Source organism: Actinomycetota bacterium, from assembly GCA_035697485.1.
In the GTDB taxonomy this organism is placed as follows: domain Bacteria; phylum Actinomycetota; class UBA4738; order UBA4738; family HRBIN12; genus JAOUEA01.
In genome coordinates this window covers 1-112302 of the sequence record DASSCU010000017.1, presented here as the reverse complement: position 1 = coordinate 112302, position 112302 = coordinate 1, and the positions used below count along the sequence as shown (strand labels likewise).

The following is a 112302-nucleotide window of genomic DNA, read 5'->3' as shown; positions in this document are numbered from 1 at the left end:
CCCCGACAGCGTGGCGGAACCCGACACGCCGACGCGTCGCGATCGGCGCCTCGCGATCGGACTCCTGGTGGTCGCCATCGGCATCCTGGTCGCATCCCTCCTGTGGTTCACACGTTCGCCGGGACCCCCGACGGTGCCGATCGCCTTGCAGGCCACTGCGACGAGCTGCGAGGAGCCCTGCGAGCGCTACACGCCGATCGTCGCGCTGGACTGGAGGCCGCCTGAGTCCGGGGCGGGGGTGGAGCGGTACCGGCTCCTTCGCGACGGCGCGCCGCTCGAGACACTCAACGGCAGCGAGCTCTCGTTCGTCGACCGCGACGTGACGTTCGGTCAGCGCTACGCCTATCAGGTCGTCGCTGTGAGCGGTGAAGGCGAGTCACTCCCCACCGCCGAGGTCGACGCGGTGGTACCCACGCCCCCCGACGAGATCGCGCGGCTCGCCGGCATCTACCGGGTCGGCCTGACGGTGCGCTCGGCGCGTTCGATCGGCGCCGCGTTCGGCATCGAGAACCCGATCCCCGGAAGGCGGGGTATCGACCGATGGTCGTTCGAATCGACGTGCGGCGACGGCCAGGGCGGCTGCCCATCGACCTGGTCGGGGCTCGAGGGTGAGATCGAGCCCCAGGACGGTCGTTGGGTGGGCACGGTCGAGGGCCTGCCCGCACGATGCGGCCGCGAAGGAAGCGCCCCGGCGCCTATCGACGTCGAACTCGACGCGATCGACGTGGGCGTCGTCGACGATGCGTGGGTGGTGACTGGCTTCCGGGGAACGGCGACGGTCTCCTTCCGCTGCCCCGGGTTCCCCGCCGCGTCGGCCACGGTTGAGGTCACAGGGAAACTCTGACGAGGTTCAGCTCCCCACGATCTCGTACGAGTGACTGAGCCGAACCACCGGTCGGAGGGTCGCCGCCACCGAGCAGTACTTCGACTCTGACAGCTCGATCGCCCGCGCCGCCCTGCGGTCTTCGACCGTGCCCGTCAGGACGAAGTGCATATGGATCGACCGGAACGTCCACGGCGGAGCGAGGTCTTGCTCGCTCGAGATGCGGACCTCGAGGGCGCGCAGATCCTGCCGCTGCTTGCGCAGGATCACGACGACGTCGTAGACCGTGCAGGCCGCGAGCGAGATCGGCAGCAGATCCGAGGGCTTCGATCCCGGTCCGTCGGGGTCGTCGCCGGTCAGGATCGGCTCGCCGTAAGTGGCCTGGGACCGGAACGTCAGGCCCTCGCCGGTCCACCGCAGCGTCACGTCGTCCATCGATCACCGTCCTCCACCGGCCCGTCACAGGCCGATCAAGGCCGGACCGGGGGTCAAGGTTGCGCCCGTTTTGGCCGAGTCTAGGGGTAAGGCCGACACGGCTCGGCAAAGGAACTAGCTCGCTCGGGCCAGTCAGTTTTCCGCCGCATGGCTGGAGGGTCTTCGTGAGACCATGCGGTACGCTCCCGCACAGATGGGGGCCGAACAGAGGACAGCGAACGCATGAGTGCACGAGGCGTCCGCATCGTTGTCGGGGAAGGCCCGTCCGAACGGAAGGGCCTCCTCCGCTTCGTCGTGGATGGGGAGGGATACGACGTCGTGGCCGAGGCGTCCACGACGGCTGAGCTCGCGCGCCTCATGGCGAGGCACCGTCCCGATGTCGTGGTCCTCGACGACGGCATCGGCGCCACGGCCGTCGGCATGATCAACGAGATGTCCCCGAACACCAAGGTGGTCCTGGTGTGGCCGGGAGCGGTCATGCCGGTGGGGGGTGCCGCGCGTGTCGAGCCCGCACGCGTGCTGCAGGATCTCGGCCCGACGATCGAGCGACTCACGGGGCAGCCCAGCGCGACGAGTTCAGGACGTGGTCCGGCGCTGATCGAAAGCGCGACGAGCGATCCGGACATGCTCAACGCGATGCTGTTCGGCGGTGCCGCCGCGACCGACGAAGCGATCATCGAGGACCGCGAGCCGGCACCCGTCGTCATCCTGCCGCTCACACCGACGATCGATCACGACGAGCTGATCCTGAACGTTCCCGACGCAGAGCCGGACGACGAGCACGCCGGCGCAGGTGCCGCGGCCGGGCTCGTCGCGGGCGCGGCGGGCGCAGCGGCGCTCGCCGGATCCGTGCCCGCCGCGGCGGCCGACGGCGGCGGCGCGGCCGTCGCGTCGTTGGCCGCTCGAGGAAGCGCGGTGGGTGCTCAGAGCGCCCTGAACCGCCGTCTCGGCAACCTCGCCCTCGGCGGGGCCGCGGTGGCGAGCGCTCTCGTGCTGGCCCTGGCGCTCGGCGGCACCCGCGTGCCGATCGGAGGCATCAGCGGAGCCCCGATGTCGCAGGGGGTCACCAGCACGCCGAACCCCGGAACCGACAACCCCCCGGGAACGGTGGGGGAGACCGACGGCGGCGAGAACAGCGACGGCGGCAACGGAGGCGAGGGGGGAGGCGGCACAGCCGACGATCTCAGCCTGACAGGTTCCCCCGGCATCACGCTCGTGGGCGATACGACGCTCGAGCCCCCGGGACCCCCCGACATCGGCGTCGACGCTGGTGACATCGGCCCCGGTGACGGAGGTGCTGGCGGAGGCGGTGACGACGGCGGGAGCGGCGGGAGCGGCGGGAGCGGAATCAACGCCGGTGGGGGCGGCGACGACCACAGCGGCGGAGATGCCGGCGACGCTCGTGACGGCGGTGACGACGACCACGACAAGGGCGGCGGCAACGACGGCGACGGAGACGACCACGACAACGGTGGCGGCAACGACGGCGACGGGGACGACCACGACAACGGTGGCGGCAACGACGACGAGGACAACCCGGGCCACGGCGGCGGTGGCGGCAACGGCGGCGGTGGGGGCAACGGCGGCGGTGGCGGCAACGGCAACGGCAATGGCGGCGGTGGCGGCAACGGCGGCGGTGGCAGCATTCCCGAGAGCGACGGCACCCCCGAGAGCGACGGCACCCCCGAGAGCGAAGGCACCCCCGAGAGCGACGGCAACGCCGAGAGCAACGGCAACGCCGAAGGACACTGACCTGGGCGCGGAGCGCTCGGCCCCGTGACGATCCAGAACGCTGTCGGCACGATCCGCCGCATCTACGTTCGGCCTCCCGATCCCGACGCCCTCCTGGCATGGCGTGACTACGCATGGCATGCCGCCCCCGACCCCGTGAAGGCGGCAGAGGAGCACGCCGCGTTCCGTCAGGCGCTGGAGGCCCGCGGTGCCGAGGTCGTGGTCGGCGCCACGACCGTGCCCGGCGACCCCGACGCCATCTACGCGTACGACCCCACGTTGCCGACCGATCAGGGGGTCATCGCCCTGCGCCCCGGCAAACCGGGTCGACGGGCCGAACCGGGGGCGCTCACAGCCGACCTCGCGAGTCAGGGTCTTCGCCTCCTGGGGACGCTCTCGCCCCCGGCCGTCGCCGAGGGTGGCGACATGTTCTGGCTCGATGAGCACACCCTGCTGGTCGGCCGCGGCTACCGGACGAACGACGATGGCATCGAGCAGATACGGTCGTTGCTGGGCGGCGGGATCGACGTGATCGCGTTCGATCTGCCGCACTTCCAGGGGCCCGATGCGTGCCTGCACCTGATGTCGTTCATCTCCCCGCTCGACCACGATCTCGTCGTCGTCTACATGCCGATGATGCCGGTGCGCCTGGTCGCGCTCCTGCGGGAGCGAGAGGTCGAGCTCGTCGAGGTGCCCGACGACGAGTTCGAGACCCAGGGCCCCAACGTGCTCGCGCTCGCCCCACGAGTGGCCCTCGCGCTCGACGGGAGCCCCGAGACTCGACGACGCATGGAGGCGGCGGGGGTCGACGTCCGCACGTTCACGGGCACGGAGATCTCGCGCAAGGGTGACGGCGGACCGACCTGTCTCACCCGCCCCCTCGACCGAGTCTGAGGGCACAGCCTCGGCGGTCGCCGGTATGCTCCGGCGCGATGTACGAGTACTGGCTCCTGCTGCACATCCTCGCGGCGATCGTGTTCGCCGGCTGTCACGGCGTCTCGATGTTCGCGCTCTACCGGATCCGTGCGATGGGGCTCGACCGGGCCCGCATCGCCGACACGATCGCCTTCTCCGGCACCACCACGCGGCCGATGTACATCTCGCTCGCGGTGGTGATCGTCGCGGGGTTCGTGCTCGGGGTGCAGGGGAAGTTTCTCGGTTACTGGTGGATGTGGCTCGCGTTCGCCGTGCTCGTGGTCACCACCGTGCTGATGACGTTGACCGCCAAGCCCTACTTCCAGCGCATCACGGCGGCCTGTGCGATCCGTCCGTCGGGAGTGCCCAGGGTGAGCGACGAGGAGCTGCAGGAACTGATCGCCGGCCCCAAGAGCAAGGCCCACCTGATCACGACGATCGGTATGGTCGGCCTCGTCGTGATCGTCTACCTGATGGTGGCCAAGCCCGGTTGGCCCTAGGTCAGGCGGGCGGCAAGGGGCGAGCCGCCGGTCCGTTCACGACCTCACCATGAGGGCCGAAGCGGGACCCGTGGCAGGGACACTCGAAAACGTGGTCGGCCGTGCTCCAGGCGACCGTGCAGCCCATGTGCGTGCAGCGCGCGGACATCAGATGCAGCTCCCCCGTCTCGTCCATGAATGCGGCGAGCCGCTCCCCCGCCTGCACCAAGATCCCTCCCTCGCCGGGTTCGAGCTCCGAGGCCACCTGCGCGATCGTGCGGGCGACGAGCACGTCGCGATCGGACATGTCGACGACTTTCTCCGGTACCGGGTTCAGGAAGAATCGCTTGGCCCCAGTCATCCCCTTGTTCCCGATCACGATCAGATCCGCTCGGACCTCGCGGGCGACCGCGAGGATCTCGTCGGCCGGGTCGCCCTGGCGCAGCACCACGTCGCAGTCGACCTCGGCCCCGAAGACCACGACGGTGTCGTCGGTGACGAGCTTCCCCGTGGCGGGGTGTCCGACGAACACGAGGGTCGCGGGGGCACCGACCGAGGCGGCGAGGTCGAACCCCTTGCGCGCGGCCCGATCCGCGGTCGCCGAACCGTCGGTCGCGATCAGGATGCGGCGATAGAGGTGTTCGCCGTCGCCACGCTCGACGTCCATCGCGATCAACAGGTCGCGGGGCGCACGATGCGAGAGCCGGTCGGCGGTCGGACCGATCTCGGTCGCGCTGCGACCACCGCTGACAACCACCAATCCGACGTCGCGCTCCTCGGCGAGGTCCACCAGCACGTCGGCCGGAGAGCGCCCACCGTGGAGCTCGCCCTTGACCTTCTTGACGCCCGATTCCTGCGCGGCAGCGACGGCCTCATCGAGCACCTGCTGTGCCCCCTCGGGTCGCTCCCAGACGTAGGCGACGATCAGCTCGGCCTTACCGGCCTTGGCGAGCTCGGTGGCCACTCGGCTGCTCGCCGCAGCTCGAGCGGTGCCGTCGGTGCCGAACAGGATGCGCTTGTACGCCACGGGCGACCTCTCCTCGGGCCTCGCACGCTACCGCGCGCTCACCCCTGCCGACACGCGGTCCCGGCCCCCCCGGGCCCCACGGCCGGTAGCGGTCCCGCCACGGGGCACTACGGTCGAGATGAGGAGGGATCGCGATGACGACGCATGTGCCACCCACGACCTGGTCCGATGCCCATCGGCCCGAGATCGAGTCACGGGAGCACAGGCCGGGGCCTGCGAGCGGACGATGGGGCGGACGGCTTCCCGACCGGGTGCATCTGGGGCGGGGCCGGCGCCTGCGAGGCCGCATCACGATGCCACGCATCTTCCGGCACGTGCGACGGGGCGGCTGACGGGCAGGCCGCCCCGAAGCCCCGGAGGAGGCACCGCGCCCGTATCCTTCGGGGATGTACCGGTTCTGGGTGTTCGTGCATCTCGTGGGTGTGGCCGGATTCCTCGTGACGCACGGGGTTTCGATGTGGGCCCTGTTCGCGGTGCGCGCCGTCGACGGGGACCGCGATCGCATCCTCGAATGGTGTGAAACCTCGAAACGGACCACGATGCCGATGTACATCTCGTTCGGCCTGCTCCTGCTCGGAGGCGTCGCAGCCGGCATCGACGGTGCGCTCTTCGCCGACTGGTGGCTGTTGGGCTCCCTGCTCCTGCTGCTCGTGCTGACGGCTCTGATGTCGGTGGTCGCGACCCCGCACATGAAGCGGCTGCGTGATGGGTGCACCCGGTGGGCCGACGGCACCTACACGATGTCCGACGACGAGCTCCGCGAGGCGCTCGAGGGGCCGGCGACGACGATCACCGCGGCGAGCGGGTCGGTAGGTCTGCTCGTGATCCTCTCCCTGATGGTGTTCAAGCCCGGCGCGTGACGAGACGTCGTGCCCCCGCCCGACATCGGTAGCCTGGTCGCCATGAGCGACCGAGTCGTCAACTTCGGGTCGGGGCCGGCGACGCTTCCTCTGCCGGTGCTCGAGCAGGTGCAACGTGACCTGCTCTCGCTCCCCGGCATCGGGATCTCGCCGCTCGAGATCTCTCATCGCAGCTCCTGGTTCGCCGGCGTGCTGGAGGAAGCCGAAGGGAACCTCCGCTCGCTGCTCGGCGTACCGGCGACCCATCGCATCGTGTTCTGCCAAGGCGGCGCGACCCAGCAGTTCTCGATGGTGGCGATGAACCTGCTCAGAGGCAGCGGCGGTATCGCCGAGTACGTCGTCACCGGTTCCTGGGGCACGAAGGCGGTTCGCGAGGCCGGGCGGGAGGGTGCGGTCCGCGTCGCGTGGAGCGGCGCCGAGCTCGGGTTCGTCCGGGTGCCGGAAGCCGACGATTGGACGCCCTCACCCGATGCCGCGTACCTCCACGTCACGACGAACGAGACGATCGAGGGGGTCGAGTGGTCCGTACCGCCGGTACCACCCCCTGGGGTGCCGCTCGTGGCCGACGCGTCGTCGGACCTGCTGTCGCGGCCGATCGACGTCGGTGGTTTCGGCGTGCTGTACGCGGGAGCTCAGAAGAACGCCGGCCCGGCCGGGGTGACGATCGCGATCATGCGCGGGGACCTGCTCGATCGCGTGCCCGACGGACTACCGACGATGCTCGATTACCGCACGTTCGTCGAGCACGGCTCCCTCTACAACACACCGCCGGTGTTCGCGATCTACGTCGTGATGCTCGTGACCCGCTGGCTCCGCGACGAGGTCGGCGGCCTCGAGGGACAGGAGCGGCGCAACCGCGCCAAGGCGGAGCTGCTGTACGACGCGATCGATGCGAGCGAGGGGTTCTACCGAGGACACGCGGACCCGGGCTCGCGATCGCTGATGAACGTCACGTTCCGCCTGCCGAGCGACCAGCTGGACGCCCGGTTCGTGTCCGAGGCCGCCCGGCGCGGGCTCGCTGAGCTCAGGGGCCACCGCAGCGTCGGCGGCGTCCGGGCGAGCATCTACAACGCGATGCCGATCGACGACGTCGAGACGCTCGCGACGTTCATGGGCGACTTCGCCGCCAGGGCCTACTAGTCGCATCTGGACTCCCCCCGATTGGATCGACGGGGGTACCCTGTCACTCCTCGACCAGTGCGATGTCGAACTCCGTGCCCTCGGGATCGGAGAGCGTGCGCCACGTGAACGGCTCGAGCTGGCGCTCCTCCCCGTCCCACGACCCACCGAGCTCGATCACGCGCCGCGTGGCCGCCTCGAGGTCGGACACGCCGAGGTCGAGGTGGATGCGCGTCTTCGCCTGCTTCGGCTCGGGGACCCGCTGGATGCACACCACCGGAAGGTCGTCACGGCCCTTCAGGAAGGTGAACCGGCCCTCGTCGAGCTCGTCGTCGATCTCGGTGCCCAGCACCTCCGCCCAGAACGAGGCGGCCTTCACGGTGTCGACAGCGTCGATCGTGACGAAGAGGAAGCTCGCGTCGGCTATCGTCACCCCCCCACCAACTCGTCGGCCATCTGCGCATACACCTCCGTGTGACGGTCGACGTCGTCGGCGGTGGTCGCCGGCGACATCAGCGCCATGTTGTGGAACGGTGTCATCAGGATGCCGCGGTTCAGCAGGTAGAGGTGGATGTACGGATCCACGTCGTCGTCCTGGCCGGCGGCCGCCTCGGCGCCGTTGCGGGCCACGTCTGGACGGAACAGGTACTCGACGCGGCAGCCGAGACGCACCACGTGCCAAGGCAGCTCACGCGACTCGATCACCCCGCGGACACCCTCTTCGAACCGCGCGCCCAGCGAGATCATCCGCTCGAACGCCTCGTCGGTCATGACCTGTCCGAGCGTGGCGCGCATCGCCGCGAGCGACAGGGCATTCCCAGCGAGGGTGCCGCCCACGCCGCCGACGTCGGCGTTCCTCCAGTCGGTGTGCTCGTAGACGAGGTCGCTGACCCGCTGGGTCATGCCGTAGGCGCCGCTCGCGATGCCCGCGCCGAGGGTCTTCCCGATCGTGACGAAGTCGGGCTCGAGGCCCCAGGCCCTCGTACAGCCGCCCGGCCCGGTGCTGATCGTGTGCGTCTCGTCGATCACGAGCAGGGTGCCGTACTTCGTGCACAACTCGCGAACGGCCTCGTGATACCCGGGATCGGGAAGGACGATGCCGATGTTCGTGAGGGCCGGCTCGAACAGGCACGCGGCCACATCGCCCTCGGCGAGGGCGGCCTCCAGGCCGTCGAGGTCGTTGATCTCGACCACCCTGGTGGTCTCGTCGAGCGGTACGGGCTTGCCGATGTTCCCCTCGCGCGCCACGGTGCGCCCGCCGATGAGGGTCGCGAACGTCTCGTCGACCGACCCGTGATAGCACCAGTTGTGCACCACGATCTTCGGGCGCCGCGTGATCTCGCGCGCCCACCGGATCACGAACCGGTTCGCGTCGGTGGCCGTCAGCGTGAACTGCCAGTACGGCACGCCGAACCGGCGCGCCATCTCGGTGCCCACCCAGGTGGCGTCCTCCGTCGGGAGCATCAACGTGATGCCCTTACTCGCCTGCTCGGCGATCGCGTCGACCGCGACCTTCGGTGAGTGGCCGGCCATGCCGCCCGTGTCGCCGAGGCAGAAGTCCACGAAATCGTTCCCGTCGACGTCCCAGAAGTGCGCGCCCTCCGCTCGATCGACAAAGACGGGATGGTCCCCCGGCCAGCGGGTCATCCAGTTCATCGGCACGCCGAACAACAGCGATCCCTTAGCCTCTTCGGAGAGCTGTCCGCTGCGGGCGTGACGCTCTCGGAACGTCGCCCGTTCGCGCTCCATCAGCTCGGCCACCCGAGCGCGGTCGACGGTCTTCACGTGGGTTCCCCCCTCGGCATCGTGTCGCGGAGTGCCCGTTCGTGCGGGAGTCTAGCCCCGGCGTCGCCTCACGCGGACGCGCCGTCCCGCTAGCCTGGCGCTATGGCATGGCCGTTGATCCGAGCGTCGGGGGGCCCTCGTGAGCGGGGGCGTGCGTACGGGGAGGGGGCACGCGACAGGGTGCACGGCTCGATCGAGCTGTACACGGCGGTCTTCCGCCATTACACCGGGCTGGGGTGGACCGAGGTCCGCGACCGGGCCGGTGCCTACGCCGAGTGGTTCGACGACACCGACGTGCAGCTCCTCCCCGAGATCGAAGGCATCGCGGAAGGTGCGGGCGTCGACGCCGAGGACGTGCTCGCCCTCAACGTCCGCACCGAGGTGATGTTCGGCCTCGACGCGCGCGCCGCTCGGACTGCCGCCAAGGAGTGCACGGCGATCGGTGCGGCACCGCCCGCCACCGTCGGCGAGCGCGTCTTCATCGCCCAGAACTGGGACTGGAAGCCGCCTGCCCGCGACACCTGCGTGCTCCTGGCGATGCGGCCGGCGGGACGTCCCGCCTTCGTGACGCTCGTGGAGGCCGGCCTGCTCGCGAAGGCCGGCATGAATGACGCCGGGATCGGAGTCGCGACGAACGCGCTGACCTCGAGCCGCGACCGGGGGAACCCTGGCGTGCCCTACCACGCGATCCTTCGCCGGGTGCTCACCAGCGCCTCCTTCGAGGAAGCGGTCACCGAGGTCGTCCAGCGGGAGCGCGCGTCGTCAGCCAACTACCTGATCGGTGCGCGCTCCGGGCACGTCACGGACCTCGAGGTGGCACCCGGCGGTCCCGACGCCGTCTGGCGCGTCGACGCCGGCACGATCTGCCACGCGAACCACTTCGTCCGCCCCGACCGTGACTTCAAGGACCTCGCCATGCTCGACGGCCGAGAGTCCCCCCTGCGACAGGCCTCGGCCGAAGGAAGCGTCGAGCGCCGCTCGATCGGCGTGCCGGAGATCGAGTCGGCCCTTCGAGCGCACGCCGGCCCGAACCGTGGCGAGGGATCGGTCTGCGCCCACGGCGACCAGTCGCGGCCTCCGGAGGCCGACTACGTCACCGTGGCCGCGATCGTCATGGACCTCTCGGTGGCTGCGCTCCACCTGACGCACGGCAATCCTTGCACCGCACCGTTCGACACCTTCGATCTGAGGTCGCTCCTCGGCTGACGGGAACGTCGGACGTGTCGGCGTCGGGGTCAGGTATGCCCCGACGCAACCGATAACCCGAAGGATGTCTCGGAACGTGTGGTTCTTCGTCGCCCCGATGGCCGGGGTCGCCGCCGCTGTGCCCGGTGACGTGCCATGGCAGCTCGGCGTGGCCGTGGGTGGCCTCGTGCCGGTCGCGATCCTGCTCGGGGTTCACCGACACGCACCGCGACACCGGATCGCCTGGCTCGTACTGACGTTGGCGGTGCTGCTGCTCGCGATCCCGCCCTTGATCGATCGCCTCCTCGTCTCGACCGGTGGGGCCGATGCCCTCCAGAGCGCGACGGCGTGGCTGGCGCTCGGTGCGCCGGTCGCCCTCATCACGGCGTCGACGGTGATCGTGAGGGCGCGCTGCGGGGGTCCCGACCGGACGGCGGCGATCGACGCCTTCACGGTCGCCATCGGCATCGGCACGATCGCATGGGTCGCCATGCTGCAGCCGACCCTGACCGCGAGCAACCTCGATCTCGACACCCGCATCATCTACCTGGCGGGAGGGTTCCTGGACGTTTGCCTAGTGGGTGTCGCGGTCCGGCTGGCCATCACGCCCCGACCGAGGAGCGCCTCGCTGTGGGCGCTCGTGGGCGCCGTCGTCGCCGTCGCCATCGGTCACGCCGGGGCGATCCTGCTCCTCACGACCGGCGCGACCATCACGATGATGGGGGCCGATCAGGTGATGCTCTTCGGCAGCGTGACGGCCGCGCTCCTGATCGGGCTCGCCGCCGTGCACCCCACGATGACGTCACTGACCGAAGCGTCCAGCGACGAGCGGCCCCTCGGGTTGCTACGGCTCGCCCTGCTGGCGGCCGCGTCGCTGATCGCCCCCGCGATGATCGCGCTGCAGCTGCTGCCCGGCGAGACCGGCGAAGGCGTCGGGGTCCTCGTCGACGCCACGATCGTGATGTTCCTGCTCGTCGTCGCGCGTATGTGGGGCCTGGCACGAGCGCAGGAGGGATCCGCGGTCAGGGAGAAGGCGCTCCGCGAGGCGGGCGCCAAGCTCGCGACAGCGACGAGCCAGGACGGCATCCACCGTGCCGCGATCGACGCCGTCGCAGCGCTGGCCGGTGACGATGCGGCCGTGCGCATGTGCGACTCACCGCAGCGGCCCGGGCGGTTCGTGGTGATGGCGTCGTCGGGGGGTGGCGATGCGAAGGGCGCCCGCTTCACGTTGACCCTGTTCCCCGTCTGGAAGCGAGAGCAGCTGCAGTCGAACACGGCCTTCGTCGTCCAGACGCACGAGAGCACCCTCGTCTCCGACCTCTACCTCGCGCGGATCGAGCAAGGCTCGGTCTTCACGGCCCCGCTGTTCGTACAGGACGAGCTCCGGGGACTGATGGTCGTCGCGACCCCTGACGAGATGGACCGGTCTCTCACCGACTCGCTGACCGCGCTGAGCACGCAAGTCGCGCTCGCGCTGGAGTCGGCCGCCCTCACCCGGAACCTGCTCCAGCAGCAGAGCGAGGCGAGGTTCGCGTCGCTCGTGAGCAACTCGTCCGATGTCGTCTGCGTGGTCACCCGGGACACCACGATCAGCTACGTCAGCCCCGCGGTCGCACGCATGCTCGGCTACGACCCGGGGGTGTTGGAGGGCACCAGGTTCGCCGAGCTCGTGCACCCCGACGACGTGCCGAAGGCCCTCCACGCGATGGAACCTCACGACGAGGAGACGAGGGACTCGGTGCTGGTCGAGCTGCGGGTGCGGCACAACCGTGGGGAGCATCTGCATACGGAGACGCTCATCTCCGATCAGTCGGACGACCCCAACGTCGGAGGCATCGTACTGAACGTCCGTGACGTGACCGAGCGCAAGCGCTTCGAGGAACAGCTCGAGCACCAAGCCTTCCACGACTCCGTCACGACCCTCGCGAACCGGGCGCTGTTCCACGACCGCGTCTCCCACGCCCTCGAGCGACAGTCCCGCGACCACGAGCCGATCTCGGTGCTGTTCATGGACCTCGACGACTTCAAGACGATCAACGACTCGCTCGGGCACGCGGCCGGAGACCAGCTGCTCTTCGAGGTCGGGGAGCGATTGCGCAAGTGCCTGCGGGCGGCGGACACCGCCGCCCGGCTCGGGGGCGACGAGTTCGCCGTGCTGCTCGAGGACGGCGAAAAGGGAGTGACTGCCGCCGACGTCGCCGAACGCATCATGGCGATGCTCGAGGACCCGTTCACCCTCGAGGGCAAGGAAGTGTTCGTGCGGTCGTCGGTCGGCATCGCGACCGCGGACGGCGACCGCGGAGGCGATGTGGAGGAGCTGCTGCGCAACGCCGACGTCGCGATGTACATGGCGAAGGAGCGGGGGAAGGGCCGCTACCAGGTCTTCGAGCCCGCGATGCACGACACCGCGCTCAAGCGCCTGGAGCTCAAGGCGGACCTGCAACGGGCGATCGAACACCAGGAGTACCGGTTGCACTACCAGCCGGTGATCGAGCTCGAGAGCGGTCGCATCGTGGGGGTCGAGGCCCTGATCCGCTGGATCCACCCCGTCCGCGGGGTGGTGCCACCCCTCGACTTCATCCCGCTCGCCGAGGAGACAGGATTGATCGTGCCGATCGGGCGCTGGGTGCTGCGCGAGGCCTGCCGTCATGCCGTCGAGCTGCAGGAACGGTTCCCGAGCGATCCGCCCATCCACATGGCCGTCAACCTCTCGGTCCGTCAGATCGCGCGTCCCGAACTCGTCGAAGAGGTGCGCGAGATCCTCATCGACACGGGGCTGGACCCGCACTCGCTGATCCTGGAGATCACCGAGAGCGTGATGATGCAGGACATGGACCTCTCGATCGAGCGCCTCGGCCACCTGAAGCAGCTCGGTGTCCAGCTCGCGGTCGACGATTTCGGCACCGGGTACTCGTCGCTCAATTACATCCGGCGGTTCCCCGTCGACATCCTCAAGGTGGACAAGTCCTTCATCGACGGCGTGAACGACGGCGGCGAGGCCTCGGCGCTCACCGAAGCCGTGATCAAGCTCGCGGGCATCCTGAACCTCAGGCCGGTGGCCGAGGGCATCGAGCGGGCCGACCAGCTCCACCGGCTGCTGGAGCTGCGCTGCGAGATGGGGCAGGGCTACTACTTCGCGAAGCCGTTGCGCAGCGACGAGCTGGCCGCGCTGCTCGAGGAGCGCACGGCGATGCACGGCGAGGCCGAGGCGCTCGCTCGAGGGCGACAGCTCTGATCGCACGACCAGCATGGCGACGGGGCCGTGACCCCGTACCCTGGACCGGTCGATGCGAACCCGACGATTCCTGTTCGCGATCTGCCTGGGCGTCTCCGCTGCCCTGATCGCGCAGTCGCCCGCGATCGCCGCTCCGCCACGGTGGGTGCAACGGGTGGATTCCCTGGTCGGTGACCTGCCGATCTCGGTGGCCGTCTCGCTCGAGGGGAGCCCGCTCTACCGGCACCAGGACTGGGTGCGCCGACCGCCGGCCTCCAACCAGAAGCTCTTGCTGTCGATGGCGCTGTTGCAACGGATCGGCGCCGACACGACGATCCCGACCCGGTTGTTCGCGACCGAACCGGTGGGGTCGGACGACGTGCTCGACGGGAACCTGTGGATCGTCGGCCACGGCGATCCGGAGATCGACGCCCTCGACATGGCCGACCTCGCGCGGTCGCTCGGCGACGCCGGCGTCGAACGCGTCCGAGGGCGCGTCTTCGGTGGGACGGGTCCGTTCGCGCGCGACTGGTGGGCGCCGGGCTGGCGCGACTACTTCCCCGATGTCTACATCGCCTTGCCGACGGCGCTGACGTACCGGTTCAACGAGGGCGCGGGCGGGCGCCATCTCCGCGACCCCGAACGCCTCGCTGCGAAAGCCCTGACGAGGAAGCTCGAGGTGCGCGGCATCGAGGTGACCGGCAGGCCGGGTCTCGGCTCGGCGCCGCGCGGGCTCGTCGCGATGGCCACGGTGCACAGCGATCCCCTCGCCGCGATCATGCATCGGATGAACGTCGTCTCGAGCAACTTCCGAGCGGAGGTGCTCGGCAAGGTGCTCGGCGCGAAACGACTCGGATCGCCGGGCACGATCGCGAAGGGCGCCAGGGTGGTCGAAGGCTTCGCCGACGCCCAGGGCGTGCGCGTGGCGGCCCATGACGGTTCCGGCCTGTCCTACGACAACCGCGTGACCGCCCGAGGCATGGTCGAGATGCTCCGGGTCGCCGAGCAGGCGCCGTGGGGCGACGTGCTGCGGGACACGTTGGCCGCCGGAGGCGAGGGAACACTCGAGGACCGTCTGCAGACGGTCACCGTGCGGGCCAAGACCGGCACGTTGATCGAGGTCTCGGCGCTGTCGGGGTGGGTGTGGCTGGAGCGGGAAGACGCCTGGGCGGCCTTCTCGATCCTATCGAGCGGCGTGAACACCGATCAGGCCAAGTCGATCGAGAACAGGATCGTCCGCGTGGTCGCCGCGAACGCCGGGCCGAGGTAGCGCTCGTTCGCCTGCTCGCCCGCGCGGCTCCGGGAGAGGAGGCGAGCCCTCGACCGCGTCCGGCGGGCGCACGTGAGCCGGCGATCGCGCATACGATGGCAGCTGACCGACCCGCACCGAGGCGTGACGTGAACAGCTTCCCACGAGGCCACCGAGGGATCGCCACCGCGGCGTCTTCCGTCGCGGTGCTGGTGTTCCTGTCGACGGCCGTCGCCCCGCCCGCGTCGGCGGGATCGCGTTGCTTCGGCCGTACCGCGACGATCGTCGGCACACCGGGTGATGACGACCTCGCCGGCACGGCGGACCGCGACGTGATCGTCGGGCTCGGAGGCGACGACACGATCGACGGTCTCGACGGTGCCGATCGTGTCTGCGGGGGCGACGGTGACGACGTGCTGCGCGGGAACGGCGACAAGGACTTCATCGACGGCCAGGGCGGCCGTGATCGGGTCGTGGGTGACTCCGGCAACGACAACATCAGAGGCGGCGGTGGCCGCGATCGGGTGATCGGCGGCGTCGGGAACGACTTCATGCTCGGTGGCAGCGGGGCCGACGGCCTGACCGGTGGCGCTGGCGACGACGTCCTCGCCGGGCTCAGTGGTCGCGATCGCGTGAGCGGGAACCTTGGTCGCGACGAGGTCACCTACTTCATCGCGCCGGGGCCGGTGCGCGTGAGCCTGCTCGCGGGTGTCGGGATCGGGGAAGGACCCGATCGGCTCATCTCGATCGAGGATGCGGACGGCTCCTCGAACGACGATCACCTGATCGGGGACACCGGTGAGAACCGGCTCGACGGCGGGAACGGCTCCGACACGGTCCTGGGCGGGGCGGGAGCCGACGTCACGATCGGTGGGCGAGGAGACGACGTGTTGCGGGGTGGCCCAGGACACGACGTGGTCGACGATTCGCTCGAGGTTGCGCAGGGGGTCTACCCTGACACCGGCCGCGATCTGCTCTCGGGCGGCTCGGGCGGCGATCGTCTCGACGGCATCGACGACATCGGCGGGAACGACCGCCTGTCGGGCGGTCGGGGCCACGATCGGTGCCGTGCCGACGTGGGCGACGACATCCTCAGCTGCTGAGCCCACGAGGGGCCGGGATCACCCCTGTGGCAGGTCGAGCGCGTAGCGCACGATCGGCAGGTTCGAGCCCTCCACCTGATGGATGCTGGTCGTGCCGTCCCATGCCCAGCCCTCCCGCTCGTAGAAGCGGCGCGCCCGCTGGTTCGTCTCGAGCACCCAGAGCGTCGCCCGTTCGACGCCCCTCCCCGAGGGTCGTCGTCGAGCGCAGGAGCAGGTCTCGCCCCACGCCGGTCCCTGCCACCCCTTCGGCGACGTAGATCGCGTACAGCTCACCTGTCCCTGCGGAGGCGTCGCCATCACGGGCAGCTCCGATGCTGGCGAAGCCCACGACGCGATCCGCGGTCTGCGCCACGATCACGCGAGCGTGGGCATCGTCGGAGGCGAGCACGGCGAGCCACCCCGCCTCCCGCTCGGCCACGTCGAGCCCGTCGAGGGTCTCGCCGGGCAGCTGACCCCGATAGCCCACCGCCACGACTCGACGTGCACTTCGGCGATGGGCCGGGCGTCGTCGACCACCGCGTCGCGGAGCGAGAACGCCACGGCCTCACTCCAGCGGTGCGCGTGGGTGCAGCAGGCCGTACGTGTACCCGTCGACGAGCGCCTCCCACGAGGCCTCGATGATGTTCTCGCTCACCCCGACCGTAGTCCACTCGCGTTCGCCGTTCGACAGGTCGATCAGCACCCGCACCACCGCCCCGGTGCCGTGCGTGCCTGAGAGCACCCGCACGCGGAAGTCCTCGAGCTCCATCTGATCCAGCGCGGGATAGTCGTTCGTGAGCGCCTTCCTGAGCGCGGTGTCGAGGGCACCCACCGGCCCCTGTCCCTCGGCCGATTCGATGTGCCGCGTGCCCTGCGTGCGGACCTTCACGGTCGCCTCGGCGAGCGGCGGCTCGTCGTCGCCGACCCGCTCCTCCACGTGCACGCGGTAGCTCTCGATCTCGAAGAATGGCTGGGACCATCCGCCGGCGCGGCGCATCAGCATCTCGAGCGAGGCCTCCGCCACGTCGAACGCGTACCCTCGCGACTCGCGTTCCTTGATCTGCTCGACGACCGCAGGGATCGCAGCGGCGTCGAGCTCCAGCCCGAGCTCCGTGGCCTTCATGCGGATCGTGGCACCGCCGCCATAGTCCGAAGCCACGACCCCGCGCCGGTTCCCCACGCTCTCGGGCGGCACGTGCTCGTAGGCCCGTGACAGACGCGCCACGCCGCTCGTGTGCAAGCCGGCCTTGTGCGTGAACGCGTGCCGCCCCGTGTATGGCTGGCGGGAGTCCGGCGCCAGGTTCGCGATCTCCGCGACATAGTGCGCCAGCTCCGTGAGGTGCTCGACGGCCCCATCGGGCAGCGCGTCGCTGACGCCCATCTTCAACACGAGGTCGGCAGTGAGGGGGATCAGGTCGGCGTTGCCCGTCCGCTCCCCGTAGCCGTTGATCGTGCCCTGCACCTGATGGACCCCGGCGTCGACCGCGACGAGGGAGTTCGCGACCGCGCAGCCGGCGTCGTTGTGCACGTGGATGCCCAGCGGCACGGTCGCCTGGGCCCTGACGTCCTCCACCACCCGCGCGACGTCGAACGGCAGCATGCCCCCGTTCGTGTCGCAGAGCACCAGCCGCTCCGCGCCGGCCCCCTCGGCGGCGGCGAGCACGGCCATCGAGAACGCCGCGTCGCTGCGGTAGCCGTCGAAGAAGTGTTCGGCGTCGAAGAACACCCGCCGGCCCTGGGCCCGCAGGAAGTCCACCGAATCGCGGACCATCGCGAGGCCTTCCTCGAGATCGGTGCGCAGCGCCTCGGTGACGTGCAGGTCCCACGACTTCCCCACGAGGCAGACGACCTCGGTGCCGGCGTCGAGCAGGTCGCGCAGCACCTGCGAGTCGTCGGCGCGCTCACCCGCCCGACGCGTCATGCCGAACGCGGTGAGCGTGCTCGTCTTGAGCGTCTCCTTCGTCGCGACCTTGAAGAACTCCGTGTCGCGCGGGTTCGCGCCCGGCCAACCGCCCTCCACGAATGGGAAGCCGACCTGGTCGAGCTTGTGCAGGATGCGCAGGCGGTCCTCGACGGTGTACGAGAGGTCCGCCTGCTGCGCGCCGTCGCGCAGCGTCGTGTCGTAGAGCTCGACCCGAGGGCCGGGGTCGGTCACGACGTCGCCCCCTCGACCACGAGGTCGCCGACCTGCGAGGTCGTGTGGCCCATCTCCCCCGCTCGCATCGACTTCATCTGCTGGGTCGCGGCGCGGATGCCACGGTCGATCCTGTCGGCTGCATCGGCCTCACCGAGCTGACGCAACAGCATCTCCAGGGCGCCGGTCGCCGCGAGCGGGTTGATCGTGCCCTTGCCGGTCTCGCTCGGTGCGGTGCCGCCGATCGGCTCGAACATGGACACGCCCTGCGGGTTGATGTTGCCCCCCGCGGCGATGCCCATGCCTCCTTGGATCATCGCGCCGAGGTCCGTGATGATGTCGCCGAACATGTTGTCGGTGACGATCACGTCGAACCGGCTCGGCCAGTCGAGGAAGTAGATGCACGCCGCGTCGACGTGCACGTAATCGGTCTCGACCTCGGGGAACTCGGCCGCGAGCTCGTCGACCACCCGCTGGTACAGGTCGCCCGCGAACGTCAGCACGTTCGTCTTGTGCACGAGGGTGAGCTTCCTGCGCCGATGCGGCTGCATCGCCAGTTCGAACGCGTACCGCACGATGCGCTCCACGCCGTGTCGGGTGTTGATCGACTCCTGGGTCGCCACCTCGTTCTCGGTCCCCTTCCGGTGGAACCCTCCGGCGCCGCTGTAGAGGCCTTCGGAGTTCTCGCGCACCACGACCATGTTCACGTCGTCCTCGGTGTGGCTCGGCACGAGCGTCTGCACCCCCGGGTAACGAACGACCGGCCGCAGGTTCACGTACTGGTCGAGGCCGAACCGCGCCTTCAAGAGCAGGTCGCGCTCCAGTACCCCAGGTTTCACGCGCGGATCGCCGACCGCCCCGAGGAAGATCGCGTCGAGCCCCCGCAGCTGCTCGAGCTCATCGTCGGGCAGCGTGTCGCCGGTGCGGAGGTAGCGGTCGGCCCCGAGATCGAACTCGACCAAGTCGAAGGTCGCATCGCCGCGCACGGCGTCGAGGACCTTGAGGCCCTCGGCCACGACCTCGGGGCCGGTGCCGTCGCCGCGGATCACGCCGACCCGGTAGGCACCCGTCACGGAGTCTCCTCGTTCGACGCCCGCTGCACGTTGGTGACGTGCACCGCGCGGTTGACCGCGGCGAGGTAGGCGCGGGCACTCGCCTCCACGACGTCGGTCGCGACGCCACGGCCGGTGACCCGGCGCCCGTCGACGTCGATCTGCACGACGACGTCACCTAAGGCGTCGGTGCCCTCGGTGACGCTCGACACGTGGAAGTTCACGAGTCGGCCGTCGACGCCGGCGGCCTGCTGGATCGCTCCCATCGCGGAATCGATCAGGCCGTCGCCCGTCGCGGTTCGCTCGATCACCTCCTCGCCCCGTCGCAGGCGCACCGTGACCCTCGGCTCCCGGTCGGTGCCGCCGTGCATCTGCAGCGACTCCATCACGAGGACGTCCTCGTCGGTCGCGCCGAGCTCTTCGGCGACGATGGCGGAGAGGTCCTGATCGGTGATCTGCACCTTGCGGTCGGCGAGGTCCTTGAAGCGGGCGAACGCGCGGTTCAGGTGGTCGTCGTCGAGACCGATACCGATCTTGTCGAGCGCGTCCACGAAGGCGTGGCGGCCGGAGTGCTTGCCCAACACGAGCGCATTGCCCTCGAGCCCGATCTCGACCGGGTCCATGATCTCGTAGGTGGCGCGGTTGGTCAGCACGCCGTGCTGGTGGATACCGCTCTCGTGCGCGAACGCGCTCGAGCCCACGACCGCCTTGTTGCGCTGGACGGTGTAGCCGGTCGTCATCGCCACGAGGCGCGACGTTCGTACGATCTCCTTGATGTTCAGATCGTGCTGCCTGCCGAGCGCCTGCCCACGCGTGCGCACGACCATCGCGATCTCCTCGAGGGAACAGTTCCCCGCCCGCTCGCCGATGCCGTTCACCGCGACCTCGACCTGACCGGCGCCGTGCTCGATGCCGGCGAGTGAGTTCGCGACCGCGAGCCCGAGGTCGTTGTGGCAGTGCGTCGAGATCACGACGTCGTCGGGCGAACGGTCGAGCACGACGCGGATCAGCTCGCCGAACTCGGTCGGCGTGGCGTACCCGACCGTGTCGGGCACGTTGATCGTGGTCGCCCCGCACTCGACCGCGAGCCGATAGCACTCGAGCAGGAACTCGAGCGGAGTGCGTGTGGCGTCCTGCGCCGAGAACTCCACGTCGTCCGTGTAGCTCTTCGCGAGCGACACGTTCTCGCGGATCGCGTCGAGCACCTGCTGGTGGCTCATCTTCAGCATCGACTCGCGCTGCACGTCGCTCGTGGAGATGAACGTGTGGATACGCCAGCGATCGGCGCCCTTGAGCGCCTCGGCCGCCCGCTCGATGTCGCCGGTCGCAGTGCGCGCGAGCGCGGCGATCACCGGCCCCTTCACGGTCGACGCGATCTCGGCGACCGCGTCGAACTCGCCGGGGGAGCTGACCGGGAAGCCGGCCTCGAGGATGTCGACGTTCAACCGGGCGAGTTGTTCGGCGATCTCGACCTTCTCGGCCTTCGTGAGCGCGATGCCGGGAGCCTGCTCCCCGTCGCGCAGGGTGGTGTCGAAGATCCTGACGTTGCCGTTTCGTACGTCGCGGGCATCCCCCGCGCTTCCTACGTTGCCGACGTTGCCGTTGCTGTCGCTCATGACGGTGGCACCTTCTGCTCGCTCTCCAACCAGGGCATCATCTGGCGCAGCTGCCGTCCCACCTGCTCGAGCTGGGACGTCTGCGCCTGCTGGCGAAGTCGGAGGAACTCCTCGAAGCCACCGTCGGCTTCCGCGATCCATCTCCGGGCGAACGTGCCGTCCTGGATCTCGGCTAGCACCTGACGCATCTGGTCGCGCGCGTGCTCGTCGATCACGCGCTTGCCGCTCTGGTAGTCGCCCCACTCGGCGGTGTCGCTCACCGAGTAGCGCATCCACGACAGGCCGCCCTCGTAGATCAGGTCGATGATCAGCTTCAGCTCGTGCAGGCACTCGAAGTAGGCGATCTCGGGCTGGTAGCCGGCTTCGACCAGCGTCTCGAACCCGTTGCGGATCAGCTCGCTCACGCCGCCGCACAGCACGGTCTGCTCACCGAAGAGGTCGGTCTCGGTCTCCTCTTCGAACGTGGTCTCGATGATCCCCGGCTTCGCGCACCCGATCGCAGCCCCGTAGGCGAGCGCGCGAGCCTTCGCCTTGCCGGTCGCGTCCTGGCGCACGGCCACGAGCCCCGGGGTGCCGTTGCCCTCGACGTACGTGCGGCGCACCAGGTGGCCTGGGCCCTTGGGCGCGATCATCGTGACGTCGACGCCCTCGGGCGGGGTCACCGTGCCGAAGTGGATCGAGAACCCGTGGGCGAACATCAGCATGTCGCCGTCCTTCAGGTTCGGCGCGATGTCGCTCTCGTACACCTTCCCGTGGGCGGTGTCGGGCAGCAGGCACATCACGACGTCGGCCTCGGCGACGGCGTCGGCCGTGTCGAGGACGCGCAGGCCGGCGTCCTCTGCCTGCCTGCGGCTCGCCGAGCCGGGGCGCAGCCCGACCCGGACGTCGAGGCCGGAGTCCTTCATGTTCTGGGCGTGCGCATGCCCCTGCGACCCGAACCCGAGCACGGCGATCTTCTGGTCGGCGAGTATGCCCGGGTCGGTGTCCTTCTCGTAGTAGATCGTCGCCATGTCGCTCGTTCCCCCTGGGTCGCCGTGGGCGGTTCCGTCTCGGACTAGCCGGCCTTCGCGGCCTTCAACACACGCTCCCTGATGCCTCGCTCCCCGCGCGCAAGCGCGATGCGGCCGGTGCGCGAGAGCTCGACGATGCCGAACTCGCTCAGCAGCTCACGAAGGGCCTCGAGCTTCTCCGGCTTCCCGCTCGCCTCGACGGTGAGGGTCGAGGCGGTGACGTCGACGATGCTGACGCGGAAGACGTCGGCGAGCTCCATGATGCGTGCGCGCGCGTCGCCCTCGGCGCGCACCTTCACGAGCATCAGCTCGCGCTCGACCGCCGTGCCAGGATCGTGCTCGAGGATCTTGATCACGTTGATCAGCTTGTTGAGTTGCTTCGTGACCTGCTCGAGCGGGCTCTCGTCGACGTTCACCACGATCGTCATGCGCGAGATGCCAGCGGCCTCGGTGGGGCCCACCGCGAGCGAGTCGATGTTGTAGCCACGGGCCGCGAAGAGCCCGGCTACGCGCGTGAGCACGCCGGGACGGTCCTCCACGAGCACTGAGATCGTGTGCAGGGTCGCGCCGTTCATGCGATCGGAGCCTCCCCGGGGTCGGTTGTGGACTGGATGCTCTCGGGCCCGACGATGATGTCGTCGTTCGAGGCGCCCGAGGGCACCATCGGGAACACCATCTCGCCCGGGTCGACCCGGAAGTCGATCACCACCGACCGGTCCGTGATCGAGTACGCCTTCTCGATCACGGTGTCGACCTCGTCGGTGGACTCCACGCGCAGGCCGACCGCCCCGTAGGCCTCGGCGAGCTTCACGTAGTCGGGCACGTTCGGGTCGAGCCACACGCCCGAGTACCGCTCGTCGAAGAACAGCTCCTGCCACTGGCGCACCATGCCGAGGTATCCGTTGTTCAGGATCGCCGTCACGAACGGGATCTGCTCGGTCGCGCTCGTGGCGAGCTCCTGCGCGGTCATCTGGAAGCAGCCGTCGCCGTCGATCGCGACGACGCGGGCCTCGGGCCTGCCGACCTTGGCGCCCATGGCGGCCGGCACGGCGAAGCCCATCGTGCCGAGCCCGCCTGAGTTGATCCACTTCCGCGGATGCTCGAACCGCCAGTACTGCGATGCGTACATCTGGTGCTGGCCGACCCCCGACACGCAGATCGTGTCGTCGTCGGCGAGCGCGCGCAGCCGCTCGACGCAGTACTGCGGCTTCAACTTCCCGTCGTCCGTCGGATAGCGGTACGGGTACTCGTCCTGCCACCCGCGCAGCTGCCCCAGCCACGCGGAACGGTCGGGCGGTCCGCCCGCCTCGTCCTGACGCTTGTGCAGCTCGGCGGCGAGCTTGCCGATCACGTCCTTACAGTCGCCCACGATCGGCACGTCGGCCACGCGGTTCTTGCCGATCTCGGCGGGATCGATGTCGACGTGGATCACCTTCGCATGCGGTGCGAAGGCCGCGAGCTTTCCCGTGACACGGTCGTCGAATCGCGCTCCGAGCGCGACCAGCAGGTCGGACTTCTGCATCGCGGTGACGGCCGTGTAGTTGCCGTGCATGCCCGGCATGCCGAGGCAGAGCTCGTTCGAGTCGGGGAACACCCCGCGAGCCATCAGCGTCGTCACGACCGGCAGCTGTCCGGTCGTGGCGAGGTCGAAGAGCTCCTGGTGCGCGTCGGCCTTGATCACGCCGCCGCCCACGTACAGCACGGGCTTCTTCGCCCGCAGGATCATCTTCACGGCCTCGACGACCTGTCGCTGGTTACCTTTCGTCGTCGGCTTGTACCCGGGCAGCGTCACGTTGTCGTGCCACCGGTACGTCGTATCCGCGAGCAGCACGTCCTTCGGAAGATCGATCAACACGGGACCGGGTCGCCCAGTCGAGGCGATGTGGAACGCCTCGCGCACGGTCGCCACGATGTCGGCCGGGTCCTTCACCAGGAAGTTGTGCTTCGTCACCGGCATCGTGATGCCAGTGATGTCGGCCTCCTGGAAGGCATCGTTGCCCACGACGGGCGTCGGCACCTGACCGGTGATCGCCACGATCGGTACGGAGTCCATCTTCGCGTCGGCGAGCGGCGTGACCAGGTTCGTCGCGCCCGGGCCACTCGTCGCCATGCAGACACCGACCTTGCCGGTCGCCCACGCGTAGCCCTCGGCAGCGTGGCCCGCGCCCTGCTCGTGGCGGCACAGGATGTGGCGGATCGGCGACCGGTCGACGAGCGGGTCGTAGATCGGCATGCTCGCGCCGCCGGGAATGCCGAAGACCGTGTCGACGCCTTCCTGCTCGAGCGCCTTCAGCAGCGCGTCGGCGCCCGACATCTTCGAGCCGGTCATCGCGCCGCTGCCCCTCTCGCCTCGACCGGACCGGTCTCGACCCGGCGCACGTGCGCCTGCAAACGGTGCGCTAGGTTTCGGCAGGCGCGCTCGAACTCCCATGGGGTCCAGTCACGCCGGCGCATCTGCAACACGTCCTGCTCCTGCTCTGCGCCGAAGTCGAAACCCGAGCCCAGATAGACCACGTCAGAGGACAGGTAGCGGTCGACGACGGCGCGCGTCGAGGGCTCGGCCAACTCGACGCTCACCTGGCCGGGACCCTCCCACAGCACGCTGGCGACGACGGTGCCGTCCCGCTCGAACTCGTACCGCATGAGGTGCTCTCCTTGTCTCCGGACCTTCGCCCGGTGTTCACGATCCTTTGGGCTGGAAGCTGGGAATGAAAAACCCCCGCGGCTGCGGGGGCGTCCGGCGCGGTCAGCAGGCCTCCTGGGCCTGGCCGCGCCTAAGAAATAAGTACGAGGGTCGTGCGCCGAGTGATCGAGTCCTCGCTGAACATGGTCATGACAGTTTAAAGAAGCCTCCTGTGCTGTCAACTTTCGGCATCTCGCCGACCGGACTTGATGCGATCACGGCCGCCAGGTCCACACTGACCGAGGTGCCCCAGGGCAGCCGTTGCACACTCCCCGGTGTCCGACGTCGTGATCCCCTTCGACCGCGAACACGATGCCTTCCCCGACCGGGACGATCTTCGCGAACCGGTAGAGCTGGTGCGTGTTGCCATCGACCTCGTACGTCTCGTCGAGCATCCCGCCGCCCAGTCGACGCCAATCACCCCCCGCGCGGGAGGCAGCCGCCTCCCCGCAGGAGAAAGCGATGGCGACGTCCTGCACCACTGCGAGATCTGGATAGCACTCGCTGGCCCGCAATGGCCTCTTGCTCGGCGGGCTCCACACGCCTCGAGTCACGTCGTAGATCTGGGATCGGACGGCATAGTCACCCGGCGAGCGATCCCCACCGACGAAGCCGAGCGCGGTCGCCTGAGGTGAGCGGCCCGAGGGCTCGAGCTCAGACCAGCGGGTCGAACTTCGGGTCGTACAGAGCGCCGACGGCGGTCTGCGTGGAGGCGATGTTCCGACCATCGAGGAGGGAGCCGAACACGATCATCTCTTCACCGGTCCAGACCCCGGCGGCGAGATTCAACGCCGATCGGCGCGAGCGGAAGCTCACGACGCGAGGCAGGAAAGAAGGTTGCACCGCCGAGCGACGAACGGTCGCAGCGCAGTGGCTCCGAGCCGAGGCATCGAACCCACAGCCAGGCCCCTCAAGCCTCGTCCACGACGAGCACCTGGTCCACATCGATCCGACGCAGGATCCACCGCACCGCGAACGGGAAGTGGCGCAAGCTCGCATCCTCGACGAGCACGGGATTCGCGAATCGAGCGACCCGGCCGCGCGACTCGAGCCGCCCACCGCCCGCCTCGAGCACGTTACGCACCCAGTCGGCTTCCCCGTAGGTGAGCGCGAACCTCCACCCGCCGGCCCGAGTGAACACGTTGACGGGCGTGCGGTACTGCCGCCCTGACTTCCGGCCGACGTGGACAACGACCCCGAACCCAGGCAGATGGCGGGCCATCGGTCGCGTCACGTGGTTGGTGACCGTTCGATTGAACCTCGCGACCGATCTCGGCAGCGGCATCGCCCGAACCACCCCTGTTCTTGGCTGGCCAACGTGACCAGCGATGATGCTCATCATCCTCCCAAGACGCCGCAACCTGACCGGAGCGAGCGCATGTCGATCCATCTCGCGTTCGAGACGCATGCGACGAGGACGACGAGGCAGGGCTGGCCACCGGTTGGTTGTCTGGACGACTGTCCGACGCGGGACACGAGTTAGCACGTGAACCAGGCCGGCGCCGTTCGAACGACGGGCTCGACGCGATCCTCACCTCGGACCTGGGTCGTGCCCTCGATACCATCGAGGTCGCGTTCGGGGACGCGGGCATCCCCGTGTTGCCCGACTGGTGCTGCGCGCGTGCGACGACGGCGCGTGGAACGGCGGTCCCGTCGCCGGCATCTCGTACGCGTCGGGGAGAATCACCGGATCCGGTCAGGGCCACCCTGAAGACGGCGCTCCGTGCGACTGTCAGGATGGCCCGATGTGGAGGCTCCTGTTCCTCGACGACCACGCGCCCTTCCGGCGTGCGGCGCGAACGTTGCTCGAGGCAGAGGGGTTCGTCGTGGCGTCGTGACTGACCGTGTCCACGACCAGACGTGACAAGTGGCCGCCGCCGCTGCCCATCTCTCCGAGAGGGCGTGCCGCGGCCTGGACCGTCGCGGCCTGCCTCGCGATCGCCGGGGTGGCGACCGTGGTCCTTGCATGGAACGAGCTCACGTGCACGGTTCCCGTGGATCCTGGGGGGCCGCGGCAGGCGCCTGAAACGGCGTGCGAGGTGCTCGCCGGCGTCGGAGGGTTGTTCTCCTTCCTCGGTGGGCTCGCCGCGGCCGGAGGGATCGCGATCGCGTGGCGGACCCGGATGCGCCCGGTCGAGGGCACGGGCAAGGACGGCTGGCGCTGGGGATTGGCGGTCGTGTTCACGATCGGGTTCGCGGTACTCGCCACCCGATTCCCCGATCAGACCTGCCCGGGCGGCGCGCACCTCTCGGCCCCGTTCGGGCTCTGCATCGACACCGCGACCGACGCCCGTTTCGACTCCACGAGCTGGATCTGGGCGAAAGTCATCGCGATCGTCGCCGCCCCCGTTATCGGCTTCACAATGATCGCGGCCCGACGCGCGTCCGCGATCGCCGTACCGCTGACGCTCATCGCGTGGTTCGCCGGGATCGGCTGGCTCCTGCTCGACACGATCGGTCGCGAGTTCCTTCCGTAAGCGCGTGCGAGAGGGGGGACCGCCCTGTTGGATCGCGCGACGGGTGCTCGTTGTACTCGAGCCTCCGGTCGCTCAGTCCGAGCCGAGCTCCGCCAGCTTGCGATCGAGCAGCCGCCGCTCGGGTTCGTCGTGGGTCATCTCCCGCGCTCTCTCGAGAGCGGCGCGAGCCTCCGTGGTGCGCCCGAGCCGTCGGAGTAGCTCGGCTCTGGTGCTGTGCATGTACCGGTAGTTGTCGAGGCTCAGTCCGTCGACGATCGCGAGACCTGCGTCCGTGCCCTCGGTCTCGGCGACCGCGACGGCTCGGCTCAGCTCGACGACCGGCGAGTCGGTGAGCCGGGAGAGCTCGTGGTACAGGGCGGCGATCTCGGCCCAGTCGCGGGACTCGTCGGCGTGTAGCGACGCGATCGCCGCCTGCACGACATACGGTCCGTGGCCGTGCATCGCGAGTGCTCGGTCGAGCGCGGCCCGGCCCTGGGCGATCTGCGTGGCGTCCCAGAGGGAGCGGTCCTGGTCGGCCAGGAGCACGATCTCGCCGTCGTCGAACCGAGCGTCGCGGCGAGCGTCGAGGAGCAGCATCAACGCCAGCAGACCGTGCACCTCCGACTCGTCGGGCATCAGCTCGGCCAGCGCTCGACCGAGCCGGATCGCTTCGTCGGCGAGATCGCCGCGGGTGGGCGAGGCCGAGTACCCCTCGTTGAAGACCAGATACACGACCGCGAGCACCGCGACGAGGCGGTCGGGCAGCAGGTGGTCGGGTGGCACCCGGAACGGGATCGCCGCCGCGGCGATCTTCCGTTTCGCGCGCGTGAGACGCTGGCTCATCGTCGGTTCCGGCACCACGAACGCGCGGGCGATCTCGTCGGTGGTCAGGCCGCCGAGGGTTCGCAAGGTGAGCGCGACCTGCGACTCGACCGACAGCGCCGGATGGCAGCACATGAAGATCAGCTCGAGCCGCTCGTCGGGAAACGTCGTGGGTGCCATCGGTTCCTCGTGCGGCTCCGCGGCGAGCAGCTGCGCCTTCGCGGCGAACGTGCGCTCCCGTCGGATGCGATCGATCGCCCGGTTCCGTGCGGTGCTCACGAGCCGAGTGCCCGGGTTCGTCGGCACTCCGTCGCGAGGCCAGCGCTCCGTGGCGACGGCGAAGGCGTCCTGGGCGGCTTCCTCGGCGAGATCCACGTCGCCGAGGAAGCCGATCAGGGACGCGAGCACGTAGCCCCAGCGCTGGCGGAAGACCTGCTCGAGCGGCGGTTCGTCTACCACTCGACGATCGGACGGACCTCGACCGCGCCGCCCAGTCGCGCAGCCGGCACGCGCGACGCCAGATCGATCGCGGCGTCGAGGTCGTCGGCCTCGAACAGCAGGTAGCCGCCGATCGACTCCTTGATCTCAACGAACGGACCGTCGGTCGTGAGGGTCTTCCCGTCCTGCACCCGCACGGTCGTCGCGGTGGCCGGATCGTCGAGCTGCATGCCCGGCGTCACGCCGGGGGTCTCGTTGACCGCCTGATAGTCCGAGTAGACCGCCTGCTGCTCGGCTTCCGAGAGTGTCGCCCATGCCTCTGGCGAGCGCGGCGTCGGCGCATCGGCTTGGTGGATCAGCAGCATGTACTTCATCCGTTGTCCTCCTCCTCGTGGCGGATGGTCCCCTATCGGACGAACGGGGGGCAAGGAAACCGACACGTCCGTCGGTCGAAGTGGCGATGTCGAGCCGGGAGGCCCGAGTGCCAGACTCGCACCCCCCCACCGACGGGAGGAGTCATGCCCCGACGCATCGTCCGATCGATCGTGACCCTGCTGGCCGTGCTCGCCGTCGTTGCCGCCCCGGCGGGTCCGGCATCCGCTGATCACCTGCCGCTCGACACCTGCTCGCCGAGCGGCGACGTCTGCAAGAGCGTGCGGCGGGTCGACGGTGTGCGGCGGCTGCGCATCATGCTGGCGGCCGACTACTTCGAGCGCTTCCGACTCTGCGTCACGGGTCCCGACGACTCGCCCACCTGCCACACGTACCGCATTCGCGACTTGGGCGCCACGTTCGGCTCATCGATCGCCTGGCGCGCGAACTTCCCGTTCGAGGGGCCGGGTGACTACAGGGTCGTCTGGAAGTTCATCGGCGGCGGCTGGATCGGTCGGGCCCTCGGGTTCCACGTCGGCTGAGCCGCGGAACCCTCAGGGCGAGGCGGGAGACTCGATGCCGAGCTCGGCCATGATGCCGCGCACCCGGTCGCCGATCTCGTCGCGGATCGGCCGCACCTGCTCGAGCGGGAGGCCCGCCGGGTCGCCGACCTCCCAATCCATGGAGCGGGTACCGGGAAAGATCGGGCACGAGTCGCCGCACCCCATCGTCACGACGACGTTCGCGGCCTGCACGACCTCATCGGTCCAGGGCTTCGGGAACTCGCTCGAGATGTCGATGCCGACCTCGGCCATCGCCTCGATCGCCGCTGGATTCACCTCGCTCGCCGGGTCGGATCCGCCGGAGAAGACCTCGACCTGATCGCCGGCCAGGTGCTGGAGCCATCCGGCCGCCATCTGCGAGCGACCGGCGTTCTGCACGCAGAGGAACACGACCATGGGCCTCGTATCCCTGCTCTTGCCCTCGACCCGCGCGAGCGCGCGCAGTCGCTGACGAGTGAAACGCTCGACGAACAGCGGCACGAATGCAGCGACCTTCGCGCCCTGCAGCGACTCCCACGACTCGGCCATGAAGCGTTGGATCGTCTCCCCGCCGAAGACGCCGGCGAAGTCCGTGCGCAAGCGCTCGGCGCTCGCACGGATCAGGGGTCGCATCTCGACCGGGGCGGCGCTCAGCGGGTTCACGAGGCTCATGGGTGGGTGCTCCTTGCTCGACGGCAGGGACGGACGTTCGGAGCGAGGGTGTCGATTCGGGCGGTCACCGCACGCAGTGCGACGTCGTACGCGTTGGACGCGATCGACGTGGCGGGATCGGCGATCGACCAATGCAGGATCGTCGCCTCATCCGGCAGTGGATGCAGCTCCTCGTGCGCGACGTCGCAGACCGTGATCACGAGGTCGGGGTGCTCGCTGACGTCCTCGATGGAGCGGGTACGGGCGGCCCGCAGATCGAGACCCGCCCGCGCGGCCGCACGAACCGCCCCGGGCCTCACCGCCGGCGCGGGATGTGTGCCGGCGCTCGAGGCCGGCACCTCGTGCCGGGCGTTCCACACCGCCGCAGCGAGCTGCGAGCGCGCGGAGTTGGCGGTGCAGACGAAGAGCACGTGGCGGGCAACGAGGTGTGCAGCCGGGTCGGCGAGCGATGCGATCGCGTCGGACACGAGCCGGACGTATCGGCGCCGGCCGTCACCTGCCGAGGTCGTCCGCTCCACGACACCGGCCCGTTCGAGGATCGCCAGGTGATGTGCCAACAGGTTCGACCCGAGGCCGATCGCGGAGGCGAGCGAGGACGGCGACCGGTCCGACCATGTCAACTGGTCGACGATCGCGAGCCGGTGTGGGTCGGCGAGCGCAGCATGGATCACTGCGCGTTCCGAAAATACCTCAACATTCATCGCCTCAAGCTATGCTGAGTTATCGATCCCGTCAAGCGAGGGGGTGGTCGCCCCTGGCCTCCCTGGGAGACGACCACCCCGCTCGGATTCAGCAACAACCGGACGGGCAACATCCCTCGTTCATCTCGGTCCCTCCTCCCTCTCGATCGGATCCCGATACCTCATGTATCGACACAGGTCGATATGTATCCGTACAGATTGCCGCACCAATCGATGAGTGTCAATATGACCCCGTGAGGCTCATCCAGACGATCGACACCACGTGCTGCCCGCCGGTGCTCTCGGCACCGCTCGACCAGGCGGAGGCCGAGCGCCTCGCCGCGGCCCTCCGGGTGCTCGCGGAGCCGGCCCGACTACGCCTGCTGAGCATCATCGGCGCATGCGCTGAAGGGGAAGCGTGCGTCTGCGACCTGACCGAGCCGCTCGGCCTGTCACAACCGACCGTGAGCCACCACCTCAAGGTGCTCGCCGATGCAGGACTCGTCGAGCGCGAACAGCGCGGCCGGTGGGCCTACTTCCGTGTGAACGACGAGCCCCTCGAACTGCTCCGAGGCGCGCTCGCCTCACCGGGTGCCGCGACCTGACCTGCACGCAGTCACAGGCTCGCCGCCTCGAATGCTCACGCGAGGAACCGGCCAACTCGGCGGCCCGTGAGGCTCGGTGCACCCGCCACGCGGAGACGAGGAACGCCCCGGTGACGATCGCCGCACCCCCGACCACGGCACCGAGCACCACCCCGGAGATGCCGTAGAACATGTCGACACCGGCGCAGAAGCGGTCGGGCGCGGGATCGTACGAGGTGCACCGCCCCCGCATCGCGTTCCACGTGATCGTTCCCGCGATCGGCGCGACCACGAGCGCGATGATCGCCGCTCCCCGGAGTAGGAACCCTACCGTCGCCCTGGGCCGAACGAATGACCCGAGCACGCAGCCGAGAAGCAGGCCGAGCGTCGCATACTCCGCGACCTGCTCGGGCACCGATCGACCGTCAGCACCGGCGAGTCCGACCGCACCGCCGACCACGGCACCGACCAGCCCGAGCGCGACGGCGGGAGCTCGGCGCCGAAGGGCGATCGCACCGATCACGGCGCCGACCAGCCACGCGAGCCACATGAGATCGAACATCTCTTCGGAGCTTCGACCATGAAGGCGCGACCGTGAACCCGTGGCGAGGGATCGCCATGGGTTCTGCACTCATTCAGCCACGCACGTAGGTCGCTTCGGCGGTGCCCGTCTCGTTCAACAACTGGAAGGCGGGGCCCGAGACCTTCCATGCTTCGACCGATCCGAGCGCATCGAGGTACGCACGTTCCTGCCTCCTGAGCGGCGTCGGGCACGCTCGCTCCGTGCTACCGAGTTATGGCCCGCCGTACCAGTTGCACCGTCGGAACCCTCGACCGTGCCGTCGTCACGGAAGGTCGCGTCGATGGGGAGACCGGGAGGGAGCGCGGTGCCGGGGCGAGGAGACCGTCCAGGCGACGCCCGCGAGCTCTCCGCCGGACGGGTCGGATCCGGTGCATGCGTCGCGGTCACCGTCACGGCCAAGGCCGACACGATCCTCCTCGCAAGGACCGGCATCAGAACGGCTTCAGGACCATCAGTCCGATGATCGCGACCACGATCACGAGCTCCACGTTCCTCGCGACCGCGACGGCCCGGTCGTGGAACGCTGCGGAGAGCTCGGGCGTGACCACGCCCCGCAGCTTCGCGTCGGCGAGCGCGCGTTCGAAGACACGACCGCGAGGCAGGAAGACGGTTGGCACGAGCAGTCCGATCGCGACGAAGAGCGCGAGCGATGCGATCAGCCATCCGTTGTCGGTGAGGGACACGTTCCCGACCACCATCGCGATCACCCCGAAGACGAGCACGGCCATCGAACCGACCTTCACGATCGTGTCGAATCGGTTCGCGACCGCGAGCAAGGTCGTGATCGAGGCGAGGTCGCTCGATCGACGCGCCTGGGCGATCGTGACGTCCCTGCCGACGAGGCCCGCGACGAACGCGAACGCCACGAGCACGTGCAACAGCACGATCCAGTCCATGGCCGAACCCTAGAACACGAACGAGGCCGGCGCGGATGCGCCGGCCTCGTGCGTGTGTAACGCGAGAAGGCGTCAGATGCCGCGGACGTTCGCCGCCTGCGGGCCCTTCTGGCCCTGGGTGACGTCGTACTCGACCTTCTGGTTCTCGTCGAGGTTGCGGTAGCCCTCGCCAGAGATCGCGCTGAAGTGCACGAACACATCGGCGCTGCCGTCGTCAGGCGTGATGAAGCCGAAGCCCTTCTCGGAGCTGAACCACTTCACGGTTCCTGTTGCCACGTGCGATCCCCTCCTTCCTTCCGCCGGATCGGGCATCGTGCGTGATGCTGGCCCGTCGGCGCCGGCCGTGACAGCCGGGTGAGGGAACTGCTCGAAGCGTGAAACCGCGATCGGTGCCCTCGGCCACAACGCTAGCAGGAACCGGCGACGTCGGACAGCGTGTTCACCCGTCGTTCCCCCGACGTTTGACCTTCGGCGCGCGCGACCCGTACGGTCGCACGCGATGGAGCCTCGCAGCGACCCCCGGCTCGAGGCTGCGATCCGCGCGGTCGGCGCGTGGCGCGGCCGCGACATCGGCGTGACGCCGGTGTCGGTCGGCCACGACGAACGGCACTTCCTGGTCGAAGCCGACCAGGAGTTGTTCGTGCTCCGGCTCGCGTCCCCGTCGAGCGACCGCCCCCGTGTCGACGCGACGAGCGAGCTCTCCGTCGCTCGCGCGGCATCGAGCGCTGGCGTCGCGCCCGAGGTGATCGCCTCGCTGCCGCAGCTCGGCTGTCTCGTGACCCGCTTCGCCCCCGGGCGCCGGCTCGACGCGGGCGACGTCGAACGCGACGACGTGCTCGCGTCGGTCGTCGGCTCGATCCGGGCGCTGCACGCATGTCCGCCGCCGAACCTCCCGCGCTCGATCTTCCAGGAGGCCCGCGAGCTCCGGCGCCTCGTGCTCGCGAGCGGGGCGACGATGCCCGGCTCCGAACCGGCGGCCGCCGACGTGGTCCGAAGCATCGAGGACGTGGTCACCGCCGAGCCGCGGACGATGGTCGCCTGCCACGGCGACCTCACGACCTCGAGCCTGCTCCTCGATGGCGACCACGTCTGGATCATCGACTACCGATGGGCCGGCGCGGGCGATCCCTTCGAGGACCTGGGAAGCCTCGCCGCGCACCTCGACCTGAGCGACACGCGCAGCGACGCTCTGCTGCGCGGCTACTTCGGCAGCGCGACCGACGACCATCGCTCGCGGCTCGTCCTGATGCGTACCGTGGCGGAGTACCTCGCGGCGCTGCGGGCGCTGACCCGTTCGCGCGCCGAGGGGTCGGCCGGGCTCGGTCGCGTCGACGCGCGTCTGGCGCGGGTTGCCGCCGTCACGCTCGACGCGCCGACGCGGTAGCGGGCCTGGATGCGTTCACGCCGAGGCGGCAGCGCCGCGATGCCCGATCGAGGGTTCACAACGGTCGTTCGCCGGGTCTAGGGTGGCTCTCGGAGGCAACCGAAGGGAGGGCGCGATGCGCAGGCTCACGATCGCCGCGGCCATGGGACTCCTCGTGGTCGCGGCTGCCGCCGGCACGGTGCCGGCTGGCGCCGGTGGATCGACGGTCATCACCGTGGTGGAACGCGCGACCACCGACGAGCTGATCGACCTGGGAAAGCCGGGCGACTCGAACGGCGACCTGCTCACGTTCGCGAACAAGCTGTACGACGAGACCAACACCGAGAAGATCGGGCGCGACCAGGGCAGTTGCATCCGGGTCGACGCGGCCCGCGGTTTCTGGCAGTGCAGCTGGACCGCGTGGCTCGGTGGAGGCTCCGTGACGGTCGAAGGGCCGTTCTACGACACGATGGAGAGCAACCTCGCGATCACCGGCGGCACGGGCGCGTTCCGCGACGCGACGGGTGTCATGCATCTGGGGTTCCGCGACGATCCCGCTGAGTTCGACTTCATCTATTCGATCGACACCTAGGCGTCACGCGGCGGCTTCGAGCGAGAACCAGGCGACTCGGCGACGACGCCCGCCCCATGTGAGAAGGGCCTGTCCGAGGAACAGGTCGTCGTCGAGTTGGACGAGTTCGTCGTGCACGCCTCGCACCGAGGTGGGGTTCTCGCTGACGTGTTGATAGTCGAGACGCAGCACGGTGTGGCCGGGGTGCGTGACACTCGGGCCGACGCTGGTCGCGAACCGGAACGCCGTCGCGCCCTGGTCGTCGTCGGTGATGTCTCGGTAGCGCGGGAAGGCTCCACGGATCAGCCGCCGTCCACCTTGCGTGAACAGGTTGACGCCCTCGGCGGCCTGGCGTGAGAACTCCTTGCCGCGCCACGGCATCCAGACGCGCCCGACGCCCTCGAACACACCGTCGAGGCCGTACCCGTAGGTGACGGCGAGGAGCCGACCCCGACGCACCCCGACGAGGCCCTCCGCGGCCTTGCCCGCGACGAAGCAGGACGCCAGCTCAGCCAGCCCGAGGGGCCGGTCGAGCCGGAGCATCGCGACGGCATGCCAGTAGTCGTCCATGCGATGGCCTCAGCCCAGCGCGGCGAGGAACTCGTCGAGGTCCGGCGCCACGTGGTAGGTGGGTTCGAGGAAGCCCTCAAGCGCATCGATCGTCTTGTAGCCGTTGCCGGTGACGTAGGCGACGACCTCCTCACCCGGCCGCACGATGCCCTGGTCGACCATGCGCCTCAGGTTCGCGATCGTGACCCCGCCGGCGGTCTCCGTGAAGACGCCCTCGGTCGAAGCGAGCAACCGGATACCTTCGCGGATCTCCTGCTCCGTGCACCATTCGATATGACCACCCGTCGAGCGGGACACCTTCAGCGCGAAGAAGCCGTCGGCGGGCGCGCCGATCGCGAGAGACCGCGCGATCGTGTCGGGCTTGACCGGTGTGACCTCATCGGCCCCGTCGAGGAACGCCTGCGCGACCGGTCGGCAGCCCTCGGGCTGCGCACCCGAGACCCGATAGGGCTTCTCCTCGACCGCCCCGATCGCGATCAGCTCGCCGAACGCACGGTGGATCTTCGTGAGCAAGGCGCCGCTCGCGATCGGCACCACTACGTGGTCAGGCAGGCGCCACCCGAGCTGCTCGGCCGTCTCGAACCCGAGCGACTTCGACCCTTCCGCATAGTAGGGGCGCATGTTCACGTTGATGAACGCCCACGGCAGCGCCTCGGCGACCTCGCTGCAGAGCCGGTTCACGTCGTCGTAGTTGCCCTTCACCGCGACGACCTTCGCGCCGTACGCCTCGGTCGAGAGGATCTTCGCCCGCTCGAGGTCCTCGGGCACGAAGACGAAGCACTCGATGCCCGCCTTCGCGGCGTGCGCCGCGGTCGCGTTGGCGAGGTTGCCGGTCGAGGCGCACGAGATCGCCTCGTAGCCGAAGGCACGCGCCATCGTGGTCGCGACGCTCACGACGCGGTCCTTGAAGCTGTTCGAGGGGTTCACCGAGTCGTCCTTGACCCAGATCACACCGTCGTGGCCGATCGCCGCGGCGAGGTTGTCCGCGCGGCGCAGGGGCGTGAAGCCGGCGCCGAGGTCGACGCGGTCGATGCCGGGGCCACCGGGCAGCAGCGCCTCGTAACGCCAGAGCGTCTGCGGGCCGGCTTCTGCCTGCTTGCGGAAGTCCACCCCGTCGACCGACTGGAGGTCGTAGGAGGGCTCGAGCGGGCCGAAGCACTCCTCGCAGATCGTGAGGGGCTCGACCGGGTACTGCTGCCCGCAGATGCGGCATTGCAGCGCCGCGGGTGTCGTGACGATCGGGTGGGCGGTCACCAGGTCACCGCCCCGTGGTCGGCCGACCCCACCAAGCGCGCGTACTTCGCGAGGGCGCCCTGCGTGTACTTCGGCTCGGGCTCGGTCCATCCCGCGCGGCGGCGCTCGAGCTCGGCATCGTCGACGAGCACCTCGATCGCACGGGCGTCGGCGTCGATGCGGATACGGTCGCCGTCGCGCACCAGTGCGATCGGACCCCCGACGCACGCCTCCGGCGCGATGTGGCCCACGCTGAAGCCCTTCGTCGCCCCGCTGAACCTGCCGTCGGTGATCAGCGCGACGTCCTTGCCGAGCCCAGCGCCCGCCACGGCGGCCGTGACCGCGAGCATCTCGGGCATGCCCGGTGACCCCTTCGGCCCCTCGTAGCGGATCACGATCACGTCACCGGCCACGATCGCACCGTCGGTGAGCGCATCGAACGCCGCCTGCTCGGAGTCGAAGCACCTCGCGGTGCCCGCGAACGACGTGCTCGACGCGCCGGCCACCTTGATCACGGCGCCGTCGGGAGCGAGGTTCCCTCGCAGGATCGCGAGGCCCCCCCAGGGATGGATCGGATCGCTCGGCGCGTGGATCACCTCGCCGTCGGGCGCAGCGACCGACATCGCCGCGAGGTTCTCGGCGATCGTCCTCCCGGTGACGGTCATGCAGTCGCCGTGCAGCAGGCCCGCGTCGAGCAGCTCCTTCATCACGACCTGCACCCCGCCGACCCGGTCGATGTCGCTCATCACGAACCGGCCCGCCGGGCGCACGTCGACGAGGTGGGGCACGTCCCGCGCGATGCGATCGAAGTCGTCGAGCTGCAGATCGACGTGGGCCTCGCGCGCGATCGCGAGCAGGTGCAGCACGGCGTTCGTCGAACCCGCGAGCGCCATCACGACGGCGATCGCGTTCTCGAAGGCTTCCCTGCTCATGACGTCGCGCGGACGAGGTCCGCTCTCGGCGACGAGCCGCGCAGCCTGCAGGCCGGACTCTCGCGCCGCCACCTCACGCCGGTAGTCGACCGCCGGCGGCGAGGCGGTGCCCGGCAACGACATGCCGATCGCCTCGCCGACGGCCGCCATCGTGTTCGCCGTGTACATACCGGCGCACGAGCCCGTGCCGGGGCACGCCGAACGCTCGATGCCGCGCAGCTGCGCGTCGTCGATCGAGCCCTTGGCGTGCGCGCCGACCGCCTCGAAGACGTCCTGGATCGTGATGTCGCGACCCTCGTAGGTGCCCGGCAGGATCGTGCCGCCGTAGAGGTAGACGCTCGGCAGGTTCAGACGGGCCATCGCCATCAACATGCCCGGCTCGCTCTTGTCGCAGCCCGCGATGCCCACGAGGGCGTCCATGCGCTCGGCGTGCATCACGAGCTCAACCGAGTCGGCGATCAGGTCGCGACTCATCAGCGAGGCCTTCATGCCCTCGTGGCCCATCGCGATGCCGTCGCTCACAGCGATCGTCGTGAACTCGATCGGCACACCATCGCCCTGACGGACGCCTTCCTTCGCGAGCGCGGCGAGCTTGCCGAGGTGGTAGTTACAGGGGGTCACCTCGTTCCAGCTCGATGCCACCGCGACCTGGGCTTTGGCGAAGTCGTCCTCGCTGAAGCCGACGGCGCGCAGCATCGCGCGAGCGGGGGCACGTTGCGGACCTTCGGTGACCTCCCAGCTGCGCGGGCGCTCCCCGACCATCGCGTGACACCCCTTCCGACCGTCAAGACGTGGGACCTCACCGTAGCAACCAGCGGCCACCCCACGACGGGTGGCACGACGCGACGGACCGATAGCATCCTGCGCGTGACGCCCATCCCTGATCTCGGCCGCAGCTGGTGGCTCCGCGAAGCCCTCGCCTTGGAGGAGTTCGCCGGCGATCCGGCCCCGCCGCTGCACGCCGACACCACGACCGACGTCGTGATCCTCGGCGGCGGCTACACGGGCATGTGGACAGCGTGGTTCCTGAAGGAACGGGACCCGGGCGTCGATGTAGTGCTGCTCGAGCAGGACATCTGCGGCGGCGGGCCGAGCGGACGCAACGGCGGGTTCTGCGACGGCTGGTGGGGACACGTCGTCGACCTCGCGGCAACGTTCGGCGACGACGGGGCCCACGCCCTGCTCGAAGCGGTCGCGCCCTCACCTGCCGAGATCGGCGCGTGGTGCGTCGCCCACGGCATCGATGCCTGGTTCCGCGACGGGGGCAACCTGGCGGTCGCGACGAACCCTCACCACGAGGGACGTTGGTCGTCGACGATCCGCACGGCGGAGCGCCTCGGGATCGCTCGTCAGTACCGGAAGCTCGACTCGGATCAGGTGCGGGCTCGGTGCGCATCGCCGACGTTCCGCGGAGGCCTGCTGATCCCCGACGGTGCGACGGTGCAGCCCGCCCGGCTCGCGAGGGGCCTCCGGCGCGTGCTGATGGAGCGGGGCGTGCGCATCTTCGAGGGCACGCCGGTCTCGAGGTTCGGAGCGGGCAGCCCCGCGATCGCCGAGGCCGCGGGCGGCACGGTTCGAGCCGCCCACGCGGTGAACGCACTCGGGGCGTGGGCGACGACGTGGCGGCGCTTCCGGCCCGTGCTCACGATCCGAGGGTCGTTCATCGTGATCACCGAACCGGCGCCCGACCGCGTCGAGGCGCTCGGATGGACCGGCGGCGAGGCGATCCGTGACATGCGATCGTCGGTGCACTATCTGCGCACCACGCCCGACGGGCGCATCACGTTCGGGCTCGGCGGGCTGCAACGCGGGCTCGCGCGGAAGGTCGGCGCCTCGATGGCCTTCGACGAAGGGTTCCTGCGGAAGACCGCGGACGACCTCGTCCAGATGTTCCCGACATTCGCAGACGTGCCGATCGCCGCGGGATGGGGCGGGCCGATCAACGTCTCCGGGCTCACGATGCCGTTCTTCGGCACGACCGGCCGGCACGCGAACGTGCACCACGGGCTCGGGTACACCGGCAACGGCGTTGGTCCCTCACACCTCGGGGGCAAGATCCTCGCGACGCTGGCGACCGGGGCGAACGACCCGCTCGCCCGGCTTCCGGTGGTCACACGCGAGCCCAAGCGGTTCCCGCCCGAGCCGCTGCGCTCTCCGGGCATGCTCGTCGCCAACGCCGCGATCTGGCGGAAGGACGACCTCGAGGACGCGGGCGTGGGCGCCGACCCGCTGACCCGACTCGTCGCCACGATGCCCCGCCGCCTGGGCTATAACCTGGGGCCTCGATGAGCGTCGCGATCGATCCCTCCGCGCTCCCCTTGCCGCCCGACGAGGGGCGCAGCTGGTGGCTCCGCGAGGCCCTCGACCTCCCCGAGTTCGCGGGCGAGGACGCCCTCGTGCTTCAGGGCGACGTGACGGCCGACGTCGTGGTCCTCGGTGGCGGCTACACGGGGCTGTGGACCGCCTACCAGCTGAAGCGGGTCGACCCGGGCGTCGATGTGGTGCTGCTCGAGCAGGACATCTGTGGCGGCGGGGCGAGCGGACGCAACGGCGGGTTCGTCAACAGCTACTGGGGCGATCTGCCGCACCTCGCGCACGTGTTCGGCGACGCGACAGCGCTCCGCCTGTGCAGGGCTGGCGAGGCGAGCGTCGAGGCGATCGGCGCCTTCTGCGATGAGCACGACGTCGATGCCTGGTTCCGCGCTGACGGCGACCTCGGCGTCGCCGCGTCGGAGGTGCAGGTCGGCGCGTGGGGCGATCTCGTGATCACCGCCGAGCGGCTCGGGCTCGCCGATGACTTCGAGGTGCTGTCGGCCGAGGCCACGCGCAACCTCGTGGACTCCCCGGTGTTCCGGGGCGGCATGGCGAGCCGATACGGCGCCACGGTGCAGCCGGCGAGGCTGGCACGCGGTCTGCGCAGGGTCGTGATGCAGATGGGCGTGCGGGTGCACGAACGCAGCCCGGTGACCCGGTTCGGGACGGGATCTCCCGCCATCGCCGAGACGCCATCGGGGACCGTGCGGGCCGGCGCCGCCGTGATCGCGCTCAACGCGTGGGCGTCGTACTGGAAGCGATTCCGGCGAGCGATCACCGTGCGGGGCAGCTACATCGTGCTCACGGCTCCGGCCCCCGATCGCCTGAAAGAGATCGGGTGGACGAACGGCGCCGGCCTGAGCGACTACCGGTCGGCGCTGCACTACGTGCGCACCACCCCGGACGGGCGCATCGCGTTCGGCATCGGCGGCATGCAGCCCAACCTGGCCCGCACGATCGGGCCGCGCTTCGCCTACGACGAGGCCGCGATCCGGGTGGCGATCGCCGACCTGCACCGCATGTTCCCGACCTTCGTCGACGTGCCGGTCGAGGCGGCATGGGGCGGACCGATCGACGTCTCCGGCACCCACCTCCCCTTCTTCGGCACCCTCGAGGGCGGGGCCGTGCACTACGGGCTGGGGTACACGGGCAACGGGGTGGGCCCGGCGCACCTGGGCGGCGACATCCTCGCCCATCGGGCCCTCGGGCTCTACGACGAGGCCCTGGAGCTGCCGATCGTCGACGCCGAGCCGATGCGGTTCCCGCCCGAACCGATCCGCTCGCCCGGGGCGCTGATCGCGAACCACGCGATCCGCAACAAGGACGAGCTCGAGGACCGGGGCGAGCAGCCGAATCCGATCGTGGACTTCGTCGCGAAGCTCCCCAGGCGCCTCGGCTACAACCTCGGTCCCTAGCGCGGGCTCCGTCCCGCGGGTCCCGGATGCGTCCTGCGGGGTGCGGGCCGTGCGGCCGTTCGCATCCGGCGCTCCGAAGCGGCACGATACGGGCATGAGTCAGACACCTGCACCGCACCCCATGTCCGGCATGGACGCGTTCGCGCCCGCAGAGATCGCCACCCTGGTGGAGACCCGTGGCGTCGCCAAGGCCGGCGCGCCGTTCCTCGCCACGTTCGTGCTCGGCGTGCTGGCGGGCGCATTCATCGCCCTCGGCGCCGTGCTCTCGACGATGATCGGCACCGCGTCGGAGCTCGGGTACGGCATCACCAGATGGCTCGCCGGCATCGGATTCTCGCTCGGTCTGATCCTCGTGGTCGTCGCCGGGGCGGAGCTCTTCACCGGCAACAACCTGATCGTGATGAGCGTGGTCAGCGGCAAGGTGCCGGTGTCGCGGCTGCTGCGGAACTGGGGGATCGTGTACGCCGGCAACTTCGTCGGGGCCCTCTCGGTCGCGATCATGGTTTGGCTCGGTGACTGGGGCGACCAAGGCGAGGGAGCGGTGGGCGTCACGGCGCTCGCGATCGCAGCCGGCAAGGCGGCGCTGCCGTTCTGGACGGTGTTCTGGAGGGCCGTGCTCGCGAACGCGCTCGTGTGCCTCGCCGTGTGGCTGGCGACGGGCGGACGGACGATCGTCGACAAGATCTTCGCGATCATCTTCCCGATCAGCGCCTTCGTGGCGTCGGGGTTCGAGCACTCGATCGCGAACATGTACTTCATCCCGGTGGGACTCCTGCTCGAACGCGACGTGCACGACGCGTCCGCCGATCCGGCGCTCGCCGGGCTCGACCTCGCCGGCTTCGGCACGAACCTCGCGGCCGCGACGATCGGCAACGTGATCGGTGGCGCCGTGCTCGTTGGGCTCGTCTACTGGTTCGTGTACCTGCGACCGAAACAAGGCTCGCCGTGACCACCCCGGTCATCGAGGCGACGTCGCTCACGAAGCGGTACGGCGCGTCCAGAGGGGTCGAAGACCTGACCTTCGCCGTGCCGCCGGGAGAGGTCTTCGGCTTCCTCGGGCCCAACGGCGCCGGGAAGACGACGACCATCCGCACGATGCTCGACTTCATCAGGCCGACGTCGGGCTCGGTCCGGCTCTTCGGCATGGACCCTCGCGTCGACGGCGTCCGCGTGCATGCGAGGCTCGGCTACCTGCCCGGCGAACTCGCGCTCTACCAGCGGCTGACCGGCGAGGACTACCTCAGGACCTTCGCCTCGCTCCGCCACGGCGTCGAGTGGACGTTCGTCGAGGACGTGGCCGGCCGGCTGCTGCTCGATCTGACCCGACGCATCAAGGATCTCTCCCACGGGAACAAGCAGAAGGTCGGGCTCGTGCAGGCGTTCATGCACCGGCCGGACCTGCTGGTGCTCGACGAGCCGACCCAGGGTCTCGATCCGCTCGTGCAGCAGACGTTCTACGCCCTGCTCGACGAGGAACGGGCACGTGGCCTCACGGTGTTCCTGTCCTCGCATGTGATGCCCGAAGTCGAGCGCGTCTGCGATCGCGTGGCGATCGTGCGTGAGGGACGCCTCGTGGCGATCGAGGACATCGGGCAGCTGAAAGCCCATGCGCTTCGACGCCTCGACCTGCACTTCGAGGGGCCTGCCCCAGCCGATGCGTTCGCGGGCCTTCCGAGCGTGCGAGAGATCCACTCGCACGGTGACGAGCTGTCGCTCTTCGTCGAGGGCCCGCTCGACGCCGTGATCAAGCAGGCCGCGCGGTTCACCGTGGTGAACGTCGAGACCCGTGAGCCGAGCCTCGAGGATCTGTTCCTGACCTACTTCGGGGCCGACGGATCGGAGCCCCAGAGCGGCACCCCCGGCGACGACACGGGCCAGGGGGCGGAGCCATGAGGGGGCTGCTGGCCAAGGCGGTGCGCGATCAGCGCCGAGGCATGATCGGCTGGGGCATCGGTGTGGCCGCCGTGGTCCTGATGTACGCGGCGTTCTATCCGAGCATCAAGGAGAGCGCGGCGGACCTGCAGGCCTACATGGAGAACCTGCCCGACGCGATCCGCGCCATCGTGGCGGGCGAGGACTACACCTCGCCCGTCGGATACCTCGAGAGCGAGTTCTTCAACACGATGGGAGCGCTCATCGCCCTGATCTTCGCGATCGGGGCCGGAGCGCGCGCGATCGCGGGTGAGGAGGAGGCCGGCACGCTGGATCTGCTCTTGTCAACCCCCGTCCGCCGTCGGCAGGTACTCGCGACGAAGGCGCTGGCGATCGTGGGCGCCGCGATCGGGCTCGCCGTCGTCGCCGCCGCGTCGATCGCGGTCTTCGGGCCCGCCTTCGACCTGTCGGTCCCGTTCGTGGACGTGGCTGCGGCCTGTGTGATGCTGGCGCTGCTCAGCCTCTCGTTCGGCGGCGTGGCGTTCGCGGTCGGGGCCGCCACCGGCCGCCGAACCCTGGCGAACGCCGTGGGCGGGGGTCTCGCCGTCGTCACGTTCATCGTGCACGCGATCGGACCGTCGGTGGAGTGGCTGCGCCCGCTCCGTCCGTTCTCACCCTTCCGCTGGTACCAGGACCCCCATCTGCTCGCGGGTGGCCTCCACGTGCGGAATGTGGCGGTGTTGGCCGGCATCGCCGTCGTGTCCTTCGCCGTCGCGCACGTCGCGTTCGAGCGGCGCGACCTCGCCAGCTGAGCTTCACTCTCCGAACGGCATGTACCCGGGCGCCGCGAGCGGCCACGGCGACGAGGCTTCCCATGCCGCCCCGACCGCGAGCACCAGGTCGTCGGCGAACCGCGGACCGGTGATCTGGATGCCGAACGGCACACCGTTCGGCGAGCGACCGGCCGGCACGGACAGGGCGGGATGTCCTGTGATGTTCGCGGCCTGCGTGTTGTACGCGGATGCCGGCGTCTCCGATCGGTCGTCGCCGGGCGAGCGGCCGTCGGCGAAGAAGCCCTCGACACACATCGTCGGCGAGACGAGCACGGTGCCCGTGCCGAGGAGCTCGTCGAGCGCTCTCGTGAACGTGAACCGGCGACGACGGGCGGCGAGGTAGTCGTCAGGCGTGATCGCGGCCGCGGTCTCCAGCGCTCCCCGCAGGTACGGGGTCAGGTCGTCGGCGCGGTCGAGCACGTCGCGGCCGAGCCACGTGAGCTCCTCCACGCCCACCGTGGTGAACCAGTCATCGTCGATCTGCTCGGTGAACGGCGGCGCGACGCCCTCGATCGTCAGGCCGGTCGCCGACGCGAGACCGGCGAGCGCTTCCTCGAACAGCGCATCGATCGAGGCCGGGAGCGGGCCGTAGTCGACCATGCGCGGCGTCGCCACGATGCGAGCCGGCCAGGCATCGGCGCGGGGCGACCACGTCGGCACCGCCCTCGGATCGCCGGCCGTGGGCCCGCGCATCACCTCGAGCAGTAGCGACGCGTCGGCGATGCTCACGGCGAGCGGGCCCTTCGTCGACAGATCGATCCACGACGGCGGGGGATCGTGCCCGATCAACCCGCCGGTTGGTTTCAGACCGACGAGCCCGCAGAACGCCGCGGGGATCCGGATCGACCCGCCCCCGTCGGTGCCGGTGGCCAACGGCGCCATGCCCGCGGCGAGCGCCGCCCCGCTCCCGCCGCTGGAGCCGCCCGGCGACCAGTCGAGCGCCCAGGGGTCGTGCGTCTCCCCGAAGAGCCGGTTCGCGGTGAACCCTTCGAACGCGAACTCCGGCACATTTGTCTTCCCAACGACGATCGCGCCCGCGGCACGCAGACGGGACACGACCTCGCAATCGCGCTCGGCGGGGTCGGCGTGCTCGCGGAGCAGCGAGCCGAACGTCGTCGGCAGCCCGGCGGCGTTCTCGTTGTCCTTCACCAGCAGCGGGAGCCCCGAGAGTGGACCCGGATCCTCCCCGGCCTCGACCCTGGCGTCGATCGCGGCGGCGTCGGCGAATGCGCCGTCGCCACGTGTGCGTACCACCGCATTGATGGGACCGTCGAGGCGCTCGATGCGCCCGAGCGACTCGGCGACGAGGACTTCGGCGGGCACGTGCCCCTGGCGCACCGACGCGGCGATCTCGTGCAACGGCATGCGGCGAAGGGTATCCGCGAGCGCCACCGGGGACAACGAGCACCCGCACCCCACGGATCGACCGGTAGGCTTCGCGTCGTGGATGCCGACGTGATCGTCATCGGCGGGGGGTTCGCCGGACTCGTGGCCGCCCGCGACCTGCGGACCGCGGGCCGGTCCGTCGTGCTCCTCGAAGCGCGCGACCGCCTCGGTGGGCGCACCTGGTACCGGCAGATCCCCGGCACCGGGGTGATGGCCGAGTACGGCGGCACCTGGTTCTTCCCCGAGACGCAGACGGCGCTCGCCGAGGAGATCCGCCGCGCCGGCGGACGGGTGAGCGGGCCGAGCACCCCGCGCTCGGTCGTGTGGCTCGCCGACGGGGTCCTGCGCACCGGCGACGACGCCATCACGGGTATCGCCGACGCCCATTCGCGCGCCACCGCGATCGAGGAGGCGGTCCGGCGCCTCGCATCGGAGATCGACGCCACCCCGGAGCGATCGCCCGACATCGAGGCCGTTCGAGACCTCGACGTGCCCGTCACGGCGTGGCTCGAGGCCAACGCCGTGCCTCGCGACGCGACCGCGTTCATGCTCGCGTTCGCGGCGATGATGGGTGGCGGCGGGCCGGCGCACATGTCGATGCTGGGACTGCTGCTCGACGCGGCGCAGGAGGGGTACCGCTTCGATCAGGTACTCGGTGACCTCGGCTCGAGTCTCGTCGACGGCACCTCGAGCCTCGTCGACGCGATCGCCGCGGAAGCGGGACCCCACATCCGAACGTCGAGTCCCGTCGTGCGCGTCCGATCATCCGACGACGGCGTGATCGCCGACATCGCCGCGGGGGGTGAGGTTCGGGGTGCCGCGGCCGTCGTGGCACTACCGCTGCACGTGTGGGTCGACGTCGCGTTCGATCCCCCCTTGGGCGATGCGAAGCGGCGCGCCGCGACCGGCGGACATGCGGGCGCCTCGACCAAGGTGCTCGCGATCGCCGACGGTGTGCCCGAAGGCGTCTTCGGGATCGGATGGCCCGCGGCACTGCAAGGCCTGATCGCGGGCCAGGAGGTTCCCGGCGGCCGGCTGATGACCGGCTTCTCCGGAACCCGCACGATCCGAGCCGACGATCGGGACGCGGTCGAGCGAGCGATCCGCGCCTTCCTGCCCGAAGCCCGGGTCACCGTGGCGGACGGTCACGACTGGGTCACCGACCCCTACTCGAAGAGCACCTGGTTCTGCGCGAAGCCCGGCTGGTACGACGACGACCCATCCACCCGCACGCGCATCGAAGGGCGCGTCGCGTTCGCCGGTTCCGACATCGCCGCCGAAGGTGCCGGCTGGATCGAGGGCGCGGTGCGCACCGGGCGGGCAGCCGCCGACGACGTGCTCCGCATGCTCGCCGGCGGCTGAGCCCGCGGCCTACCCCGCTGCGATCATCGCCACGCCGGCGAACGTCGCGGCGATCCCGACGACCTGCCAGCGCGCCAGCCGTTCGTGCAGGAACCAGCGAGCGAGCAGCACGGTCGCGACGGGGTAGAGCGAGCCGAACACCGAGACGAGGGTCAGCAGCCCTTCCTTGGCCGCGATCGCGAACATCACGTTCGCCGTGTTGTCGAGTGCGCCGACGCCGGCCAGGATGCCGGTCTCCCGGGCGGTCGGTCGTCGCGTGCGCCGCACGGTCGCCACCGCCGCGAGCAGGAACAATGGCACCGAGACGAGCCTGATCATCAGCGATGCCCAGAGCGGGCTCGCCTCGCCCGCCGCGTCGAGCGACGTGACGAGCAGGCCGAGGAAGAGCGCGGCGACGAGCGCGAAACCGATGCCGCTCGTGCCGGTGCCCGACGGCGAGGTGCCCGGCGGCTCGGGCGTCCTGACCGCCAGGAGCACCCCGGCCCCCGCGACGGCCATGCCGGCCAGCTGCAACATCTCGGGGCGCTCGCCCTGGATGAACCCGACGATCACGGGCACCGCGCCGGAGAGCGCGGCGGTCGGCGCCACGATGCTCATGCGCCCGACCGCCAGCCCTTTGTAGAGCGAGGCGAGACCGATCGCGCCGGCGAGACCCCCGAGGCCGCCGTACACGAGGAAGCGGGCCTCGGGTCGCGGCTCGCCGAGGGCGATCACGATGCCCGAGATGATGATCAGTCCGGCGGTCTGGCTCACGACCATCACCGTCGCGGTCGGGAGCCGCTTCGTCATGAGACCACCGACGAAGTCCGCGGAACCCCACGTCAACCCCGAGAACAGGGCGAGACCGAGCGGGAACATCCACGGAGGCTACCGAGACCCCGGTCTCCCCCCGGCATGCCCCGCGCCACCGATCGGGCCGCGCGGATCAGCGGAAGCCTGACCCGACCGCCGCGTCGTGGCCGTCGAGGATCGCGTGTCGCGTTCCTCGGCCGCTCGTGCAGGAGCGTCGACCGCAGGTCGGTCGCGAGCGCACGGCGCGCCGCCAGCGACCCGGTGAGGGCCAGGTGCCGGTGGAGTGACCCCCGCAACCGCCCCACGGCCTCGGGGTCAGGGCGCACCGCTTCCACGGTGTCGAGGTTCACGCGCCGTCGGTCGCCACGGCGCCTCGGTGACGCACCGCCGCAGCGCCTCGAGGGCCAGCGCCACCACCTCGGTCGTCGCCGTGCCGTCGGCGCGGGCCACGAAGCCCACCCCGCAGGCATCGCGCTCTCGCGCTCGCTCCCCCGGTCCCTGAACCACGCGTGCCCCTCGCGCTCGCGGACCCCGGCGACGCTCGGCGTCCCGCGTGACACGCGTATTTCGCGCCGGTGACGATCGTCGAAACGTCGCCGACTGGTGGACGAGGGCCCGGGGGCGCTGCCCGGGCCCTCGATCCGGCCGGCGAGGTCAGCGGGGGCCCTCGCGCTCCGACTCCAGCCGAACGTTCTCGATCACCTGCGCGGTCGCCTCCAGCACGAGCCGCTCGCGGAGCGCATCGAGGTCGTCCCCCGACAGCGCCGGCGGCTCGAGCAGCGTCATGCTCCGCGAGCCCCAGGTGTACGCGCTCTCGCCGTGCTCCACGACGTCGAGCCCGTCCGCCTCGGCGGCTTCGCTCGCGCGGAACCCGACCAGCAGGTCCACCACCTTGAGGATCGCGAGCGTCGCCACGAACGAGAACGCGAGGGCGATCGCGCAGGCGGCCGCCTGCTTCCCGACCTGGGCGAGGCTGCCCTCGGCCCCAACGGGGTTCACCGCGAGGGTCGCGAAGATGCCGGTCAGCAACGCGCCCACGAGCCCACCGACCAAGTGCACACCGACGGCGTCGAGCGAGTCGTCGTAGGCGACGCGCGACTTGGCTTCGACCGCGACGAAGCAGACCGCCCCTGCGATCAGCCCGATCACGAGGGCGGACCCCGGCTCCACGTAGCCCGCCGCGGGCGTGATCGCCACGAGCCCCGCTACGGCGCCCGTCACCGCGCCGATCGCGGTGACCTTGCCGTGACGCACACGGTCCAGGATCGCCCACCCGATCAACGCGCCGGCGGCACCGAGCTGGGTCGCGACGAAGGCGGACGATGCGAGGCCATTCGCGCCGAGCGCGCTGCCGGCGTTGAAGCCGAACCATCCGAACCAGAGGATCGCGGCGCCCAGCATCACCATTGGCACGTTGTGCGGCGTGAAAGCGCCCCCCGGATAGCCCGTGCGCCTGCCGACGTAGAGCGCGGCGGCCAGAGCGGCGGCGCCGGCGCTGATGTGCACGACCGTGCCACCGGCGAAGTCGAGGGCACCGATGCCGGCGGCGCCCAGGAACCCGCCCCCCCACACCCAGTGGGCCAGTGGTGAGTACACGAGGATCGACCATGCCGTGATGAACAGCAGGTACCCCGAGAATCGCACGCGCTCGGCGAACGCACCTGCGATCAACGCCGGGGTGATGATCGCGAACATCATCTGGTAGATCGCGAACGTGGATGCCGGGATCGTCGGCGCCAGCGCCATCGGCTCCGCGCCGACCCCTCGGAAACCAGCGAAGTCGAGCCCGCCGATCACCAGCCCGATGTCGGGTCCGAACGCCAGCGTGTAGCCGATCGCGAGCCATGCGATCGAGACGACGGCGATCGCCGCGAACGACTGCATCATCGTGGCCAGCACGTTCTTCGAACGGACCAGCCCGCCGTAGAACAACGCCAGCCCGGGCGTCATGAACAGCACGAGGGCCGCTGCGGCCAAGACCCAGGCGGTGTCGCCGGTGTTGATCTCCCCCATGTCCCCTCCTTCGGTCGTCTTCGGAGAACCCAACCGCATGCTCGTTCCGCGCGGGTGACATATCGGTTTCGTTCTGGTTACAGATCCCTCCAGTCACGAGGGCGGGAGCGTCACTCCCCCCGGCATGTCGGCGTCGTGTAACACGACCGTCACACGAGGGAAGCAGCCCGGAAACCGCCTCCTTCCCCCCGGCGGGTTCGGCACGCTCAACGGTAGCGAGCCTCTGCGACGAGTTCGTCGAGCGTCCCTCCCCCAACCGAGGAGCTTTTCGCGCGGCTGCGCATGCTCCGGCTGCGCCGGTCTCGACGGCCCCGACGTGTTGCGGCTTGGGCCGCTGTCGCTCAACACCGCCAGCTACCCGGCGTCGCTCGATGGCTGCTCGCTCGATCTCACCGACATGGAGTACGAGCTGCTCCGCCTGCTGCTCGGCCGGCCAGGGCGTGTGTTCACCGGGACGAGATCCTCTCGAGGGTCCGGCGCTACGACGACTTCGGCGGCCTTCGCACCGTCGACCTGCACGTGCGCCGGGTGCGGGCGAAGCTGGCACAGGACCATCCCCGCCTGAACGAGACCGTGCGGGAGTCGGGTATCGGTTCACCCAACATGCGTGAGGGCGAACGGCACGACGCGAGCGCCGTCCTTCCACACCTGATCGATGCGCGACTCGTAGTCGTCGAACACCAGCGGATCGCCGTCGAGCACGACGAGGTCGGCGCGCTTGCCGGGCTCCAACGTGCCGAGCTCGGCGTCGAGACCCATGAGCTCGGCGGCGCTCAGCGTCGTCGCGTGCAACGCCTGCGCCGGCGTGAAGCCGTTGGCCTCCATGTGCCGCAACTCGTTCAGGTTCGTGCCGTGAGGGGCCACGGGACAGTCGGTGCCCATCGCGACCTTCACGCCGGCGTCGACCGCGCGACGGAAGGCATCGAACTCGGGGCGACCGAGGTCCGCGAGCTTCGCACGCACCGCGGGCGACACCTTCGAGTCGTTCGCGATCGCGTCGGTCGTGTCGCCGGCGGTAAGCGTCGGCACGAGCCACGTGCCGTGCTCGAGCATGAGCTCGATCCCCTCGTCGTCGAGGTAGGTGCCGTGGTCGATCGAGCGCACGCCCGCTCGCACCGCACGTTTGATGCCCTCGGGCCCGTGGGCGTGCGACATCACCCATGTGCCGAGGTCGGCGGCCGCACGCACGATCGCGTCGACCTCTTCCTGCGAGAAGTTCGGCTCCATGGGGTCGTCCGTGGGCGAGAGGAACCCTCCGCTCGACGCGATCTTGATCACGTCGGCGCCGGCTCGGACCATCTCTCGCACCTTCCTGGTGACCCCGTCGACGCCATCGCAAACACCTGACGGCATGCCCGGATACCCGACGCCGAAGATGCCGAGCGTGCCGCTCGGGAGCCATGGATCGTTGTGACCGCCCGTCATCGAGAGCATCGAGACGGAGACCTGCATGCGTGGCCCCACGAGCGTTCCCTCGTCGACCGCGATCCGAAGGCCGGCATCGGCGCCCGAGGCATCGCGCACCGTCGTGATGCCGAGCCCGATCGTCGTCCGGAGGTTCTGCACCGAGCGGTAGAACCCGAGCGAGAACGGCTCCTGCATGCGCGCGTACTCGTCGAAGTCCTCGTACCGGAACGCCAGGTGCACGTGGCAGTCGAAGAGGCCGGGCAGCAGCGCCTTGCCGGTGCAGTCGACCCCGTCGTCGCCGTCGAGCCCCCGCCCGACCTCGACGATGCGGGCGTCCTCGATCACGACGTCGGCGGACGCCGGCGGCGAGCCCGACCCGTCGAAGACCTTCCCCCCGTGGAACACCGTCCTGCCCACCGACTCACACCTCCCTCGCGCGCGGACCTACACTCGGGCCGCACCCTACCCCTCCCGAGGAGTGAGCGAGCGATGGACATGCGACTGTCGGTCGAGGACGGCGCCCTGCAGAGGCGTGCGCGAGCGTTCACCGACGACGTGCTGGTGCCGCTGGAGGACGAGTGCGAGGCGAACGACGGACTCTCGGCCGAGAGCCATGCGGCCGCCAAGCGGGCCGTGCTCGATGCCGGCTTCCACGGCATCAACCACTCGATCGACGACGGCGGCCAGGGTTACGACACGTTCCAGCAGATGCTGATCGAGGAACAGTGGGGCCGGGCGACCGGCGCGCTGTGGGACATCCCGTGGCGTCCTTCGATCCCGCTCGCTCGAGGCACCGGGGAGCAGAAGGAACGGTTCTTGCGCCCGGCGATCCGGGGCGAGCGACGCGACGCGTACGCGATCACCGAGGAAGGCGCGGGCTCCGACGTCACGGCCGTCGCGACCGCCGCCCGCCGAGACGGCGACGCCTGGGTGCTCGACGGCGAGAAGTGGCACGTGACGAGCGGCGATGTGGCGGACTTCTTTCTGGTGCATGCCCACATCGACGGCGACCCGGCGAAGGCGACCGTCTTCCTCGTCGACAAGGACATGCCGGGCGTGCGAGTCGTTCGCACCCCGAAGTACACGCACACGTTCGTCTTCGAGCACCCGATCTACGCGTTCGAGGGCGTGCGGGTGGGCGACGACCGCGTGCTCGGCGAGGTCGGCGAGGGCTTCGAGCTCACGAAGGACTGGTTCGTCGAGGAACGCATCATGATCGGCGCCCGAACGATGGGCGCGAGCGCTCGTGCGCTCGAGCTCTCGCTCGCGTTCGCCCAGGACCGGCGGCAGTTCGGCAGGCCGATCGTCGGGTTCCAGGCGATCGAGTTCATGCTCGCCGACATGGCCGCGGAGATCATGGCGGCGAAGTCGCTGCTGTATCGCGTGTGCTGGGAAGCTTCGCGCGGCGATGCCGATCGCAAGCAGACCCACGCGATGGCGAGCGCCGTGAAGCTCGTCTGCAGCGAGACCGCCGGACGAGTGATCGACAAGGCCGTGCAGATCTTCGGCGGCCGTGGGTACATGCGGGAGCAGCCGGTCGAGCGCATGTATCGGGAACTGCGCGTCGATCGCATCTGGGAGGGCACCAGCGAGATCCAGCGGGTCGTGATCGGCAACGAGCTCCAGAAGCGCGGTTCGGGCCTCTACACCCAATGGCCCGCCCGGGCGTAAGGTCGAGATCATCCCCGACGGAAGGGGAGCCACCATGGGCCGCAGCGGCTGGACCGAGCATCCCGAACGCGATCGCCACCCAGACCCGTCCACGATCCAGTGGACCGGGGCAGACGTGCAGACCTCGACCGAGTACGTGCAGACCGCCTCCGAGGTCGCGCCTGCCGTGCGGAGAGCATCGCTCGCCAGGGCAGCGCGGGCTGCCGCACATCGTCGCGGCGAGTTCCGATGGTGGGAGTTCCGTGCGCGCCGTCGGCATCGGGGATCATCCGGCCCGTCGACCCCATAACGTTCGGTCGCGGGTCACCGCTTGGCTCCGGCGACGATGAGGGCATGAGGGTTCGGTTGCTCCCAGGGCCGACGTCTCACGTTCCCTGGAGGCACCCGCGCACCTCGTCGGGGAGGCCCGCGATCTCGAGGCCGGCGCCGCCCTTCACGAAGTCGTAGGGCAGACCCGGCCACAACCCGGGCAGGCCCGGGTACTCACGCGCGGTGGTGTCGGCAGAGTCCCACTGGAAGCCGGTCCAGTCCGGCGAGCGGAACCCCTTCGTGTCGTACGGAGCGACCGCGGCCACCCCGCGACCGAACATGCGCTGCTCCACGATGAAGCGGCCCTGATAGCTCCAGTCGGACTTTACGTAGAGCTTGATGTACCAACGATCGATCTCGAGGATGTACCCCTTGTCGGACGGAGGTGACTCCGGCCCGGTGAAGTAGCGCATGTCGACGACGACGAAGTCGCCCTCGACCGGCGCTGTGCGCCGGACGATGCCGAGAGGATCGGTGAACTGCGGGGTATCGCGCGCCGGGGTGCGCCAGCCCTCGACGCACGTCGTCGAAGGCGCCCCTCGGGTCGCCGGGGCGGGTTCGGGAACCGCAGGCTGGGTGGGTGAGGGGACGACGCTCGCCGACGGCATGAAGGACTCGCTGGAGGTGGGCGACCCCCCCGATGGGGCAGAAGCGAAGGGACCCTCGGCTTCACCGCCGCCACGGCCATCGTCGCAGGCCGCCGCGGTCACCGCGACCAGGGCCAGCACGACGACGAACCTACGCATCGCGAGCGGCGATTCGGTGGGCCGTTCTGCCTGCTCCTGCACGGCAGACAGTATCGGGGCGCGGTGTGACGAACCTGTGTGCACGATCCGCTCAGGATAGCGATGGGCCGATCGCTTGATACAAAGGAAGCATGCCCGAACACATGCATCCTCGTGACGAGGAACGCGCCCCGACCCACCCGATCCCGTACCTCACCCGCAGGCGGTTCCTTCACGGCTCGGCGATGGCGCTGGCCGGCAGCGTGCTCTTCTCGTGCACGGGCGGCAAGGTGATCCCGAAGCTCGGCGACCGCACGCCCCAGATCGACACCGCGACGCCGATCAAGCGCGTCGTGTACGTGATGCTCGAGAACCGCAGCTTCAACAACATGTTCGGCAAGTTCCCCGGCGTGGAAGGCACGACCGTCGGTGTCGAGCTGGGCAAGGAGAAGCCGCTGATCCGATGCCCGGAATGGCTCCCCGGCGACATCCCGCACGACCGGGCGGCGCACCTGAACTGCCTGAACGGCGATAAGATGGACGGGTTCGGCAACGGCGAGTTCGGCTCGACGTACGCGTACTCGATCTTCGACGAGGACCAGATCCCGAACTACTACACGTGGGCGCGCGAGTACTCGCTCTCCGACCACTTCTTCGCGAGCGTCGGCGGACCGTCGTACCCGAACCACTACTACTTCATCGCCGGGCAATCGGGCGGCGTGCTCGACAACCCCGAGAACATCGAGACCAGGGTCGAGGGCGGCCAACGGTTCAAGAGCTGGGGCTGCGACGCGCTCGGCGACGACGTGTTCGTCTTCGTGAAGGACGACAAGGGGAACCTCACGAAGCACGACACCTGCTTCAGCTATCGCACGGTCGGGCAGCAGCTGAGCGACATCGGGGTCGACTGGGCGTACTACTCGGCGTCACCGGGACAGGTCGGCTACTTCTGGAACGCCTACAACGGCATCGGCGACGTCTTCCATACCGACATGTGGGACGAGCACATGCGCTCGGTGGATCGCATCGTGCCCGACATCGAGGCGGGCACGCTCCCAGCCGTCACGTGGATCACACCGCGGTTCGAGCTCTCCGACCATCCGCCCTACTCGACCGGACACGCGCACAACTGGGTGAGCGAGATCGTGAACGCGGTGATGCGCAGCCCGATGTGGGAGCACACGGCGATCTTCCTCACCTGGGACGAGTGGGGCGGCTTCTACGACCCCGTGCTCCCACCGGCGGTGGACGACCTCGGCCTCGGCGTGCGTGTGCCGCTGCTGACGATCAGCCCGTACACGGAACGCGGCATCGTCGATACCGAGATCGGCGAGTTCTCGACGCCCCTGCGGTTCATCTCCGACAACTGGGGGCTGCCCTACCTCACGCCGCGCATCGAGAAGACGCACTCGTTCGAGCACGTCTTCAACTTCAAGAAGAGGCCGCGCGACCCGGTCTTCGGCGAGACGACCGCGCCCACGTACGGCGGCGCGTTCGCCTTCCCCGACGGCTACGACGGCTGGGAACCGGGCATCGACCCCAACGAGGACCACTTCATCTAACTCGGAGCTAACTCGGAGCTAACTCGGAGCGCTGTCTCCCTGCCCGACGTGCACGACCTCAGCGTCGGACTCGGGGAACATCAACCCCACCTGTCCGTCCTCCCACCGAACGAGGAACGGGGGTCCGCCCTCGTCGCCGCGGACCTCCAGGATCTCGGCGTCACGGTCCGGCTCGCCGATGTGGTGCCCCTTGATGCGGAGCAGATCGCCGATCACGGCCTTCATGCTGCCCACCTCCTCCTCCCGGGTGCCGATCCAGCTCACCCGTGGCCAGCGTGCATCACCTCGACCGCGCCGAGAACGGTCGAAGTCCCCGCCACCGACGGGACCACCTGCGAGACTCTGGCGCATGGACGAGGGGGAGCCCCCGCCACGATCGTGATCGCACGCTCCGTCGAGCGGCAGCTGGGCGAGTATCGGGAACGCGGGCTCGCCACCGAGGTCGCCACCGTGATCCGCGACTGGGCCGCGCGGGAGCTCGACAGGCACCGCCTCGTGTCGTGCACCTTCCACGACAACGCGGGGTCGATCCGCGTGGCCGAGAAGGTCGGCATGCGGTACGAGATGGACATCGAGTACCACGGGATGCCCATGGCCCTCTACGCCTGGACGCTGTCCGCCCTGTTGATCCTGCCCCAGCACGGACTCAGCCCGCCGCGCGGTCCTCGATCTCCCAGGCGTGGTCGAGCACGTGCCACGCCGTACGGCGCAGGAAGCGTCGTGGTGTCCACAGCACCCCGCCCCGCGGACCGCGCTCGGGGAGTTCGCCGGCCTTCGCGAGGTCGAGCCACGCGAGCACCGCTTCCCGTTCACGCTCGCGAGCGCTCCAGGGGTCGTCATCGTCCACCTGTACGGCCCGACCGGTCAGCGTGCGCAGGTAGCTCACCTCTGCGCCCACGACGTGGCCGACGATCGACCCGAGATCGCGACCGCCGCCACGCGGTCCCTTCGTCAGCTCCACCCCCTCGGCGACCGTGACGGCGCGATCGAACGCCGCCCAGCATGCCTCGAGTACGCGCCGAAACCGAGCCCACTCCCGTGCAGAGATCACGTCGGCGTCGAGCTCGTACACGGCGTCGGGCGCACCGAAGTCGGTCGTCGCGTTCCCGCCGGTGCGCTCGGCGATCCGCAGGGAGCCGCGGATGCCGCCGAAGGGAACCCCCGTGGCCTTCAGCGCCGAGGCGTACCTCGGTCGGTAGGCCTCGAGGGCCTGCATCGCGGCGTCCTCGTCGCGTCCCTGGCGACACCACCCCGGCCAGGCCGCCGCGCACGCGAACGTGCGCTTGGATCCGGTCTCGATCAGGCACTCGATCGCCGCCGCCACGCCGTTCCTACGGGATCGCGACCACGTAGTCCTCGGCGGCGGCGTCCCACTCGAGCGTGACGAAGCCCTGCGTGGCGGCGGCCCGGCAGAACTGCAGAAACCCGCGGTACCCGTACTTCTTCTCGCTGAAGTCGGGGCGCACCTTGCGAACGCGGTTCTTGAGACCCGACAGCTGCACCGTGCCCTGGGCACCGAGGTCGGCGACGACCTCGCGCAACAGGTCGAACGCCTCGGTCTCGCCTCCCTGCGACGGCAGCGAGACCTCGGGGTCACCTTTGGCCGCGCCTTCGCTCAGCTCGATCACGTTGCGATCGGCGAGGTGTCTGAGCAGCTCTCCGAACGCCCGGAACCCGTGGTCGGCCTCGCTGAACGTCGGATCCTTGCGGAGCAGCGCGCGCTTCACCGACGAGGCCAGCACCGGCCCGGCCGCGGTTCGCTCGAGGCCAGCCACCGTCTGCGCGATCAGGATCGCGAGCTGATCCTCGTCCAGCGGCGGCGTCGACTCGGGTTGCTCCTCGTCCTCGACGGGCTCGGGCTCGGGCGCCGCGGGTCGTTCCTCCGACGGCGCTCGACCGCTCCCGCCCTTGCGCCCACGGCGCCGACGCTCCGCCGGCACGTCGACGCCCTCGAGCGCCTCGTAGTAGAGGAACTCGTCGCAGGCGGGCGGCAGCAGCTTCGAGGTCGACTCCTTGATGCCCACCCCGATCACCCGCTTGTTCAACTCACGCAGTTTGTGCACGAGCGGGGTGAAATCGCTGTCGCCGGTACAGATCACGAACGTGGTGACGTAGTCGCGCTCGAACGCCATCTCGAGCGCGTCCACGCAGAGCTTGATGTCGGCCGAGTTCTTGCGCGAAGCGCCCATGCGCTGCGGGATCTCGATCAGTTCCACGTGGCTGCGCGTGAGCATGCGCCTGTCCTCGTCGAAGTAGGACCAGTCGGCGTACGCTTTGCGCGCGATCACCCGGCCTCGCTCGGCGAGCGCATCGAGCACGGGGCGCAGGTCGAACCGCATGCCCTCGAGCCGATCGCGCGCCCCGATCGCGAGGTTCTCGTAGTCGAGGAACAGCGCGATGCGTTCTTCGTCGAGGTCCATCGGCCCAGCCTAGTCGGCGCGGGCCGCTCCCGACCGAGGGCGAGGGCCGCGATCACATGACGTCGAACGTCTCGGCGACCTCGATGCTGCCGCCGCTCATGAGGATGGGCAACCCTTGTTCTTCGCGACCGCGTCGTCGATGCTTTCCGCCTCGATCAGTGCGTATCCACTCGCAGGATTGGCGCCGCCGCCCTCGCTCACAGCCGCGTCGCCGGCGATCGTCGTCGCCCGGCTGATCGGCTTGCCGAGGTCGGCGGCCGAGGCTCCCAGCGTCCCGTACCAGTCGGTCCGGCGGCACCGAACGCGAGGCGGGGGAGATGAACGACGCGGTCAGGCCGAGGCGCCGGTCGAGGGGCTCTCGCCCGCTTCGACCTCGTCGTCGGGCAGGCCGAGCACGGCCGGGTCGGTCGCCTCGATCGGCGTGCCCGCCTCGACGAGGCCGGCAGCCCGGTCGGCGTCGCGCTTGGCGCGCGCGACCCGCCGCTCCTCGCGAGCAGCCGCCTTGCGCGCCTTCACGTCCTGGCGCTGACGCTTCCCGTAGCTCTCCGGCATGCAACCAGGTTACCCGCCGCACGTCGAGGTTGCCCTCGCGTTTGCGGAGTCGCGGGCTGAGCACTTCGTCGAGCGCGAACTCGACCATCGTGAACGACAGCGTCACGAACATGATCGCCACGCCCTGCGGGATCGGCCACCACCACCATCCGGCCGAGAGCGCGCCCTCCGAGAACGAGTCGTCGATGATGCGGCCCCACGAGATCGCGTTCTCCGGACCGAGCCCGAGGATCGACAGGGTCGTCTCCGACAGGATCGCGAGCTCGATCATCAGCACGGCGTTGGCGAACAGGATCGGAAACAACGTTGGGCAGCACGTGATGCGTGATCAGGTCCCAAGCCCGGCGCCGAGGGCGGGCGAACGCCTCGATGAACGAACGCTCCTTCACCGAGAGGGCCTGCGATCGCACGACGCGCGCCGTACTCGCCCACGAGGTGATCGCCATTACCACGATCACGTTGACGAGCGTCGGGCCGATCACCGCCGTCAGCGCGATCGCGAGCGCGATCCAGGGAAGCACGAGGAACCAGTTCGTCACGCCGGCCGTGACCTGCCCGGCCTCGGGCGTGATGGGGGCCGCCGCCGCAATCGCCCACCGCATGACGGGCGCACCAGCTCGCATCCGGCCGGGGGCTCGATCCCACGAGGCATCGCGTGACGTCGCCTCCCCCGGGTATCCTTGCCCCGTGGCGACCTACGAGTACATCTGCCTCGGGTGCGAGCAGCCGTTCGAACAGCGCCGCTCGATGAGCGACGCGGTCGACACGGCGCTGGAATGCCCGTCGTGCGGGAGCGAGCGTGTTCGGCGCCGCTTCTCGGTGTTCTCGGCGGGGAATGCCTCGACCGGCGGGTTCACCGACTCGACGCCCGCAGCCGGCGGCGGCTGCTGCGGTGGCGGCGGCTGCGCCTGCGGCGGCTGATCCACGCTCCACGAGAGGGGCGATCTCGCGGGAGCGCCCCCGGCCGGCTGTCACTTCAGCCGGATCTTCTCCGAGGTCTCCACCTGGATCACCTTGCCGTCCTGCAACACCAGCACCACGGTGCCGTAGGCGATGCCGGCCAACAGATCGTGCACGTGCAGCAACAGCGCTCGCTGCTCGGGCGGGAGCCCGGCGAACCGGAGCACCTCGGTGGGGATCTCCCGATCCGAGGACCCGTCGTCGCCGTCCACGACTCGCAAGGGCATACCCGCGCTCACTCGCCGGCCGCGACCTCGCCGTGATCGAACGTCTTGGGGTTGAGCAGGCCGACGCTCACGAGGTCGCCCTCAGAGGCGCCGGCCAGATCGGACTGAGGGACGTGGGCGACCAGGGTGTGATCTCCGTCGCCGTCGAGGCGGATCGTGAGCCGCGTGAGCCAGCCGAGCGACGAGATGCGCTCGACGCGACCGATCGCGAGCGGCGCGCCATCGGCGCCATGGCCGTTCGCACCCTTCGGCGCGACCCGCACGTCGTGCGGTCGCACGAACGCCGTGGCTGCCGCGCCCTCCTCCAGATGCTCTGCCGCAGGGACCCGGAAGGCTCCCAGGTGCACGTGGCCACCCTCGACCACGCCGTGCAACACGTTCGCGGAACCGACGAAGCCGGCGACGAACGGGGTCTTCGGATCGTCGTAGATCTCGCTCGGGGAGCCGACCTGCTGCACGAGACCCTCGTGCATCACGACGATCTGGTTCGCGAGCTCGAGCGCTTCTTCCTGGTCGTGCGTCACCAGCAGGCTCGTGACGCCCAGCTCGCGATGCAGCTCGTCGAGCCACTGCCGCAGGTCTTGGCGCACCTTCGCGTCGAGCGCGCCGAACGGCTCGTCGAGCAGCAACACCTCGGGCCGCGGGGCCAGCGCACGTGCGAGCGCGACGCGCTGTCGCTGCCCGCCCGAGAGCTGGTCGGGGTACCGCTTCGCGAAGTGCGTGAGCTGCACGAGCTCGAGCAGCTCGTCGACGCGCGCCTTCCGATCGGCCCTGGCCTGCTTTCGGACGGCCAGCCCGAACTCCACGTTCTGCGCGACCGTCATGTGCCGGAACAGCGCGTAATGCTGGAACACGAACCCCACGCGACGCTCCTGCACGCTCTTGGGCGTGAGCTCCACGTCGCCGAGCCAGATGCGTCCTTGGTTGGGGTCCTCCAGGCCCGCGATCATGCGCAGGACGGTGCTCTTGCCCGACCCCGACGGCCCGAGCAGCGCGGTGATCGCGCCACCGGGCGCCGTGAACGACACGTCTCGCACGGCCTCGAACGAGCCGAACCGTTTGGTGAGCTGCTCGACCACGATCGGCGTGCTCATGTGCGTACCTTCCTTCCTTCGATGCGATGTCGCGCGGTCTCGATGCCGACGAGCAGCACGATGGAGACGGCGGCGAGCGTGAGGGCGACGATGTACGCCTCGGCGTCCTGGCGTTCCTCGATCGCCGTGAAGATGAACAGTGTCGCGGTCTCGGTCTTCCCCTTGATCAGGCCGCTCACGATCAGCACGGCGCCGATCTCGCCGATCGAACGCGCGATCGTGAGCGCGACGCCGTAGAGGATGCCCCAGCGGATGTTCGGCAGGGTGACCCTGCGCCACGTCTGCAGGATCGACGCGCCGAGGGTTCGCGACGCATCCTCTTCGTCCTTGCCGATCTCCTCCAGCACCGGCACGACCTCGCGGATCGTGAAGGGGATGCAGATGAAGATCGTGACGAGCACCATCGAGGGCACCGCGAAGATCACCTGGATGCCGCGAGCCTCGAAGAAGGGTTCGAGCCAGCCGCCGAACCCGAACAGGATGACCGCGGCGAGCCCGACCGTGACCGGCGACAGCGCGAAGGGAAGGTCGACGAGCGCGTTCAGCAGCGACTTGCCGACGAAGCGCTGGCGCACGAGCACCCAGGCCGTGATCACGCCGAAGAACGTCGTGACCGCCACCGTGATCACGGTGATCACCCCGGTGAGGACGAAGGCATGCTGCACGTCGGGGCGCGAGAACGTCTCGACGACCTTGGACCAGCCCGGTTCGAGGGCGGTGTAGACGATGCCCGCGAGGGGCAGCAGCAGCAGGACGCCGACATACAGGAGGCACGCCACGACGATTCCGCCGCGCACGAGGCGCCGGCGACCGCCGCCGGGAGGGAAGACGGAGGGGGCATCGGAGGGGGTCCTCATGCGTCGTCCTCCTTCCGCTTCAGCAGGCGTGCGGTCACCAGCACGAGCACGAAGGAGATGCTGAATAGCAGCGTCGCGACCGCCGCCGCCTCGATCGGACGGAACTGGTTCGCGAGTTGGAAGATGAAGACGGGGGCGGTGAGGGTCTCCCCGGCCCGGTTGCCGGCGACGAGCACGACGCTGCCGAACTCGCCGAGGCAGCGCGCGAACGTGAGCAGCGTGCCGCCCACGATCGCGACGCGGATCGCCGGGAACACGACCTTTCGGAACGTGGTGAAACCGTTCGCGCCGAGGGTGGCCGCGGCTTCCTCTTCGGCGTCGTCGAGCTCCTGGAGCACGGGTTGCACGCTGCGCACCACGAGGGGCAGCGTCACGACGAGCAACGCGAGCATGATGGCGATCGGCGTGAAGATCACCTGGATGCCCAGCCGATCGAGGAACCCTCCGATCGGCGACGCGGGCCCGTACAGGGCCACGAGCATCACTCCCGTGACGAGCGTAGGGATCGCGAGCGGCAGGTCGACGACCGCCGACAGGAATCGCTTGCCCGGGAACGAGAAGCGCACCAGCACGTAGGCGAGCATCGTGCCCATGACGGCGTTGATCAGCGCGGCGAGGGTCGACGTGATCAACGTGAGCCGGATCGCGGCCGTCGCTCCCGGGATCGCGAGGGCGGTGCGCAACCCATCGAGCCCCTCGCTGAACCCCTTCGAGATCACCGCGATCACCGGCAGCGCCACCATGGCGCCGAGGTAGACGAGAGCAACGCCGCGCAGCGTGTATCGCCGCAGCCGTGCAGCTGACCGCGGAGAGAGCCGGGTCCGGCTGCGTTCGATCGTGATCTGCGCGGCGTTGCTCATCGTCGTCTGCTGGTCCTTTCCGTGGACCGTCCCGGTCAGCCGGCGATCGCCTGGGTGACGATGCCGCTGTCGCTGAACAGTTCTTCGTTCAGGGCGTCCCAGCCGCCGATCTCGTCGACCGTGAACAGGTCCTCGATCGGCGGGAACTGGCCGCCGCCCTTCTGGGCTTCCTTCGTGTCGGTGGACCGCAGGTGGCCCACCTCGGTGTAGATCTCCTTGGCCTCGTCGGAGTGCAGGAACTCGACGAACGCCTCGGCCACGTCGCGCACACAGTGTTCGTCGACCCACTGGTCCACGACCGCGACCGGGTTCTCGATCAACACGGTCGACGGCGGGTAGACAGCCTCGTCCTCGAGCCCAGCCTCCTGCGCGGTGAGCACCTCGTTCTCATAGGTGATCGCGACGTCGCCGTTCCCCGCCTCGAAGTTCTGGATCGAGTCACGGGCGTTCTTGTCGAACACGATCACGTTCGAGAGCACGTCCTGCATCAGCGTCGTCGCGCCCGCCGTGTCGTCGGCGGTCATGCCGGCGTAGCCGCGGAGCGCCGAGCCCCACAGGGAGACCAGGTTCCACCGTGCGCCGCCGCTCGATGCCGGGTCGGGGGTGAGGATCTCGACGCCGTCGGCGGCGAGGTCGTTCCAGTCCTGGAAGCCCTCGGGGTTGCCGGGACGGACGTCGAACACGACGACCGAGGTCGAGACCATGCCGCCGTCGGGCTGGTCGGTCCAGTCGTGCGTGATCAGGCCGGCGTCGGCGATCTCGTCCACGTCGGGCCCGAGCGAGAGCGCGACCACGTCGGCCTCGTAGCCGGCGATCACGTTCGCCGCCTGCGTGGTCGAGCCCGCGTAGGACTCCTGGAAGATCACGTTCTGGTCGTCGTGCTCTTCCTTCCACTTCGACACGAAGGCCGGGATGATCTGACCGTAGGCCTCGCGCGGCGTGCTGTATGCGGCGAAGTTGACCACCGGCGTCTCCGGGGGTGTGCACGGCCCGCCTGCGGCCGACGACTGCGTGTCGCCACCGCCCGAGTCGGACGAGCATGCCGCGAGGATCGTGAGGGGAACGAGCGCGAGCGCGAGCGAACGCGCCCAGCGTGCGGACGCGAAGCGCCGCGGGGGATAGAACGACATCCGAGCTCCTTTCGATGACCGGCGAGTTGCCGGGGCCTCTGGGTGCTCGGCCTCCGGTGGTCCGGTCAACCGAAAGGGTTCGCGCGACCGATCGCGCGGTGCGGATCAGCCGGCCTTTCGAGTGCAGCGCCTCCGGGTGCTCCGGTCGGCGTGACGCGGACAGAACTACCGGCTGGAGGAAGGAGTGTCAAGGAGATCGGGCCGATCCCCGACTTACCGCCACGAGAATGCAACAAGAGGCCGATGGGTCTTAGGGCCGATGGCCGTTGACCCTCCCCCGGCCACGGCGGTACCCTCGCGGTGCAGCTGACCGGAAAGACCGGAGGCCGCAACGCATCGGGGGAACATGGTTCCCGCACCGCGTTGCGGCCCCTTTCGTTTCAGGAGAGAGCCTGGATGGCCAAACGTTCCAAGGAGCTCGAACGCGACCTCGAGAAGGAAGCACAGCTGGTCGAGATCGACGGCGAGTTCTGCGTGCCGGTCGAGGCGAACCAGGCTCGGTACCTCATCGACTGGGGGCCGTTCGAGGCACCACGCTCCCCGTGGGATATCGCGAGCAAGCTGCTGCTCTTCGTGCCCGCGATGTTCCTGTTCATCCTCGCCGTGCAGCTGATGAAGGAGGGCGCGGCAGCGGTCGGCCCGCAGATCGAGGGGCAGTTCCCGTTCGCCAACGGCGTCTCGACGCTCGGCGCGGGCTGGCTGGGCGCCTACTTCGTGCTCTCGGGCTCGCCGGTCGCTGCGACGGCGATCAGCCTCTTCGGGGCGGGCGCGTTGACGAAGCTGCAGGCGTTCACGATGTTGTCGGGGTCACGCCTCGGCGCGTCGTTCATCGTGCTGCTGACCGGGTTCCTGTACGCGACGAAGCAGGCGAAGGTGCAGATCGCGGCGGGCGCGTCGCAGGCCGACATCAGGCGGGGACGCAGCGACTCGATCGGCATCGGCATCCAGGCGATGACGATGACCGCGATCGTGTACCTGCCCGGCATGTTGATCGGGTACGCCATCATCCGCGCAGGATGGCTCGAGGGGTTCGACCTGCACGCCTCAGGGAAACTCGACGCGGTCCTCGGCAAGCTGTGGGGTCCGATCGTCGACGTCATCGCGACGAACGTGCCGGGATGGTCGCTCTTCTTGATCGGCCTGGGCGTGATCCTCGTGTCGTTCAACCTGATCGATCGGGTGCTGCCCCACGTGAGCAGCGACGCAACGGCGTCGAAGCGGGCTGCATGGTTGAAGCACCCCTGGACGATGTTCTTCCTCGGATGCATCGTCGCGACGCTCACGCTCTCGGTGTCCGTGGCGCTCACCGTGCTCGTGCCGCTCGCCGCGAAGGGGCTGATCAAGCGGGAGGAGGCGCTCCCGTACATCATGGGTGCGAACATCACCACGCTCGCCGACACGCTGGTGGTCGCGATGCTGCAGCCCACCCCGGACGCGGCACAGGTGGTGCTGGCCGAGGCGATCGGCGTGACGATCGTGTCGGTGGTGATCTTGGCCTTCCTCTACAAGCCCGTGCAGCGGTCCGTGTTGCGGCTCGACGACTACCTCGTCGCCAGCAACCGGCGCCTCGCGCTCTTCGTCGGCACGCTCTTCCTCGCCCCGCTCGCGCTGCTCGCAACGGGATTCTTCTACGTGACCTCATGACCGAGCCGGCCGAAGGGGCCGACGTAGACTCCGACCGTGAGCGACGACGCGACGATCGAATCGGGCCCGCAGGGTACGGCCGACGAGCAGCTCGCAGCGCTCGAGCTCTCCGAAGAGGAACGCCTCGTGCTCGCGAAGGTCGCCGACATCGTGCGCCGCATCAACTACGGCACCGTCGTGCTGGTGATCCAGGACGGCAAGGTCGTGCAGATCGAGATGGCCGAGAAGTTCCGCCTGCGATGAGGGCCGTTCGATGAGCGATGTGAGCACCACCGAGCTCCGACCCGCCGAGACCCCCGGAGAGGGACCCCCCAAGCTCGCCGTGCGCGATCTCGTGAAGACCCGTCGATCGACGAGTGGAGCCGTCGTCACCGCCGTCGATCACGTCACGTTCGACGTGCGGCTCGGTGAGTTCCTGTGCCTGCTCGGACCATCGGGGTGCGGCAAGACGTCGATCCTCAACGTGCTCGCCGGGCTCGACGAACCGACCTCGGGCGAGGCGCTCCTCGATGGTCACCCGATCACCCGCCCGGGCCCCGACCGTGCCGTGCTCTTCCAGGAGCCGGCCCTGTTCCCTTGGCTCTCGGTCGCCGGCAACGTCGACCTCGCGTTGAAGCTCACCGGTACCCCGTTGTCGGAGCGGCCCCACCGCGTGCGCATGTGGCTCGCGAGCGTGGGCCTCGAACCGTTCGCCGACGTACAGCCCCACGAGCTCTCCGCCGGGATGCGCCAGCGGGCGCAGCTCGCGAGGGCGCTCGCGACCGAGCCCGACGTGCTGCTGGGCGATGAGCCGTTCGGCGCCCTCGATGCGCAGGCGCGTGAGCTACTGCAGGACGAGGTGCAGCGAGTCTGGCTCGAGCGAGGCGGGCGCAAGACGTTCGTCTTCGTCACCCACAACGTGCGGGAAGCCGCCCTGCTTGCCGATCGGGTGCTCGTGATGTCGGCGGCGCCGGGCAGGCTGCTCGAGGAGGTGCGCATCAGCGCGCCTCGGCCCCGCCAACTCGACGACGTGCTGGTGGCACGCGTCGTCTCCGACGTGCACCACCTGCTGATGCGCGAGGTGAACCGGGCTCGCGCCGAGGGCAGCGACCGGCCGATCGCCGACGAGGAGTCCGTCCGGTGAGCACGGCCACCGCCACCGACGTGCCGAGGATCGGCCTGCGGCGCCTCGCGCACGAGGTCGGGCCACCGCTCGCCGGCATCACCGGTCTGATCGCCGCCTGGGCCGTCATCGCAGCGGTCACGACGACCGAGGGCGTCCCCTCCCCCCTGCAGACCTGGGATGCGTTCATCGCGGGCATGGCCGACGGCACGATCCCCGAGGCGACCCTGAAGACGCTGATCCGACTCGTGTTCTCGTTCGCGATCGCGGTCGTGTTCGGCACGCTGCTCGGCGTCGCGTTCACGCTGAACGAGTTCGCTCGACGCTCGCTCCGTCCGCTCGTCGTGGCGTTGCAGATCGTGCCGTTCGTGGCGTGGGTCCCGGTCGCGGTGATCTGGTTCGGCGCGACCGAGCGCGCGGTCGTGTTCGTGACCGTGGTCGGCTCGTTCCCGTCGGTCACGCTGGCCACGATGGCGGCGATGCGGCAGGTACCCCCGATCCTCAAGCGCGCCGGCCGCACCCTCGGAGCCGAGGGATGGACGCTCTACCGCGACGTGATCCTGCCCGCCGCGTTGCCCGGGTTCCTCGCGGGGTTGCAGCAGGCGTGGGGCTTCGCCTGGAAGGCGCTGATGACCGCGGAGCTGATCATCGCCGCGGCGGGCGCCGTCGGACTCGGACACCTGCTCGCGGAAGAGGCCGACGACATGCCCGCCCTCGTGGCCGTCGTCGCGGTGATCGCCGTGATCGGCGTGCTCGTCGACTACCTCGCGTTCAACCGGCTCGACCGGCGCGTGCGGCGACGCCGGGGACTCCTGATCGAGGGCTGACGGGCCGCCGCCCTACTGCTCGATCCGGAAGCGGATGCGCACGTGGGTGTGGTACTCGGCGATCTTCCCGTCGGCGACCGTGGCGCTCGTCTCGAGGATGTCCATGCCCTCGATCCCCCGGATCGTCTTCGATGCCTCGGTGAGCGCCTCCTGCGCCGCGGCACGCCACGACTCCGAAGACACGCCGACGAGGTCGATCGTCTTGATCACCGCCACCGGTCACCCCTCCTCGTAGACGGCCACGAACCGCCGGTAGTTGTTCGCGATCTGAGCGACGGTCTCGTCCCGAGGCACCGCGCCGTCGACGAAGAACTTCAGCGGGCTCCACCAGATCGAGCGGCCGATCGCGAACCCGTGGTACCCGGACACCCCGCGGGCGGCGCGCAGCCAAGCGTCGACCGCCGCGTCGTCCGCGCCCCGACCCAGCACCACGCATCCAACGCCGTCACGCCCGCCGACGCGGCACTGGTCGGCGATCTCGGCGCACATGGCGGGGTCGTCGATGCCCTCGATCTTCCAGATGTCGGGCTCGATGCCGGTCTCCTGCAGCTCGGCGATCGCGACCTTCATCAGGTCGGGGCGCAGCTCGCGATCGTAACGGAGGCCGTCGTTGCCGACCGTCTCCAGCTGGTGCGGCTCGGCCGGCACGAGCAGCTCGAACAGGAACCGGCGGTCGTGATGGTGCAGCCAGTCGGAGAGCTGCTTGAGGCGCGCCGACTGCGCGGCGTTCATCGCACCGTCGCCCTCGGGGTTGTAGCGAACGAGCACCTTCGTGAACGTCGGATCGAACGCCTCGATGTGTGCGCCGAACTCCGATCCGTACTCGAAGTCGAACTCGTTCTGGCCCGACTTCTCGGCCGGCATCGCGAGCACCATACCTGCCTGCTTCGCGTCGTTCGCGACCTGGGTGCCGAACTGCTCATCGACCAACACGCCGGCCGTCGACGCATCGAGGCCTTCGGCGAGTGCCTGCTGCATGCCCTCGAAGATCACCCGCTTCGCATCGATGATGCGCTGGGCCTCGTCGGGACCGGGCGCGCCCTCGATACCGAAGAACTTCTTCTGGAAGGACCCCCGATGATCGAAGGCCAGGATGAAGAGCTTGCCGCTGTACCCGAGCGCCATGATCGTCTCCTCGCGTCCGTCGCCCGACTGCTGCCCGCATGCTACCCATCCCCGACGTGGTCATTCCTGCTCGAAGTCATCGACCGGCGCGACGAGCTCGACCGGTACCGGGGCGGCGGCGTCGCGGAACCGCATCCCGTCCGACGGAGAGCAGATCACGAAGCCGTAGTGGATCGGGACGGCGACCGACGGTGCGATCGCCCTCGCCAGGTCGGCGGCCGCCCTCCAGTCCATCGTGAAGTGTCCGCCGATCGGCAGGAACGCGACGTCCGAGCGGACGTCATCGAGCTCCGGCGCGTGATCCGTGTCGCCGGCGTGGTAGTAGGACGTGCCGCCCAGCTCGACCACGTACCCAACCCACCCGTTGCTCTTGGGGTGGAACTGCAGTGCCTCCTCGCGGGTGTTGTAGGCCGGCACGGTCATGATGTGCACTCCACCCACCACGTGCGCCTCGCCCGGGCGGACCGGGGTGACGTCGCCGGTGAGCTCGCGCGCGACGTCGTGGGGCGCGATCAACTTCGTGCCTGGGCGCCGGAGTCGATCGATCTCGTCGGGCCGGAAGTGATCGGAGTGGGCGTGGGTGATCAGGATCAGGTCGGCAGGCGCGGGATCCTCCCCGGTTCCCCACGGATCGAAATACACGGTCCGCTCCGCGTCCTGCCAACGCAGCGCCGCTTGCCGGAACCAGGTCACGTGCTCGACCACGACATCATCCCTTCTCGATGCCCGGTCGTAGTCTGACGGACCGATATGGCCGAGCGCGAACCCGACCCGATGGACCCGGAACTCGAGGCCACGACCGGGCTGCGAGCCAGCATCTCCCTGTTGCAGCGCAGCCGGGACTTCCGAAGGCTGTTCCTCGCCTCGGTGATCTCGCTGGGCGGCGACTGGTTCCTGTTCGTCGCGATCACGTCGCTGATCGTCGAGACGACGGGGCGCGCGATCGACGTGGGTCTCGCGATCCTCGCGCAGGAGCTCGCGTTCTTCATCGCGTCGCCGCCTGCCGGGGTGCTCGTGGATCGCCTCGATCGCCGCAAGTTGATGATCGTGTGCGACGTGGCCCGCATCGGCGTCTGCGCGTCGTTCCTGTTCGTCGGCGCCGGCACGATCTGGCTCGCGTATCCTCTGCTCGCGCTGCTCTCCGTCTTCGGCGCGCCGTTCGACCCGGCCTCCACGGCCGCGACGCCGAACCTCGTGGATCCGCGCGACCTGCCGACCGCGAACGCGTTGAACGGCTCGCTCTGGGGCACGATGCTCGCCGTCGGAGCTGGACTCGGCGGCATCGTGGCCACCGTGTTCGGCCGCGAGACCGCGTTCGTGATCGACGCGCTCTCGTTCGGCGTCTCGGCGCTGCTGCTCTGGGGCATCCGCCGGCCATTCTCCGAGGAGCGCGAGCCGGGACACGAGCACCCGAAGATGATCGACGCCACGGTCGAGGTGCTGCACTACGCGCGCCGCGACCATCGCGTGCTCGCCCTGATCGGCGTGAAGGCCGGCTTCGGCCTCGCGGCGGGCGTGCTCGCCTTGATCCCCGTGTTCGGCGTCGACGTATTCGAGCGCGGAGAGATCGGCGTCGGCGCGCTGATGGCCGCTCGCGGCATCGGCGCGCTCGTCGGCCCGTTCCTCGGGCACCGCGTCAGCGGCGAAGGGCATCGCCATCTGTTCGGCGCGATCGGCGTCGCGCTCGCCGTGTTCGGCGTCTCCTACATGGCGCTCGGTCTGGCGCCGACCCTCTGGGTCGCCGCGATCGTGATCTTCGCCGCTCACCTGGGAGGCGGGGCGCAGTGGGTCCTGTCCACGTTCGGGCTGCAGGTGCTCGTGCCCGACCACATCAGGGGACGGGTCTTCGCCGTCGACTTCGCGATGATCACGCTGTCGCTCGCCGTCTCCTCGGTGGTCGCCGCCGCGGTGGCGGACTCCGCGGGCCCCCGCAGTGCCGCGTTACTCGTGGGCGCGATGGCCGTCGTCTGGTCGATCGTCTGGAGCTGGCTGACCCGTGAGATCCGGCATAAGACGGCGACGGATGGCTTCTCGCGCCCGGTCCCGGCGGACGACTAGCCCGTCGGGTTCGGCGGGGTCGGCTGGTCCGGCGGTTCGGGGATGTCGTCGACCGGCGGCGGAGGCGTCGCGGCCGACGTCGTCGGCGTCGGCGTCGAAGGGGGCTCTCCGGCAAGGGGCGCGCCCGTGCCCGATGGTGCGCCGAAGTCCACCTGCGGCGCACCGCCCTCACGGATCGCGTCCTCCACCTCGAAGAACTCCTCTTCCTCGAAGTCGAACATGTTCGCCACGACCACCGACGGGAACTGCTTCACCCTTCGGTTGTAGTCGCGTACGTTCGCGTTGTAGAAGCGCCGGGCGGTCTGCAGGCGATCCTCGGTGTTCGTGAGCTCACCCTGCAGCTGCAGGAAGTTCTGGTCCGCCTTCAGGTTCGGGTAGTTCTCCACCACGACCATCAGCTGTCGGAGGGCAGCCACCAGCGGTCCTTCGGCCGCAGCCTGCTCCGCGGGGGAACCTGTGGCGCTGGCAGCCATCGCACGGGCGCGCGTGACGTTCTCGAGCACCTCCTTCTCATGGGAGGCGTAACCCTTCACCGTCTCGACGAGGTTCGGGATCAGGTCGTACCGTCGGCGGAGTTCGGTGTCGATGTTCGCCCATGCGTCCTTGATCAGGGTCTTCTGCGAGACGAACCGGTTGTACGAGACGACGGCGCCGACCGCGACGACCACGACCAGCACGAGCAGCACGAGCAGCAGGATCTCCACGACGCTCCCCTTCGGTCTGACGGTGTGGGTCAGCCTACCCCGATGAGTTCCGCGAGGCGGGCTCGGCGCTCAGCGATCAGGACGTTCCGGAGGCGTCGCAACGGACTCGGCACGACTCGCTGGGAACAACGACGCGAGCACGGACGGCACGTGCTCGTGGAACGCGTCGAACCTGCGAAGCGCATCGGCGACGTCGTCGAGGCTCACTCGCTCGCGAGGCCCGAATACCATCAGGCGACCGGCCGTCACCTCGAACCCCACACCAGGCGGTTCGAGCAGCAGCCACTCCATCATGCGGGCGTCGAGCAGCGCGGACGCGAACGTCCGATCGGTCGCCCTGACCTGGAACGCCCGATTGAACCGCTCGGACTCGAGGTCGATGTCGCCATGGCCCACGGCGTCCCGCACGATCGATGCGCCGTCGGCCGGCTCCACTGCGATATCCGGCCACTCCGGCCGAGCAGTATCGATCACGCAGACGAACCGTCGGTAGTCTTCACGGCTCGGGTTCGAGTCAGGCGCATACCAGTAGTCGACCACCACGATCTCCCGACCGCGTCGGAGCCCCCACGCGGTGTTCTCGAGGTTCCGCGCCGACGCGGCACGGTGGAACAGCCCGAACGATGACGTCAACATGCCGAGGGGATCGCCCGCGCGGGCGTGCATACCCGCCTCCCTCGCCTGATCCTCGAACGAGCGTCGACGCGGCACGACGCGGAACCGGTACCCGAGCCACGCCATGCCCCCCACGATGATCGCCAGCGCGAACAGCTGGCGGATCAGCGCTGTCGCTCCCGGGTCACCCGATGCGAGCTTGACCACAGCCGTCACGGCCCACGCCAGGCCGATCGCGACGGCGATGCGGATCGCGGTCGCCGGCTTCATGAGCGACGCACTTCCGCCGCCGTCGACCCGGCGTGATCGTCGCCGATCGGTTCCGGGGACCAGTGTCCCTGCAGCCACCGGTCCTCGTGACGGCCCTTCGGGGGGCGGGGCGGATACAGGTCGGCGACGACCGGCGGCACGGCATGCCCGATCGCACGCGCCGCTTCGAACAGGAGCAGCACCTGCGGCGGGGGCAGTTCGCCGGTGCGCAGGAGCAACCGATCCTCGTTCACCGCGACCGCGATGCCGGCAGGAAGGCTCATCAAGGCCTGCATCATGCGTTGGTCACAGAACGCGACCGCGAAGCGCCGGTCCTCGGCACGGACGCGGAACCGCCGGTTGAACGCCTCGAGCTCCAGGTCGACGTCGGCGCCGACGATAGCGCCGTTGACGCGATCAAGCGCATCTCGAGGGCGGATCTCCAGCTTCGGGCAGCCGAACGGGAGCGCCACCGCGGCGCAGACGCAGCGTCGGATCGTCCGCGGCCCGTCTTCCTGCGTCGGCTCCTCCTCGATCAGCAGGTCGAAGGCGCGCACGTCGTCGCCGTGGGCGCGGTTCCAGACGACGTTCTCGGCACGCGACCACCGACCCTGACCGAGCCACCGGAAGGGCAACCAGAGCGTGTCGGGGAACGGGTCGATCGGCGAGAACTCGAGGTCGGCGCGGTGACACAGCAGCATCAGCTGCCGGGCGCGGCCGCGCCGGCGGTGCACCCGCCAAGCGCCGACGCACGCCGCGACGACGACCACGAGCCACGGCCAGAGGTCCATGCAGGACCCATCGGTCCGCGGCCACCCGCCCTTGACGACCAGGTGATCTGCTGTGGACTAGCGGGAGCGGAACGAGAGGCCGTCGCCCTCCAGGTCGATCGTGACCGTCGCGTCGTCGCGGATCTCCCCCGCGAGCAGCTTCATCGCCAGGGGATCCTGGATCTCGCGCTGGATCAGCCGCTTCAACGGCCGCGCTCCGAACGCCGGCTCGTAGCCCTTGTCGGCGAGGTAGGACCTGGCGGTGTCCGTCAGCTCGATCGCGAGGCCGCGCTCCTCGAGGCGGCGGCGCAGCGATCGGAGCTGGATGTCGACGATCTCGGAGATCTCCTCGCGTCCGAGCGGGTCGAACACCACGATCTCGTCGATGCGGTTCACGAATTCCGGCCGGAAGTACCCGCGCACGTCGTCGAGCACGGCTCCCTTCTGTTTCGCGCGCTCGAGCGACGGATCGCTGAAGATCGCGGAGCCGAGGTTCGACGTCATGATCACGATCGCGTTGCGGAAGTCGACCGTGCGACCCTGCCCGTCGGTGAGCCGCCCGTCGTCGAGCAGCTGCAGCAGGATGTTGAAGACGTCGGCGTGCGCCTTCTCCATCTCATCGAGCAACACGACGCTGTACGGGCGTCGCCGCACGGCCTCGGTGAGCTGTCCGCCCTCCTCGTACCCGACGTAACCGGGCGGTGCGCCCACGAGCCGCGAGACCGCGTGACGTTCCTGGTACTCGCTCATGTCGACACGGACGATCGCCCGTTCGTCGTCGAACAGGTAGTCGGCGAGCGCCCGAGCGAGCTCGGTCTTGCCGACCCCCGTCGGCCCGAGGAACAGGAACGACCCGATCGGACGGTTGGGATCCTGCAGGCCGGCGCGGCTGCGCCGGATCGCGTTCGCGACGGCTTCGACGGCCTCGACCTGGTCGACGACCCGCTCGTGCAACGCCTGCTCCAGGTGCACGAGTTTCTGAATCTCGCCTTCCATCAGCTTCGAGACCGGGATGCCCGTCCACTTCGAGACCACCTCGGCGACGTCCTCCTCGGTGACCTCCTCGTTCAGGAACTTCCGGTCGCGCTGGAGCTCGGTGAGGGCGGCGTTCTCGGCCTCCAACTGTCCGTCGAGCTCGACGAGCGCGCCGTAGCGCAGCTCGGCCGCGCGCTGCAGGTCGGCATCGCGCTCCGCGCGCTCGGCCTCGGCGCGGGCCTCCTCGATGCGCGCCTTCAGCTCGCGGATGCGATCGATCCGCTCCTTCTCCTGCTGCCAGTGAGCGGTCATCGAGTTCCGCTCTTCCTCGAGGTTGGCGAGTTCTTCCTCGAGGCGCGCGAGGCGGTCCCTCGACGCCGGGTCGGTCTCCTTGCCGAGCGCGGCCTTCTCGATCTCGAGCTGGCGGATCCGCCGCTCGACCTCGTCGATCTCGACCGGCATCGAGTCGATCTCGATGCGCAGGCGCGACGCGCTCTCGTCGATCAGGTCGATCGCCTTGTCGGGCAGGAACCGTCCGGTGACGTACCGGTCGCTGAGCACCGCCGCGCCGACGAGCGCCGGGTCCTGGATGCGCACGCCGTGATGCACCTCGTAGCGCTCCTTCAGCCCTCGGAGGATGCCGATCGTGTCCTCGACGCTCGGCTCCTCGACCAGCACCGGTTGGAAGCGGCGCTCCAACGCTGGGTCCTTCTCGATGTGCCGGCGGTATTCGTCGAGCGTGGTGGCGCCGATCGCGCGCAGCTCGCCGCGGGCGAGCATCGGCTTCAGCATGTTGCCGGCGTCCATCGCGCCCTCGGCCGCACCGGCGCCGACGATCGTGTGCAGCTCGTCGATGAACGTGACGATCTCGCCCTCCGAGTCGGCGATCTCCTTCAAGACGGCCTTCAGCCGCTCCTCGAATTCACCCCGGTACTTCGCTCCGGCCACCATCGCACCGAGGTCGAGCGCGATCAGCCGCTTGTCCTGCAGCGACGTGGGTACGTCGCCGTCGACGATGCGCTGGGCGAGCCCCTCCACGATCGCGGTCTTGCCCACGCCGGGCTCCCCGATCAGCACGGGATTGTTCTTCGTGCGACGTGAGAGCACCTGGATCGTTCGGCGGATCTCCTCGTCCCGGCCGATCACCGGATCCAGCTTGCCGGTTCGCGCAGCCTCGGTCAGGTCGCGCCCGTACCGTTCGAGCGACTGGAACGTGTCCTCCGGGTTCGGACTGGTGACGCGCTGACGGCCGCGCACCTCCGCGAGCGCCGCGAGCGCCGCGTCACGCGTGAGCCCGGCCTCGAGCAGGATGCCGGCGGCTTCCGTCCCCGGCGTCGCAAGCATCGCGAGCAGCAGGTGCTCGGTCGAGATGTACTCGTCGGTGAGGGCCTCCGCCTCGGTGCCTGCGGCCTCGAGGAGCTTCGCCGCGGCCGGCGAGATCCGCACCTCGACACCCTGCGCGTAGACCTTCGGCATCGCGTCGAGCGCCTCGTCGACCTTGGCCCGCAGCTGCGCAGGGTTCGCCCCTACGTGGTGCAACAACGGGAAGACGACCCCCTCGGCATCGGCGAGCAGCGCGAACAACACGTGCTCGGGTTCGATCAGTTGGTGGTTGCGCACGATCGCCTGCTGGTGTGCTTCCTGCACGGCGGCCTGCGACTTCATCGTGAGCTTGTTCAGATCCATGCGCGGTTCCGTTCCTCGTAGTCCCGCCTCGTGAAGCCATACATCGCGTAGTCGTGGGGACCGTCGGCCTCGGGCATGAACGAGCGCAGCACGCCCTCGAACGCGAAGCCGAGCCGCTCGGCCACGCGCCGCATCGCGGCGTTCCCGACGTCGGTCGTGAGCTGCACCCGGTGCGCGCCCTCGTCGTCGAAGAGATGCCTCGCGATCGCGACCACCGCGTCGGCACCCAGGCCTTGCCCGCGGTCGCCGTCCTCGAAGACCTCGATGCCGAGCTCGAAGACGCCGGGCGGCAAGCCGTTGACCGGTTGCCGTGCCTGCACCTCGCCGACGAGCCTCCCGTCGTTCTCGATCGCGAGGATGATCACACCCTCCGAGAACGAGCCCGAACGTCGGATGCGTTCGCGCACCCGCTCGGCGAGCTCCCTCGGCCTCGTGCCCTTGGGGGCGAACCACTCTGCGTCGGCCCAGGTCGACACAAGGATCGGCGCCTCGTCGTCGTGGTAGGCGCGGAGCGTGACTCGATCGCCGGCGAGTCGTGTCACTGCCCGGTCTCCCACGGGGCCGGGAACACGCTCCGCAGGGGCACGATCTCCCCGGAGCGGCGGCCGGGCATCGCGATCGCCCGGCGATGAGCGAGCTGCGATCGCACTTCGTCGACCTGGCGGTGCAACCGGTCGACCTCGGCGCGGAGCTCCAAGATGCGCTTCACCCCGGCGAGGTTCACACCCTCGTCGGTGAGCTCCTGGATCGCGAGCAGCCGGTCGATGTCGGCCTGCGAGTAGCGCCGTGTGTTGCCCGACGTGCGCTGGGGGCGCAGTAGGCCCTTGCGTTCGTAGATCCGCAGGGTCTGCGGGTGCACGCCGGCGAGCTCGGCCGCCACGCTGATGATGAAGACGGCGCGCTCGTCGAGGTTCCGCTGCTGGCCGGCCATCGTCGCGTCCTCTCGTTCGGTCGTCATGTCACGCCACCCCGAGGGCCTTCCTCGGCGACTCCTTCTGCTCCTGCTGCAGCTGTCGCAACAGCTCCTTCTGCTCCTTCGAGAGCTTGCCGGGCACGTCGACCTGCGTCGTCACCAGCAGGTCGCCGTGGCCCCCCTTGGCCCTCGGGGCGCCCTTCCCTTTGATGCGGAACGTCTTGCCGTTGGGGGTGCCAGCCGGCACCTTCAGGGTGACCGGCCCGTTCATCGTGGGCACCTGCACGTGCGCACCGAGCGCCGCCTCGGGGAACGTCACCGGCAGGGTTAGCGTGAGGTTGTCGCCCCGGCGCCCGAACAGCTCGTGCTGTGCGACGTGCACCCGCACGTAGAGGTCGCCCGGCCTGCCACCCGCGGGACCGGGCTCGCCGCGCCCCGCCAGCTTGATCCGAGCCCCACTCTTGACGCCGGCCGGGATCTTGACCTGGAACGTGCGGGTGCGCCGTACGGAGCCGGCGCCCTTGCACGTCGCGCACGGCGTCTCGATGATGCGCCCGGTCGCCCGGCACCGCCGGCAAGGCTGGGCCATCGAGAAGAACCCCTGGTTCACCGCGATCTCGCCGCTGCCTCCGCATTCGGGGCAGGTGACCGGGCTCGTGCCCGCGGCGGCGCCCGAGCCGTGGCAGGTCTGGCACACGGCCGGTCCGGTGATCTTCACAGGGACCGTCGTGCCGCGCATCGCCTCGTCGAACGAGACACGCACGTCGGTCTCGAGGTCGGCACCCCGCTGCGGCCGGGCCTGCGCACGACCCCGCCCACGACCGGCCCCGCCGAAGAGCCCGCCGAAGAGATCGCCGATGTCCTCGACGTTCACGTACTGCGCCCCGCCCGGCCCGCCTGGCCACCCGCCCGGGCCCTGCCCCGCCGCGCCGCCGGGACCGAACCCACCGAACCCGGAGGCGCCCATCTCACGGACCTGGTCGTAGGACTTCCGCTTCTCCTCGTCGCCGAGCACGTCGTAGGCGGCCGAGATCTCCTTGAAGCGGTCCTCGGCATCGGCGTTGCCCGCGTTCGTGTCGGGGTGGAACTGCTGGGCGAGCTTGCGGTAGGCCTTCTTGATCTCGGAGGCCGAGGCGTTCTTGGGCACGCCGAGCACACCGTAGTAGTCCTTCTCGAACCACTCGCGGCGTACCTCGTCAGCCACCCTCGTCCCTCCGTCGATGCGTCATCGCCGTCGTCCGGGATCAGTCCGCGCGCTCCACACGCACCCCGGCCGGCCGCAGTACGCGGCCTTTCAGCGTGTACCCGGGCCGAAGCACGTCGGCAACGACCGGGTCGCCCTCGCCGTCCCCCGTCTGCATCAGCGCTTCGTGCAGTTCGGGATCGAAAGCCGTGCCCTCGGCCTGCATGCGCTCGAGGCCCTCGGCCTTCAGAGCGTCCACGAGCTTCGCGTACACGAGCTCGACACCTTTGAGGAACCGGTCGAAGTCAGGCTGGTCGGTCGCCGACATCAGCGCGAGCTCGAAGTCGTCGAGAACCTCCAGCAGCCGCCGGGCCACGGGCATCGCGCCCAGCTCCGCCAGATCGGTCTGCTCCTTCAGAACCCGCTTACGGTAGTTGTCGAACTCGGCCTGCAGCCGGCGCAGGTGATCCAGGTACTGCTGCGCCTCGCCCTGGGCGGCCTGCAGATCGCCGGCCACCTCGGCAGCTTCATCGGTGGACTCCGGCGCCGTGCCAGCGGGCTCGGCCTCGGCGCCGAGGACGGCCCCGGCCGGCGTGGCCGGGGCGCCCTCGTCGTCGCGCAGGTTCGCGAACCGCCGACGGTCCGTGACGCGGACCCGCGGCTGTTCCTCGTCCCGTTCGCGCTCGTCGGTCACTTGGCCGTGACCTCGATCGTGCGTGCTTTGGCCTCTTCCCGCTTCGGCACGAGCACGGTCAACACGCCGTTGTCGAACGACGCCTCGATGCGCTCCGGGTCGGCCACGCGCGGCAGCCGCACCGACCGCGCGAACGAACCGTAGCTGCGCTCGATGCGGTGGTACTGACCCTCGTCATCCTCGCGGGAGAACTCACGCTGGCCGCGGATCGCCAGCGTGCCGTCCTCGAACGTGACCTCGACGTCGTCCGAGCTCATGCCCGGAAGATCGATCGTCACCTCGAAGCGGTCTTCGGTCTCACGGATGTCGAGCGCCGGAACCCAGGCGTTCTTCGAGAACGCCTGGCCGACCATGCGGTCGAACTCGGCTTCCGCACCCTTGAGATCGCGGAACGGATCCCATCTGGTGAGCATCACGACGCACCTCCTTCCTCGACGATCTCGCCCTCGACGACGTCGTCGTCCTCGGGTTCTGCCTGCTCGGCGCCGGCCTCACTGCCGTCACCGGTCGGCTCGCCGGCGGCGGCCGACGCCTGCTGGTTCTGGACCATCGCCTGCCCGACCCGCTGGTACACCTGCATCACCGCGTCGTTGGCGGCGGTGAGGGCCGCGGCGTCGGACGACTCGTCGTCCAGCACCTTCTTCAGCTCCTCGTTCTTCACGACCAGCTCGTCCTTGTCGGCGGCCGGGATCGTCTCGGGGTTCTCCTCGATGAACTTCGCCACCTGGTAGTGCAGCTGATCGGCTGTGTTGCGCGCCTCGGCGGTCTCCCGCCGCGTGTGGTCCTCTGCGGCGAACTTCTCCGCGTCGGACACCATGCGATCGATCTCCTCCTTCGACAGACTCGTGCCGCCGGTGATCGTCATCGCCTGTTCCTTGCCGGTCGCGAGATCCTTCGCGCTCACGTTCACGATGCCGTTGGCGTCGATGTCGAACGCGACCTCGATCTGCGGCATGCCGCGAGGCGCGGGCGGGATGCCCATCAGGTGGAAGCGCCCGAGCGACTTCACGGCCGGGGACATCACGGTCTCCGCCTCACCCTGCAACACGTGGATCTCCACCGTCGTCTGGTTGTCGTCGGCGGTGGTGAAGATCTCGGACTTGCGCGTGGGGATCGTGGTGTTGCGCTCGATCAGCTTCGTGAAGATGCCGCCCTTGGTCTCGACGCCCAGCGTCAGCGGGGTCACGTCGAGGAGCAGGATGTCCTTCACGTCGCCCTTCAGCACACCGGCCTGGATCGCGGCCCCGACGGCGACGACCTCGTCGGGGTTCACCCCCTTGTGAGGCTCCTTGCCGCCGGTGAGCTTCTTCACCAGCTCCTGGATCATCGGCATGCGGGTGGAGCCTCCGACCAGGATGATGTGGTCGATCTGCTCCGCCGGCTTCCCCCAGTCGGCGATCGCCTGCTCGAACGGGGTCCTGCAGCGCTCGACCAGGTCCTCCGTCATGCGCTCGAACTCGCTGCGCGTGAGCTTCTGCTCCATGTGCAGCGGACCGTCGGCGGTCGCGGTGATGAAGGGCAGGTTGATCGTGGTCTCGGCGACCTGGCTGAGCTCGATCTTCGCCTTCTCGGCGGCCTCCTTCAGCCGCTGGAGGGCCATGCGATCCTTGCCGAGGTCGACGCCGTGTGCGTTCTTGAACTCCGTGACGAGCCAGTCGATCACCCGCTGGTCCCAGTCGTCGCCACCGAGATGCGTGTCGCCGTGAGTGGCCTTCACCTCGAAGACGCCCTCGCCGATCTCCATCAGCGAGACGTCGAACGTGCCGCCGCCGAGGTCGAAGACGAGCACCGTCTGCTCGGTGTCCTGCTTGTCCAGCCCGTAGGCGAGCGCCGCCGCGGTCGGCTCGTTGATGATGCGCAACACCTCGAGGCCGGCGATCTGGCCAGCTTCCTTCGTCGCCTGACGCTGGGCGTCGTCGAAGTAGGCCGGAACGGTGACCACCGCCTGGGTGACCGTGTCACCGAGGTACGCCTCCGCGTCGCGCTTCAGCTTCAGCAGGATCTGCGCGCTGACCTCCTGCGCGGTCCACCCCTTGCCGTCGACGTCGATCGCCCAGCCCTTGTCGCCCATGTGACGCTTGACCGACCGGATCGTGCGGTCGGGGTTCGTGATCGCCTGTCGCTTGGCGACCTCGCCCACCAGGATCTCGTTGTTCTTGGAGAAGCCGACGACCGACGGGGTCGTGCGGCTCCCCTCCGCGTTCGGAACGACGACGGGCTCGCCGGCTTCCAGGACGGCGACCACGGAGTTCGTCGTGCCGAGGTCGATCCCCACTGCTCGTGCCATGAAGGCTCTCCTTCTGTTCGGCCGGACCGCAGGGGATCCGGGCTCCGGTACCTAAGTCTGAACCGAGGATAGAACTTGAGTATTCCATTGACAAGTTCGTTGGGCACTCGCGCATATGAGAGGAAGCATTATTTGTGCTGCAAGAGGTCTCCGTGACATCCCACAAATGGGTCCTCGTCGTGATGCGGGGTGCGACGCTGCGCCAAGTGATCTCACTCCTCGGGCGCCAAGGACCCCGGCCGTCCGACCGGGAGTCCGTGCCCCATCTCTCCCCGTGCCAGAGGTCAAGTGCGGCGAGTTGCGTGCCGAAAAGGCACTAGAACCAACGGCCCCGACCGAAAGGGACGGATCCACCGATGAGCGTTCCCCGAGAGCATGCACGCGCCGTCGAGCGCGTCGACGCGACCGTGCCGGCCTCCGTGCTGTCCACGGTCGAGTCGCTCATGCTCGAGGAGCGCACGCGGTGGGCGATGACGATCCACGACGGCCTGACCCAGTCCGTCACGAGCGCGATCTTGGAGCTGCAGGTGCTCCGTCACCGCATCGAGACCGACCCGATAGGGGCGGTCGCATCGCTCCACGAGATCGAGGACGCGATCCGCCACGACCTGAGCGAGATCCGCGAGGTCCTCTTCCAGCTCGACGCCGGCTCGCTGCGCGAGGACCCGTCGTTCGCGACGTTCGTGCACGGGCTCGTCGAGCGCTGGAAGCTGCCGGCCCGCATCACGATCGAGGGCGACCTCGACGCCGTGCCGACCACCGTGCTCGAGACCGCGCACAGCGTCGTGGGGGAGGCGCTCACCAATGCGGCCAAGCATTCCGGATCCAAGGACGTCACCGTGAAGGTCGTCGCCGGCCTGGAGACGCTGCGGATCGAGGTCACCGACCGCGGTCGAGGCATCGCGGCCGTGACCGACGACGACCCCCACTTCGGGCTTCGACTGCTTCGCACCCGTGTACACGAGATCGACGGCTCGCTCGAGATCGAGTCGACCCCCGGACGCGGCGTCCGCGTGATCGCCGTGCTCCCCGTCGGAGGGCAAGGAGACAGCTGATGAGGATCATGGTCGTGGATGACCACGCGCTCGTGCGCCGTGGCATGAGCTACGTGGTGAAGGAAGGCTTCCCCGAGGCCGACGTCGTCGAGGCCGAGAGCTCGGCGGTCGCCCTCGAGGTGCTGCACGGCGGTACGAAGGTCGACCTCGCGCTCGTCGACGTGCGCATGCCGGACCTCGACGGCCTCGAGTTGCTCCGCGCGATCAAGGCCGAATGGGACGAGTTGCCGGTGATCATGCTCTCGACCTACGAGAACGCGCCGTACGTGAAGCGCGCGCTGGCCGACGGCGCATCCGGATACCTCCTGAAGGACGCCACGCCCGAGGACCTGTCGCAGGCGATCAACGTCGCGATGTCCGGCAGCGGCAACGTCCTCAGCCCCCGCGTGATCCAGAACCTGTTCGACGAGCAGCAGGGCGGCGGCGCGAGCGATGGCGCGCGGCGAAACGAGTACAGCCTGACCCAGCGCGAGAACGACATCCTGGCGCAGCTCGCCGAAGGCCGGTCGAACCGTGAGATCGCGCAGTCGCTGTTCCTGTCGGAGAAGACGGTCAAGGCGCACCTGGCCGCGATCTTCCGCAAGCTCGGGGTCACGAACCGCACCCAGGCGGCGATGATGGCCGTGCAGATGGGCGTGGGCCCGATCCCCGGCGCCCTCGCGGTGAACGACTAGCGACGCGTCCTAACCGAAGTCGCGGAAGAAGCGGCTCGGCGTGGGGCCGCGCTGCCCCTGGTACTTGTTGCCGGCCGAGCCGTAGGGGGTCGCGGCCTCGGTCGAGAGCCGGAAGAAGCTGATCTGGCCGATCTTCATGCCCGGGTACAGGGTGATCGGCAGGTTCGCCACGTTGCTCAGCTCGAGCGTGAGGTAGCCGTCCCACCCGGGGTCGACGTACCCCGCCGTCGAATGGATCAGCAGGCCGAGCCGCCCGAGCGATGACTTGCCCTCGAGCCGCGCCACGAGGTCGTTCGGGAGAGCGACGCGCTCCAGCGTCGACCCCAGCACGAATTCCCCGGGGTGCAGGATGAAGGCCTCGTCGGGCTTCGTCTCCACGAGCTCCGTGAGGTCCGGCTGTTCCTGCTTCACGTCGATGTAGGGGTATCGGTTGTTCGCGAACACCCGGAACTGTGCGTCGACGTGCAGGTCGATCGACGACGGCTGGATGCATCGCTCGTCGAACGGGTCGATCACGATGCGTCCGGCGTCGATCTCCTCGCGGATCGTGCGATCGGACAGGATCATCGGGCGCTGATGCTACCCGTTCCCGCTCACCTCGACCCAGCGGTCCAGGGCGGCGGTGGCTGCCCCCGAATCGATCGTCTCGGCCGCGAGCTCGATGCCATCGGCGAGCGTCTGGGCACGTCCGGCGACCTCGAGCGCCGCACCGGCGTTCAGGAGCACGACATCGCGCTTGGGTCCGACCTCCCCGGCCAACACCCACCGAACGATCGCGGCCGACGCGTCGGCGTCGCCGCCCCGCAGATCATCGACCGTGGCCGGAGCGAAGCCGAGCGCGGTCGGGTCGAGCCTGCCCTCGGTCACCGAGCCGCCGCGGACCGTGTAGACGGTCGAGGGACCCGACGTGGTGAGCTCGTCGAGCCCGTCCTCCCCCCGGAAGAGCACGGCCCGCGTCCCGCGCCGGGCCAACACCTCGGCCATCAGCGGCAGCATGCGGGCGTCGGAGCATCCCACCGCTTGTGCGAAGGGCCGGGCTGGGTTCGTGAGCGGTCCGAGGAAGTTGAACACGGTCGGCACGCGCAGCTCGCGGCGGACCGGCCCGGCGTGGGCCATCGCCGGGTGGAACATCGGCGCGAACAGGAACGCGATGCCGGCCTCGGCGAGACACCGCTCGGCGCCGGCCGCGTCGAGGTCGATCGTGACGCCGAGCGCCTCAAGCACGTCCGCCGACCCGCAGTGCGAGCTCGCGGCGCGGTTCCCGTGCTTGGCGACAAGCACACCCGCGCCCGCCGCCACGATCGCGCTCACCGTGGAGATGTTGAACGTGCCGCTGCGGTCGCCGCCGGTTCCGACGACGTCCACGGCCGGCGCGGGCGTCTGCACGGGGTTCGCGAAGCCCAGCATCGTGCGAGCGAGCCCCTCGACCTCGTCCGCGGATTCTCCCTTGGTGCGCAGCGCCATCAGGAAGCCGCCGACCTGACCCGGCGTCGCCTCTCCGGCCATGATCTGACGCATCGCCTCGGCGGCCTCGTCGGCGTCGAGGTCCTCGCGCCGCACGAGTCGCGTGAGCGCGTGCGGCCAGAAGTCCGGATCGGTCTCGGGGCCCGGGTCGCTCATCGCCGACCGACGCTAGCAGGTGGTGCGCATGAGCCGGAAGCCACCCCCGAGCGGGTCGCGGCTGACGCCGTGGGCTCGCTACACTGAGGCTCCGTCGGCTGGCCGGCGGCCCATGCGGGTGTGGTTCAATGGCAGAACGTGAGCTTCCCAAGCTCGAGACGGGGGTTCGATTCCCCTCACCCGCTCTCTTTGGCGCCGCGACGTGCGGCGCCGATCGCACGTTCAGGCGCCCCGAGATACCGGGGAGCGGTCGGACAGAGGTCCTTCAGCGGGCAGAGGCGGCATCGAGGCGTGGGAGCCTTGCAGACCTCCCGGCCGAGCCGGATGAATCCCACGTGCATCGGGGTGCGCAGCCCGTCGGGGACCAGATCGTGGAGGAGCCGGTCGGCGCGCTCCGCACTGGCCCTCGGGGGGACCAGCCCGAGCCGCTTCGTGACGCGATGCACATGGGTGTCCACCGGTATCGCGTCGCGACCGAGCGCGAAGCTCAGCACGACGGCCGCCGTCTTGGGCCCGATGCCGGGCAGGGAGATCAGGTATTCGCGAACCGCGTCATCTGGGAGCTCGCGCAGTCGAGCCAGGTCGTACCCACCTTCTCGTTCACGCACCTCGCGCAGGATCGCCTGGATCCTCGGCGCCTTCGAGTTCGCGAGCCCCCCGCTGCGGATCGCGTCGGCCACGTCGGCCGGCTGCGCCTCGACGACCTCGCGCCAGCCACCGGGGAACGCGTCACGGAGGTCGGCGAACGCACGCTCGGCGTTCACGTCGCTGGTGTGCTGGCTGAGCACCGTGAGCATGAGCTCGTCGAGGGGGTCGACGGCTCGGGGCGGCTCGAGCGGGCCGAACCGCTTCTCGAGCCGGGCGGCGATCGCCCGGATGCGGCGGCGGCTCGGCGGCGCCCAGGGCTCGAGCGCCGACCGCCGACCCACCGGGCTCACTGCTGACCGCGGGCGCCGTTGCGGAACTGCGTGAGCGAGGGCTCGAACCCCAGCGGGATGTTGTCGGTCGGCCCATTGCGGTGCTTCGACACGATCAGCTCGGCGAGCTTCTTCTTCTCGGGATCGGCGTCGTCGCGGTGGATGAACATCACGATGTCGGCGTCCTGCTCGATCGCGCCTGACTCGCGAAGATCGGAGAGCTGCGGGCGCTTGTCGGCTCGCGCCTCCGGATTGCGGTTCAGCTGGCTGATCGCGATCACCGGGATCTCGAGCTCCTTGGCGAGCATCTTCAGGGAACGGCTGATCTCGGCGATCTCCTGCTGGCGCGAGTCGGGGCGGCGTCCGCCCATGCCGGGGTGTGCCATCAGCTGCAGGTAGTCGACGATGATCAACGACAGACCCCGCTTCCCCGTGCGCATGCGACGGGCCTTCGCGCGGATGTCGACGATGTTCGTGTTGCCCGAGTCGACGATCGACAGCGGGGCGTCATGGAGCACCTCGGCCGCCTGCACGACCGCCTGCCAATCGTTAGGGCCGACACGCTTGTTCCGGATGCGGTCCCACGGCACGCGAGCCTCGGCGCAGAGCAGACGCATGCCGATCTCCCAGCGTGACATCTCCAAGGAGAAGATCGCGACGGAGTTGCCGGCGACCGCGATGTTCCTCGCCATGTTGACCGCGAGCGAGCTCTTGCCGATGCCCGGACGAGCCGCGAGGACGATCAGGTTGCCCGGCTGCAGTCCCGACGTGAGGTTGTCGATGTCGATGAACCCGGTCGGCAGGCCCGTGTACGCGGACTCGCGCGTCTGGATCGATTCGAGGTCGAGCATCGCCTGGTCGACCAGATCGCGCAACACGGCCATCTCCTCGCGGTCCTCGCGACGGGCCACCTCGTAGATGCGCTGCTCGGCGTCGTCGGCGACCTGCTCCGCGTCATCGGTCGAAGCGTAGGCGCGGTCCATGATGTCGGCCGCGGCCGAGATCAGCCGGCGCCGCAGGGCCGCCTTGGAGACGATGTCGGCGTAGTAGGCGGCCGAGGCCGGAGTCGGGACCTCGTTGGCCAGGTCGGCCAGGTAGATGCGCCCACCCACGTCCTCGAGCGAGCCCCCCCGCTCGAGCGCGACCGCGGCGGAGACGATGTCGACCGGCTCCCCCCGAGCGAACAAACCACGCAGGGCGGTGTAGATGCGCCCGTGCGCCGATCGGTAGAAGTCGTCGGGTTCGAGGATCTCGACGACGTCGGCGACGGCCTCGTTCGACAGGAGCATCGCGCCGAGCACCGAGGCTTCGGCCTCCAGGTTGTGCGGCGGCAGTCGGTGCCCTTCGCCCGCAGGCAGGCGTCGAACATCGTCGGCCGTACGCGCCATCTACCCCTCCCCCTCGGGGCCCACGTCGCCGCCGGACCCGCTCCTCAACCCGGGGACGCTACGCCCGGCAACCACGAGGCGACAGTGGACAACGCCTGTGGATTGTTCCGGTGCAGGTCGCGGAGCGAGATTCCTTGTCACTCCGTCTCTGACCTGCGCTTTCCACATGTGGACAACCATGTGGAACAGTGTGAATCACACGTGTGACATTTCAACCGGGAGCGACACTGGCAACGACGGAGGCCGGGCAGCGGGCCCGGCCTCCGATGATGCGTGTGACGGGTGCGGTCAGCCCTCGTGTACGACCTCCACGGTCACGACCGGGTCGACCTGATGGAACAGGTGGACCCGGACCTCGTGCGTGCCGATCGATCGGATCGGCTCGTCGAGGTGCACGTCGCGTCGGTCGACCGTGACGCCTTCGTGCTGCGCGGCGATCGCGTCGGCCACGTGCTCGGCCGTGACCGAGCCGAAGAGCTTGCCCTCGTCGCCCGCACGGGCCGTCACCCGGATCGGACCGCCAGAGATCAGCCTCGACGCGATCGCCTCGTACTCGCCCTTACGGGCGTACTGGCGTCGCTCGTGGGCGCGCCGCAGGTTCTCCGTCTGCTGGGCCGCCCCCTTGTGGGCCTTCACGGCGATCGACCGCGGGATCAGGTAGTTGCGTGCGTAGCCGTCGGCAACCTCGACCACGTCTCCGGGGTCTCCGAGCTTGTCGACGGGCTTCTGGAGGACGACCTTCATCGGCTCGAGTACGGCAGCAGCGCCATCTGGCGAGCGTTCTTCACGGCCGTGGCGACGTCGCGCTGGTGCTGGACGCAATTGCCCGTGACCCGTCGGGCGCGGATCTTGCCCCGCTCGCTCACGAACTTGCGCAACGTGACGACGTCCTTGTAGTCGACGTAGTCGACGCGGTCCTTGCAGAAGACGCAGAACTTGCGCTTGCCCTTCTTCTGCCAGCCCTTGTCGTCCTTGTCGCGACGGCGCTTGGGGCCTTCCCTCTTCTTCGGTGGCATTACAGCGGTGTCTCCTCCTGGTCGGTGCCACCGCCACCCACGGGCGCCGCGACGCGCTCGCCCCAGTCGCCGCCGGACGAGCTGCTGCTCGAGCGGGACTGACGCTCGACGCGCGCGGTAGCCCATCGCAAGCTCGGGCCGACCTCGTCGGCCTCGATCTCGATGGCGGTGCGCTTGTCGCCGTCCTGGTTCTCCCAGGAGCGGTAGTTGAGTCGGCCGGCCACGACCACGCGCATGCCGCGCGTGAGCGACTCGGCCGCGTTCTCGCCGAGGCTGCGCCAGCAATTGACCGTGAAGTACGACGCTTCGCCGTCCTTCCAGCCACCGGCGCCGTCGGGGATGCGGCGGTTGACGGCGATCCGGAACTTGCAGACCGCGGCCCCGTTGGGCGTGTACCGCAGCTCGGGGTCGTCGGTCAGGTTGCCGACCAGGGTCACCTGGTTGTCGCTCGCCATGTCACGTCACCACCTCTTCGGTGTCTGCACCCGTCGCGCGTATGGCTCACGCGGGGGCGGGGGAAGCTTCGGATTCTGGATCGTCGGATGCCTCGGTCGCGGGGGCCGGTGAGGCCGCTTCGCTCGAGGTCGATCGCGGCTGCTCGCCGCGCGCCTCGGCGCGCTTGGCGTGTCGTCCCTTGGCCGGCAGCGCGATCACCTTGTGACGGATGACCTCGTCGGCCAGGTTCAACACCCTGTCGAGCTCGGGCTGCGCAGCCGGATCGGCCGTGAAGTTAGCCACCACGTAGTAGCCCTCGTTCTGATGGTCGATCTCGAACGCGAATCTGCGGCGGCCCCAGCGATCGATGTTGCCGACCTCACCACCGTTGATGGAGATCACCTTGGCGATTCGGTCGGTCGCCGTCGAGACGACCTTCTCGTCGGCCTCGGCGGGCAGGATGAGCATGACTTCGTATTCCCTCAACCAGTCACCTCCTCTGGTCTGGACGGCCCCCTCACGAGAGGGAGCAGTAGGGACTTGAGGGTCGCCCAGCAGTGTACGAGAACGGCCCGAACGCTAGCACCGGGGTCCGACACGGCTCAGGCCCGCGCAACGCGCTGCCGAAACCTCCTGCATGCGACGTTCCCGCTCGATCGTGGCGCTGGCGGTCGCTGCCGGGATGCTCGCGCTCGCTCCCGGCGGCTCCGCCGCCCCGCCCAGCGGTACCACCCCGGAGGCGCGGATCGCCTACGTCCGCGACGGCGACCTCTGGACCGTGCCCCCCACGGGGGGCGACGACGTGCAGATCACCTCGGGCCCGTCGAAGGATACCGATCCTGCCTGGGAACCGGGCTCCGGGCGCCTCGCTTTCACGCGGAAGACGTCGACCGGTCCCCAGATCTGGATCGTCGACACGACAGGCGGCTCGCCCAGCTGAACCGGGCTTCGGACCCGACCTGGTCGCCCGACGGCTCCTCGATCGCCTTCGTCCGCCGAGCGAAGGGGAACACCGACATCTGGACGGCCGACGTCGACGGATCGAACGTTCGTCGACTCACGAACTCCCCAGCCGCCGACGTCGAGCCCGCGTGGGGGCCGTCCAAGATCGCGTTCATGAGCAGCCGAGGCGAACGCCCGTCGATCCGGGTCATGGCGTCGGGCGGCCGCGGCGAACGTCGGCTGACCGAGGGCAAGGGAAGGGACCGCTCGCCGGCCTGGGTCGATCTCGACGGATCGACCGCCGTGATCCTGCACGAGCACGTCGAGACGAACGGCGACCTCGACCTCCGAACGGTCGCCCTGGCCGATGGGTCGCTCAGCCCGATCCTCGAGCGCGACGAGCTCGACCAGATGCCCTCGAGCGCTTCGCTGCCGTGGTTCGCATTCCTTCGCCGGACCGAGTCGACCACCTCGATCAATACCGCGGAGCTCGACACCCCACTCAGCACGATGCGGATCATCGTGTCAGGGCCGGGCCTGTCGGACCCGGCGGTCGCTCCTGCGGTCGCTTGAACGACACGGGGCCGGGAAGCTCCGAGCTCGAACCACCGTTAGACTGCAACGACTGCCGTGCACTTGAAGGAGGCGCGAGCGATGCCCGATCGAACCGTGTCGACCCACGACCTCAGGGCGTGGAAGGGTGAGCAGCGACGCTGGGTGATGCTCACCGCGTACGACTTCCCCACCGCCCAGATCCTCGACCGGGCCGGAGTTCCCGCGTTGCTGGTGGGCGACTCCCTCGGCCGCAACGTCCTCGGGTACGCCAACGAGCTCCCGGTCACGATGGAGGACATGCTCCACCACGTGATGGCCGTCTCGCGTGGCGCCCAGCGCGCGATGGTCGTCGGTGACCTTCCGTTCATGAGCTACCAGGCCTCGATCGAGGAAGGCGTGCGCAACGCGGGGCGTCTGATCAAGGAAGGCGGCGCCACCGCGGTGAAGCTCGAGGGGCCGAACCTCGACCTCGTGCACCGGCTCACCGAGATCGGCATCCCGGCGATGGCCCACATCGGCCTCACGCCCCAAGCGGTGCACGGCCTCGGCGGCTACAAGGTGCAGGGGCGAGGCGAAGCCGCCCAGAAGGTGCTGGAACAGGCAGTGCAGCTCGAGAAGGCCGGGGCGTTCGCGATCGTGCTGGAAGCGATGCCCGCCGAGCTCGGCGCCGAGATCACCCATGCGCTGCAGATCCCGACGATCGGCATCGGCGCGGGCAGCGGCACCGACGCCCAGGTGCTCGTGATCAACGATCTGCTCGGGCTGACGGAGCACCCGCCGAAGCTCGCGAAGGCCTACGCCGACCTCCGAGGTGCGATCACCGACGCTGTGACGAACTTCGTCTCCGACGTTGAAGCCGGCACGTTCCCCGACGAGGACCACTCGTACTCGTAGGGGGCTCCGTCGGACCTGGGTTCGGCGGTCACCGCCGCCCCGCCGCCGACGTATCCACCGGCCTGATCCACCGATGCTCACGCTCCGAGCCCACGATGATGCGCGCAGGCGGATGCTGAGCGCCGATCCGTCGTCGTCCTCGGTGCTCTGGAGCTCGCCCCTCCGCGCTGTCGGCCCATCGGGCGCTGGAAGGACGGCCGACGGCGCGGGCCTTATGTCCCACCTACACTCCCCCCGTGAGCGCTGAGCAGGGCGACGACGCGCGGAAGCGGGCCGAGCTGGTTTCGATGGTCTCGCACGAGCTGCGGGGACCGATCTCCACGATCAAAGGACTCGCCGTCACGACGCGCACCTACTACGACCAGCTTCCCGACGAGGAGAAACGGGAGTTCCTGGAGCTGATCGAGCAGGAATCCGATCGCATGCTCGAGATCGTGAAGCAGGCATCGCTCGCGATGAAGCTCTCAGCGGGCGTGCTGCAGCTCCAGACGGGCCCGGCCGACCTCGCGGCGATCGTGCGGGAGGGCGTGGGTGCCGCGGGGCTCGGCGACGACCGGCGGGTGGACCTCGCCCTCGACGACGTTACGACGGAAGGCGACCGTACCCAGCTCGTCGAGGTCGTTCGCCAGGTGGTACAGAACGCCGGCGAGTACTCGCCGTCAGACGAACCGATCACCATCACGCTCGAGCCCGAGGGCGACGATGCCGTCCTCACGGTGGCTGATCGTGGCCCCGGCATCCCCGAGGACAGGCGCGAGCACGTGTTCACGACGTTCCCGCACTGGCGCCCAGCCGGCTACGAGGAGGTGCAGGGAACCGGCCTGGGGCTGTTCATCTCCAAGGGCCTCGTGGCCGAACACGGGGGGGAGATATCCATCGAGGACGGGCCGGGCGGCGGTACGATGCTCCGCATCCGGCTGCCGCGGGAAGGAACCGAACGTGGGTGAGGGCGACACGGTCACGCTGCTGATCTGCGACGACCACAAGATCCTCACCGATGCCCTCGCGACCGTCGTCGGACTCGACGACACCCTCGAGATGGTCGCCGATCCGGTGCACGACGCCGAGCGTGCGATCGAGGTCTGCAGCGAGCAGCTCCCCGACGTGGTGCTGATGGACATCGTGTTCAAGGGCGGCGGGCAGAGCGGCATTGACGCGACCCGCAGGATCAAGGAGGTCTCGCCGAGCACCAAGGTCGTGATCATGACCGCGCACGACGACGACCGCCTGCTCGTGGAGGCGGTCGAGGCCGGCGCATCGGGGTTCCTCAGCAAGGACGAGGCCGCGCAGGAGTTGCTGTCGGCTGCGAAGGCGGCCGCGGACGGCGAGGTGTTGATCGATCCGGCTACGCTGACGCGGCTGCTCGCACAGGTCGCACGCGAGCGCGAGATCCAACGGGAAGCCACGATGCTGCTCGACGACCTCACGGAGCGCGAGCGCGAGATCCTGCAACTGCTCGCCGAGGGCATGCGCAACGACGACATCGCGGCGAAGCTCTACATCAGCCCCCAGACCGTGCAGACGCACGTGCGGAACATCCTCGGGAAGCTGCGCGTGCACTCGAAGCTCGAGGCCGTGGCCTTCGCCGTGAAGCACGGCGCGATCACCGTCTGAGGCTCTCGCGTTTCACGTGCGCCTGCGGCGGCCCCTACCCGGAGCTCGGTACCCAGGATTACCGGGGCACGAGCATGTAGCGCCCCAGGCATCGACGCCGAAGAGATGGACAGACAGGGCGAGCCACCACCCCCTCGGTGGCCCGCCAACGACGAAGGGCCCGAGTCCACCCCTCCCGGACTCGGGCCCTTTTCCATGGGATGGGGAGTGTGTAGCTGCGTTCTCCACCCCAGTGGGAACGACGCGGCGCTGATCGCGGCACCGTCCGAACGGTCCCCTCAGCGCGGTGGGAAGGCGTGTCGGCGGAGCTTCCCGCCGGTCGTCCTCGGCAGCTCGTGCATCAGCACCAGTTCTCGCGGGACCTTGTGTCGGGCGATCGTCTCGCTCGCGTGATCCCGGAGCTCGTCCAGCGACGGAGGGTCGTCGATCGTGCGAGGGACGACGAAGGCGACCACCTGCTGACCCCACTCCGGGTGCGGACGCCCGGCCACACCGACCTCGGCGACCTTCGGGTGGCTCGCGAGGGCGCGTTCGACCTCGGCCGGCCAGACCGTCTCCGCGCCCGTGCGGATCGCTTCGTCGAGCCTGCCCGCGACGTGCAGGCGGCCGTCGGCGTCGATCGCACCGGCGTCGCCGGTCCGCAACCACCCTCGCACGTCGAACGCCGCGCCGGTGGCCGCGGCGTCGTGCCGATAGCCCCGCATCAGGGTCGGCCCCCGGACCTCGATCCGCCCGCCGTCCCCGATCCGGACCTCGGTGCCTGCGAACGGCACACCGTCGTAAACCACGCCGCCACTCGTCTCGGTGAGCCCGTAGGTCTCCACGATGCGCGCGCCGAGCGCCTCGGTGCGGTCGCGGAGTTCGGGGTCGAGCCCCCCTCCGCCGACCAGGATCGCGCCGAACCGTCCCAGGTCTGCGCCGGTCCGAACGAGCCTCGCCAACATCGCGGGAACCAGCGAGACCGAGGCGCCCGGAGGCGCCGCTCCCGCGAGCCGTTCAGCATCGAACCGCTCGTGCACCGTGACCGGCACCCCTGCGACCTCGCTTCGCAACAGCACGAGCAGTCCGCCGACGTGGGCAGGGGTGAGGCAGCTCACGAGCGGCCCGGAGACGTCGTACCCGGCCGCCTCGAGCGCAGCGCGGGAGCCACCGAGCCCCGCGATCACCGCATCGCGTGAGAGCTCGACGAGGCGGGGCTCACCCCCCGTGCCCGAGGTCGCCATCACGCACGCGGTCTCTTCGTCGACCGCGCTGGCCCCTGCGAAGACGGTGAGGCTCCCGCCGCTGCCCATCACCGCCGCGGGCCGGGCGAGGTCGAGCAGCCGTCGGCGCTCGGGCTCGGCCAGCCGCTCGTCCAGCGGCAGGAAGCAGACGCGCTCGGACCAGAGACGATGGAGCAGCGGCACCCACGCCGGGCCGGCCGGTACGTCGACCGCGAGCAGCTCACCGGGCGCCACACCGAACTCGCTCCTCATGCTCGCGGAGCCTACCGGTGCGTCAGTGCTTGATGACGAAGTCGACCCCGGCGACCTGTCGGTACACGTCGGTGAGTAGGTAGTAGGCGGTGTAACGCCCCGGGGGCAAGAGCACATCGAACGTCACCGAGCCCTCCACCGCCGCTCCCGTATAGCGATACTCGAGGTAGTAGTCGACGAGAGGATCGCCGCCCCGAGCGTAGAGACCGATCCAATCGAACCGGTTCCCCGGCGCCTGTGTGAACCCGATCTCGATCGGCTCGCCGATCCCGTGGCGCCATCGCGTGTCGAGGATCGGAGGTGCGTCTGGTTCGCGGACCCAGAACGGCGCACGTGCGAGTTCCACGCCGGCGCCGTCGATCAGCACCACGTCGTAGGGGCCGGCGGCGAGCGTGCCGGTGGCGAAGGTCGACGTGCCGTCGTTGGCCGCGCCGGGTGGAGTGCCTTGCGAGTCGATCACATCGACGATCGGATCGCCGGCGCGCGGCACGATGCGGATGCGCTCGCCGTCGCCGCCAGGCGCGTGGTAGGTCACGTCGACCGCCTCACCGACCTCGACCAGCTGCGGAGCCGGCGACACCATCACCGGCGGCGTCCCCGGCGTGACGTCGAACGTCGAGACCACCGCGCGATGATCCGACCCCCACGGGCGCACGGAGATGCCCACGCCCGGGCCATGGCGTTCACCCACGAGGTCGCTCCTGACCGCGGTGGCCGGGCCGGCAGACCAGATCTGGTCGATGCGGTCGTGCGGGGCGTCGCGACGGGGGTTCCAGCTCGAGTCCGACCGAGGACGCCCGGCGGGCCAGGTGAGGCCCTGGTCCGTGGCGGGATCCGGGTGCACCACCCTCCACGCGTCGACGAAGCCATTCCTCGCGAGGAACCGCGTGACCGGCCATGCCACCGGGAAGCGGATCTGCGGCCGGAGGTCGACGGTCGCCTCGATCCAGTCCTCGTGCGATGGCGAGTTCAGGTCGCCGACGACGAACGTCGGGATGCCTGCCTCGGGCAGCCCATCCATGGCGTTCACGAACGGCCGCACCGCGGGAAGACGACCGCTGCGCTCCTCACGCAGGACCGCGATGCGGCTCCATCCGTCCAACAAGCGGCGGGGCCCGTAGTCGCTCGAGGGCAGGTGCACGTTGGCGACGGCCACGACGTGGCCTGGTGCGAGTTGCACGAACGCGTAGCGGCCATCCGAGCCCGGCGCATCGACGATCGGGTACCGCGACACAAGGTCGAGACGGCGGCTCACGAAGTCATAGCCGGTGAGACGCCCCAACCGCGCGGTCTTGCCGTAGACCTCGTTGAAGGCCACCACGTCCGCATCGGCGCGTCTCACGGCGGTAAGGATCGACTCGAGGGAGACCACGGTGCCGCCGTACTCGATGTTGAAGGTCAGGATCCTGAGCGAGGTGGGCGCGACGACCCCCGCCGGTTCGTCGCCACCATGACCGACAGCGGGCACGGACGCGATCGCGATCGCGACGAGCGCGACGCAGATCGAGCTGAGCCTCACTCCACGTCCGATCACGGGGCGCAACGTAGCATCGGCGCCGGTTCGTCGGATAGCCTCGCGGTTGGGCTAGCCTTGCTCAACGATACGAGCCACGACTCTCGGAGTGAACGGTCATATGGACGACAACGCCTCCCGGCCCTCCGGCCGTGAGCGGACGATCGGGCCCGCCGCCGACTGGTCACCGTCGGGCGAGTGGAGCGATATCCGCTACGACAGCGCCGAAGGCATCGCGAAGATCACGATCGACCGTCCCGAGATGCGCAATGCCTTCCGCCCGAAGACCACCGCCGAGCTGATCCGCGCGTTCGACCTCGCTCGGGACGACCCCTCGATCGGGGCCGTGATCCTCACGGGCCAGGGATCGGCGGCCTTCTGTGCCGGAGGCGACCAGAAGATCCGGGGAGACGACGGCTACATCGACGAGCAAGGCATCGGCAGGCTCAACGTGCTCGACCTGCAGATCCAGATCCGGCGGCTGCCCAAGCCCGTGGTCGCGATGGTGGCGGGCTACGCGATCGGCGGCGGTCACGTGCTGCACCTCTGCTGCGACCTCACGATCGCCGGCGATAACGCGCGGTTCGGCCAGACCGGCCCGAAGGTCGGCTCGTTCGACGGTGGCTACGGCATCAACTTGCTCGCGCGTCAGATCGGCGAGAAGCGCGCGAAGGAGGTCTGGTTCCTCTGCCGCCAGTACGACGCCGAGACCGCCCTCGCGTGGGGGCTCGTGAACGAGGTCGTGCCGGTCGAGGAGCTCGAGCGGACGACCGTCGAGTGGTGCCGGGAGATGCTGGCGTTCTCGCCGCTCGCCCTGCGCCTGCTGAAGGCGGGTTCCAACGCCGGCACCGACGGGCTCGCCGGCGTGCAGCAACTCGCAGGCGACGCGACCCTCCTGTACTACATGAGCGAGGAGGCGCAGGAAGGCCGCGATGCGTTCCAGCAGAAGCGAGCACCGGACTTCTCCCGGTTCCCCAAGCGCCCGTGACGACCACGCAACACCCGGGCGGACTCGCTGTTTGGTGGCACGGCGCCCGCCCCCGCACGCTGGGCGCCGGCCTCGTCCCCGTGGTGCTCGGTACCGCCGCGGCCGGCGAGCTGATCTGGTGGCGGTTCGTGGCCGCGCTGCTGGTCGGCGCCGGGTTGCAGATCGGCGTGAACTACGCGAACGACTACTTCGACGGGGTGAGCGGCGTCGACACGCACGAGCGGCTCGGCCCACCGCGGCTCACCGCGAGCGGCGCCGCAGCGCCGAGTGCCGTGCTCGTCGCCGCGCTCGTGGCGCTGGGCGTCGCGGCCGTGGCGGGCTTGGCGCTCGCGCTCGCGACCGAGCCTCTGCTGATCCTCTTCGTGGGCGCGCTCGCGCTGATCGCGGCCGTGCTCTACAGCGGCGGTCCTCGGCCCTACGCTGGGCTGGGCCTCGGCGAGCTGATGGTCTTCCTGTTCTTCGGGCTGATGGCCACGTGCGGGAGCGCGTTCGTGATGGTCGAGACTGTGCCGTCCGAGGCGTGGTGGGGCGGAGCGGCCCTCGGGTTCCTCGCGGTCGCGATCCTCGTCGCGAACAACCTGCGCGACATCCCCACCGACGAGGCGAGCGGCAAGCGTACGCTCGCCGTCCGTATCGGCGATCCGGCGACGAGACGACTGTATCGGGCGACCGTAGTTGCGGCCTTCGCGACGATCGCCCTCGGGGTGATCGTCGGGATCGCTCTCGACGGCGCGGGCCTTCCGCAGTGGGCGCTCGTGGGCCTCATCGCGTGGGTGCTCGCGATCCGTCCGATGGAGGTGGTCGGATCCGCGGCGGGGCGCGACCTGATCCCGGTGCTCACGGGTACGGCGACCACGCACGCTGCGTGCGGCCTGCTCACCGCCATCGGCCTCGTGCTGGGGACGATCGACCAGTCGACGACCGACGCCGTGCCGGCAGCCGCCGCGCTCTGGGTAGGGATGTAGATGGACGTCGCCGACCTCAACCTCGCATGCGCCTGGGCCTTGGTCGACGGGCTCGTGGGCGGCGGTGTGCGGCACGCGTGCATCTCCCCCGGCTCCCGCTCGACGCCGCTCGCCCTCGCGCTCGCTCGTCACCCCACGGTCGATGTGCACGTGCACCTCGACGAGCGCTCGAGCGCGTTCTTCGCGGCGGGGCTGGCGCGCGCAACCGGCACCCCGGTGGCGGTCGCATGCACGAGCGGCACCGCGGCCGCGGAGTTCCTTCCAGCCGTGGTCGAGGCGTCCCAGTCACGGCTCCCCTTGATCCTCTTGACGGCCGACCGCCCGCCCCGGTTGCGCGGTACCGGCGCGAACCAGACGATCGATCAGGTCGGCCTCTACGCCGGGAACGTCCGCGATGATCTCGACCTGCCCGTTCCCGAGGCGGCCGGGCAGGAAGCGTGGTGGCGCCAGGCCGCCCGAGAGGCTCTCGAGGCCGCCTCCGGCGACCCGGTCGGACCCGTGCACGTGAACTGCCCGTTCGAGGAACCGCTGAGTCCATCGCTCGACGTCGCGCTCCCCGATCCGACCGGCGAGGCGCTCGAACTGCCGAGCCGACCGGCCGCCGACCTCACGGTCGAGGAAGCCGACCGCCTGGCCGGACTCGTCTCGGGGGCGCGAGGCGCGGTCGTGATCGGAGGATGGCCAGGCGCCGCCTCGGCCAGCGCGAGCTTCTGGCACGAGGTGCTCGGCTGGCCGGTGCTCGCAGAGCCGACCTCGGGTGCGCGCCTACCGAAGCACGCCCTCACGGCGGGTCAGTCCCTGATCGGTGATATGGGCTGGGCCCGGACCCACGGCCCCGAGATCGTGATCCAGCTCGGGGCGATGCCCACGACGCGCGCGACCCAGGCGTTCGTGGCTTCAGCCGATCGCCTGATCGTCGCGGACCGCTGGCACCTCGACCCCGACGCCGAGCGACTCGCGACATGGCGCCTCGCGGTCGATCCCGATGCGCTCACCACAGCGCTCCACGACCGCCCCGTGGAGCAGCTCGGCGTCGGCATCGCCATCACCGGGGGCCACTCGGCCGAGGAGCTCGACGACCTATGGGCCCGTCGGCTCATGCCACCGCCGAACGGATGGAGCGAGGCATGGCGCGTGGCCGACAAGAAGGCCCGCGAGGCACTCGACGGATACCTCGACGGCCTCGACGAACCGTTCGAGCCGCGCATCGCGCGAGACGTGGCGGCCTGGGTCCCCACCGGGGGCACGCTCTTCGTCGGCAACTCGAACCCGATCCGCGACCTCGACCTCGCGATGTCGCCCCGATCGGGGCTGCGTGTGCTCGCGAATCGCGGGGCGAGCGGCATCGACGGACTCGTATCGACGGCGCTCGGTGTCGCGGCCGGGAGCCAGGGTCCGACGGTCGCGCTCCTGGGCGACCTCACGTTCCTGTACGACCTCGGCGCGCTCTCGTGGAACGCTCGTCGCGGCCAGGACATCACGTTCGTGGTCGTGAGCAACGGCGGCGGCGAGATCTTCTCGATGCTCCCGCAGCGAGACCTGCCCGAGCACCGGGATCTGTTCGTGACGCCCCACGAGGCCGACGTCGGGGGGCTGACAACGGCGGCCGGAGCCGCCCACCGGCTGGTCGAACGCGCCACGGATCTCGAGCCATCGCTCGAATCCGCAAGTCGGGACGGCGGGTTGCAGATCATCGAGGCCGTCGTCGACCCCGAACGCTCCGTCGTGTGGCGCTCCGAGCTGCGCGAGGCGATCGCGTCGGCGCTGCGCTGACCCGCGACATCGGTCGCGCCCAGAGCGGTTCACGCCCTACGATGCGCGGGTCCCGCTTCCACCGGCCCACCCATTCGGAGGCCCCCGTGTCGCACCGTACGTCTCGAACGATCGACGTCATCCTCGTGCTCTGGCTCCTGCTGTGGTGCGCGATCGGCTACACCCTCGGTCGGACGGTGAACGAGCTGAGCGGGCTCAGCGACGGCGTGATCGGCGCCGGGGAGGGCGTCTCCGACGCGGCCGGAGCGCTCGGCGACTTCGCGGACGTGCCCCTGATCGGCGGCGGCATCGACGCGATCGCCGACCGTATCGACGCGATCGGGCAGGGCACGGTGCAGAAAGGCGAGGCGAGCAAGGACGCGATCTTCAACATCTCGCTCCTGATCGGGCTCGTCATCGCGCTGGGCCCGACGGTCCCTCTCCTCGCCGTGTGGCTCGTGATCCGTGCCCCGCTCGCACGCGAGCGTCGGCGTATCGGCAAGGCGCTGGACGTCGGCGACCCCGGGCTCGATGGATACCTCGCGCTGCGCGCCGCGACCCGGTTCCCGTACTCACGGATCGCGGGGATCACGACCGATCCCTGGGGCGATCTGCAGGCGGGCCGGCACTCGGCGCTCGCGTCGATGGAGCTCACACGGCTCGGCCTCACGCGCCGGGCGGCGCGGGCGAGCCTGCCGCCGGGATGAGTCGTGGCGTCGTGCACGCGGACTTCCATACCGAGGTCAGCCCCAGCGCAGCGAGTCGAGGAACGCGCGGAACTTGCGATCGGTCTCCTCGAGCTCGCTCGCCGGATCCGACCCCCCCACGATGCCGGCGCCGGCGTAGAGCGTGGCTCGCGCGCCGTCGAGTTCGGCGCAGCGGAGCGCGATCGCCCAGTCGCCGTCACCTCGAACGTCCACCCACCCCACCGGCCCCGCGTAGGCCCCGCGGTCGAAGCCTTCCGACCGATCGATGCATGACCGGGCAGCCGTCTCGGGCGTGCCGCATACGGCAGGGGTCGGATGCAGTTCGGCGACGAGGTCGAGCGCGGTCACCGACCGGTCACGGAGCGTCCCTTCGAACCGCGTCGCCAGGTGCCACACGTTGGCGGTGGGCTCGAGCACGGGCTCGGCGTCGAAGGTGAGGTCGTCGCAGAAGCCTCCGAGCACGTCGGCGACCGCGGCGACGACGATCGCGTGCTCCTCCCGGTCCTTCGCCGACGCCGCGAGCGCCTCGGCGTTCGCGAGGTCCTCGTCGGGGTCGCCTGAGCGGGGAGCCGTTCCCGCCAACGGCATCGAGCGCACACGATCTCCTCGACGAGAGACCAGCAGCTCCGGGCTCGCGCCGACCAGGGGACGGAGGCGGATCGACGATCCTTCGCGCGACTGAGCAGGGACGTCCGTGTTGGTGCCAGCGACGGAAGACGGAGGTCCTTGCCGTGTCGGCGCGGCGAAGGTGTAGCAGTGAGGCTCGACCGCGCGGAGACGATGCAGCAACCGCCGGGCATCGAGCGCCCGGCCGGCGTCGACGCACAGGGTTCGCGCGAGCACCACCTTCTCGAGTGCGCCCGCATCGATCAGATCCACGGCGGAACGCACGGCCTCGGCGTAGACCGGACCCGGCGGCTCCTCGCTCAGCTGCACGGGCCGGAACGCCTCGTGCGGAAGCTCGCCGATCACCCGCTCCGGCCGGAACGCGGGTGCCTGGTCGCCATCGCCCGCGAGGTCGAGCAGCCACGTTTCCCCGTCGTCCGTGCGGATCACCGTGCGCCGGGGTATCCACAAGGACGCTGGAGTTGCCGCGAACGGCAGCGCTCCGACCGCGAGGGGCGTGACACCGTGGACGTCGCCGACCTCCCGCAAGGCCACCGCGACCGCTCGAGCCAACGCCGATACGTCCGATGCGGGGCCGATCTCGAGCGCGCCGTCGAGCGAGGCGGTCGCGACACCGAGGCCCTTCCGCTCGAAGTAGAAGCCGTCCGGCGACGCGTATGCCGCCAGCAGGTCGAACGCGGCGCCCAGCGGCTTCGCGTACACCGACCCGCTCACGACCGGGTGCCCACGAAGAGCTGCGTGAGCCCGCCCGAGAGCTGTCGCCGCTGCACATCCGGGAAGCCGGCCTCACGCAGCATCGAGAGCATCTCCGCCGCCGGCGGCAGGTAGGCCATCGACTTCGGCAGGTACGAGTAGGCGGTCTTGTTCGAGAGCGTGCCGCCGATCATCGGCACGACCCGGTTGAAGTAGAGGCCGTGGCCCGCACGCACGACGCGATTGTCTGGCTCGCTCGCGTCGAGCAGCACGATGCGTCCGCCCGGTCGCACGATGCGTCCGAGCTCCCGGAAGAACCCCCCGAGCGATACCACGTTGCGCAGGGCGAACCCGCAGGTGACGGCGTCCACCCCCCGATCGGCGATCGGCAGCTGCAGGACGTCGGCCTCCACGAGCGGTGCGTCGGTGCGAGCGTTCACGAGCATGCCGTGGGAGAAGTCGAACCCGACCGCCCGGTACCCGCGGCGTTCCAGCTCACGACAGAGGTCGCCGGTGCCGCATGCGAGGTCCGCCACGAACGACCGGCCGGGAAGCCGCAGCGCCGCGACGGCCGTGCGCCGCCACCCGACGTCCATGCCGAACGTCATCACCCTGTTCACGAGGTCGTACCGTGGCGAGATCGAGTCGAACAGCCGTCGGACTGCGCGGCGCTTCTCCTCCCCCTGCGGCAGCGGCGCGGTCACGGACGCCCCTCGATCGTGGCCGGCTCCTCGATCTGGGCCTCCGCGGTCTCGAGCAGGACGCGGCGGAAGTGGTGCGACACGAGCGTCGTCACCGCCGGCAGCAGCTCGCGGAAGGCTTCGACCATCTGCTCGGCCGCCCGCTCGTCGTCGCCGGCCGTGTCGCGGATCGGCTTGCGGACGTGCTCATCGAACAGGGCCACGGCACGAACGGCCAGACCTCGCATCGCCGCGTCGGCGTCGCGGGCGAGCCCCAGCAGGTCGGGCAGCGGCAAGCCGAACTCGAGCAGACGCAGCGCCGTGCGTACGACCTCGATGTCGGCCGTGGTGTATCGGTCCTCACCGTCGACTCGGCGGCCGAGCCGGATGCCCTCGCGCTCGACCGCCTGGACCAAGGACGCGGGCACGCCGCTCGCCGCAGAGAACTCCTCGAGGGTGAGCGAACCGTCCGCCTCGGTGTCGGCGTTCACGGTGGGATCGCCCGCCTCCCCGAGGGCCGACGACACGGCCGCCGCGAGGTCTGCGTCGGCGGGACCCAGCTCGCCGGAGACCACCCGTCGGATCGCGGCGAGCGTGAGCCCCTTGCGTTGCAGCGAGCGGATCTGGGCGATGCGCTCCACGTGCTCGGGGCCGTACCAAGCCACCCGCCCTTCCCGCTCGGGGGCGGCGAGCAGCCCGCGCGATTGGTAGTAGCGGACGGTGTCGACCGACACCTCGCAGGTCGCGGCCAGCTGTTCCACGCGATACCTCACGACCGGACACTCTACGAGTCGGCACTCCGACGGTCATCCGTCGTGGTCGGGCTACGATGCGGCGCGATGAGCCACGCGCGCGCGACGGTCAGCCTCGGCCTGGTCCTCGCGTGCGTGGTGGGCACGATGGCGCTCGGCGCCGTGACCAAGGCTCCATGCGCCTCGGGCGATTGGGGCGACCTGCGCCAGTATCGACGGCTCTGCTACACCGACGTCGTGCCGCTCCTCGACACCGAGCAGTTGCGGGGCTCACGCCTGCCCTTCCTCGATGCGTGCGAGCCGGTCGAGGGTCGCAACTGCGACGAGTACCCCGTGCTCACGATGTACGTGATGCGGCTTGCGTCGTGGATCTCCGGCGACGACTACGCCCCCTTCTACTGGGTCAATGCCCTTCTGCTGACCGGCTTGGCCGTGGCGATCGCCGTGATGCTGTACGTCGCGAACGGATCGCGCGCGCTCTACTTCGCGCTCGCACCCACCCTGTTCGTGTACGGAACGGTGAACTGGGACCTCGTCGCCGTGGCGCTCGGGACCGCCGGGCTGCTCACCTTCTTCCGGAGGCGTGATCGCGCGGCCGGTGTCGCCCTCGGACTCGGCGCCGCCACGAAGCTCTACCCCGCCATGCTCGTGGTGCCACTCATCGTGCAGCGGATCCGCGAACGGCGCCCCGACGGCGCGATCGTACTCGCATGGACGACCGCGGGGGCCTGGCTCCTCGTCAACCTTCCGTTCGCGGCGATCGCACCCACGGCATGGCTGACCTTCTTCCGGTTCAACGGCGAGCGGGCAGCGGACTTCGACAGCCTCTGGTACATCGCCTGCCGCCATCTGGAGCTATGTCCGTCCACGCGGGCGATCAACGTCGGATCGTTCGCGATCTTCCTGGCGTCGGCCGCAGCCGTGTGGGCGATCAAGGCCCGTCGCCACCCCGACTTTCCTCGCTGGACCCTCGGTCTGCCGGTGCTCGTGGCGTTCCTGTTGTCGAACAAGGTGTACTCGCCGCAATACGGTCTCTGGCTGCTCCCCTGGTTCGCCCTGGTGCTCCCGCGGCTGTGGCTCTTCCTGGCGTTCTCGCTCACCGACGTCGCGGTGTTCGTGACGCGCTTCACGTGGTTCGGTCGGCTCCAGGGCGCGCCCGGCTCGTCCCAGGCGCTGTTCGAGGTGATGGTGATGCTGCGGGCGGTGGTGCTGGTGTGGTGCGTCCTGGCGTGGATCCTCCGCGAGCACGAGCCGATCGAACTCGAGCGCCGCCGGCGAGCCGGCCCTCCGGCCCTCGAGGTCGAGGCGGTGTCGGCGTGAGCGAGGGCGAGGCGGTGTCGGCGTGAGCGAGCCCGCGTCGGAGAGGTCGGAGGAGTCTGCCGCTCTGACGGCGGGACCCCACGACGGAGCACCCGTGAGGCTGCGCGACGGGCTGAGGTATTCGCTCTTCGTGTTCCTGGGTGTGCGCATCGGCTTCTCGGTGCTCGGACTCGTGGCCGTCGGCCTGATCGTGCCGCGGCAGGGTCCGCCGGCCGTCGCGGGCTGGCCCATCGCGCCGGTGAGCTACGGGTGGGAGGCCCTCGTCACCGCGGCCGAACGACAGGATGCCGCGTGGTTCCTCGCGATCGCGTCGCGCGGCTATGACGTCGCCGACGGCAGCGCGGCGTTCTTCCCCGTCTACCCCCTCGCGATCCGGTTGATCGCGTGGCTGCCGGGTATCGGCCCGCTCGGCGCCGCCCTGCTCGTGTCGAACGCCTGCTTCGCCGGCGCCCTCGTGATGCTGCACGGGCTCACGCGACTCGAAGGCATGTCGCACGAGGCGGCGCGGCTCACGGTGCTGCTCGTCGCGATCTTCCCGTCGGCCTTCTTCTTCCTGGCGCCCTATACGGAAGGCCCGTTCCTGCTGGCGTCGATCTCGTCGTTCTGGTTCGCGCGACGCGATCGATGGTGGCTCGCGGCGCTCGCGGGGGCGCTCGCGGCGGGCACCCGCAGCGTCGGGGTGCTCCTCGTGGTCGCGCTCGGCGTGGAAGCCGTGCTGCAGCATCGACGCCTCGGACGCCCGATCGCGCCCCGCCTCGTGGCGACGCTCGCCGTCGGTCTCGGCCCCCTGCTCTACCTGGCTTGGTGGCGCGCGCAGCACGGCGACGCGACCGTGCCGTGGACGGCACAGCGGAACTGGCTGCGCGAGGCGCGATGGCCGTGGACGACCCTCGCCGAAGGCGTCGGCGATGCCTGGCGCCTGGGTGGCTACTGGCTCGTCGACGCACTCGTGGTCGGCGTGATCGTGTTGGCCGTGATCGCCGGGCTCCGGTGGCTCCGTCCCACGTACTCGGTCTACGCGGTCGCGAGCCTCACACTCCCCCTCGTGTACGCCTGGCCGACGCGTCCGCTGCTGTCGATGCCACGGTTCGTCGCCGTGATCTTCCCGGCGTTCTGGGTGCTGGCGCGCGCGGTGGAGCGCGGCCGCGTCCCGCACGCCGCGATCGTCGCGGCGTTCGCCGGCGGATACGCGATCCTGGGCGCGCTGTTCGTGACGTGGTGGGACGTGTTCTGATCCATCGACCTCCCCCGATGACGCGGTTCGCATCGATGCACCGCTCGAACGATTAGGATGGTCCGAACTCGGGGGGCCCTCAGGAGGGAACGTGACGATCAAGGTTGCGATCGCGGACGACCACTCGCTGGTGCGCCAGGGCCTGCGTCGGTACCTCGATATGGCCGACGGCATCGAGGTGGTCGGCGAGGCCGCAGACGGCAAGGAGCTGCTCGACCTGATCGGCACCGAGACCCCGGACATCGCGCTGATCGACATCCGCATGCCGGAGATGGACGGCCTCGAGGCCGCCCGTGAGATCCGCGACCGCTGGCCCGATGTCGGCGTGATCATGCTGACCGCATACGACGACCGTCAATTCGTCGTGGAAGCCGTGCGCTCGGGCGCCCGAGGCTACGTGCTGAAGGCCCGAGACGCAGAGCATCTGATCCAGACTGTCCGGCTGGTCGCCGGCGGCAACATGGTGATCGATCCGCAGCTGGTGGTCGCCCTCGCCGAGGAGCTCTCTACCGCCAAGGAACGAGACCGCAAGGCCGAGACCCTGACCGCCCGCGAGATCGAGGTCCTGCAGCTCCTGGCGTTCGGACACACGAACCGAGACATCGCCGAGCGGCTCTACATCTCGCCCGACACGGTCAAGACCCACCTCGAGCACATCTTCGAGAAGCTCGGAGCCTCCGACCGCACGGCCGCGGTCGCCGAGGCCTTGCGCCGCCGTCTCATCGAGTAGGCGACGAGACTCCCGGCCGCCGCCCGTCCCCTCGACGGGCTAGTCCGTCCGGTCGCCAACGACCCCCGGTCGGGTGATGGAGTCGGGTGTCCCCACCAGGCATCATTGACTTCACATGAGCGACGTCGCCGCACGCCCGCGTGCACGCACAGCCACGGGCCTGTTCCTCGGCGCCGCCGCGGTGGCCGCCGTCGTGACCTACATGGCGTTCCCCAGCGGCTCCAGGGAGCAAGGCCTTGCCGCCCAGGTCATGGTGGCCGGTTCCTGCCTGCTGTCCGGCGGCCTCATCCTTCGGGCGGTCGGGAAGGGCGAGGCGTGGCGTGGCACGGTTCACCTCGCCTACGCCCTGTTCATGCTCGGGGCGGTCAACGCGGTGTTCCTCGTCGTCGAGGTGAACGCCGGCGGCACGTACGAGCCACGTGCCACCGACCTGGCGTTCGCGCTGTTCCTCGTGCCGCTGGTGCAGTTGGCGCGTGCGGAGTTCCACGACCACTTCGACGACCGAGACGGCATCGAGATCGGCACCGACGTGTTCCTGATCACGGCATCGGTGACGGCGCTGATGTACGTGGTCGTCCGCCCCTACGAGGCATCGCCTCAGGCGTCGATCACGGCCGCGGTCTTCAGCGCGGTCGCCGCCTTCCAGGTCGCCGCCTTCGGCGCCCTCACGTTGTGGGCCCCCTCACGCCGGCATCTCGTGCTCTTCGGCATCTTCGCGGTCACGGCGGCCGCCACCGCGACGTTCGGGTGGCATTGGACCCGTGGCTCCTTCGACAGTCCGATCGCCACGATCGAGCTTCCGTTCATGCTCTGCCCGCTCGCATTCGCGGCATGGACCGTGTACACGGGCATCCCCGACCCGCAGACGGCGTCGACCCCGCCGCGGCGCTGGGCGCGACCGGTGCTCACGAGCCTCTCGGTGGTCACGGCCTGCGCGGCGCTCGCCGTGGTGGCGATCTTCGACGAGGAGCGCGGCATCGACGGCGCCCAGTCGATCGCGATCATCCTGCTGCTCGGCCTCGGTATCGCGGCTCGCATCCTGTCGAACCAGACCGCGAGTACGATCGCGCATCGCCAGACGCGAGAGGCGCTCGAGGAGCGGGAGCGCGCTCTCGCCGAGACCGACCAGGCGCTCGAACGCGTCCGTGAGGCGAACGAGACGCTCCGCCAGTCCGAGGAACACCTCCGACTGGTCTTCGAGACCGCCGAGGATGGGATCGTCGAGCTCGACGAGCGCGGCGTGGTGTTGCGGGCGAACGAGGCGTTCGCCGAGATGATCGCCCTCCCGCGCGAGTCGATCGAGGATCAGCCGTGGACGGCCGTGGCCTCGGTCGTCGTCGGGGCCGACGAGGCCTTCGCCGGCCTGCGGGCCGGCGGGCAGTCGCAGATCACGCGACCCGGCGGACAGGTCCTGCACCTCGAGTCGCGCACGTCCGCCGTGCCCACGACGCCGCCGCGGACGCTGCTGCTCGTTCGTGACGTGACCGCGGCTCGAGTCGCCGACCAGACGATCCGGTCGTTGTTCCAGTTCCTGCAGGACCGCGACGAGGACCGGAGCCGGCTGATGCGCCGGACGAACGCCGCGATCGAGGCCGAGCGCAACCGCATCGCCCGCGACCTGCATGACGGGCCGGTGCAAGGGGTGTCGGCCGCGTCGCTCTCCCTCGAAGCCGCGCTGCTGATGATCCGGGCCGGCGACGTCGAGCAGGGCGTCGAGGTGCTCACGAAGATCCGCGAGGAGCTCGCCGGCGAGGCCGATGCTCTGCGTGGCCTGATGTCCGGGCTCCGGCCACCTGTGCTCGAGGAACGCGGGCTCCTCCCGGCGCTGCGCGAGACGCTCGTGCGGTTCGGCGCGGACCAGGGGGTCGACACCGAGTTCGCCGGTCGCGTCGACGTGGCGCTGCCCGAGGATCTCGAGACGCTGGCCTACCGGGTGGTCCAGGAGGCGCTGTCCAACGCCGCGAAGCATGCGGGGGCGACACAGGTCATGGTCATGGTGCAGGCCAACGACTCGCAGCTCCGGGTCGAGGTTGAGGACGATGGACAGGGGTTCGACGCCGGGCTCGCGCGGGACTTCTTGCGGGAGGGACGGGTCGGTCTCGCCTCGATGCGGGAGCGCGTCGAGCTCGCGAGCGGATCGTTCGTGGTCCGGTCCTCACCCGGGCGCGGCACGTCGATCGTCGCCACGTTGCCGCTCGATGAGCTGCCGTCGCGCCGCGGCGCCACGCTGCACGAGGCGTCGTAACCTACCCGCCCGGCGGGGACTCGCTCGGGGGCGGGGTCTCGCTCGGGGGCGGGGTCTCGCTGGGTTCGGGCGTCTCGCTGGGTTCGGGCGTCTCGCTGGGTTCGGGAGACGGCGACGGTGGCTGTGTGGGCGACGCGATCGGTGTCGGCGCCCCCTGGGTGCCCGTCAGGGAGAAGTCCGTCGAGAACGGCGTCGGCTCCCAGCCCCACTCCTGCGCGCCGTAGGCCATCGCCTCGAGCATGTAGTCGTGCCAGATGGCGGCAGGGATCGTGCCCCCGTAGACGGTCGGGACACCGGCGATGTTGATCAGGGGTCGCTGTTCGTCCGGATACCCGACCCACACACACGTCGAGAGCTGCACCGTGTACCCGCAGAACCAGGCGTCGACGTTGTCCTGGGCACTCCCCGTCTTGCCGGCGGCGGGCCACGGGTAGATCGATGCTGCGGAGCCCGTGCCGCCCTGGACCACGCCTTGCAGCGCGGAGGTGACCGCCCGGGGGACATCGGGCGTATCGAACCTCGGCTTGGGGCGTGAGGCGACCTTGCGATCGGCGGGCTCCCCGTTCGGCCGGTCGACCGCCAGGAGCGGGTTGGCACGGTGGTAGACGCCGTCGGCCGCGAGGGTCGCGTAGGCGTTCGTCATCTCGAGCGGATTGATCTGCACGCTCCCCAGCGTGATCGAGCAGACCGGCGGCAGGTCGGACACGATGCCGAGCGTGTGCGCCATCTCGACCACGTCGGCCGGCCCGCCGGCGAGGGCCGCCACGAGTTGTGCGTACACGGTGTTCACGGAGTTCACGGTGGCTCCGTACAGGTCGACCGTGCCGGCGGAGCTGTCACCGGCGTTCGTCGGGGTCCACAGACCATCGGGCCCCGAGCACTGTGGGTCCGTGATCGTCATCGTCGATGGGCCCGACCAGTACTGTCCTCGCAGTGCGAACCCCTGATCGAGCGCGGCCGCCAGGGTGAACGGCTTGAAGGCCGACCCGGCCTGTCGCCCGCATCCCTCACACGGGAGGGTCGCCAGGTTCAGCTTCGACGCGTCCCAGTCACGCCCTCCGACCATCGCGAGCACCTCGCCCGTCTCGTTGTCGATCGACACGAGGGCGGCGTCGGGGTTGTAGTTGGTGTCGGGGAGGTTCGCCTCGACCGCGTCCTCCGCCATCCGCTGCATCTTCAAGTCCAGCGTGGTCGTGATCTGCAGACCACCACCGTACACGCGGGCGCTGCCGTACTCCTCGAACAGTCCTGATCGTGTCCATTCGACGAAGTACTCGGAGCCGGCGGGGCTCGAGATCCGGGCGTCCTCATCCTTCTGCGACCGCGGGATGCCGCAACAGGGGAGCGACTTCAGCCGGGCCGCCTCGCCCTGGGGGATGTAGCCGTACTTGGCCATCTGATCGAGCGTGTAGTCGCGACGGAACTCGTTGTCGAACTTGCTCTTGATCGGGTCGTAGAGGCTCGGCGCGTGCAGCACCGCGGCGAGCACGGCGGCCTCGTTCACGGTGAGCTCGGAGGCAGCGTGGCCGAAGTATGTCTGGGCCGCCGCCTCCGCGCCGTAAGCGCCGTGGCCGAAGTAGACCGTGTTCAGGTACTTGGCCAGGATCTGGTCCTTCGAGAGTTCTTGCTCGACCTTGATCGCGAGCAACGCCTCGCGGATCTTCTCCTTGATCGTGCGGGGGGGCACGATGTACTCCTGGGTGCCGTTGGGGTGCTCGATGTACTCCCCGGCGTACACGTTCTTCACGAGCTGCTGGGTGATCGTCGAAGCACCCACGACGGTGTCGCGCTTCACGAGATCGGTCCACGCGGCGCTGACGATGCCCCGCACGTCGATGCCCGGATGGTCGTAGAAGCCGGCGTCCTCGGTCGCGAGCACGGCGTGCTCGAGATTGTCGGAGATCTGCTTCAACCCGACGATCTTGCGGTCGACGGCGCCGTGCAGGGAAGTGAGCTGTTCACCGTTGCGGTCATAGAGGTAGCTCGTACGGATCGGCGGAAGGGTCTCGGGCAGCTCGATGCGCGCATACGCCATGTAGAGCGAGCCGCCGAGTGCGACGACGACCAGCAACGGCACGAGGACGAACGCCCACCAGAACCGGCGGAAGAAGCCCTTCTTCCGCGAGCTGGGGGCGTGCTTGGGAACGTGCTTCGCCCCTTCGGGCCTCGTGGGGGTTGTGGTCGACACGACCTCTGATTGTATCGACCGGGTGGGCTCCCTCGGAGGCCCCAGGTGTGACGGACCGATGGAGATACGGTTGCACCGCAGGGGCCGAGGGCTGCTACCCGGCGGCGGTTCGTCGGGCGGTGAACGCCTCGCGCAGGTGGTTCCACTGGCAGTTCGTGCACACCTCGACGACGTAGCAGCTCGCACCGGGGTGCGCGGCCGTCATGCGAAGGCCGGTGTCGATCGACCAGACGCGTCCGTTCTGGTCGCGGAGCCCGTCACCGTAGACGTAGGCGAGCAACACCAGCTTCACCTTGCCGCACACCGGACAGTCGTGCTTGGTGGGCTCACCGACGTGCTTCGCCGCGCGCATCAGCTCGGGGTGGGCGTCGCAGATGTCGGTGAGACCGAGCACCCCGAGCTGCGCGTCACGCAGCAATGCTCGCTTGGCGAGCGTGAAGTCGATCACGCCGAGCTCGGACCGCCTGTTGCGGCCCAGCGGCGTGCGTCTCGGCCGGTTCCCCTGCTGCTTCGGCATGGTCGCGCAAGCATACTCCCGGTCCACGTCACGGCGGACCGGCCGGAAGTCCAATCCCCGGTAGCCTTGCGACGTGGGCCCGAAGGGCGCCTGCGGGAGGCGGAGCGGAGGATGAGCGTGACGCAGGGAACGACGATCAGGGTGAACGGTCGGGCGATCGTGACGGATGGCGTCGCTGGTCGACGCACCCGGCGAGATCCCGTCCGGGGGTCTCGAGATGGACGTCTTCTCGACCGCCGGCGGCGCCGTCACGACCGGGCTCTGGGAACGCGATCCCGACACGTGGTCGTTCGAGCGCCCCTACGACGAGGTCGCGCTGATCCTCGAGGGCGACGCCGACATCGTCACCGACGACGGGCGCACCCTCACGATCGGGCCTGGGGATGTGCTGGTCACGCCGAATGGATCGGCCGGCACGGGGGTGATCCGCGAGCGCATCGTGAAGTTCTGGGTGATCTACGACGGATAACCCGTACGGCAGACCACGCAGGGCTAGCAGTCGTGCGTGATCTCTAGCCGCTTGCGGTCCTTGGGGAGACGCTCGATCAGGGCGGGGAGCAATGGCGCAGGGGTAGCGGGGGGCGATGACTGGATTGCCGTTTCGTACCCTTCGCCCTCAAGGGCGCAGACAGGTTGCGCTCAAGCCCCCGGCGCGGGCAGGTCGAGCTCGAACCACACGACGTTGAGCCCACTCTCGCGACCGGCCCCCCAACGAGAGGCGGTCTCCGCCACGATCGCGAGGCCCCATCCTCTCGCCTCGTCCACAGGATTGGGACGGATCCGCCCCGAGCCGCCGTCGGCGACCACGACCCGAAGGACACCGGAATCGACGGATACCTCGAGGATGAGCGAGCCGACCGTGGCTGCCGGGTGTTGAACGCCGTTCGTCACGAGCTCGCTCGTCAAGAGCAGGGCATCCTCGAGCTGCAGCTTCGGGACACCAGCGGCCGTCACGGCGACCGCAGCGCGAGCGAGGGCTGGCGCCGCGTCGTCGCGTGGCAGCTCCTTGTGCAACGAGGCACGTCGCCAACCAGGATCCCGCATGCCCTGAGAGGCCTCTTCAACCCTTGTCAGCACGTCGGTCAGCCGGGTGGACTCCGACTCGCTGATCCGCCCGGAGGATTCCTCACGCCGGATCATCGACCGCTCCTGTTGGAAGAAGGTCCCGGACTGGCTACGCCCCTCCTCGTCCCAGGTGACGCCATCCTGAGCCAGCCGGTTCGAGACGTCGGCTGCGGACGTGGCCTCGTCCTCGTCGATGAGCTGTTCGGCGAGCAGCATCGCGGCCACCGACACGCCGAGCCAGCGAGAGATCAAGCGCCACCGATCCGGCGCGGGTTTGGCCGCCTCCATCTCCCAGAGGCGGTAGGCCGTCCGGGCCACGTCGAGCTCTCTGGCAGCCTGGGCCTGGCTGAGACCCAGTTCTTCGCGGCGCGTTCGCAGCCGCTCCCCGAGTGAGATCACCTCAGCCATGCTCGTGGTCATTGTCCACCTGGACCTGGATGTGAGCCAACTCCGTCATGCCCACGATTTCCATGACCCGCCGGACCGTTCGCGAGGGGTTCGCGATCGTCAGCGGTCCATTGCCATTGAGCGAGTGTGCTGCGAATTCCAAGAGTGCATGGAGGCCGCTGCTGTCGATGAACGTGACGTCTGCGAGATCGACCGTGACCGGTCCTCCGCTCGTCCCAGCCGGCTCCAGCATTTCGGCCAACTCGGACGCATTGGCCAAGTCGATCTCGCCTTCGACGCGCACCACGGCACCGTCAACGGCCTCCTCGGTCGTTGCCTGAAGGTGACCCACCCTGTCTCCTGTCTGACGGCTGACACCTGACATTAGGCCTCTTGCGGCCCTACGTCAATAGGGCGCAGATCGCGAACCGATCAGCAAGAGAGCGTGAGCTTCTACCGCAGGCAATTCGGGAAGCGGATCCATCCTCGAGGACGGGACCGTGCAGGTCGTGTTCCTCGGAGACGCCGAGCCGAGGTCCGCCCCAGAGTATCCAGTCCCTCCGGCCAGGCGACCACGAGCGTCGATCGTTCCCGCAAGACGGTCGACGTCCCGTTGCGGGTAGCCGACACCACGCCGCGCTCGCCCGTTGACCCCGTGTCCGAGTGGCCCCACGATGATTGCCCACCAGCGGAATCGGAGAAACGGATGAAGAAACCTCGCTCGATGCACTCTCGTGCTTTCCTTGATCGCGACGCTCGGCGTCACGGTCGCCGTGCCCGCGGTGGCCGGGCAGCGGATCAGCTACAGAGGTCGCACCCCGCAGGAGAAGCGGATCCAGCTCGAGATCCTCAAGCGCGACAGCGGACGCCGGTTCCTCAGCCGCTCGACGTTCTACATAACTCTGACCTGCGAGGACGCTTCGACAGAGACGTTCGGATCGCGGGATTCGGGGACGGACAGCGCCTCGGCGATGACGGCTCGTTCGGGGTGCACGAGCTGTATCCCGGCATCTTCGGCTTGGCGATCGACATCGACGGGGTCGTCCGATGGGGATCGGCTGAGGGAACACTCGAACTCAGCGCGTCGGCGCTGACCGATGACGGAGGCGACGCGCAGTTCTGCACGACGGGCTCGTCGATTGGACGGCCGATCGCGTGGGGTCGCGGCCAGCCCGTCCGCCGTCCGCTCCGGATGGGGTCACGATGCTGAAGATCGACCGGGACGGCGAGCTGCGGGTGATCGAGCCGTAGTCCCTGATCCTCGGTGTGACGAAGCAGCGCGTGAGCCAGATCGTCGCCAAGCGTGAGGACTTCCCCGAGCCGGCTTCGGGCGCCCTGTACTCGGCGAGGTTCAGCCCCAGATGTCCGGCCATCTGCACCGGTCGCAGCCCCATCCGGTCACGATCTCTCCAGGGAGCAGACAACGGACAGAGTTGCATGGTGGGGGCTACTCGTGGGTAGTCTCGTCGGCGATGTCCTTTTCAGCCCGCACTCTCCTGGACGACCCGCAGACGTTCTCGCGTTGGCTTCGGGCCGAGTTGCTGGGGTATCTCCGCTGCCCCGAGGACGTTCGGGATGCAGTGCGTGAGCGCCTACGCCAGGATTCGACGTTCACGGACTGGTGCGACCTGCTCGACGAACTCGAGGCG

At 69.6% G+C, this 112302-nt stretch carries 115 protein-coding genes and 1 tRNA gene; 47 read left to right on the top strand and 69 right to left on the bottom strand.

Going from position 1 to position 112302, the window contains the following annotated elements:
- Positions 1-10: 10 nt before the first annotated feature.
- Positions 11-844, top strand: coding sequence for a fibronectin type III domain-containing protein (locus VFI59_04950; GenBank protein ID HET6713043.1), 834 nt, complete (start codon positions 11-13; stop codon positions 842-844).
- Positions 845-850: 6 nt separating this feature from the next.
- On the opposite strand, the gene VFI59_04945 is transcribed toward VFI59_04950, so the two are convergent.
- A complete protein-coding gene (locus VFI59_04945; GenBank protein ID HET6713042.1) occupies positions 851-1258 on the bottom strand; it encodes an OsmC family protein in 408 nt (135 codons plus the stop codon).
- Positions 1259-1480: 222 nt separating this feature from the next.
- Here VFI59_04945 and VFI59_04940 point away from each other — a divergent pair, with 222 nt between their 5' ends.
- The 3 genes from VFI59_04940 to VFI59_04930 are packed head-to-tail and all read left to right on the top strand — an operon-like array spanning position 1481 to position 4404.
- A complete protein-coding gene (locus tag VFI59_04940) occupies positions 1481-3010 on the top strand; it encodes a hypothetical protein (GenBank protein HET6713041.1) in 1530 nt (509 codons plus the stop codon).
- A 24-nt stretch (positions 3011-3034) separates the two neighbouring features.
- On the top strand, positions 3035-3883 hold the full coding sequence (locus VFI59_04935; protein ID HET6713040.1) for an arginine deiminase family protein: 849 nt from the start codon (positions 3035-3037) through the stop codon (positions 3881-3883).
- Positions 3884-3921: 38 nt separating this feature from the next.
- A complete protein-coding gene (locus VFI59_04930; GenBank protein HET6713039.1) occupies positions 3922-4404 on the top strand; it encodes a hypothetical protein in 483 nt (160 codons plus the stop codon).
- A gap of 1 nt (position 4405) precedes the next feature.
- Here VFI59_04930 and VFI59_04925 read toward each other — a convergent pair whose 3' ends face one another.
- Entirely contained in the window at positions 4406-5410 is a 1005-nt protein-coding gene (locus VFI59_04925) for a universal stress protein (GenBank protein ID HET6713038.1), read from the bottom strand.
- 134 nt (positions 5411-5544) lie between these two features.
- Here VFI59_04925 and VFI59_04920 point away from each other — a divergent pair, with 134 nt between their 5' ends.
- The 3 genes from VFI59_04920 to serC are packed head-to-tail and all read left to right on the top strand — an operon-like array spanning position 5545 to position 7410.
- The gene (locus tag VFI59_04920; protein ID HET6713037.1) at positions 5545-5742 is read left to right on the top strand and encodes a hypothetical protein; all 198 of its coding nucleotides are present in this window, start codon (positions 5545-5547) and stop codon (positions 5740-5742) included.
- A gap of 54 nt (positions 5743-5796) precedes the next feature.
- Positions 5797-6270 carry a hypothetical protein gene (locus tag VFI59_04915; protein ID HET6713036.1) on the top strand — a complete coding sequence of 158 codons (474 nt, stop codon included), beginning with the start codon at positions 5797-5799 and terminating at the stop codon, positions 6268-6270.
- 42 nt (positions 6271-6312) lie between these two features.
- On the top strand, positions 6313-7410 hold the full coding sequence (gene serC, locus VFI59_04910; GenBank protein HET6713035.1) for a 3-phosphoserine/phosphohydroxythreonine transaminase: 1098 nt from the start codon (positions 6313-6315) through the stop codon (positions 7408-7410).
- A gap of 43 nt (positions 7411-7453) precedes the next feature.
- Here the strand turns inward: serC and VFI59_04905 are convergent, their stop codons facing one another.
- Together VFI59_04905 and VFI59_04900 are read right to left on the bottom strand one after the other, a co-directional pair.
- Positions 7454-7822: a VOC family protein gene (locus VFI59_04905; protein ID HET6713034.1), complete on the bottom strand. Its 369-nt coding sequence runs from the start codon at positions 7820-7822 to the stop codon at positions 7454-7456.
- The gene (locus VFI59_04900) at positions 7819-9174 is read right to left on the bottom strand and encodes an aspartate aminotransferase family protein (GenBank protein ID HET6713033.1); all 1356 of its coding nucleotides are present in this window, start codon (positions 9172-9174) and stop codon (positions 7819-7821) included. Before VFI59_04900 ends, VFI59_04905 begins: the two co-directional genes overlap by 4 nt.
- A 102-nt stretch (positions 9175-9276) precedes the next feature.
- Between VFI59_04900 and VFI59_04895 the strand changes: the two genes are divergently transcribed.
- From VFI59_04895 to VFI59_04880, 4 genes are all read left to right on the top strand, one after another.
- A complete protein-coding gene (locus VFI59_04895; GenBank protein HET6713032.1) occupies positions 9277-10380 on the top strand; it encodes a C45 family peptidase in 1104 nt (367 codons plus the stop codon).
- A gap of 64 nt (positions 10381-10444) precedes the next feature.
- Positions 10445-13594 (top strand): EAL domain-containing protein, encoded by a 3150-nt coding sequence (locus tag VFI59_04890; GenBank protein ID HET6713031.1) that lies wholly within the window; start codon positions 10445-10447, stop codon positions 13592-13594.
- 52 nt (positions 13595-13646) lie between these two features.
- Positions 13647-14843, top strand: a complete 1197-nt coding sequence (locus VFI59_04885) for a D-alanyl-D-alanine carboxypeptidase (GenBank protein HET6713030.1) — start codon at positions 13647-13649, stop codon at positions 14841-14843.
- Between the two features lie 128 nt (positions 14844-14971).
- The gene (locus VFI59_04880) at positions 14972-15925 is read left to right on the top strand and encodes a calcium-binding protein (protein ID HET6713029.1); all 954 of its coding nucleotides are present in this window, start codon (positions 14972-14974) and stop codon (positions 15923-15925) included.
- An 18-nt stretch (positions 15926-15943) separates the two neighbouring features.
- On the opposite strand, the gene VFI59_04875 is transcribed toward VFI59_04880, so the two are convergent.
- The 11 genes from VFI59_04875 to VFI59_04825 form a co-directional block, all read right to left on the bottom strand.
- Positions 15944-16081, bottom strand: coding sequence for a hypothetical protein (locus tag VFI59_04875; GenBank protein ID HET6713028.1), 138 nt, complete (start codon positions 16079-16081; stop codon positions 15944-15946).
- A gap of 388 nt (positions 16082-16469) precedes the next feature.
- The gene (gene cimA / locus VFI59_04870; GenBank protein HET6713027.1) at positions 16470-18059 is read right to left on the bottom strand and encodes a citramalate synthase; all 1590 of its coding nucleotides are present in this window, start codon (positions 18057-18059) and stop codon (positions 16470-16472) included.
- A complete protein-coding gene (locus tag VFI59_04865) occupies positions 18056-19111 on the bottom strand; it encodes a 3-isopropylmalate dehydrogenase (protein ID HET6713026.1) in 1056 nt (351 codons plus the stop codon). The genes cimA and VFI59_04865 overlap by 4 nt, the downstream gene beginning before the upstream one ends.
- Positions 19108-20706 (bottom strand): 2-isopropylmalate synthase, encoded by a 1599-nt coding sequence (locus VFI59_04860; protein HET6713025.1) that lies wholly within the window; start codon positions 20704-20706, stop codon positions 19108-19110. The genes VFI59_04865 and VFI59_04860 overlap by 4 nt, the downstream gene beginning before the upstream one ends.
- Entirely contained in the window at positions 20703-21716 is a 1014-nt protein-coding gene (gene ilvC / locus VFI59_04855; GenBank protein ID HET6713024.1) for a ketol-acid reductoisomerase, read from the bottom strand. Before ilvC ends, VFI59_04860 begins: the two co-directional genes overlap by 4 nt.
- 44 nt (positions 21717-21760) lie before the next feature.
- The gene (gene ilvN / locus VFI59_04850) at positions 21761-22291 is read right to left on the bottom strand and encodes an acetolactate synthase small subunit (protein ID HET6713023.1); all 531 of its coding nucleotides are present in this window, start codon (positions 22289-22291) and stop codon (positions 21761-21763) included.
- Positions 22288-24045 (bottom strand): acetolactate synthase large subunit, encoded by a 1758-nt coding sequence (locus tag VFI59_04845; protein HET6713022.1) that lies wholly within the window; start codon positions 24043-24045, stop codon positions 22288-22290. The genes ilvN and VFI59_04845 overlap by 4 nt, the downstream gene beginning before the upstream one ends.
- Positions 24042-24359, bottom strand: coding sequence for a hypothetical protein (locus VFI59_04840; GenBank protein ID HET6713021.1), 318 nt, complete (start codon positions 24357-24359; stop codon positions 24042-24044). Before VFI59_04840 ends, VFI59_04845 begins: the two co-directional genes overlap by 4 nt.
- Before the next feature lie 255 nt (positions 24360-24614).
- Positions 24615-24794 (bottom strand): hypothetical protein, encoded by a 180-nt coding sequence (locus tag VFI59_04835; protein HET6713020.1) that lies wholly within the window; start codon positions 24792-24794, stop codon positions 24615-24617.
- A 259-nt stretch (positions 24795-25053) separates the two neighbouring features.
- Positions 25054-25215 (bottom strand): hypothetical protein, encoded by a 162-nt coding sequence (locus VFI59_04830; GenBank protein HET6713019.1) that lies wholly within the window; start codon positions 25213-25215, stop codon positions 25054-25056.
- Positions 25216-25309: 94 nt separating this feature from the next.
- The gene (locus VFI59_04825) at positions 25310-25684 is read right to left on the bottom strand and encodes a nitroreductase family deazaflavin-dependent oxidoreductase (GenBank protein ID HET6713018.1); all 375 of its coding nucleotides are present in this window, start codon (positions 25682-25684) and stop codon (positions 25310-25312) included.
- A 559-nt stretch (positions 25685-26243) separates the two neighbouring features.
- Here VFI59_04825 and VFI59_04820 point away from each other — a divergent pair.
- Complete coding sequence (locus VFI59_04820) at positions 26244-26876, top strand: hypothetical protein (protein HET6713017.1); 633 nt, start codon at positions 26244-26246, stop codon at positions 26874-26876.
- Positions 26877-26948: 72 nt separating this feature from the next.
- Here VFI59_04820 and VFI59_04815 read toward each other — a convergent pair whose 3' ends face one another.
- Both VFI59_04815 and VFI59_04810 read right to left on the bottom strand, forming a co-directional pair.
- Positions 26949-28136 carry a DUF6596 domain-containing protein gene (locus VFI59_04815; protein ID HET6713016.1) on the bottom strand — a complete coding sequence of 396 codons (1188 nt, stop codon included), beginning with the start codon at positions 28134-28136 and terminating at the stop codon, positions 26949-26951.
- Positions 28130-28489 carry a YciI family protein gene (locus VFI59_04810; protein HET6713015.1) on the bottom strand — a complete coding sequence of 120 codons (360 nt, stop codon included), beginning with the start codon at positions 28487-28489 and terminating at the stop codon, positions 28130-28132. Before VFI59_04810 ends, VFI59_04815 begins: the two co-directional genes overlap by 7 nt.
- A 144-nt stretch (positions 28490-28633) precedes the next feature.
- Between VFI59_04810 and VFI59_04805 the strand changes: the two genes are divergently transcribed.
- Positions 28634-29029, top strand: coding sequence for a hypothetical protein (locus VFI59_04805; GenBank protein ID HET6713014.1), 396 nt, complete (start codon positions 28634-28636; stop codon positions 29027-29029).
- 12 nt (positions 29030-29041) lie between these two features.
- Here the strand turns inward: VFI59_04805 and VFI59_04800 are convergent, their stop codons facing one another.
- Positions 29042-29701 carry an arsenate reductase ArsC gene (locus VFI59_04800; GenBank protein ID HET6713013.1) on the bottom strand — a complete coding sequence of 220 codons (660 nt, stop codon included), beginning with the start codon at positions 29699-29701 and terminating at the stop codon, positions 29042-29044.
- A complete protein-coding gene (locus VFI59_04795; GenBank protein HET6713012.1) occupies positions 29698-30402 on the bottom strand; it encodes a helix-turn-helix domain-containing protein in 705 nt (234 codons plus the stop codon). The genes VFI59_04800 and VFI59_04795 overlap by 4 nt, the downstream gene beginning before the upstream one ends.
- A 233-nt stretch (positions 30403-30635) precedes the next feature.
- Between VFI59_04795 and VFI59_04790 the strand changes: the two genes are divergently transcribed.
- Positions 30636-30986: a metalloregulator ArsR/SmtB family transcription factor gene (locus VFI59_04790; protein ID HET6713011.1), complete on the top strand. Its 351-nt coding sequence runs from the start codon at positions 30636-30638 to the stop codon at positions 30984-30986.
- A 993-nt stretch (positions 30987-31979) separates the two neighbouring features.
- Here VFI59_04790 and VFI59_04785 read toward each other — a convergent pair.
- Together VFI59_04785 and VFI59_04780 are read right to left on the bottom strand one after the other, a co-directional pair.
- A complete protein-coding gene (locus VFI59_04785) occupies positions 31980-32444 on the bottom strand; it encodes a DUF2269 family protein (protein ID HET6713010.1) in 465 nt (154 codons plus the stop codon).
- 72 nt (positions 32445-32516) lie between these two features.
- On the bottom strand, positions 32517-32720 hold the full coding sequence (locus VFI59_04780) for a cold-shock protein (protein HET6713009.1): 204 nt from the start codon (positions 32718-32720) through the stop codon (positions 32517-32519).
- A gap of 223 nt (positions 32721-32943) precedes the next feature.
- Between VFI59_04780 and VFI59_04775 the strand changes: the two genes are divergently transcribed.
- A complete protein-coding gene (locus tag VFI59_04775; protein HET6713008.1) occupies positions 32944-33828 on the top strand; it encodes a phosphotransferase in 885 nt (294 codons plus the stop codon).
- Positions 33829-33943: 115 nt separating this feature from the next.
- Positions 33944-34399: a dirigent protein gene (locus VFI59_04770; protein HET6713007.1), complete on the top strand. Its 456-nt coding sequence runs from the start codon at positions 33944-33946 to the stop codon at positions 34397-34399.
- Between the two features lie 3 nt (positions 34400-34402).
- On the opposite strand, the gene VFI59_04765 is transcribed toward VFI59_04770, so the two are convergent.
- The 3 genes from VFI59_04765 to ilvD are packed head-to-tail and all read right to left on the bottom strand — an operon-like array spanning position 34403 to position 37875.
- Positions 34403-34948 (bottom strand): hypothetical protein, encoded by a 546-nt coding sequence (locus tag VFI59_04765; protein ID HET6713006.1) that lies wholly within the window; start codon positions 34946-34948, stop codon positions 34403-34405.
- Positions 34949-34957: 9 nt separating this feature from the next.
- Positions 34958-36202: a threonine synthase gene (thrC, locus tag VFI59_04760; GenBank protein HET6713005.1), complete on the bottom strand. Its 1245-nt coding sequence runs from the start codon at positions 36200-36202 to the stop codon at positions 34958-34960.
- Positions 36199-37875 carry a dihydroxy-acid dehydratase gene (ilvD, locus tag VFI59_04755; GenBank protein ID HET6713004.1) on the bottom strand — a complete coding sequence of 559 codons (1677 nt, stop codon included), beginning with the start codon at positions 37873-37875 and terminating at the stop codon, positions 36199-36201. The genes thrC and ilvD overlap by 4 nt, the downstream gene beginning before the upstream one ends.
- 105 nt (positions 37876-37980) lie before the next feature.
- On the opposite strand from ilvD, the gene VFI59_04750 reads away from it, so the two are divergent.
- From VFI59_04750 to VFI59_04730, 5 genes are all read left to right on the top strand, one after another.
- On the top strand, positions 37981-39402 hold the full coding sequence (locus VFI59_04750; protein HET6713003.1) for an FAD-dependent oxidoreductase: 1422 nt from the start codon (positions 37981-37983) through the stop codon (positions 39400-39402).
- Positions 39399-40841: an FAD-binding oxidoreductase gene (locus VFI59_04745; GenBank protein HET6713002.1), complete on the top strand. Its 1443-nt coding sequence runs from the start codon at positions 39399-39401 to the stop codon at positions 40839-40841. Before VFI59_04750 ends, VFI59_04745 begins: the two co-directional genes overlap by 4 nt.
- Positions 40842-40935: 94 nt before the next feature.
- On the top strand, positions 40936-41790 hold the full coding sequence (locus tag VFI59_04740; GenBank protein ID HET6713001.1) for a formate/nitrite transporter family protein: 855 nt from the start codon (positions 40936-40938) through the stop codon (positions 41788-41790).
- On the top strand, positions 41787-42734 hold the full coding sequence (locus tag VFI59_04735; protein ID HET6713000.1) for an ABC transporter ATP-binding protein: 948 nt from the start codon (positions 41787-41789) through the stop codon (positions 42732-42734). The genes VFI59_04740 and VFI59_04735 overlap by 4 nt, the downstream gene beginning before the upstream one ends.
- Positions 42731-43525 carry an ABC transporter permease subunit gene (locus VFI59_04730; GenBank protein ID HET6712999.1) on the top strand — a complete coding sequence of 265 codons (795 nt, stop codon included), beginning with the start codon at positions 42731-42733 and terminating at the stop codon, positions 43523-43525. Before VFI59_04735 ends, VFI59_04730 begins: the two co-directional genes overlap by 4 nt.
- A 3-nt stretch (positions 43526-43528) precedes the next feature.
- Here the strand turns inward: VFI59_04730 and VFI59_04725 are convergent, their stop codons facing one another.
- The gene (locus VFI59_04725) at positions 43529-44911 is read right to left on the bottom strand and encodes an amidase (GenBank protein HET6712998.1); all 1383 of its coding nucleotides are present in this window, start codon (positions 44909-44911) and stop codon (positions 43529-43531) included.
- Positions 44912-44989: 78 nt separating this feature from the next.
- Between VFI59_04725 and VFI59_04720 the strand changes: the two genes are divergently transcribed.
- Positions 44990-46294, top strand: a complete 1305-nt coding sequence (locus VFI59_04720; GenBank protein HET6712997.1) for an NAD(P)/FAD-dependent oxidoreductase — start codon at positions 44990-44992, stop codon at positions 46292-46294.
- 9 nt (positions 46295-46303) lie between these two features.
- Here the strand turns inward: VFI59_04720 and VFI59_04715 are convergent, their stop codons facing one another.
- The 4 genes from VFI59_04715 to VFI59_04700 all read right to left on the bottom strand — a co-directional run bounded on the left by VFI59_04715 (position 46304) and on the right by VFI59_04700 (position 50923).
- Positions 46304-47152: a DMT family transporter gene (locus tag VFI59_04715; protein ID HET6712996.1), complete on the bottom strand. Its 849-nt coding sequence runs from the start codon at positions 47150-47152 to the stop codon at positions 46304-46306.
- Positions 47153-47401: 249 nt separating this feature from the next.
- The gene (locus VFI59_04710) at positions 47402-47593 is read right to left on the bottom strand and encodes a hypothetical protein (protein HET6712995.1); all 192 of its coding nucleotides are present in this window, start codon (positions 47591-47593) and stop codon (positions 47402-47404) included.
- Positions 47594-47740: 147 nt separating this feature from the next.
- Positions 47741-49090: an ammonium transporter gene (locus VFI59_04705; GenBank protein ID HET6712994.1), complete on the bottom strand. Its 1350-nt coding sequence runs from the start codon at positions 49088-49090 to the stop codon at positions 47741-47743.
- Positions 49091-49693: 603 nt separating this feature from the next.
- Positions 49694-50923, bottom strand: a complete 1230-nt coding sequence (locus VFI59_04700) for an amidohydrolase family protein (GenBank protein HET6712993.1) — start codon at positions 50921-50923, stop codon at positions 49694-49696.
- Positions 50924-50995: 72 nt separating this feature from the next.
- Between VFI59_04700 and VFI59_04695 the strand changes: the two genes are divergently transcribed.
- Positions 50996-52177, top strand: coding sequence for an acyl-CoA dehydrogenase family protein (locus VFI59_04695; protein HET6712992.1), 1182 nt, complete (start codon positions 50996-50998; stop codon positions 52175-52177).
- Between the two features lie 365 nt (positions 52178-52542).
- Here VFI59_04695 and VFI59_04690 read toward each other — a convergent pair whose 3' ends face one another.
- Positions 52543-53274, bottom strand: a complete 732-nt coding sequence (locus VFI59_04690; protein ID HET6712991.1) for a hypothetical protein — start codon at positions 53272-53274, stop codon at positions 52543-52545.
- 89 nt (positions 53275-53363) lie between these two features.
- Between VFI59_04690 and VFI59_04685 the strand changes: the two genes are divergently transcribed.
- The gene (locus VFI59_04685; protein HET6712990.1) at positions 53364-54773 is read left to right on the top strand and encodes an alkaline phosphatase family protein; all 1410 of its coding nucleotides are present in this window, start codon (positions 53364-53366) and stop codon (positions 54771-54773) included.
- Positions 54774-54791: 18 nt separating this feature from the next.
- On the opposite strand, the gene VFI59_04680 is transcribed toward VFI59_04685, so the two are convergent.
- From VFI59_04680 to VFI59_04665, 4 genes are all read right to left on the bottom strand, one after another.
- Positions 54792-54998 carry a DUF1918 domain-containing protein gene (locus VFI59_04680; GenBank protein HET6712989.1) on the bottom strand — a complete coding sequence of 69 codons (207 nt, stop codon included), beginning with the start codon at positions 54996-54998 and terminating at the stop codon, positions 54792-54794.
- 421 nt (positions 54999-55419) lie between these two features.
- Positions 55420-56097 carry a DinB family protein gene (locus VFI59_04675; protein HET6712988.1) on the bottom strand — a complete coding sequence of 226 codons (678 nt, stop codon included), beginning with the start codon at positions 56095-56097 and terminating at the stop codon, positions 55420-55422.
- 7 nt (positions 56098-56104) lie between these two features.
- A complete protein-coding gene (locus VFI59_04670; GenBank protein HET6712987.1) occupies positions 56105-57193 on the bottom strand; it encodes an NYN domain-containing protein in 1089 nt (362 codons plus the stop codon).
- 330 nt (positions 57194-57523) lie between these two features.
- Entirely contained in the window at positions 57524-57745 is a 222-nt protein-coding gene (locus tag VFI59_04665) for a hypothetical protein (GenBank protein HET6712986.1), read from the bottom strand.
- A gap of 369 nt (positions 57746-58114) precedes the next feature.
- Between VFI59_04665 and VFI59_04660 the strand changes: the two genes are divergently transcribed.
- Positions 58115-58666 carry a zinc ribbon domain-containing protein gene (locus VFI59_04660; GenBank protein HET6712985.1) on the top strand — a complete coding sequence of 184 codons (552 nt, stop codon included), beginning with the start codon at positions 58115-58117 and terminating at the stop codon, positions 58664-58666.
- A 50-nt stretch (positions 58667-58716) separates the two neighbouring features.
- Here the strand turns inward: VFI59_04660 and VFI59_04655 are convergent, their stop codons facing one another.
- From VFI59_04655 to VFI59_04635, 5 genes are all read right to left on the bottom strand, one after another.
- Positions 58717-58833, bottom strand: a complete 117-nt coding sequence (locus tag VFI59_04655; protein ID HET6712984.1) for a YezD family protein — start codon at positions 58831-58833, stop codon at positions 58717-58719.
- A gap of 107 nt (positions 58834-58940) precedes the next feature.
- Positions 58941-60026 (bottom strand): ABC transporter ATP-binding protein, encoded by a 1086-nt coding sequence (locus VFI59_04650; protein HET6712983.1) that lies wholly within the window; start codon positions 60024-60026, stop codon positions 58941-58943.
- Positions 60023-60883, bottom strand: a complete 861-nt coding sequence (locus VFI59_04645; protein ID HET6712982.1) for a sulfate ABC transporter permease subunit — start codon at positions 60881-60883, stop codon at positions 60023-60025. The genes VFI59_04650 and VFI59_04645 overlap by 4 nt, the downstream gene beginning before the upstream one ends.
- Entirely contained in the window at positions 60880-61743 is an 864-nt protein-coding gene (gene cysT / locus VFI59_04640; protein HET6712981.1) for a sulfate ABC transporter permease subunit CysT, read from the bottom strand. Before cysT ends, VFI59_04645 begins: the two co-directional genes overlap by 4 nt.
- 35 nt (positions 61744-61778) lie before the next feature.
- Complete coding sequence (locus tag VFI59_04635) at positions 61779-62873, bottom strand: sulfate ABC transporter substrate-binding protein (protein ID HET6712980.1); 1095 nt, start codon at positions 62871-62873, stop codon at positions 61779-61781.
- 396 nt (positions 62874-63269) lie between these two features.
- On the opposite strand from VFI59_04635, the gene VFI59_04630 reads away from it, so the two are divergent.
- The 4 genes from VFI59_04630 (at position 63270) to VFI59_04615 (ending at position 66446) form a co-directional block, all read left to right on the top strand.
- A complete protein-coding gene (locus VFI59_04630) occupies positions 63270-64517 on the top strand; it encodes a hypothetical protein (protein HET6712979.1) in 1248 nt (415 codons plus the stop codon).
- A 126-nt stretch (positions 64518-64643) separates the two neighbouring features.
- Entirely contained in the window at positions 64644-64760 is a 117-nt protein-coding gene (locus VFI59_04625; protein HET6712978.1) for a YezD family protein, read from the top strand.
- A gap of 10 nt (positions 64761-64770) precedes the next feature.
- On the top strand, positions 64771-65640 hold the full coding sequence (locus VFI59_04620; GenBank protein HET6712977.1) for an ABC transporter ATP-binding protein: 870 nt from the start codon (positions 64771-64773) through the stop codon (positions 65638-65640).
- The gene (locus tag VFI59_04615; protein HET6712976.1) at positions 65637-66446 is read left to right on the top strand and encodes an ABC transporter permease; all 810 of its coding nucleotides are present in this window, start codon (positions 65637-65639) and stop codon (positions 66444-66446) included. Before VFI59_04620 ends, VFI59_04615 begins: the two co-directional genes overlap by 4 nt.
- Before the next feature lie 12 nt (positions 66447-66458).
- Here VFI59_04615 and VFI59_04610 read toward each other — a convergent pair whose 3' ends face one another.
- The 3 genes from VFI59_04610 to VFI59_04600 are packed head-to-tail and all read right to left on the bottom strand — an operon-like array spanning position 66459 to position 68276.
- Positions 66459-66662 (bottom strand): dodecin family protein, encoded by a 204-nt coding sequence (locus VFI59_04610; protein HET6712975.1) that lies wholly within the window; start codon positions 66660-66662, stop codon positions 66459-66461.
- A gap of 3 nt (positions 66663-66665) precedes the next feature.
- Positions 66666-67571 carry a DUF2090 domain-containing protein gene (locus tag VFI59_04605; GenBank protein HET6712974.1) on the bottom strand — a complete coding sequence of 302 codons (906 nt, stop codon included), beginning with the start codon at positions 67569-67571 and terminating at the stop codon, positions 66666-66668.
- Between the two features lie 60 nt (positions 67572-67631).
- Positions 67632-68276 carry an MBL fold metallo-hydrolase gene (locus tag VFI59_04600; GenBank protein HET6712973.1) on the bottom strand — a complete coding sequence of 215 codons (645 nt, stop codon included), beginning with the start codon at positions 68274-68276 and terminating at the stop codon, positions 67632-67634.
- Between the two features lie 45 nt (positions 68277-68321).
- Here VFI59_04600 and VFI59_04595 point away from each other — a divergent pair, with 45 nt between their 5' ends.
- Positions 68322-69629, top strand: a complete 1308-nt coding sequence (locus tag VFI59_04595) for an MFS transporter (GenBank protein ID HET6712972.1) — start codon at positions 68322-68324, stop codon at positions 69627-69629.
- Here the strand turns inward: VFI59_04595 and VFI59_04590 are convergent.
- The 10 genes from VFI59_04590 to dnaK form a co-directional block, all read right to left on the bottom strand.
- Complete coding sequence (locus tag VFI59_04590) at positions 69626-70333, bottom strand: LemA family protein (protein ID HET6712971.1); 708 nt, start codon at positions 70331-70333, stop codon at positions 69626-69628. The two genes, VFI59_04595 and VFI59_04590, sit on opposite strands and share 4 nt — an antisense overlap.
- Positions 70334-70402: 69 nt before the next feature.
- Positions 70403-71218, bottom strand: coding sequence for a hypothetical protein (locus VFI59_04585; GenBank protein HET6712970.1), 816 nt, complete (start codon positions 71216-71218; stop codon positions 70403-70405).
- Positions 71215-71988 carry a hypothetical protein gene (locus VFI59_04580; protein ID HET6712969.1) on the bottom strand — a complete coding sequence of 258 codons (774 nt, stop codon included), beginning with the start codon at positions 71986-71988 and terminating at the stop codon, positions 71215-71217. Before VFI59_04580 ends, VFI59_04585 begins: the two co-directional genes overlap by 4 nt.
- Positions 71989-72045: 57 nt before the next feature.
- On the bottom strand, positions 72046-74628 hold the full coding sequence (clpB, locus tag VFI59_04575; protein HET6712968.1) for an ATP-dependent chaperone ClpB: 2583 nt from the start codon (positions 74626-74628) through the stop codon (positions 72046-72048).
- Complete coding sequence (locus VFI59_04570; protein HET6712967.1) at positions 74619-75170, bottom strand: GNAT family protein; 552 nt, start codon at positions 75168-75170, stop codon at positions 74619-74621. The genes clpB and VFI59_04570 overlap by 10 nt, the downstream gene beginning before the upstream one ends.
- Positions 75167-75559 carry a helix-turn-helix transcriptional regulator gene (locus tag VFI59_04565; protein ID HET6712966.1) on the bottom strand — a complete coding sequence of 131 codons (393 nt, stop codon included), beginning with the start codon at positions 75557-75559 and terminating at the stop codon, positions 75167-75169. The genes VFI59_04570 and VFI59_04565 overlap by 4 nt, the downstream gene beginning before the upstream one ends.
- Before the next feature lie 28 nt (positions 75560-75587).
- Entirely contained in the window at positions 75588-76745 is a 1158-nt protein-coding gene (gene dnaJ, locus VFI59_04560) for a molecular chaperone DnaJ (GenBank protein ID HET6712965.1), read from the bottom strand.
- A gap of 40 nt (positions 76746-76785) precedes the next feature.
- A complete protein-coding gene (locus VFI59_04555) occupies positions 76786-77418 on the bottom strand; it encodes a nucleotide exchange factor GrpE (protein HET6712964.1) in 633 nt (210 codons plus the stop codon).
- Complete coding sequence (locus VFI59_04550; protein ID HET6712963.1) at positions 77415-77831, bottom strand: Hsp20/alpha crystallin family protein; 417 nt, start codon at positions 77829-77831, stop codon at positions 77415-77417. The genes VFI59_04555 and VFI59_04550 overlap by 4 nt, the downstream gene beginning before the upstream one ends.
- A complete protein-coding gene (gene dnaK, locus VFI59_04545; GenBank protein HET6712962.1) occupies positions 77831-79705 on the bottom strand; it encodes a molecular chaperone DnaK in 1875 nt (624 codons plus the stop codon). The genes VFI59_04550 and dnaK overlap by 1 nt, the downstream gene beginning before the upstream one ends.
- Positions 79706-80061: 356 nt before the next feature.
- On the opposite strand from dnaK, the gene VFI59_04540 reads away from it, so the two are divergent.
- Positions 80062-80760 (top strand): ATP-binding protein, encoded by a 699-nt coding sequence (locus VFI59_04540; protein HET6712961.1) that lies wholly within the window; start codon positions 80062-80064, stop codon positions 80758-80760.
- On the top strand, positions 80760-81434 hold the full coding sequence (locus VFI59_04535; GenBank protein ID HET6712960.1) for a response regulator transcription factor: 675 nt from the start codon (positions 80760-80762) through the stop codon (positions 81432-81434). The genes VFI59_04540 and VFI59_04535 overlap by 1 nt, the downstream gene beginning before the upstream one ends.
- A 9-nt stretch (positions 81435-81443) precedes the next feature.
- On the opposite strand, the gene dcd is transcribed toward VFI59_04535, so the two are convergent.
- Both dcd and trpD read right to left on the bottom strand, forming a co-directional pair.
- Positions 81444-82001 carry a dCTP deaminase gene (gene dcd / locus VFI59_04530; GenBank protein ID HET6712959.1) on the bottom strand — a complete coding sequence of 186 codons (558 nt, stop codon included), beginning with the start codon at positions 81999-82001 and terminating at the stop codon, positions 81444-81446.
- A 12-nt stretch (positions 82002-82013) separates the two neighbouring features.
- Positions 82014-83054: an anthranilate phosphoribosyltransferase gene (trpD, locus tag VFI59_04525; GenBank protein HET6712958.1), complete on the bottom strand. Its 1041-nt coding sequence runs from the start codon at positions 83052-83054 to the stop codon at positions 82014-82016.
- Positions 83055-83168: 114 nt separating this feature from the next.
- On the opposite strand from trpD, the gene VFI59_04520 reads away from it, so the two are divergent.
- Positions 83169-83239: transfer RNA gene (locus VFI59_04520), tRNA-Gly, on the top strand.
- Here VFI59_04520 and nth read toward each other — a convergent pair.
- From nth to rpsF, 6 genes are all read right to left on the bottom strand, one after another.
- Positions 83231-83983: an endonuclease III gene (gene nth / locus VFI59_04515; protein HET6712957.1), complete on the bottom strand. Its 753-nt coding sequence runs from the start codon at positions 83981-83983 to the stop codon at positions 83231-83233. The two genes, VFI59_04520 and nth, sit on opposite strands and share 9 nt — an antisense overlap.
- A 5-nt stretch (positions 83984-83988) precedes the next feature.
- A complete protein-coding gene (gene dnaB, locus VFI59_04510) occupies positions 83989-85359 on the bottom strand; it encodes a replicative DNA helicase (GenBank protein ID HET6712956.1) in 1371 nt (456 codons plus the stop codon).
- A gap of 288 nt (positions 85360-85647) precedes the next feature.
- A complete protein-coding gene (rplI, locus tag VFI59_04505) occupies positions 85648-86103 on the bottom strand; it encodes a 50S ribosomal protein L9 (GenBank protein HET6712955.1) in 456 nt (151 codons plus the stop codon).
- Entirely contained in the window at positions 86100-86375 is a 276-nt protein-coding gene (rpsR, locus tag VFI59_04500; protein ID HET6712954.1) for a 30S ribosomal protein S18, read from the bottom strand. The genes rplI and rpsR overlap by 4 nt, the downstream gene beginning before the upstream one ends.
- Positions 86375-86830, bottom strand: coding sequence for a single-stranded DNA-binding protein (gene ssb, locus VFI59_04495; GenBank protein HET6712953.1), 456 nt, complete (start codon positions 86828-86830; stop codon positions 86375-86377). Before ssb ends, rpsR begins: the two co-directional genes overlap by 1 nt.
- 46 nt (positions 86831-86876) lie before the next feature.
- The gene (gene rpsF / locus VFI59_04490) at positions 86877-87296 is read right to left on the bottom strand and encodes a 30S ribosomal protein S6 (GenBank protein ID HET6712952.1); all 420 of its coding nucleotides are present in this window, start codon (positions 87294-87296) and stop codon (positions 86877-86879) included.
- A 151-nt stretch (positions 87297-87447) separates the two neighbouring features.
- Here rpsF and VFI59_04485 point away from each other — a divergent pair, with 151 nt between their 5' ends.
- From VFI59_04485 to VFI59_04465, 5 genes are all read left to right on the top strand, one after another.
- Positions 87448-87750 (top strand): hypothetical protein, encoded by a 303-nt coding sequence (locus VFI59_04485; protein ID HET6712951.1) that lies wholly within the window; start codon positions 87448-87450, stop codon positions 87748-87750.
- 176 nt (positions 87751-87926) lie between these two features.
- Positions 87927-88325, top strand: a complete 399-nt coding sequence (locus VFI59_04480; protein ID HET6712950.1) for a hypothetical protein — start codon at positions 87927-87929, stop codon at positions 88323-88325.
- Positions 88326-88406: 81 nt separating this feature from the next.
- On the top strand, positions 88407-89201 hold the full coding sequence (panB, locus tag VFI59_04475; GenBank protein ID HET6712949.1) for a 3-methyl-2-oxobutanoate hydroxymethyltransferase: 795 nt from the start codon (positions 88407-88409) through the stop codon (positions 89199-89201).
- Positions 89202-89437: 236 nt separating this feature from the next.
- The gene (locus VFI59_04470) at positions 89438-90148 is read left to right on the top strand and encodes a HAMP domain-containing sensor histidine kinase (protein HET6712948.1); all 711 of its coding nucleotides are present in this window, start codon (positions 89438-89440) and stop codon (positions 90146-90148) included.
- Entirely contained in the window at positions 90141-90815 is a 675-nt protein-coding gene (locus tag VFI59_04465) for a response regulator transcription factor (GenBank protein HET6712947.1), read from the top strand. The genes VFI59_04470 and VFI59_04465 overlap by 8 nt, the downstream gene beginning before the upstream one ends.
- 278 nt (positions 90816-91093) lie before the next feature.
- Here VFI59_04465 and VFI59_04460 read toward each other — a convergent pair whose 3' ends face one another.
- Positions 91094-92290 (bottom strand): fatty acid--CoA ligase family protein, encoded by a 1197-nt coding sequence (locus tag VFI59_04460; protein HET6712946.1) that lies wholly within the window; start codon positions 92288-92290, stop codon positions 91094-91096.
- A gap of 22 nt (positions 92291-92312) precedes the next feature.
- Positions 92313-93824, bottom strand: coding sequence for an endonuclease/exonuclease/phosphatase family protein (locus VFI59_04455; GenBank protein HET6712945.1), 1512 nt, complete (start codon positions 93822-93824; stop codon positions 92313-92315).
- Between the two features lie 100 nt (positions 93825-93924).
- On the opposite strand from VFI59_04455, the gene menB reads away from it, so the two are divergent.
- The 4 genes from menB (at position 93925) to VFI59_04435 (ending at position 98215) form a co-directional block, all read left to right on the top strand.
- Positions 93925-94791, top strand: coding sequence for a 1,4-dihydroxy-2-naphthoyl-CoA synthase (gene menB / locus VFI59_04450; protein HET6712944.1), 867 nt, complete (start codon positions 93925-93927; stop codon positions 94789-94791).
- Positions 94788-95756, top strand: a complete 969-nt coding sequence (locus tag VFI59_04445; protein HET6712943.1) for a 1,4-dihydroxy-2-naphthoate polyprenyltransferase — start codon at positions 94788-94790, stop codon at positions 95754-95756. Before menB ends, VFI59_04445 begins: the two co-directional genes overlap by 4 nt.
- Positions 95757-97529, top strand: coding sequence for a 2-succinyl-5-enolpyruvyl-6-hydroxy-3-cyclohexene-1-carboxylic-acid synthase (menD, locus tag VFI59_04440; GenBank protein ID HET6712942.1), 1773 nt, complete (start codon positions 95757-95759; stop codon positions 97527-97529). It begins immediately after the preceding gene.
- An 86-nt stretch (positions 97530-97615) separates the two neighbouring features.
- The gene (locus VFI59_04435) at positions 97616-98215 is read left to right on the top strand and encodes a hypothetical protein (GenBank protein ID HET6712941.1); all 600 of its coding nucleotides are present in this window, start codon (positions 97616-97618) and stop codon (positions 98213-98215) included.
- A 36-nt stretch (positions 98216-98251) separates the two neighbouring features.
- On the opposite strand, the gene VFI59_04430 is transcribed toward VFI59_04435, so the two are convergent.
- From VFI59_04430 to VFI59_04420, 3 genes are read right to left on the bottom strand one after another with little or no spacing between them, the layout of a single operon-like run.
- Positions 98252-99556 carry an isochorismate synthase gene (locus tag VFI59_04430; GenBank protein HET6712940.1) on the bottom strand — a complete coding sequence of 435 codons (1305 nt, stop codon included), beginning with the start codon at positions 99554-99556 and terminating at the stop codon, positions 98252-98254.
- Complete coding sequence (locus VFI59_04425; protein HET6712939.1) at positions 99553-100239, bottom strand: ubiquinone/menaquinone biosynthesis methyltransferase; 687 nt, start codon at positions 100237-100239, stop codon at positions 99553-99555. Before VFI59_04425 ends, VFI59_04430 begins: the two co-directional genes overlap by 4 nt.
- A complete protein-coding gene (locus VFI59_04420; GenBank protein HET6712938.1) occupies positions 100236-100988 on the bottom strand; it encodes a MerR family transcriptional regulator in 753 nt (250 codons plus the stop codon). Before VFI59_04420 ends, VFI59_04425 begins: the two co-directional genes overlap by 4 nt.
- Positions 100989-101054: 66 nt before the next feature.
- Between VFI59_04420 and VFI59_04415 the strand changes: the two genes are divergently transcribed.
- The 4 genes from VFI59_04415 (at position 101055) to VFI59_04400 (ending at position 106496) form a co-directional block, all read left to right on the top strand.
- Positions 101055-102287: a glycosyltransferase 87 family protein gene (locus VFI59_04415; protein ID HET6712937.1), complete on the top strand. Its 1233-nt coding sequence runs from the start codon at positions 101055-101057 to the stop codon at positions 102285-102287.
- 94 nt (positions 102288-102381) lie between these two features.
- Positions 102382-103521, top strand: a complete 1140-nt coding sequence (locus tag VFI59_04410; protein ID HET6712936.1) for a mannosyltransferase family protein — start codon at positions 102382-102384, stop codon at positions 103519-103521.
- A 91-nt stretch (positions 103522-103612) separates the two neighbouring features.
- Positions 103613-104251: a response regulator transcription factor gene (locus VFI59_04405; protein ID HET6712935.1), complete on the top strand. Its 639-nt coding sequence runs from the start codon at positions 103613-103615 to the stop codon at positions 104249-104251.
- 115 nt (positions 104252-104366) lie between these two features.
- Complete coding sequence (locus tag VFI59_04400; protein HET6712934.1) at positions 104367-106496, top strand: PAS domain-containing sensor histidine kinase; 2130 nt, start codon at positions 104367-104369, stop codon at positions 106494-106496.
- 1 nt (position 106497) lies between these two features.
- On the opposite strand, the gene VFI59_04395 is transcribed toward VFI59_04400, so the two are convergent.
- Positions 106498-108684, bottom strand: a complete 2187-nt coding sequence (locus VFI59_04395; protein ID HET6712933.1) for a transglycosylase domain-containing protein — start codon at positions 108682-108684, stop codon at positions 106498-106500.
- Between the two features lie 94 nt (positions 108685-108778).
- On the bottom strand, positions 108779-109201 hold the full coding sequence (locus VFI59_04390) for a DUF5318 family protein (protein ID HET6712932.1): 423 nt from the start codon (positions 109199-109201) through the stop codon (positions 108779-108781).
- Positions 109202-109367: 166 nt separating this feature from the next.
- Between VFI59_04390 and VFI59_04385 the strand changes: the two genes are divergently transcribed.
- Positions 109368-109670, top strand: coding sequence for a cupin domain-containing protein (locus tag VFI59_04385; GenBank protein HET6712931.1), 303 nt, complete (start codon positions 109368-109370; stop codon positions 109668-109670).
- Positions 109671-109840: 170 nt separating this feature from the next.
- Here VFI59_04385 and VFI59_04380 read toward each other — a convergent pair whose 3' ends face one another.
- Positions 109841-110674 (bottom strand): helix-turn-helix domain-containing protein, encoded by an 834-nt coding sequence (locus VFI59_04380; protein ID HET6712930.1) that lies wholly within the window; start codon positions 110672-110674, stop codon positions 109841-109843.
- The gene (locus VFI59_04375; GenBank protein ID HET6712929.1) at positions 110667-111005 is read right to left on the bottom strand and encodes an STAS domain-containing protein; all 339 of its coding nucleotides are present in this window, start codon (positions 111003-111005) and stop codon (positions 110667-110669) included. Before VFI59_04375 ends, VFI59_04380 begins: the two co-directional genes overlap by 8 nt.
- Positions 111006-112302: the final 1297 nt, after the last annotated feature.

Excerpts from the sequence above, each read along its gene's own strand:
- VFI59_04770 (HET6713007.1), top strand. The coding sequence starts at position 33,944 with ATGCGCAGGCTCACGATCGCCGCGGCCATGGGACTCCTCGTGGTCGCG.
- clpB (HET6712968.1), bottom strand. The coding sequence starts at position 74,628 with ATGGATCTGAACAAGCTCACGATGAAGTCGCAGGCCGCCGTGCAGGAA.
- VFI59_04460 (HET6712946.1), bottom strand. The coding sequence starts at position 92,290 with ATGAGGAGCGAGTTCGGTGTGGCGCCCGGTGAGCTGCTCGCGGTCGAC.
- ilvD (HET6713004.1), bottom strand. The coding sequence starts at position 37,875 with ATGGTCGGGGAGCGCCCGCGCAGCTGGGAGGTCACCGAAGGTCCGCAA.
- VFI59_04895 (HET6713032.1), top strand. The coding sequence starts at position 9,277 with ATGGCATGGCCGTTGATCCGAGCGTCGGGGGGCCCTCGTGAGCGGGGG.
- VFI59_04680 (HET6712989.1), bottom strand. The coding sequence starts at position 54,998 with ATGAAGGCCGTGATCGGCGATCTGCTCCGCATCAAGGGGCACCACATC.
- VFI59_04650 (HET6712983.1), bottom strand. The coding sequence starts at position 60,026 with ATGAGCACGCCGATCGTGGTCGAGCAGCTCACCAAACGGTTCGGCTCG.
- VFI59_04645 (HET6712982.1), bottom strand. The coding sequence starts at position 60,883 with ATGAGGACCCCCTCCGATGCCCCCTCCGTCTTCCCTCCCGGCGGCGGT.
- VFI59_04940 (HET6713041.1), top strand. The coding sequence starts at position 1,481 with ATGAGTGCACGAGGCGTCCGCATCGTTGTCGGGGAAGGCCCGTCCGAA.
- ilvN (HET6713023.1), bottom strand. The coding sequence starts at position 22,291 with ATGAACGGCGCGACCCTGCACACGATCTCAGTGCTCGTGGAGGACCGT.
- VFI59_04890 (HET6713031.1), top strand. The coding sequence starts at position 10,445 with ATGTCTCGGAACGTGTGGTTCTTCGTCGCCCCGATGGCCGGGGTCGCC.
- VFI59_04725 (HET6712998.1), bottom strand. The coding sequence starts at position 44,911 with ATGCCGTTGCACGAGATCGCCGCGTCGGTGCGCCAGGGGCACGTGCCC.
- VFI59_04745 (HET6713002.1), top strand. The coding sequence starts at position 39,399 with ATGAGCGTCGCGATCGATCCCTCCGCGCTCCCCTTGCCGCCCGACGAG.
- VFI59_04565 (HET6712966.1), bottom strand. The coding sequence starts at position 75,559 with ATGGCCGGCCAGCAGCGGAACCTCGACGAGCGCGCCGTCTTCATCATC.
- VFI59_04535 (HET6712960.1), top strand. The coding sequence starts at position 80,760 with ATGAGGATCATGGTCGTGGATGACCACGCGCTCGTGCGCCGTGGCATG.
- VFI59_04810 (HET6713015.1), bottom strand. The coding sequence starts at position 28,489 with ATGAAGTACATGCTGCTGATCCACCAAGCCGATGCGCCGACGCCGCGC.
- ilvC (HET6713024.1), bottom strand. The coding sequence starts at position 21,716 with ATGGCGACGATCTACTACGAGAAGGACACCGACCCGGGCATACTCGCC.
- VFI59_04665 (HET6712986.1), bottom strand. The coding sequence starts at position 57,745 with ATGCCGGAGAGCTACGGGAAGCGTCAGCGCCAGGACGTGAAGGCGCGC.
- panB (HET6712949.1), top strand. The coding sequence starts at position 88,407 with ATGCCCGATCGAACCGTGTCGACCCACGACCTCAGGGCGTGGAAGGGT.
- VFI59_04930 (HET6713039.1), top strand. The coding sequence starts at position 3,922 with ATGTACGAGTACTGGCTCCTGCTGCACATCCTCGCGGCGATCGTGTTC.
- cysT (HET6712981.1), bottom strand. The coding sequence starts at position 61,743 with ATGAGCAACGCCGCGCAGATCACGATCGAACGCAGCCGGACCCGGCTC.
- VFI59_04840 (HET6713021.1), bottom strand. The coding sequence starts at position 24,359 with ATGCGGTACGAGTTCGAGCGGGACGGCACCGTCGTCGCCAGCGTGCTG.
- dnaK (HET6712962.1), bottom strand. The coding sequence starts at position 79,705 with ATGGCACGAGCAGTGGGGATCGACCTCGGCACGACGAACTCCGTGGTC.
- VFI59_04660 (HET6712985.1), top strand. The coding sequence starts at position 58,115 with ATGAACGAACGCTCCTTCACCGAGAGGGCCTGCGATCGCACGACGCGC.
- VFI59_04595 (HET6712972.1), top strand. The coding sequence starts at position 68,322 with ATGGCCGAGCGCGAACCCGACCCGATGGACCCGGAACTCGAGGCCACG.
- VFI59_04800 (HET6713013.1), bottom strand. The coding sequence starts at position 29,701 with ATGAGCCTCGTGAACCCGCTGAGCGCCGCCCCGGTCGAGATGCGACCC.
- VFI59_04480 (HET6712950.1), top strand. The coding sequence starts at position 87,927 with ATGAGCAGCCGAGGCGAACGCCCGTCGATCCGGGTCATGGCGTCGGGC.
- menD (HET6712942.1), top strand. The coding sequence starts at position 95,757 with ATGGACGTCGCCGACCTCAACCTCGCATGCGCCTGGGCCTTGGTCGAC.
- VFI59_04945 (HET6713042.1), bottom strand. The coding sequence starts at position 1,258 with ATGGACGACGTGACGCTGCGGTGGACCGGCGAGGGCCTGACGTTCCGG.
- VFI59_04390 (HET6712932.1), bottom strand. The coding sequence starts at position 109,201 with ATGCCGAAGCAGCAGGGGAACCGGCCGAGACGCACGCCGCTGGGCCGC.
- serC (HET6713035.1), top strand. The coding sequence starts at position 6,313 with ATGAGCGACCGAGTCGTCAACTTCGGGTCGGGGCCGGCGACGCTTCCT.
- VFI59_04415 (HET6712937.1), top strand. The coding sequence starts at position 101,055 with ATGAGCCACGCGCGCGCGACGGTCAGCCTCGGCCTGGTCCTCGCGTGC.
- ssb (HET6712953.1), bottom strand. The coding sequence starts at position 86,830 with ATGGCGAGCGACAACCAGGTGACCCTGGTCGGCAACCTGACCGACGAC.
- VFI59_04730 (HET6712999.1), top strand. The coding sequence starts at position 42,731 with ATGAGGGGGCTGCTGGCCAAGGCGGTGCGCGATCAGCGCCGAGGCATG.
- VFI59_04715 (HET6712996.1), bottom strand. The coding sequence starts at position 47,152 with ATGTTCCCGCTCGGTCTCGCCCTGTTCTCGGGGTTGACGTGGGGTTCC.
- VFI59_04765 (HET6713006.1), bottom strand. The coding sequence starts at position 34,948 with ATGGACGACTACTGGCATGCCGTCGCGATGCTCCGGCTCGACCGGCCC.
- VFI59_04915 (HET6713036.1), top strand. The coding sequence starts at position 5,797 with ATGTACCGGTTCTGGGTGTTCGTGCATCTCGTGGGTGTGGCCGGATTC.
- dcd (HET6712959.1), bottom strand. The coding sequence starts at position 82,001 with ATGATCCTGTCCGATCGCACGATCCGCGAGGAGATCGACGCCGGACGC.
- VFI59_04580 (HET6712969.1), bottom strand. The coding sequence starts at position 71,988 with ATGGACCTCTGGCCGTGGCTCGTGGTCGTCGTCGCGGCGTGCGTCGGC.
- VFI59_04685 (HET6712990.1), top strand. The coding sequence starts at position 53,364 with ATGCCCGAACACATGCATCCTCGTGACGAGGAACGCGCCCCGACCCAC.
- VFI59_04550 (HET6712963.1), bottom strand. The coding sequence starts at position 77,831 with ATGCTCACCAGATGGGATCCGTTCCGCGATCTCAAGGGTGCGGAAGCC.
- VFI59_04635 (HET6712980.1), bottom strand. The coding sequence starts at position 62,873 with ATGTCGTTCTATCCCCCGCGGCGCTTCGCGTCCGCACGCTGGGCGCGT.
- VFI59_04540 (HET6712961.1), top strand. The coding sequence starts at position 80,062 with ATGAGCGTTCCCCGAGAGCATGCACGCGCCGTCGAGCGCGTCGACGCG.
- VFI59_04825 (HET6713018.1), bottom strand. The coding sequence starts at position 25,684 with ATGCCGCTGCCGAGATCGGTCGCGAGGTTCAATCGAACGGTCACCAAC.
- VFI59_04805 (HET6713014.1), top strand. The coding sequence starts at position 28,634 with ATGCCCCGACGCATCGTCCGATCGATCGTGACCCTGCTGGCCGTGCTC.
- menB (HET6712944.1), top strand. The coding sequence starts at position 93,925 with ATGGACGACAACGCCTCCCGGCCCTCCGGCCGTGAGCGGACGATCGGG.
- VFI59_04795 (HET6713012.1), bottom strand. The coding sequence starts at position 30,402 with ATGAATGTTGAGGTATTTTCGGAACGCGCAGTGATCCATGCTGCGCTC.
- VFI59_04620 (HET6712977.1), top strand. The coding sequence starts at position 64,771 with ATGAGCGATGTGAGCACCACCGAGCTCCGACCCGCCGAGACCCCCGGA.
- dnaB (HET6712956.1), bottom strand. The coding sequence starts at position 85,359 with ATGGCGCGTACGGCCGACGATGTTCGACGCCTGCCTGCGGGCGAAGGG.
- rplI (HET6712955.1), bottom strand. The coding sequence starts at position 86,103 with ATGAAGGTCGTCCTCCAGAAGCCCGTCGACAAGCTCGGAGACCCCGGA.
- VFI59_04380 (HET6712930.1), bottom strand. The coding sequence starts at position 110,674 with ATGGCTGAGGTGATCTCACTCGGGGAGCGGCTGCGAACGCGCCGCGAA.
- VFI59_04630 (HET6712979.1), top strand. The coding sequence starts at position 63,270 with ATGGCCAAACGTTCCAAGGAGCTCGAACGCGACCTCGAGAAGGAAGCA.
- VFI59_04775 (HET6713008.1), top strand. The coding sequence starts at position 32,944 with ATGGAGCCTCGCAGCGACCCCCGGCTCGAGGCTGCGATCCGCGCGGTC.
- rpsR (HET6712954.1), bottom strand. The coding sequence starts at position 86,375 with ATGCCACCGAAGAAGAGGGAAGGCCCCAAGCGCCGTCGCGACAAGGAC.
- VFI59_04585 (HET6712970.1), bottom strand. The coding sequence starts at position 71,218 with ATGAAGCCGGCGACCGCGATCCGCATCGCCGTCGCGATCGGCCTGGCG.
- VFI59_04740 (HET6713001.1), top strand. The coding sequence starts at position 40,936 with ATGAGTCAGACACCTGCACCGCACCCCATGTCCGGCATGGACGCGTTC.
- trpD (HET6712958.1), bottom strand. The coding sequence starts at position 83,054 with ATGAGCGACCCGGGCCCCGAGACCGATCCGGACTTCTGGCCGCACGCG.
- VFI59_04385 (HET6712931.1), top strand. The coding sequence starts at position 109,368 with ATGGCGTCGCTGGTCGACGCACCCGGCGAGATCCCGTCCGGGGGTCTC.
- VFI59_04400 (HET6712934.1), top strand. The coding sequence starts at position 104,367 with ATGAGCGACGTCGCCGCACGCCCGCGTGCACGCACAGCCACGGGCCTG.
- VFI59_04670 (HET6712987.1), bottom strand. The coding sequence starts at position 57,193 with ATGGACCTCGACGAAGAACGCATCGCGCTGTTCCTCGACTACGAGAAC.
- VFI59_04785 (HET6713010.1), bottom strand. The coding sequence starts at position 32,444 with ATGGACTGGATCGTGCTGTTGCACGTGCTCGTGGCGTTCGCGTTCGTC.
- VFI59_04695 (HET6712992.1), top strand. The coding sequence starts at position 50,996 with ATGGACATGCGACTGTCGGTCGAGGACGGCGCCCTGCAGAGGCGTGCG.
- VFI59_04920 (HET6713037.1), top strand. The coding sequence starts at position 5,545 with ATGACGACGCATGTGCCACCCACGACCTGGTCCGATGCCCATCGGCCC.
- VFI59_04835 (HET6713020.1), bottom strand. The coding sequence starts at position 24,794 with ATGCTCGACGAGACGTACGAGGTCGATGGCAACACGCACCAGCTCTAC.
- VFI59_04845 (HET6713022.1), bottom strand. The coding sequence starts at position 24,045 with ATGACCGGCTCGAAGATGTCGGGCGCCGACGCGCTGCTGAAGGCGCTC.
- VFI59_04485 (HET6712951.1), top strand. The coding sequence starts at position 87,448 with ATGCGACGTTCCCGCTCGATCGTGGCGCTGGCGGTCGCTGCCGGGATG.
- VFI59_04860 (HET6713025.1), bottom strand. The coding sequence starts at position 20,706 with ATGAGCGACAGCAACGGCAACGTCGGCAACGTAGGAAGCGCGGGGGAT.
- VFI59_04885 (HET6713030.1), top strand. The coding sequence starts at position 13,647 with ATGCGAACCCGACGATTCCTGTTCGCGATCTGCCTGGGCGTCTCCGCT.
- VFI59_04605 (HET6712974.1), bottom strand. The coding sequence starts at position 67,571 with ATGGCGCTCGGGTACAGCGGCAAGCTCTTCATCCTGGCCTTCGATCAT.